The sequence below is a fragment of the Bacteroidota bacterium genome (genome assembly GCA_018692315.1).
Classification (GTDB): Bacteria; Bacteroidota; Bacteroidia; order Bacteroidales; family JABHKC01; genus JABHKC01.
Map to the genome: position 1 here is coordinate 1 of JABHKC010000158.1, position 85,809 is coordinate 85,809.

An 85,809-nucleotide genomic window follows, 5' to 3' on the forward strand; every position below is an offset into this window, starting at 1 on the left:
GTTTTATTTTTAGTCAAGTAAATATACAATTATTGAGACTCCTTTTTATAAAAAGGTAACTTCCACTTCTGAAAATTCGTTATGCTTTGTTAATTGTAGCGTAGAGAAGTTTTGAATTGAAAAATTAAGGAAACTTTAGTCAATGACTTAGCGTTCTTTATACTTAAAATAAATTTCACAACAATCATAGATTCAACACTTTAAACAGGCTGATTAGTTACAATAAAAATATTATTTTGCAGGAATAATCCTCTGAACAATCTTTTCATCATATATCATAAGCACACAAAAAAGCGTCTCTGAACCGTATTTTTCAATTGAAAATTCAATAGTATATGCTCCCTTATTTTGAAACAGGTTATTTTGTAAAGTTTCAACTTTTCTGCCACAGCTATCTTTTAGGTACAAATTGACATGTGTATCTTCATTGATCGCATAATCTACTTCGAAATTCTGACTAATCTGATTTAAGGAAACCTGAAATAATTCGACTTTCTCCGGGAAAATTTCCGGATTTGAGTAAGGGCTTTCATAAGCCCCTATATCGAAAGTCATTCCTTGTGGACGCAAATTGTTTTCGTTATCGTTAAAAATTCCATAAGGAGACAAATCCAATCCTTTGTCTATCAGGCCGGAACTTTCTTGCAGATTATAGTTTTCAGCAAACGGATTTACAAAATGAACATCTTCAAGATTTCGTGTGAAAAAATTTCTTGCTGTGTCAATATCAACACTCGACTTAGTTATTCTGATATAGGCATCCAAACTTGTAGTCGAAGTATTTCCGGTTTCATATTCGCGGAAAGCTCCCGGATTCACAATTATATTGTTGTATGCACGATTGCCACTGCTCACAGTATCGTTTATTCTAATACCGTCAGTTTTTGGATTAATTATCGTATTATTGAAAAAATAGTAGCTCGAATCTTTTTCGGTGCTTTTGTTAGAAAAATAAATTCCATGCTGCCGTTGGTTGATGTCGCCCGGATGATAATCTGAGCCTGGGTTCACTATCAAATTATTATAAACTTTTGTTCCGCCCAAACCAAAAACTAAAATTCCGGTTCCCTTTCCATACAAAATTTTATTATTATAACATTCGCATTTTGAGCCACCACCAAGAATTATTCCACTCATTTCAGTTGAATTTTCTTTTCTACTGTCATTTATTATTGTGTTGTTGAAGATATTACAATTTTCTGTCGCAGAACTCACCTGAATTCCATCCCAACCTGTCCGCTCAATCCTGTTATTATAAATTTGTACTCCTTTCAACAAGTGAGGATAAACATACATACTTTCTCCATTATTTACTAATTGTACACCCTCATATTTGCTATATCCACAATAAATTCCTTCGCCGCCAACATCGTGAATATATAAATCGTGAAGTACTGTATTGTACAGCGTAAACGAATCTCGCACCGAAGCCAAAGACCAATCGGGATCAGACTTTGCAAGAATTCCTGCAAATCCACAATTTGAGATTTCCACAAATTCTACTTCAATATCGCTACTCAAATCTTCAATTGGTATTCCAACACTATTTTCAGCTTCGAGGCGAGAAATTCTTATTCCATATTTTCTGGTGCTCGTGCCACTACCAGTAAGTTTTATATGCGAACAGCCCCGAAAAGAAATACCATAAAAACTTTCAGAATCAAAATCTACCAAACCTTGATGATTTATAAAAACTATCTGCGAATCTTCTTTCCCCTTTAGATTTTTTATTAATAAATATTCTCTGATTCCCTTTTCTAAAAATACAGTGTCGCCAGGTTTAATATTGCTATAAGTTCCCGCCGTAGCATCAATAACTTTTGTATCAATTGAAATAAAATAATTAGTCTGGCTTACTGAAAGATAGGATGAAAAAACAAGTATAAATATTATGTAGAATATCAATTTTTGATAATCTTTCATTATTGAAATGTTAATTTTGATATGTAATACAAAGGTATGCAAATTATTGATTCTTTGTAAGTAATCAGTGTCAGAAACTTGAAGTTATTATATACTTCCTCTATGTGAAACTCAGCCCCGGTAGCTATCGGGATTTTTGTGATTTTTTGTAAAACAGCTATTACACAAAGTTGCTCAGAGAGGCACAAAGTGGCACAAAGAATAATAAGGAATTATTTACAATCCATATCTTTTCACAACACTGATTAGATACAATTTTTTTAATGATAAGTTAAGATTTCGACAACGAATACAAAGTTTTATAAAAGCAATTCAAAAGTATATCTTTGTTGAAAAATTAATTCTATTTTTTATGAAAATAATTTCGTTTAGAGAAATAAAAATTGTTTTGTTGCTTTTTGTTTTTTTTGTTGTGTCTGAAAATCTTGTTGCACAAAAAACAAGCGTAAAAATTGCACTTTTGAAATATAGCGGAGGCGGAGATTGGTATGCAAACCCAACTTCCTTACCAAATTTGATAGATTTCTGTAACCAAACCCTAAAAACAAATATCAATCGCGAATATGCTACAATTGAAGTTGGTAGCCCCGAAATTTTCAACTATCCCTTTGTACATATGACTGGCCACGGCAATGTTGTTTTTTCGCAAAAAGATACTGAAAATCTCAGGAACTATTTGATTGCAGGCGGATTTTTACATATCGACGACAATTACGGCATGGACGAATTTGTGCGGCGTGAAATGAAAAGTGTTTTTCCAGAAGCCGAATTTGTAGAACTTCCGTTTTCTGAACCAATTTATAAGGAGGAATACAGTTTTCCGAACGGGCTTCCAAAAATTCACGAGCACGACAATAAACCACCGCAGGGTTTTGGGATTTTCTATGAAGGGAAATTAGTATGTTTCTACACATACGAATGCGACTTGGGCGATGGCTGGGAAGATAGAGAAGTTCATAACGATTCGGAGGAAATACGATTAAAAGCTTTACAAATGGGAGCAAATATTATTAGTTTCGCTTTCAATAATTAATGCTCAAAATATTTTTTGCTCTCATTGAATTCAAGACAATTATGAATACAAACTTATAGCAAGAATTTAACAAAACCAATTAATGAAAAAAATATCATATGAAACAACCAAATATATTGATTATATCTGTGCAGCCGAAATGCATCTGGCTAGTTATAAAGAACTATCAAAACGCATAGATATTCAAAGTCGATATTATTTAAAAAATGAAACTGACAAAAGAAAAATAATGCACGAGATGTATTATCTAAGTGGTTATATTATCGAAAGTTCTTTGTGTTATGCAATCGGTATAGAAATAGATGAAAAAAATGAAGATGCAGACCTTCTCCAAAAAAATGTAAAATACTTTGGAAATTCAAATCTACAACCACACGGGAAGGTAAAATTTAAAGGATTATTTGCAGAAGACCAACATGCAACAACAGAAAAAATTAAATTCTTACGTGAAATATCAGGCTTCAATTCATCAAGAATAAATGAAATCCCAATTCTTGATAATAGAACACCGTATTTATTTCATCATGAGACTAATAAAAACATACATTTTCAAACTCTTTATGAAAGTTGGAGACCTGATTACAGATACATTAAACCACCAAAAAATATCAGAGACCTAATATTCGAACAAAACCTGTTAAACGATTATAAATATTTTCTATTTAAGTTTGTAAATAAAATAAAAAGACATTATAATAGAACATTAAAATTAAGGACAATATGCTCTTACCAATAATAAAAATTCGTCAAACAGTTTATATCATTGAAAAAAATGAAGATAAAATTTCAGATTATCGAATTCATTTTAATAATGATTTAGGCTTACATATATATATAAAACTAATTTCCAATGAATATAGGAAAAAGATAGATTATAAAATTACTGAAGATGAAAATATAATAATAGAAGAATTTACAGAAGAAGAGAAAGATTCTTATGATTACATTTTTAGTAATTCTCAAAAGATTGATTTTGGTTACAAGCAAAGGTTTAATTCTTTTGATAATAATTATTTATCTAACTTAACTAAAAAAAACAAAGCCCCAATTTACACTTTTTACAGTTATAAAGGAGGAATGGGGCGAACTACAACACTTGCTAGTTTTGCAATGCACTGTGCATATCATCAAGGCTTAAAAGTATTAATTATTGATAGTGACTTGGAAGCACCCGGATTTACTAATTTTTTTGACATTACAGATGATAAAATATCTCAAAGACATGGTGGATTAGTTGAGTATATTCAAAATAAAAAGTTCAATAAAAATATTCGAGTCGAAAATTATCTAATACAAGCAGATAATAAATATTCAAATACCGAAAACAAGGGTGGAACTATTTATATTATGCCGGCCGGCAACTTAGCAACCAACGATGAGTATTTTATTGATAATATGAAGCTAAAAGAAAAGAGTCTTTCATCATATAATACACATTTATCTCACTACCTTGAAGCTTTGTCTAAATTAGAATTTTCTAATCCCAAAAATATTATAAATAATTTTAATAATTTATTCGATGATTTACAGAAACATGATGATTTTAACTTTGATATAATACTAATTGATGCTCGTACTGGATTTAATGATATTTTAGGAACTCTTGGTATTTTTTTAGCAGATACTTTAGTTGGTTTTTTTAGAGAGGAAAGTCAGTCTGAACCAAGCATTCATTTTTTATTTCAAAAATTAGTAGAAAATAAATTGAACCAAAACCTTGTAATAGTTAATTCTATAAGTTCTGATTATGAAAGAGCTGAGTATTTAAAAAATCAATTAGATGCAATTGCCGAATATTACGATACAGGTGAAGGTCCGGTTCCTTATACATTTGCTGGCATTGAAGAAAACTCAATACTTAAAAAACTTGGAAGCAACTTTGATAAATCAACCGATAAAAACTTTATTAAACTAATTAGAGAAAAAAAATTCAATTCGTATGAAGAGTTATTTGAAAAATTAATAGAAAGCTATCATTCAACATGCTCAAAAGAAAAAATAATTGAACAAAAAGAAGTCATTTGGGAAACAAAAATAAATATCTTAAAAGAATTACATCCATATTGTAAAGAGCTATTTAGTGAAGATATAGATTTTGACTACAAAAACAGATTTTATTATCGTAATGTGATGCTTAATATTTTCAATATTGATAAATTTCTAATATTAGCAAGTAAGGGAACTGGAAAAACTCTATTTTATAAATCATTACAAAATGATATTGCTCTTACAACTTTAAAAAAATTAGCAAATAGAAAAGGCGATTATAAATTTGTAAATGTTATAAGACGGAATAGAAAAAAAGAAAACTTTTTTAAAATAGATAAATTTACAATTGAAAGAGACAATGTAAAATTCTTTTTTCATAGGTTTTGGATTATATACTTATGGAAATCAATACTATTAGCAAATAAAGATGATGAATTTGGCTTCAAAACGAATAAAGAATTAGAAAAATACGTCAGATATGCTAACCCAAACGATAATTCAATAGCCGATGATTTTAAATTCCTTATAAATGATAATACAAAATATAATTTGATTGAAGAAGACTTAAAAATTTGGGATAATGAATTAGCAAAAACAAATTCTTATATTTTTGCTTGTTATGATTATTTAGATGAAATTGTAGCACCTGAATATTGGGAAACCGGTTATGCAATAGCTCAATTATTTAATTATTGGAAATTCAATCCTTTTTCAAGGATATTACCTAAGTTATTTGCCAGAACAGATTTGTATAATAAAATTGTTGGAATAACAAATTTTGGTAATTTAAGCCAAACACATTCAATTAATTTAGAATGGAAAAAAGATGAGTTATTTGCACTGCTTTTTAAACAAATTTTAGCAAAAAGCAAAAAAGATTTCCTCTCAATAATAGAATATTATAAGGGCATATATAATATAAATTCAAAATATATTAAGGAGATTAAAGATATAATAGAAAAACATGATAGCCACTTACCATTAAATTACGAAATTCTTCGTCCATTAGTAAATGTATTTTTTGGCAAGTTTGTTAGCTTCTCGAAATATGGAACAAATACTTATGATTGGTTCTTTAGTAATTTGCGAAACGCAGATGATACAATAAGTATCAGACCTTTTCTTAGTATGTTAAACCTTGCTATTGAAAGAGTTTATGAGAACCAAAGAGATTTGAAAAAATATTCCCCTGTTTTATCTTATACTTATTTTGCAAATGCAAAGGTCAGGGAAAAATGTGTTGAAGAATATTTTAACGATTTGGCAAGTAATACAGAAGGAAACAAACCTCTTAAAATCATATTTAATTTCATTAAAAAATTGCGACCTGCAACAGGATTGAAAAAACATAGCTTAACAAGCAGTGAATTATATAATCTTTTACAAATGATATTAGAAGACAATAAAGACAATAAATATTTACTTAATTATACTATTGAAAAGTTAGAAAATTTATTGATAAGTAATGGTATAATCAAAAAAACATACAAACGTGGAGGTTCGGCTAAATATAATTTTGCCTACTTATATAAATTTCACTTAGGTTTAAAAAGTAGAAGTTAGATTTTTTAATAAGACATTCAATGATAAAAAAAACGTGTTTCATTTTATTAATAATCTCAATTTTATTTGCTTTTGAAATAGAAGCTCAAGAAAAAACAAATGTAAGATACTGGCAGCAAGCAAGAATTGATAGCCCATTTGCTTACAATTTTTTTATTGGTAAAGATGCCAATCTTTTCAAAACCACCATTTCGGGATTTGGCAGCGGATTTATTCTCGATTTATTTTCGGGACGCTTCTCTCTCGATATTGTTACCATCGGGAACGAAAAAATCAACCTGAGCTGTGGATTAGGAATTGCAATCAACAAATATAAATTTTCGCAAAATCTTATTTTTGAAAAAACTAACAATCAAATTAATGTATTTGAGGATCCGGACAGCGAGCACGATTATGTAAATAAATTTTTTGGCTACGGCAAAAGTAAACTTGTAACTGGGACTTTGTTTGCTCCAATAAACCTGAACATTTGGGTGGACAAGTATTACATTTCATTTAGTTTTTTCTTCGATTATTATTTGTCGGGCAAGCATAAGCGAAAATTTTTCGATGAAAATGAAAAACACGAAATTATAGTTACGAACAAAGACTTCAAAAACTTCTGTCTGAACAAAGAAAAAATTGGTATTGGCTTTATGATTAGCCAAAATCCAAAAAATATAAGCCTTGGATTTACATATATGCTAACTCCATTTTTTCAGGAAAATAAAGGTCCTGCAATCAATGAAGTTAGAATTTCCTTTAAATATACTTTAAAAAACCGACCTTTCAAAACAAAGTATAATAATTTGTATAACAGGGCGAAAAGGGAATTTGAAATTAAACAGGTGTAATATTCTAACAATTCTCTAAAATAATTTATTATTGAAGATGTTTGAAAAAATAGAAAAAGTGATTTCGTTTAAAAACAAAAAACTTTGCGAAACCATTAGATTTTTACCAAAAAAAATGTGTCCTTTTTGCAAGGGCTTTATTTCTTTAATTTTACTTTTTCTATTTTTAAACTATTATGGTTTTGCGGCCAACGAAAATTCCGCACAAAATCTCGGCAACATTGATGTAGAATTTCCAACAATAATTATTAAAGGTATTGAGGCTGAAATAAAAATCAAAATTGAAAACACAGACTTAATTCAGAGAATAAAATCGAACTCTACAAAAATTTTCATCAATAATATTGAATTTCAAAATCCACCATTTGAAAACGGTTTTTTTTCTATCAAGCATAAATTTATTGATGAGCAAATTTCGATTAAAATTGAAAATTTTTCATTTTCACAAACTGTTCATCCAATTGAATTATGGCTCTCGGTCTTACCACCATTAATTGCAATTATTATTGCTTTGCTTTTTAAAGAAGTTTTCACTGCACTATTCATCGGCATTTTTGTTGGAACTTCAATTATTTATTATCATGCCGAGCAATCCATTTTTCTGGCAATTTTCAAAGGAATTTTTGCAATTATCGACACATATATTCTCGAGTCCTTAAATGATTCGGGGCATTTATCAATCATTGTTTTTTCGCTCTTAATTGCAGGAATGGTCAACATTATTACCAAAAATGGCGGCATGAAGGGAGTTGTCGATATTCTTTCGAAATACGCTAATAGTCCGCGTTCCGGGCAATTTGTTACATGGCTTTTGGGAATTGCAATTTTTTTCGACGACTACGCAAACACACTTGTTGTAGGAAATACAATGCGACAAGTTAGCGACAAGCTGAAAATTTCACGAGAGAAACTTAGCTATATTGTTGATAGCACGGCTGCTCCAATAGCTGCAATTGCGTTTGTAACAACCTGGATTGGAGCCGAATTAGGATATATAGAAGACGGAATCAGCAAAATAGGAATTTCAGAAGGGGCATATAATGTGTTTTTCAATTCGCTTGCTTATTCGTTTTATCCAATTCTTGCTTTGATTTTTATTCCTATTTTAATATTTAAGAAAAAGGATTTTGGACCTATGCTTCATGCAGAAAAAAAAGCAAGACAAGCTGAAGTTATTGCAAGTTCACCTGAAAGCGATTCGCAGACTTTTGGCGATTTTGAAATTTCTGTAAAAGCAAAAGCTCGCTGGTATAATGCAGTTATTCCTGTTTTGATTGTGATATTTGGAACTTTCATCGGGCTTATTTACAGTGGCTGGAATGCTGAGATTTGGAATAATGAAGCGATAGGATTTTCCACAAAATTATCGGAAATTATTGGAGGCTCAGATTCATATAGTGCACTTTTATGGTCTTCATTGTTAGGCGTTTTGGTCGCTGCATTTTTATCAACTACGCAAAAAATATTGAACATCAAGGAAGTTACTGAAAGTTTGTTGAACGGCTTCAAAACTATGATGACTGCAATTGTGATTTTAGTGCTTGCATGGTCGCTGGCTTTAGTTACAGAGCATTTGCATACTGCCGATTTTATTTCGAGTAGCTTAATTTATATTAATTTGTCGCCATATTTTGTGCCAACTTTTACTTTTATAATGGCTGCACTTATTTCATTTTCTACAGGTTCGTCCTGGGGAACTATGGCAATTTTGTATCCTCTGATTTTGCCTACAAGTTGGCTGATTTCTGTAGAATATGGTTTAGATTATGATACTTCAATCTTAATTTTTTACAATGTAGTATCCTGTGTGTTAGCCGGTTCTGTTCTTGGAGATCATTGCTCACCAATTTCCGACACAACAATTCTTAGTTCGCTTGCAAGCTCTTGCAATCATATTGATCATGTAAAAACTCAGTTGCCATATGCTTTGACAGTTGGTGGAGTTTCTTTGATTTTTGGAACTATTCCTTCAGCTTTTGGATTTAGCTCACTAATTATATTTCCCCTATCGATTATAGTTTTGTATTTAATTGTACATTTTTTTGGGCGGCAAACGGAAATTTGAATTTTGAAATTGGATACTCAAAATTGGAACTTCAGTGTTCGTTTTGTAATGCTTTACCATTAAACTAACTGTATTTCTTTAGTAATGTCCCCTAAGTGAATGCACAATAATCCTATCGTCAAATACTTCGTACACAATACGATGTTCTTTGTTTATCCTGCGAGACCAGCATCCTGTAAGATTGAACTTCAATGCTTCAGGTTTTCCAATACCTTCATATGGATTTTGAACAATGACTTCTAAGAGTATGCGAATTTTCTTCAAAACAGCAATTTTGTTAGATTTTTTCCCAAAATGCAAATCCTCTTTCGATTGTGGTGTATATTCTATTTCCATATATCGTCAAGATCTATTTTTTCAGTCTTGCCTTCAGCTACTTGTTTGCGACTTTCTTCAATTTTGGCCACAAACTTTGGGTCGTAAGGTGATTCCTGTGCAAATTCGAACTTAATTTTTAATGCTTTAAAAAATGCTTGCAAAACACTAATTTCTTGTTGGTTTGCCGGATGCACTATTATATGTTGAGTATTCATTATCTATTACTAAAAATTATACATCAATACAAAGGTATTAAAAATCTGTTGAAGTAACTTTCTGAAAATTGAAATTAGAAATTTCTTTTTCAATAATCACTTTGTTTTTGCTACAGCTAAAGTAAATACTGAGACAAATATATCTGAGAGTCATATATCCAAAATTGATAAATTAAACATTTTTCGTAAGTTTCTTAACTAAAGAAAACTGATTGAAAAACTCTTTTGCAATGACTCTTAAAATTGTGTATGCAGGAATCGCTAAAACCATTCCTGTAATTCCCGCAAGGCTACCAGCCATCATAATTACCAAAAAAATCTCTAATGGATGAGCATTCACACTATTCGAATAAATTAGCGGTTGAAAAAAAACATTGTCGATTAGTTGAACCGAAATAAAAACAATTGCCATATATCCAATCATGGGTAATAGTTCTGTGTAAAAATTTGCATCTAAGTTTGTGGCTATTCCGAGAATTATTCCAAAAGCAGCACCTATAATTGGTCCCACATAAGGAATAATATTCATCAATCCGACAAAAAGCCCAATGACTAAAGCCGTTTGCAATTTCAATCCTACAATAGATAATCCTATTGTAATCAAAATCATTATTAAACAAACTTCAATACCAATTCCAATGAAATAACGAATTAATAATTTCTGAACCGAATGAATAATATTTCGAACATTTTCTTCAATATTTTCAGGAATGAAAAGGAAAATGCCATTAAAAAACAATTTATCATCTTTCAGGAAAAAAAATGAAATGAAAGAAATAGCAAAAATAGCAATGAAAATATCTCCAAGAGTGCCAACTATAAAATTCAAAAAATCAGATAAATATGATATTTTTAAAACAGAAACAATTTTTTCCCTTATATAATCCTCAAACGAAAATGCAGCTTCTTCCGAACTATTAAATTGTCCTAAAATATCTTCCAGTTTTTCGATAGGTTGCTCCAGTTTTTCGACAAATGAATTTGCATCAATAGAAGATAAATCACTTGCTTGATTTGCAATTATCGGGACAAATATTCTGAAAAATGTAAAAATCAACACCCAAATTACTAATAAAGTTATTCCTGCAGATAAAGATTGCGAAATCTTAAGCTTTCTAATTTTGACTTTAGACAAAAGTTTAACTAATGGCTGACCAATAAGTGAAAAAATGGCGGCAATCAGAATATAACTCACAATTGAAATAAAATACCAAAGAATAAAGCAAACAATTATTATGCTTGTGAAAATTAGAATGTATTTGAAAGTTTTTGACATTTTGGATGAATTTATTGCAAATTATTTCTGAAAAAAAGTGTAAGCCAAGTTGATTTAAAATTCTATTAATACTCTTTTTCAATCAACTGTATTGCTTTAGTAATACTTTTTTTTGTGTAATTATTGATAATAGCTATAGCTTTTTTCCTATCTTTTTTGAAAATTTCTAAAGCCTCTTTTTCAAAAGAACTTTGATTTGAAATAATTTTATCTTCAAATTCCGCTTTCTTCTTTTTAACTTCTGAGAGGGATATTTGCGAATAATTTTCTGTGTCATCTACAAAATCAACAAATTTCCAAAACGAATGAATCTCGTCTTTTTCGTAGGCTCCACCTATATATTCGAAATGATGCAAAAGAGCATTTTCAAAATTTCCTTTAGAAAAACCTTTAGGAATTTCGGAAATGCCACAATACCATGGAACAAATGCCTGAACGCAAGGTCGGCGTGGGGCTATCCACAAAACACATCCAATCTCCGAAGGCATTGAATTTCTCAATTGGGCAACAAATCCATACTGGTTGGTTTCAGAACAGATTCTCATCAAATCATCCTTATGAGAAATATCTTCAACTTTGCCTTTTTCATAATGATCATGCAAAACCAACATTAAATCTTGGATTGAAACTTTTTGTTTTGGAACAAATGAGAAAGGAAAATCACTATCAATTTCGTATTCTTTTTTTGAAAAATAATTCATGGCACGCCATTTTCTTGAAATATTCGATTTCGATTCCAATACTGAAACTTTCCCATAAGCTAATCTGAAATTAAACGGCTTATTTTCACTGGGTTCATACCACGCTCGCTCAATTGCATAATCAATAATATCTGCTGAACCAAGAAAATTCATACTGTCGTTGAGATCAATTTCTTCAATAACATAGTAGTTTGGAATTATTGCAATTTCGTTGTCTGGAATTCGCTGAGCTACCCAATGTTTTCCCTGAACTACCGACATAATCCATGCCTCGTTGGCATCGGCAATGCAATAGCTGCGACCCGATGAAGAATATCCAACTTCTTCAACAATTTTTCCTGCAATTTTCACAGCTTCACGCGAAGTTTTTGCACGCTCCACCATAATTCTACGAAGATAAAAGCCAATTCCTCCATCAAGCAATTCTCCGTTTTTTTCTTTCGATGGGCAACTATTTGAAGCTACAGTGAGCCCAAATTCATTCATATATGTATCGGAGAATTTAAATCCAGGCATTTGCATCCAAATGTAGGAATATGTTTGCCTGACTTGCTCAATTTTAGCTCCATTAACGAGGGTTAATTTTTTATTTTTTTCGTAACTAATTCGAGGAACTTTGTACCAATCTACTAAATTTGTTCCATAATCGTCCTCGTTGTGTGCAAAAATTACAGAATTATCAATCGTAGCATTTTTTCCTGCTAAAATCGAAAAACAATTGAAATTATTGTTTTCAGCAAATTGAGCAAACAAAACACTCAAATTTGCCAGACTAATCAATAATATTATTGTATAGATTTTTTTCATTTCTGTCTGTTTTAAATATAAAAATGATTATTCATGAAATCTCCGGCGAAACCGAAAAAATGAGTTTGTTTTTTTTTGGAATAAGTTTTTTCCAGCTTTTTTTCTTTATGCCAATAGAAATTATTGTGGCTGTGGGCATATAAATATTTCCTAAACCCGACAAAAGAGAAATTGCTAATTCACTAATTCCTGGATTGTGTGCAACTAATAAAACCGTTTTGCATTGCTCCGGCAAATTTTGAATTTCTTCAAACAAAACATCAATTTCGGCGAGATACAAATAATCTTTTAAATCTAAGGTTTTAGAATTACTGCATTTTTCTACAATTAGTTCAGCTGTTTTTTTCGCTCTTTTCGCTGAAGATGAAATAATTTTATCGACAACAACTTTTTTTGCATTTAATTCATCGCCAATAAAATTTGCCTCATCTATTCCAGTTTGTGATAATTCTCTATCAAAATCGTTAATACCTTCACCCATTTTTGCATGAGCATGGCGCATAAGTAAAATATTTTTCACTATTGTAAATTTGAAATAAAACTTGTGTAAATTTAGCAATTTTTTAGATATTCGATTTGGCATGAAAAAATTATTAATAGTAACTGGTGCAATAGGTTTTATAGGAAGTAATCTTATTTGGAAACTTAATGAAATGGGTTTTGAAAACATAGTTGCTGTAGATGATTTTGATAGGAAAACAGACAAAAAAAACCTTGATGGAAAAAATATTCAAGACTGCATTGATAGAGAAAAATTCTTTGAATGGTTACAACACAATAAGAAAAAAGTAGAATTCATTTTTCATATTGGAGCGAGAACTGATACTGCTGAATTCGACAAATCTGTTTTTGATAAACTTAATTTAAATTACTCGAAAGAAATTTGGAAGAATTGTGTAGAGAACAATGTCCCGCTAATATATGCCTCATCTGCTGCAACTTACGGTATGGGAGAATTTGGATATTCAGACAATCATGAAATCATAGAAAAACTGAAACCACTTAATCCGTACGGAGAATCGAAAAATGAGTTCGACAAGTGGGTTTTACAACAAAAAAATGCTCCTCCATTTTGGGCAGGATTGAAGTTTTTTAATGTATATGGACCCAACGAATTTCATAAAAACAGAATGGCTTCGGTAATTTTTCATGCCTTTCATCAAATAAAAAAAAGTGGCGAAATGAAACTCTTTCGCTCTCATATTCAAGACTTTAAAGATGGTGAACAAAAACGAGATTTTATTTATGTTAAAGATGTAGCAGATGTAATTTATTTTTTATTCGATAAAAGAAAAAATTCAGGCATTTACAATCTTGGAACAGGTAAAGCTCGCACTTTCAAAGACTTAGTAAAAAACACTTTCGAAGCCATGAGCTGCGATATCAAAATTAGTTTTATTGATACTCCTAAAGACATTAGAGAAAAATATCAGTATTTTACTGAAGCAAAAATGGAAAAATTAAGAGACATTGGCTATAAAAAATCCTTTTTTTCGTTAGAAAAAGGGATAGATGATTATGTAAAAAACTACCTAATCAATAAACAATACGTCTAATCACCTGTATTTCTGCACATTAAAAAATATTTATTTTATATGAAATTTTTTATAAAATAAATTTGGTAGAAAAAAATATTTTGTATTTTTGCAATCCAAAATTATTGAAAATGGTCCGTTCGTCTAGGGGTTAGGACGCCAGGTTTTCATCCTGGTAACAGGGGTTCGATTCCCCTACGGACTACTGAGTTTTTTTTTATTATAAATTGAAATTAAAAAATGGCAAATCATAAATCGGCTTTAAAAAGAATTAGGCAAAATGAAACAAGAAGATTGCACAATAAATATTATGCAAAAACAATGCGAAATGCAATTAGGAATTTACGAGCCGAGAAAGACAAAAAGGCTGCCGAGGAATCCATACAAAAAGTTGTGTCTTTGATTGATAGAGTTGCAAGACGAAATATAATTCATAAAAATAAAGCCGCAAATCTGAAATCCGGTTTATTCAAGCATATTAGTAATATGTAAAAAATATTTCTTGTTCCGTCGTGGAATAATTTGACGATTAAAAAAATAACTAAAACCGTTGTGTTCAACCACAACGGTTTTTTTTATTTCTATATTTGCGATTCGGGAGCTTGAAATATTTAAGCTTGTTTCAATTAAAGAACTAAAATGGATGAATCTAAAAATTTCGGAATAAAAAATTGGGCAATTGAAGATCGTCCGCGAGAAAAATTATTGTCAAAAGGAATAAATAGTTTAAGCAATGCCGAACTTATTGCTATATTGATAGGTTCTGGCACAAGAAATGAATCGGCAGTTGATCTCTCTAAAAAGATTTTGCAAAACTCAAACAACGACCTCAAAGAATTAGGAAAACTCTCGATAGCTCAACTACAAAAAAATAAAGGAATTGGGGAAGCAAAAGCTGTAACAATTGTTGCTGCATTAGAGCTGGGGCAAAGGAGAAAACTATCAGAAATTATTAATAAAGAGAAAATTACAAAAAGCCAGGATGTTGCAGAATATTTTCAATCAATTCTTTCGGATTTGACTCATGAAGAATTTTGGGTTCTATTTTTAAATAGAGCCAACAAAATAATTGAACGAAGAAAAATTAGTCAAGGCGGTGTTTCAGGAACTTTTATCGACAACAAAATCATTTTTAAATATGCAATAGAAAATTTAGCATCGTCAATAATTCTTTGTCATAATCATCCTTCGGGAAATATTAATCCGAGCAAATCGGATATTGCAATTACTGACAAAGCTGTTGAAATCGGAAATTTATTTGACATTTCTGTTTTAGACCATATAATTGTTACCGAAGATTCTTATTTCAGCTTTGCAGATGATGGAAAGATTTGAAACTTTTGACTTGCTTTAAAGCCTTATTGAATTTAGAATGTCGGCAGTATTGGTTTTGCTTTTACCTACACCTCCATAAATGTTACAAGATTCCAACTTCATTCCACAAAATTCAACAAATTGTTTTTGAAGCATTTTTTTTAATCTGTTGTTTGCTCCATTTATATTGTAATAAGATGATGGTGCTCCGGTAGTTGTAAAAATTTTCACGGTTTTACCGGTAAGTAATCCTTCCGCTTTAGAATTTTTGTATGAAAAAGCAAATCCTCGTGAAAAATTCCAATCAATGAAGTTTTTTAAAATAGCTGGCATACTCCCCCACCAGTAAGGAAATACAAAAACTAATTCGTTGGCTTCTGAGATTTTGCCTTGAAAATATTTCATTTCTGCGGTTGGTTCTACATTTGTGAAATCCTTAAAAGTATAAAATGCTTGCTGATATTCGGTTTTGTAAAGGTCGATCACATCAACTTCAAATTTTTGAGCAATAGCTAATTCTTTAAATTTATTTGCAATTGCAAAAGAAAAACTATCTTCTCTTGGGTTTGCAACAATTATCAATGTTTTCATTTATTTCAAATTAATTTGTATTTTGATAGAAATATATTCTCACAAAATATTAAAAACAAAAAATGCAGAGATAAAGTAATAGTCATTATCTCTGCATTTTAAATCGAAAAAACTGTATCAATTATTTTTTATCACTAAACAAACTTAATTTGGCAGTGTATATATTATTTTTTGAAATAAGTTTCACTGTATAGTTTCCTTGCGAAAGGTCTGATATATCAATTTGAGTATTCGCTGAAACATTTTTGAAAGTTTTCACTAATTCACCAAAAATATTGAAAACAAAAACCTCCGAATTTTTAATATTATTGAAAGAAATGATTCCTGTGCTCGGATTTGGATAAATATAGATTTCCTTTTCGATAGATTCTACACTTAAACCATTGTCTTCTATCCAAAGTGTAAAATCCTGAGTAATAGTAGAAATACCATCATTTACAGAAAAAGACACTTCATAACTTCCGGCATCATCGTTTCCGGGTGTGCCGGAGAAAGTTGCAGTTTCGTCTCCATTATCGGTAACACTTAACCAGGCAGGACCATCAACAATTTCAAAAGTTAAAGTTCCGTTGGCATGAAAAGTTTCCATTAAATATGAGTATAGTTCGCCTTCGACAACTAAAGTATCCGGAATTGTTATGATTACAAGTGGTGCCAGAAATCCTTCAAAATTAAGTCTTATCATTGGCACACTTCCGCTACCCCAGCCCCAATCGTCATTTCCTGCGCCTCCTACTCTAGCTCTTGAAGAATATGGGAAGTCATGTGGACCTGTTGCATCACCTCCAAAATACAAATCATCATTTCCCCAGTAGCATTCAAATGCTGCAATGTAGAAGAATCCTTCCTCAAGAAATTCGGAAGAACCATCTTTTTCAAAATCTAAAGTTATCCAAGTACCAGGTTCGTTTGGCATTATGACATGTTCTTGCGTAGTTAATAATTCATTATAAACTTCATAAGTTGTACTATCGTTTTTCAACAGTTTTCCAATAATAGTGGTTCCCGGCGACGAGCCAGAAGTAACATAAACTGAAATAGAACTTGCCTCATCGCTATTATATACCCATAATTGAACACCTACTGCATCACCATCAATACCATCAATATATTGCGCCGGACCATTAGTTCCTGAATGATATTTATCTCTTGCATATACATAATCAGTTAGTTCGAATGAGATTGTATCTGAATTATTATCGGGTAACTGATCAACGGAATCTTGCATAACAGTAAATACCATTTCGTATTCTTCCATTGCTATAGGTGGGACAAAAACACTGTCGATACCCAAAGAATCGGTATTATCAGGCAAACAAGTAATTGTTGAATCTCCTGTTACATCATATAAGCCATTATTCACATTCACATTCAATTTTACGTTTGTTTGCTCGAAAATTCCGTTGTTAGTTACCATCGAACCAAAGGAAACGTCAAATTCTGCATGGTCTGCCTGATAAGTTGGGATCATGGAATAAAAACCCAAACCATCGAAAACAGGAATAATATCTCCTATCATCAATTCGTTATTTGCTCCTTCTACGACGGCAACATCATCAATCATCCATGCATAATCCCATCCCCCAAAATACCAAAACCTAATCCAAACAGTAGATTGATTTGCAGCAAATGAGGAAATATTTACTTCAATAGTTTCGTAAACTGTAACTGATTGAGATAAGCTTGCATTTACTTCAATATAATCCCAATCTACATTGTTAGTACTAATACCTATGTATGTTTGCTCCTCCCATCGTCTGTATAGCTGCTCATATTGTATGGCCACATTCGAATAATTTGATAAGTCAATAGATTGAATTGTAGAAATATACGCATCTTGTGTGCCAGTTGATGATCCTATTCCATCTGAATCATAAAGTGCAAATTTTCCGCCGGAAGTAGATTCCATTGCTCCCATTGGGGCAGAATAAGAACCTACAGGACCATCGGTAGTTATAACCCAGTCTTGACCGTTTCCTACATTATTGTAAATTACCCAATTATCTGTAGAATCTGAAAAATCGTCAAACCAGATTATATCTCCGGGAGCTTTTGTAGATTTCTGCTTTTGCAATGATTTTGAAAACTCTTTTTTCATTTTTTTTGATAATCCTACATCAAATTGTTGATGTTGTGCAAAACTATATGTAGAAAAAATGAACAACCCAATTAATAATAAAGCTTTTCTCATGATAAATAAAATTTTGGTTAGTTGATATTGTAAGTAAAAAGTTATGAAATATTGATCCTAATTATTTATAAATATTGATGGTTTTTGTAAAGATTTGATGGTTTTTAGTAATTTTCATAAAATATAATCCTTCCGATAAATATGAAACGTCTATTGAAAGTGTATTTCTTGCATTTTCAATATTTAAAATTTCTCTACCTTCAATATTAAAAATTCGTATATTAGAATTATCGGCATTTCTTATATTAATAATTTCTTTTACAGGATTTGGATAGACAGCAATCAAATTTTCAATTTCTTGAACACTACTAATAATACTAATAGTATAAGAATAGGTATCACTTATCACACCATCTGAAACTTCTATCTCAACATCGCCATTGCCAATGTCCGCTACTGTAGGAGTTCCGGAAAGAGTAGTCCCATCCCAGTTTAACCATGCAGGTTTTGTTGGGCAGGTAAAAGTATAATTGCCTGTTCCTCCAATAGCTTCTGGAGTATATGTATATAAACTGTCAACAACTATTGAATTTGGAGCATTATTAACAATTTCGAGGATCTGAGGAAAAACAAATCCTTCAAAGTTTAGTCTTATCATTGGGACTTCGTTGGCCCAAGACCAATCGTCGTTTCCGGCTCCACCTAATCTTAGTCTTCCTGCGAGCCACCAAGTTGGGCTAATATTATCTGCACCAATATATAATGAATCATTTCCCCAATAACATTCAATTGCAGCAATATACATATTGGCTGAGTCTATAAATTCTGATGCTCCATCTTTTTCAATAGGCAAATTTAGCCAGGTTCCAGGTTCACCGGGCTCTATTGAATGTTCCTGAGTAGTAAGAATTTCATTAAATCCTGCTGAAGTAAATTCTAGTACTAAACCTCTGATTGTTGTTCCAGGATCAGAATTTTCAGCAATATACACAGATATTGAATTTACTTCCTGACTATTGTAAACCCAAAATTGTGTACCTATTGCATCGCCATCAATACCATCAAGATACCTCTTGGGACCAGAGTCGTATGAATAATTCAAATCTCTTGCATATTCATAGTTTGTTATTTCCATATCAATTATTTGGAAATTATTATCCGGAACTTCGTCTGTGCTATCTTGGGTTATTAAAAATGTAGCACTATATACATCTACTCCTTGTGGAATAAAGTCAATAATAAATTGGAATGTGTCTCTTGCTCCGGAAATTAAGGAATCAACAATTGGACTTGTAAAAGAATATAGTCCGCTATTAACATCCATTGTAAGCGATATGTTTGTCTGAGTAAGTCCACCATTATTAAAAACTACGTATCTGATAGTATCAACAATAAAATCCTGATGATTTGATTGAGAGTCTGGTATCATAGAATAAAATCCGGTTCCATCAAAATCAATCCAAATTTTTTCTAAAACAAGTTCGTTGGCAGGTGCATCTATTATTGCTACATCATCTACCATCCATGCATAATCCCATTCGCCAAAATATTTGAAACGAATCCAAACTTGGGGCTGATTGGCAGCAAGTGATGTTATGTTCAATTCAACATTATGATTGCCATAATTGCCAACTTCTACTCCTGCATTTACTTCTAAATCAGTCCAGGTAGTTCCATCAGTGCTAACACCAATGTAGGTATCATTGTGGAATCTTCTGTAAAGCTGTTCAAATCTTATTGCAACACTTTGATATCCTGAAAGGTCAATAGGTGAAACAGTTTCTACCGATGCATTTTGGTCTCCAGAAACTTGACCTGTTGCACCAATTCCATCGGAATCGTATAATGCAAAATTTCCACCTGATGAAGAAACAATTGTGCCTAATGGTGCAGAATAAAAACCAACTGGTCCGAAAGTAGTTATTTGCCAATCTTGTCCAGCCAATCCATCATTTGTAAAAGTCCAATTTGCCGAATTCGAAAAATCGTCGTACCAAATTGTATCGCTTATTGATTTTGTAGATTTTACAAAATTCGGAGCAGATTTTCGATCCTTCATTAAACCATTGGCTGATTGTAGATAAGTGACACTATTTTGTCCGAAAACAAGAATTGATAAGGTAATTAGCAATGTTAGAATTGTAAACTTTCTCATATCTCAATATTTTAGGTTAGTTAATACTCCACAAATTTAATCAAAAAAAAAAAGCCTCCAAATGGAGGCTTTTTTCTTTATGTTAAAAACAGAAAAAAAACTACTTAATTAAGCTAATTTTTCTTGTAATAATATTTGAATTTGTAAATATCTTAACGATATATGTTCCTTCTGCAAAATTGCTCATGTCAATTGTTGTGAAATCTGAAGTTTGGTCTAAGCTAACAACTTCTTTACCAATGATATTAAATATTCTAACTTTTGCATTTGCAATGTTTGTAATATTTAAAATGTTGTTAGTTGGATTTGGATAAATATTAATATCGTTATCAACAATTGTTTCAATTGCTAATGCACCCCACCAGTCAGTAACTGTTGTGTCAGCATTTACGAAAACAGATCTGTTTGGATCACCGGCCCATTCGCCACCGTCCCAACCGGCACCTCTAAAATATTTGTAGAATATAGAATCACCTGGCTCAATTGCACAAGTAACAGAATATACACCATCACCATCACCATCTTCTAAAGCTAATTCAAGGCTATCGCCTGGTGTTGTCCATCCTGCAAAATCACCTGCAATATAAAATACATCAGTTGTATCAATATCAGTAAGTGAGTTGCAATCTACTGTGAAAGTTACGTTAACTGTTGTAGGAACAACAATACCTGCACGAATTTCAACATTGTCAAGATTCAAAAAGAAAGCATCTGTACAATCATAATGACGGAAAGCAAAATAAACATCCTGTCCTACATAAGCAGAAATATCAACCTTGTGTTCAGTCCAATCAGTAGCAGTAGTTGGAATTACTTCTTCAAAAAGAGTTGTAGTAAAATCAGCAATATCCTGTCCTACAGTTGAAACCATTACAGCATATTTTTCATATTCATATGAAGGATCTTGAGGTTGAATCCAGAATACTAATGAATCGCCTTCAACAATAGAAGCCATAGGTGATATTAACCAATTGTCTGGTGTAAGAGGTGCTTGAGTTGCTGGATCCCAAGATGATGAGGTAGCACAAAAACCAGTGTCACCAATACCTACCCAAACTGTTGATTGTATCCATTCAAATGTATCACCATCTCCATCAACTATTACCCAACCTGCTGGTGGAAAAGTTGCTCCATCGAAACCTTCAAAAGTTAGTGTTTGAGAAAAAGCTACACTAAAAGCTAATAGTGAAACTACTAAAAAATAAATTTTCTTCATAATTAAAGTTTTAAATTAAAAGTTTATTAAATTATTTAATGTTGCAAAGATATAACATTTTTAAATAACAAAAAAAATGTTTAACTTTTTATTGAATTAATTTGGCTATACTTTAGTTTGCAATAATTAAGGGCAAAAAATTATGTTCTAATTTCAATGCAAAAAAAGAACTCTTTTAATTTTCTGAGATATATTTAATATTCTCAAGTCCATCTTCAATTCCGGCATCTAAAATATCATTTATGAAAAAACCCAAATATGTGAATAGATTATATGTATTTAAGGTGCAGGTCAATTTCCACATAAGCTTATTAGTATCTTGAGCTTTTCTAATAGAAAATTCACCTTTCAAAGGATAGCTTTTGCCTTCTGCATACGAATAATAATATACGTATTCTTTGTACAAGCATTTATAAATCTCATATTTCCCATTTCCAGAATGCTCACCTTCCCATATCATCCATGAGCCAACACCTGTTGATTTTTCAGAATAATCTGCAATTATAGTAGTGTCATGATAAAAATCCATATTCCATTGATCCCAATTTCGAAAATCGCCAACAAGATTATATATTCTCCAATCGGGAGCATCTATAGTAATACTTCTTTCAATAGTATATTTTTCGGGAAGTATGGTAACCAAAACGAAATATGTGCCAACTAAAACAACGACTGCAATTATTACTTTTTTAATCATTTAATTAGAGTTTTTAATATTTCATTCAATCATATAATTGAAATTCTTTTATGAAATCATTTAAGATTCTTCTTAGAAAGCAAAAATAAGCATTTCAAGTTTGTTATCAAATTTTTTGAAGTTAAATTTTCCCTTTTTTATTTACTTTATTAAAATTATTTTTTGTGAGTAAAAAGCATAATCAATTTGCAGTTTAAAATAGTAGATTCCATTTTTTTGCATAATACCTGAATTATCTATTCCGTTCCAGCATATTCTATGTTTCCCATTAGGGTATTCTTCACTATTAATCAGATTAATTACTTTTTGTCCTGAGATGTTAAATATATCAAGGCTAATTGTTGATTTTTTATTCAATTCAAAAACAAAATTTGTTTTTTCTGAAAAAGGATTTGGGAAGTTATATATCGAAAAATTGTTTTCAAAAATGTTTGGAGAATTTACTATGAACTGATTTGTTGGGGGGAATGTTATATAATCTATCCATGCACAATCTTCTCCGGCATCTACAGAATAATCTTTATGATAAGTCCATTTATACGTGTGAACACCGGCAGACACTGGGAAAATCTCCTGCGACCAATCTATTTGGCCATCCCATCTGGCCTGTTCTACACCATCAACAAAAAATGCCAGGTAATCGTAATTATGATTGTTTACATCGGCTTCGCATGAAACTTTTTTATAAAAACTAATCTCTCCGTTGGACAGTGCATTCAGTTCAACAAAAAGATATGTTTCTTCATTGTGGGTTATAACTCCCGATTTTGAGCAAAAAGAGCCCTCATATTCATCTAAGGTATCTAAATCCCAATGTGTGGGGCCGCCCCAATTCCACTGGTAGGAAGAAAAGTCTCCGGTTTCAAAATCTTCGTAAATATACCCAATATCAATCCAAAAAATATCGGAAGCAGAATACATATTGTCGGCATCAAAACTGGTAAGGAATTCAGCATTATAACCGAAGGGTGATAAATTAGAAGCTGAAATATTAAATGAGATTGTATCTGTAGAATTTGCGTCTATAAATAAAATATTACCAGAATTACTATTTATAGTAATGTTAGGATCAGTGGAAGAAATTGTGCTAAGTGTATTGTAAACTTTTGCTCCACCACTATTTTTAACTATCAGAATTAAAGTTGCTGTTTCTCCTGGGTCTAAACTATTGTTATTTCCATCAATTATTTCAAAATCATCAACTTCAAGAATAGGTGCATAAGCAACCAATTCCATGTGACTTTCGGAGGTATCGGAAAGTGCAGAAATTTTTGTATCGAAGACAATATTGTGCTCATTTGGGATACTATTATCAACATTAAAAGTAAAACCAGCAGTAACACTTGTTGTTGATCCAGTATCAATAAATCCTATATATTCAACACTATCAATAAATGTAATATATGGATCATTTGTAGATATTATCATACTTGCATCAAAATCAGGCAAATGTGCTATATTTACTATATCTATTGAAAGAATTCCGGTTTCTCCAAATTCAATAATACTGTCTGAGCCGGAAATTACGGAAAATCCGCTAATTAGTAAACTATTAATTCCATCTGTTGAGAACTCTAAAAGTTTAGAAGACACAATTGAGCTTGCATCGCTAACTTTTATTTTCAGATTTGTTGGTAAATATTCTTGCAAAATCAAACCACGCAGGTAGCCATCTTCAGAAATCGACAATTCATCTGGGAATGTTGAGGCTATGAATTTTATAAAATGACCGTTTTGAATTGTTTGGGCTGATGAAATTTGGGAGTATTGAAAATCAATATTATTACCTTTAAAAATTCCGGAAAACCAATTTTGAGTACTTGGGTATTGCATATTTGCATAATAAAATTCTATATCACCATTTGGAAAAAGTTTTATTGCAAAATTCAGATCCGTCCCGCTCGAATTACCACTTATTGAAGCTTTGTATCTAATGGTAGCACTATTCTGATCGCCATCGTACCAAATTCCATCTCCGGAATAAAATGCTAAATCTGCCAAAAAAGGAGCAATCGAAGAGTGACTCAAGAAAAACAAATCGGCATTCATCTGATAGGGCCAGGATGAGGGCATTTCGTCAAGCATTATGTATCCATCTGTATGGATATATATTTCATCGAAGTATTCTCCATAAAATGGAAACGAAAAATCGAGTTGCAGTGAAGTATAGCTATTGTAACTGTTTGGAGTATTGATTGCTTGAGTAGAAATATTTGGAAAACTTGCTGTTGAATCTACTACTTCATAGTCGTAATTGAACGACCAAACATAAGGCGGTGTTCCGCCAGTTGCAGAAAGTTGATACTCATATGGCTCATTTACTGTACCTTTTAATAAGGTGTCGTTTTCGATTGTTACCTCACTAAAGTTTACACTTGTTACAATTGATAGAACAGTAGTTCCATTCTCAATCAGAGGAATATTATTGCTTGGATAAAAAGTTTCGTTCGCAGAATTTGTATAATCAATTAAAGAATAAGAAATTATCTCACCTGTTCCAATATTTGAAGGATCATTTTCATCTATCAAAAGGAAATATTTTGCTATTTGGTTGGAATCAACAAAATTTAAGAGAGTTGACATGTCCAGCCCAATTTCTATTGTTTTTTGATCTTCCGTTGTGCCTCCTTGCATAAAATAATTTCCGCCTTGATAATTTAAAATCGCAGATTCTTTAATATATTGAGGATAATTATCTAATGTATCTAATGATATTCCTGTAGAAATCTTTAATTTGTTTCTCGAATCATGTTTCAAAACCAAACGCATACATAACATTGGTTCGGAATTTTCTTTGGTATAAAGAATATAAACTTTGTTGCTCCAAATCCCTCCATTTGCGTACGCAGCAGCTAAAGTTCTGTACATCATGTAAGTAAATCCTCCATCGCCCCAACTTGGTACTCCTCCATAGGTATTTACCATTTTCAAAGCTCCAATTTCCCAATCTGCAAGATCAATTTTACTATCATTGTTAATGTCTATGTTGTTTGTATAGTTGCCATCTCCATTATAATCGTATCTAACAGAGTCATTATATCCAACAATAGTCATGGCATGGCTGGAACCGCCAAAATTGATTACAATATTTTTCCCAGCTTCAGGAGTTCCACTGGCAAGAGTGTATAAAGATGGAACATTTCCATAAAAATTCGCAACACCTCCTGCTGCTGAACCATCAAGATGGTCGTAAAGCCATGCTTTTAAAACATTTAAGCCTTCTTCAGAATCAACAGGGATAGAATAAACTTCCTTGATTCTGTTGTGCATTGCATTGTAATATTCGGTATAGCCCGACATCCATCTGCCTGTACCGCCATACCACATTGTTCCTCCATAGTCATCTACATTTGGGTTTCCAAATTCCTTAACAATGTTCCAAGTGTCGAAAAAACTAACTCCCTGGCTATTTCCATTGTTCTCAAAATTCCACGCAAAGTGGGTTGAATATTGATTTGAAGAAATATTTGCGGGTGTATTTCTTTTATAATTAATTTCGTAGGTGAAAGCCATTCCAATCCCGCTGGCTTGCCCGCATTCTAAAGCAACCTGATTGTAAACCGGTCTTAAAAAAGGCAGCGTGGAATTATCAACCAATGCAGGTAAACTTGACTTATTTAGATTTTTGTATTTAGAAATATTTAATTCCGGAATTCTACTTGCTATAATCGAATCCTCACAATTTAGCAGAAATGGAATCTTTTTTTCATTAAATATTTGTTTTTGGCTATTTTCTTCTGTTTGCGAAAAAGAAAATTCAACAAACAGAAAAATGAAATATATTAATACCAATATTTTTTTCATAAGATATTATTTTGATTAACATAAATAATTCAATAAATATACAAATTAACAGCAATTTTAGATTTTTTGAAAAGTTAGTTTGAGTTCATGCGTTAAAATTTATACAATAATTTATTTCTTCTTCTTTCTTCGAGTTTTTGGTAAATTAATTCCTACTACAATTTCGTGAGATCCGCCGGCGTAGTTTAAAATATTGTTTGTAGAATAGTCATATGAATATCCAAAATAGTACCATCCGTACAAAATATCGAATATAAAAATCATTGATTTGTTTGTCCGGTACGAAATTGCAAATGAGATATTTCTAATCTGGAGTTTAGTATTAAAATCAAATTGAATAGGTGTAATTTCAGTAGCTTTAATCAGGACGGAAGGTTCAATCAAAATTTCTTCAACAACAAAAGCAAATCCTGCATTTGCAAAAAAATGACGAATCATATTGTTTTTACTATTTTCATGAAATTTGATTTTCGATTCTAAAATATGCAAGCTCGAAACACCCAAAAAATATTTTGGAGCATAAATAAATATTCCAACATTTAAATCTGGCACAAATGCAGTTTCTTTACCGTAGCTAATAATCGGATCGTTGCTCTCAAACAAAACCAAATCGCGTTCGTCTATAGCAAACTGAAACAGACTTGTTGCTACACCAATCGATATTTGTGGAGGTGATAAAAACCTTTTTGAATGATGAGTTATTGAAAATGGGATATGGTATGAATAGGCAAAATTTATTCCTGTTTTGCTGATTGGTCCAACTTTATCGTTAAAAACATAGCCGCCAACTCCAATTCTTCCACTACTTCCCATACGTTGTGTTCGAATAATATTTCCTTTTTTATCGAATTCGGTTTTTGCATTTATTAAGCCTCTTTTGTTGTAAAATCCTGCTCTTTCAATTCTTGTGTGCGAACTTAAAACTTGTGTTTTAGGTGGATTATTAAATCCTGTCCATTGATTTCTTACGGTGAGTTTAACAGATGTTACGTTGTGGCTACCTGCAACTGCCGGATTTATCAGAAAATTGTTTGTCAAATATTGGCTATACAAAGGCAATTGCTGAGCTTCTGTGTATATAAACCCAGTCAAAATAATAAATATTAAAATTGCCTTTTTCATTTAAAACTATCTTATAATTGAAACATTTCCGATCAAGGGCTCAGAGCCAGGAATCAGTGTTATAATGTAAAAATATGTGTCAATTGGAAGCTCATTCCCTTTGAGAGTTCCATCCCATTTTTGATGATAACCATTTTCTGACTTGAATAAAAGCTGTCCCCATCGATTGTAAACTTCAACTACTGCTTCGGGATATATTTCTATCCCAAGTATTTCCCAGTTTTCGTTCACACCGTCATTATTCGGAGTAAAAGCAGTTGGAATTTTAAAACATGTTTCATTTAAGTAAGGTACACTAAAAGTTTCATTTGCAGTGCAATAATTATAATCGATAATACTCAAAGCATAAATGCCAGTTTGCAAATCTGTAATTTTTTCACCTGTAAAAGTATTAGACCAAATGTAGCTATATGGTTCAATCCCTCCATCAACAAAAATTTCTATGCTTCCTTCTGAAGTTTCATCGCAAAAAGTCGATACAATTTCAGCTGAAACTGTAATTTGGTCTGGTTGAAAAATTTCAATAGTTGTTTCAGATTTGCATTCGTTTTTGTCGGTTACAGTTAGCGAATAATTGCCTTGAACAAGATTCACTAAAATTGGGCTGTTTTGCCCGCCAGCCCATAAATATTCGTAGGGTGCAGTTCCTTGAATAGCTGAAACTTGAATTGAGCCGTTGCTTTCGCCATAACAAATTACGTTTGTTGTGTTTGTGAAGAGTTCGACCGATGGAAACAAATAAATTGAAATTGAGTCGATTGCGATACATCCTGCGGTATTTGTAACTGATACCCAATAATTGCCTTCTACGTTTACAGGAAATATTTGAGAGCTACTTCCATTTTGCCATAAATATTCTGAAAATCCTGGACCTGCATCTAAATTCATTGAAAAGGTATCGCAAAATTCAAGGTCATCTCCAAGATTGACAATTGGAATTGACTCAACATAAACTTTTCCGATTGTACTTATCCCAAGGCAGCCAAAACTATTGGTTTCGGAAACAGTAATTGAAAATATTCCAGGTGTTTCTCCCCAATCAATCAATATCGAATCTCCATAATTTGCATCAATATTGTTGTCTGTACCTTCAACATCCCAATCGAAAGTTGAGCTTTGGTCGCCATTTACCCAATACAGCACGTTTTGTTCGCCAACACATACTGTATCAATAATTTGACAATAGCCTGATACTTGCAGCAATGTTGCAAATAATATTAACAATATTTTAAAATGATATTTTTTCAATATTATCTATATGAAAGAATAATTGCTAATTTAAATAATTGCATTAGACGAGTTTTAAAACGCCTATACATAGAATTCATTTTTCCACAAAAAAACGAATATCAAAATATGGAGCTTGATGAATTTTTCTGATTTTCGAAAATCAATAAAGCTGAAATTTATTTAAACAGAAATCAGAAATATTAGCTGAAACAAAATGAATATGATGGGAGATTCAAATTTTCTAAGCTTAAGGAATCATAAATTATGCAAACAATAAAAAAGGGAGTATTATAAACTCATACTATAAGTAGTTTTTTTATGTTTAACAGAATTTTAATAAGACACTAAAAATTGAATTACTCGTGTACATTATTCATATATTGTATTAAATTTGTCCGATTAGGAATAAGTTTTAATCATGGAAAATTGTGAGAGGTAACAGAGCTGGCGAAACTACAACAGTTGCAGAACCGGTTCCTGTATTACTACATCCGTTTCCATCAGTAACACTTACTACTGTATAACTCACTGAGGGAGGTGTAAATAAGTTAGGTGTTGTGTAGTAATAAGGCGAAGCAATTACACTTATAGTATCATTTACAGTTTGGTCGGAAATAACAACTTCCCAATCAGAAGTACCTGTTAAAACAATCTCAATCAGACTACTACTTGCTTCTCCATAACATACTGTATCGATTCCTGAGATAATAGCAGTTGGAAGGTCTAAAATTTCAACGGTAAGTACATACGGCTCGCCGGAACAACCAAATTCGTTTGTTTCAACAACCTGAATAGAATCCATACCTGCATTTGGCCAATTTACCATAATACTGTCGGTGGTATTTCCAGAAACAATACTTCCACCGGTAGCTCCTAAAATAGACCAAGTGTATGTAGATGCACTATTGCCATTTAGTTGATAATAAACTGTCTCACCGGCACAAACAGAATCTGGTTGAATTGTAGATTGTGCAAAAACCTCATTACCTACGAATGAGAAGAAAAAAAATGTACTGAGAAAAAAAACAATTTTTAAAGCTTTCATTTCAAAAAATTTAAAAGTTAATAAATCACCTTATTTATAAGATATTAATAGAATAATTTTAATTCAATAATTTTTCAAAATTACTGATTTTTTAAGTGCTAATTTTTATCATTTTCATATTAATGAAACAAACCAATATATGACTGAAAAATTAAAATTACAAACAAACTGTGCTTGATATTATGGTTTTCTTTTTGAAAAAGTAAAATTTTTCAGCATAAAAATGTCTAAATTTTATAAAAATCAAATAAATTTTGGTGTAAATATGACCAAATTCTTTCTAAATTTGTTGCTTTTTTAGTTTTTATTAAAACCCATAATTTTATGAAAAAAATTATTATCCCAGTCATGCTTATTACATTTATTGCATGCAATCAACCAAAAGAGAAACAGCAAATGAAATTTAGCTATCCGCTTACTCTAAAAGACACTACTATCGACAATTATTTTGGTATTAAAGTTGCTGACCCATATCGCTGGCTCGAGAATGACACTTCAAAAGAAACGGCCGAGTGGGTTAAAGCTCAAAATGAACTAACATTCGACTATCTTTCTAAAATTCCTTATCGAGAAAAAATTAAGGAACGATTAACACAAATTTGGGACTACCCAAAAATCACTGCTCCTTTCAAGCGAGGCGGTCATGTGTTTTTCTTTAAAAACGACGGTTTGCAAAACCAAAATGTTTTATACATAAAGGAAAATGTTGATAGCAAAGATGAAAAAGTTTTATTGGACCCAAACAAATTGTCGGATGATGGAACAATTGCCCTTTCAAGTTTAGGTATTTCGAAAGATGGAAAATATCTTGCCTATGGAATTTCTAGAGGTGGTTCCGATTGGAACGAAATATTTGTTTTAGATATAAAAACCGGTGAGAAACTTTCCGATCATATTGAATGGGTAAAGTTTTCAGGAATTTCTTGGTATAAAGACGGATTTTATTATAGTAGTTACGACAAACCTGTGGAAGGCAAAGAACTTTCAAACATCAATGAATATCATAAAATCTATTATCACAAAATAGGAACAGGCCAGACAGATGACAAACTCGTTTATCAGAATTTAGACTATCCGAAAAGAAATTATGGCGTGAAAGTAAGCGAAGACGAAAAAGTATTGATAATGACAGAAACAGAATCTACGCATGGGAATGCTCTCTATTATAAAGATTTATCGAAAAAAGAAAACAATTTCATAAAGCTGGCTGAAGGATTCGAATACGAATTTGGCACTATAGAACACATTGACGGCGAACTTCTGGTACAAACAAATTTCGAAGCACCAAAATATAAATTGATTAGTATTAATCTTGGAAATCCAAGTATGGAAAGTTGGAAAGACATAATTCCTGAAAAAGAAAATGTATTAGAATCCTGTCAGATTATTGGAGGGAAAATTATTTCAAGATATATGAAAGATGCATATAGTCTTGCAGAAATTTATGAATTAAATGGTGAATTTGTTGCAAAAGTACAACTTCCTGGCATTGGCACAGTTTCGGGTTTTAATGGGCGAAAAGATGAAAATATCGCATATTACTCTTTTTCATCTTATACAACTCCCGGTATTATTTACAAATTCAATGTTGAAAAAAACACTTCTGAAATTTATCTCGAACCGGGAATAGACTTTGACCCAACACCTTACGAAACAAAGCAGGTTTTCTACAAAAGTAAAGACGGAACAAAAATCCCTATGTTCGTAACCCATAAAAAAGGATTAGAAATGGATGGCAACAATCCAACATTATTGTACGGCTACGGAGGATTTAATATTAGTTTGACACCTGGATTTAGCATAACAAAAGTAATCTGGATGGAAAATGGCGGTGTGGTAGCCGTTGCTAATTTGAGAGGTGGCGGCGAATACGGTGAAGAATGGCACGAAGCCGGCACAAAACTTCAAAAGCAAAATGTTTTCGACGATTTTATTGCAGCAGCAGAATTTTTAATTGAAAATAAATATACCTCTTCAAAAAAACTAACAATTCAAGGTGGTTCAAACGGTGGTCTTCTGGTTGGAGCTTGTTTGAACCAACGACCTGATCTTTTTGCTGTTGGACTTCCGGCAGTAGGAGTTATGGATATGCTACGGTTTCATAAATTTACCATTGGCTGGGCATGGACAGGCGATTATGGTTCAAGCGACAACGAAGACGAGTTTCATTATCTTTACAAATATTCGCCTTTGCATAATATTAGTAAAGATGTTGAATATCCTGCAACATTGGTAACTTCTGCCGACCACGACGATAGGGTTGTTCCTGCACATTCGTTCAAATATATTGCTGAATTGCAGAGCAAATATCAGGGAGAAAATCCTGTTATGATTCGCATTGGCGTGAAAGCCGGGCACGGTGGTGGAAAACCAACTTCAAAAATTATTGAAGAATATGCCGATTTATGGTCGTTTGCTTTTTTCAATATGGGGGTTACTCCTAAGTACTAACTATTTTTCTCGCTAAGTTGTTTAGAAAGACTATTCTCTCGCAAAGCCGCGAAGTCGCAAAAAAAACCAAAATATCTTAGCAACTTAGCGAGAAAAAAAACTCATGCAGAGCTGCGAAATTGCAAAGAAAATACACAAAAGTGAAATACAACTACATAGTAATAGAAGGAAATATCGGAGCAGGAAAAACTTCGCTCGTGAAAATGATTGCTGAAAAATTTAATGCAAAAACAATTTTCGAACAATTTGCCGACAATCCTTTTCTTCCAAAGTTTTACAAAAATTCTGAGCGTTTTTCTTTTCCACTCGAGCTTTCATTTCTTGCCGAACGATATCATCAACTTAAAAAAGACCTCAGCGACAGAGATTTATTTAAAACATTTACAATTTCTGACTATTATTTTATGAAGTCGTTGATTTTTGCAAAATCAACACTTGCCGATGACGAATATAAATTATTTAAAAATCTATTTTTTATTATTTACGAATCGCTGCCAAAACCCGATTTGTATGTTTACCTACATTTGCCGGTAGAAAAGCTAATTGAAAATATAAAATTGCGAGGACGAAATTACGAGCAAAATATTGAAGCGAATTATCTAACAAATATTCAGAACGGATATTTCAATTATTTCAATCAGCAAAAATACATGAAATTCCTGATTATTGACAAATCAAATATTGATTTTGTTAATAGCAAAACTGATTTTGAAAGTATTGTTGATGTTATTTTCAATAAGGATTATTCTGTTGGGATTAATAGGATTCTAATTTAGAAAAATAAATTATTAATATTTGCTTTTAAACCTTTTAATAAAACAAAAATGGTTTCAAATTGCAATTCTCTAAAAACCACAACTTGAAACCTGCAACCAATAATAATTTCTTCTAATCCAATTCAACATTTCCATACTTGCTAACTACAGTAACCTTCGATTTTGTGTTATTATCTGCACCAATAAATCCATGAACTTCAGATTCAGAGCCATCAATTTTACGCTGAACATCGCCTTCTGATGGATAATCAATTTCGCAATATTCGAGTTCGGCATTTAATTTATAGGAAGCATTTTCGTCTATACCAATTTCTATACCTCCATATTTGTTTTCAATATTTATACTTTCAAAATCTATGGGAACATAATTTATTTCACAATTCCCATATTGCATATCAACATCAATTTTATCGCTCACTTCATCAATTTCTATTGCAGTAAATTTGCCTTCATAAACAAAATTCTGACAAGTTCCAAGATCATATCCATCGTATTTGGAATCGATTATTACAGATTTACTGGTTTCTAAATCAACATTAGTATAGCGACTAACTATAATTAAAGTTTTACTGTCGGTCATGTTTAGGTTCGAATATTTCAAAATAATTTTTGCATAGGTACATTTTGAAATATCCCCATTTGAATACGATAATTTTATTTCAGACATTGGTTTGGTATTCTCAAACAACAGTTTGTTTGCCTTAAGATTACCATATTCAATATTCAATTTTGTTTCGCCTGAAGTTTCGTTTATGAAAACATCGCCAAATTTATTCGAAACGTCAAGTTTCAAATAAGTTGGAATTTTAATATCATAATCGATTGTAAAATCTGCATTTCTGATTTTTTCCGTTATTTTTGTTATTGCCGAAATTACATCTCCTTCCTGAGAAATTGAAATACTTATTTTTTCAAAAACATCATCGGCTTTATCCTCTTTTGAAGTTTCTACTGTGATAGTTACGTCAATCATTACTGAGTTTTTCTCCCAGTTTTTTAAACTTACATAACCATACTTATTCTCTACGAGAAGCTTGGTGTTTTTGTCTGCCGAAAATTCTTCATGGAATTTTTTCGTAAAATTTTCATCAGATTTTGCCAATACATTCAATACAACTATTGATATGAAACAAAATAATAGGACAAGTTTTAAATTTACATTTTTCATTTCTATAAAATTTTGGGGTTAATATTATTCAATTCATTAATGATTTTGTCTAAAAGTTCTGTTTTTATTTGATAATTTCGAATCATAGCTTCAATAATTCGCGAATCGTCGCCGTTTGCTCCTAATTCTTTTTGCAATTCGCTATAAGATGTTTCAATTTCCTGAAATTCTTTACTGAGAAATTCATTTTTGATTTTAGAATCAAAATATGATATCTTAGTAAGCACCTTTAACTTTTGTTCAATTTTAGAGCAATAAAAAACTTCAATCTCTTCATAATAATCGGAAATATCGCTTAGGCATATTTCTTGAATTTCTGAAAGATTATCAGCATTTTCTTTAATATTGGTGATGAAAATCAATGAAACTCCAAATATAAAAATGAAGATAGCTGCTATTTTCACAAATTCATTTATAGGAAATTTTATTTCTCTCGGATTTTCAATACTAATTCTATTCATAAATCTCCTAAAATGTCCTTCGTCCGGCTCAAAGCTATCGAAAGACTCTTTGTTTTCGTTTATAAATTGGCTATAATTTCTCATGCTAATTTCTCTAATAGTTTTTGTTTCCCTCTGGTTAGTAAGGTTCTCGAATTCGATTGCGTAACATTCAGTACTTGACTAATTTCTTCGTGGTCAAATCCTTCAAATAAATACAAACTTAAAACAACTCGATATTTTTCCGGCAGGTCGTGCATTGCTTGTTTAATTTGAATTATTTTTTCTTGCTTATTTTCGTTCAGATTTTGGTTTTCTTCAGGCATACAATTTTCAGAAATTTCATTTATTTCGCAAAAATCCATTTTCTTCTTTTTCAAATAATCTATCGACCTATTTATCACAATTCTTTTTAGCCAGGCTCCAAAATTGTTTTCGTTCGAAAATGTATTCATTTTTTCAAATGCAGTTAAAAATGCCTCCTGCATTACATCTTCAGCCTCAACTTTATTATTAATAATTCTTAAACTTGTGTTAAACATTGCTTTATAATACAATTTATATAACTGATACTGTGCTTTTGAATCTCCTGTCCGGCATCGGTCAATAATCTCATTTTCAATATTCAAATATTTATTTTTCAAAATTTTGTCTCTATTTTAATGACGACAATTTATATTGAATGCTACAATTTTATGATATTCTAATTTGAGGATTCGAATTTTTGCAGTGCTACTGGACAGTATTTTAAAAGAAAACATGCAAGTAAATAGCTGAATTTCTACAATTTAATTATTTTTTGAACTTTCAATATACTAGTTTCATTCGATATTTTCAAAATATATAATCCTGAAGAAAATTTATTCATCGCTAATGTAAAATCGGTTTTCCCTTCATGAATATATATTTTTTGTGAAAACAATAATTGTCCGTAATGCGAAATAATTTCAAGAGTTAAACTTTGTTTTTCAATTGCTTGAATATTTATTTTAAGTTGCTCTTTTACAGGATTGTTCAAATTGATGCATATTGATTCGTCAGATATATTTTCTTTGACGCTTACTGGAATTTGAGCAATTTCTATATCTAAAATTACTGGCAAATGGTCTGACATTTCAAGAAGCGAATTTAATACTGTTGAAGAAACGCTATTGTTTCCTTGATATTCAACCGAACTGTTAAAATGACTTCCATCTTGCCCGACAGCCCAATACGAATTGTTCACATATTGAACATCGTCTGTCCCGTATATTATTTCTTCGGAAGCCAGGATGAAATCAAATCTGTCGTCGAGCCCACCGCCAGAAGCACAACCGTTCGAATAATAATTTGACGACTGAGTATGAAAAGCTGCAAAACTTGAATTATTATACCATGTACCTATCTGATTTACAGGATCATAAAATCTAATTGAAGGATTTGGGTAATTAATCAGATTCTGAAATGCCTGTTCCGAGCTATTTTTAACATTAAAATCGCCCATGAAAAAACAATTGCCCGCAATATTATTGTTGTTCAAATAATTCATAGCATTTATGGTCATTGTTGCTCGTGAGCTTTCATCAGATGAATTGCTGCCCGATTTCAAATGACAAACTATGCAATTTAGAAAAACTGTATCGTTGTAGAGAGCAAGTTCAGGCGAATTATAGTAGAGACGATACAAATTAATATCCCGAATATAGGTGTTTACAATTTCTTGAGAATGAAGTGTAAGTTTATCGGAATTGTAATATAGTTGATTGATGATATACGAATAAGCAATATTTGTAATATTTGCTCTTTGAAAAGAACTTATCCCATTTATATTCAAGATACTATCAAGAATTCTGTCATGGTAGGTAGCATTATCACCAATTTCGTTTACAACAAAAATATCTGGCTTTGTATAATCAATTATTGTTCGTAAATATTCGTCTTTATCAGTTGGATTGTTTACCGAAATATCGCAATATCCTGGCGGGAAATTACCATAGTTTAGCAAGTTATATGTCATTACTCTTAAAGTATCCTGTGCGAATATATTAAGATTCATAACTATTAATAAACTAAGCATTTTGAGTGCCAATTTTTTATTTTTCATAATATTTTTCTTACAAAAATAGTAATATAAAAATGAAACTGTGAGCATTGTTCATTGCTTATTAGAAATCTGTTTTTAAAATTACTTTCGTAAAAAATGAAAAAAATTGTATGTTTGTTAAAAAAACAAAATGAAAAATAAATATTTATTGACATTCTTTATAATACTTCTAATTTCATTTGGGAACCATATTTATTCGCAATGTCCCGGATGTGTGATTGATACTACCTGTTCGCCGCCTAACGATTTCGGACTTTGCCCCGATGATACTATAAATGTGATTGCATTTCAGGATACTTTCATTGATATAACTTTTAAAGTCCCGCTGCAATATACTGATAGCGCCACCAGTATAACTGTCAATGTTTTTTCAATTGAAATTTTGGCAGTAAATGGTGTTCCTTCTGGTTTGGATTGGGAATGTAACTTGTCTCCCACTTGCGAATATCCTGGCGGGGGAATGGGCTGCATAAGAATTTGCGGCATTCCACAGTCGGCTCCCGGAATTTATATTGCAACTGTCGATTTGAATGCCGAAGTTTCGATTGTTGGAAGTCAAACAATCTCTTTTGAAGTTATTTTTCAAGTATTGCAAAGTGGCTCTAACAATAATGGATTTAGTTTTTCACCAGCTTTTGCCTGCGATTCGGTGCATGTAGAATTTGAAGCTTTGTTAGAAAATTCTCCATTTCCAATCTCATATCAGTGGGATTTTGGTAATGGAAATTCTGACACACTACAGTTTCCAGAAACTCAATTATACTCTCAGCCAGACACTTATCAGGTTATTTTGCAAACTACACTTATTGATTATGTAATTGTTGATGTTACTGCAAATTCACAAGGCAATTGGTATGCCGGCGATGTAGAAGAACTGTGGACATGGATTGGTGATCCCGATTTGTTTTTTGTTCTTGAACACGGTGCAGGGCTCTATACATCATCTACTATCGACGACGATTTGACTGCACATTGGACAGGATTAAATATAGTTCTTGCCGACACAAATATTATTTTGAATTTTTGGGACGAAGATTTTGGTCCACCTCTTGGTTCATCAGATGATGATGGAGGAATTTCGCAATTAAATATTTCGGGCGCAGGTGTTTATAACTATTCTACAACCGGGGGCAAAGTAAGCGGGACTGTAACCGTTGAAGAACAGATCGGTTTGGTATTTTCCGATACCGATATGGTAGTGGTTTATCCATCGCCTACAGAGGTAGATATCGATGTTTATCCATCACAAGAGGTTTGCGAAGGCGAGCAAATTATTTTGAACTCTAATGTAGAAGAAGGCTTGCAATGGTTTTTCAATGGTTCAATCATGTCTGGTATCGACACTTCCATGCTTGAAACAAGTGTGTCCGGCATTTACAATCTTGTTGCTACGAATAATTATGGTTGTACAAACCAATCAGATACAATCAGTTTAGTTTTTCATCCTTTGCCGCCGCCTCCTTTTTTCTGGATAATTTATGACACTTTGCAAACAAATCTCACAGGATACGATCTTCAATGGTATTTTTATGAAAATGAGCTGAGTGAGGAAATTATCGGAGCAAACGATTTAATTTATGTTGCTGATGAAAGTGGATATTATTTTGTTTTGGCAACAAGTGGTTTTGGTTGTATTAGCAGTTCCGATACGGTTTTTGTTACAAGCTATTCTATGATTGAAGGAAAAGAATTAACAAATGGACTAAAAATTTATCCAAATCCTGCTCAAGAATTCATTTCAATAGAATTTGAAAATATCGCTGAAGTAGAAAAAATGAAAATAATTGATTCTTTTGGGAAAATACTTTTCGATGAAAATCTCGACCTATTTCAAACATATTTTTTAAGAAAAATCAATATAAAGAATTTTCCTGCCGGAATCTATTGTATTCAATTATCATCTTCCGAAAATACTGAATCTTATAAATTTATAATAAATTAAAATCTCAACCAAAAATTTTGACATATGAAAAACACAACCTTATCTTTTTTATTTGCAGCTATTTTAGTTTTTGCGATTTCTAATATTTATGCCCAATGTACACCTGATGCCAGTTGTGTTGATACAGAACTTCCTGGAGAAATTTGCCCGGACACTTTATCAGAAGGTGTAAAATCGGAGTTTTATAGCGAGGTAATTACAATTATTCCACCTTATGAAGCAGATTTGGGAGACAGCATAATTGTTCCTATTTCAAAAATTGTTTTGACAGCTATAGAAAATATTCCGCCCGGATTAAGTTTTGCTTCAAATGAACCATCGCAAGAATTTATTGTTGGCGACACAAATTGTGTTTTAGTGAGCGGAACTCCTACCGACACAGGAACTTACTATTTAAAAATAATTACAGATGTTTATATAGGGACTATTCTATTTCCAATTTTTGCTCAGGAATATGTCGATTCTACTTCAGTTTTCATTAAAATAAATTCCGAGGAATTGGGCATTTCTGAAAACCAAAGTTTAGATTTTTATATTCTTGAAAATGAGCCTAATCCGTTTTCATATGAAACTTCAATTGGTTTTTATTCTGTAAAATCAGCAAAATCTGAATTGCAAATTTTCAATCAATTTGGGCAATTAATTTATTCTGAAAATAAATATTTTCTTGCCGGAGAAAATTATTTTGATTTTACTGGCAGAAATCTAAAAAGTGGAATTTACTTTTATTCTGTTTTTGATGGGATAAATTATGTTGGGGGTAAGATTGTGAAGGCTGATTAACTAATGATTATTATTTTAAACCGAATGTTTCTTTACTGAAAAACTGTTCATAGAGGCTTACGTTTTTTTATAACATCATTAATAATTTTTTCAAAGAAAGTTATTTTTGTTACTAAATTCTATTTTTAAAATTTCTCAAAATCCGCTCCCTATCCTCATTTTTCTTATTTGATTTGTGGAATATTTCAATCAAAATTATTTTTTGTTCTTCCTCATATAAAGCATAAACAATTCTAAATCCTGAATTACGTCCCTTGCCCTTAAAACTTCTACTAGCTATTTTTTTAATATTAATGATACAAGTTTGTATTCCTAATCCATCTATTCTAAAACTAAAAGGAGGATTCTCATTTGGCCTAATATTTAAAACTTTCTTAAGGGGACTTCTAAAAATAGTAAATTTCAAGGCGTAAGAAATTTAAAAACCGGAGTTTACTATTGTAAATGAGGATTTTAAAATTGCGAAACAACGAAGAAATTTGCATTTTTAGAGGGTTCCTTAACAATTTCAACATCCTCAGCAATTGTTCTGTACTTTCTCGAAAGCTTTTTGATGTCTTTCCTAAATTCAACAAGTTCGTCTATTGTCATAAAGCACCTTCGTTTTCATCGTAATTCCTGACTGAATAAGGTGATTCTCTATAAAAAGCTAATTCATAATCAATTGCTTCGCCTTCTTTCGAAGCCAACCAAGGAATATCTTTATGCGAATATTCACTTATTGCCGAAGCAGACCAATCGGAGAATTGGGCTATTACCTTGTCTATAACATCTTTCTCGCTGGCACTGAAACTCTTCAAATTTGGTTTAGTAAGCGGCAGATATCTTTTTTGTGGATATCCATGATAATCTACATTAATTCTTTGTAATTGCTTGTTGGCAATCATTTGATTAATAATAATATCAAGTTTCTGCGGTACAGGCCCGTATGGCAATTTCCTATATTCAGCTCCGGTCAAATGTTCTTCGTAAATCTCATAATAATTAAAATCGGAGAAATAAAATAATTTGTAAAGTAGAGTTTCGCCAACATTTGGTTTGCCAGCACATTTTTCAAGAATATATAATAGAATATTTTTGAATTTGTTTACTCTCAGTTCAGGTATAGAAATCCTAATTTTTGGCTCCTCACTGGTTTCTTTTTCGTCAGCAATAATTTCAGACAAACTGAAATCTGAAGATAATAGTTTATCAATTGATATTAAGAAAACATCTGCTATTTTTTTTAGTTCAATCGCTGAAAGATTTCTTTTTCCTAACTCAATGTGTGTAAGTGAAGGGCGAGAAATTTTTAATAATTTTGCTAAATCATTCTGTGAATATCCTCTATTTTTTCGTAAATCGAAAATTCTTTGTCCAATTTCTTTTTGTGTTATTGTCTTCATATTTTTTTAGTTAGAATACAAAAATACGAAATGTTTAAATACAAAACAAATTGTTGTTTTAATTACTTACATTTTTCTTTCGTAATAATTTCACATCATTGGATAAAACAACAATGCCAAAGCTTAGAAAAAAACTTTGGCATTGTAGAAAATACTTCCAGAAAAAGGAATGATATTTTTAAAAATTATAATTAAAATAGTTTATAATCAATTCCAATAGAAAAAATCATATTGTCTTTATAATAGGTTTCTTTAACGCCAGTTAGACCGGTTGTAGGATAATCTATTAATTTTTCACCATCTTCATAAACTGTTTTCAACACTCCAAGATTTACAGTTAATGCCGGTGTTACTTTATATGCTCCACCAAATCCAACAGTATTTGTGCTTAAAGAATAGCTCATATCCGTATTATAGTCAGCAGTGGCACCAGTTTGTGCACGTAAGTAACCGATACTTAAAAGAAACTTGTCAGTAATGTCATACTCTAAGCCCATCCCCATTTCAATGAAGTTTTTATCAATTGTTTTGTCTTCGCCCCAATCAACATCTTTATCGAAATATAGGTGGTAGCCAACCGTTGCTTTTAATTTTTTCGATGCCTGATAACTTGCTCCGATAGAAAACATAGCTGGCATGTCTGAATCAGTTTTTGCACCGTCTGGAAATAATCCGCTGCCATCAACTTTGGTTGCATTTTCAAGCTCAAGTTTGGTTTTCAATTCGTATTTCAGACCAATATTTAACTTATTTTCTAAGAGTGTAAAATGTGCCCCAAAAATTGGAGTAATTCCTGTGCCTGTTTGCTCGGCATCAACTTCAACATCAGCAGTCTGGGCTGCATATCCGTTAAGTTGGTCGGCAGCACCTTGGTATGCGCCCTGAGCTTGTTCTAGCGTCATGCCAGTCGGATCAATTCCCATAGCAATTAATCCACCTTCCAATAGTCCTCGTGTTGCTGCATCAATTATTAGTCCTGCTTCAGCTTCATCAAATGTTAAGCCACCAACTCCACCATCAATAAATGGTTGCATTGACGCTGCACCTCCTGCCGGAGCTTGTGCCATGTCTGTAAAAAAGGTAGTTGCAGGAGTCATGGTAGTCCCAGTCAATTCTCCAAAAATTGGATTAACCATAATATTCTTAATATGACCTCCATAAGTGTTTTTTGCCATTACATATCTACCACCGGCATATAAAGAAATCATATCGTTTAGTGCATATGAAAGTCCGGCTTGAAGTCCCCAAAAAACAGAAGTACCTTCAAAATAGATATCAGCACTATATTTATCTACTCCGAATCCATTTGCCGCCATCATTGGTACAAGGTCTGAAACCGGGGTTTCAAAAGAAGGCAATCCGTTTTGGAATTCGGCACCACCACCACCACCAACAGGATTGAAGCCGAGCGATAGGGCTAAATTTCCTTTTTTATATGCAAAATATGCTCCCGGAAAAACCGGTGCACTGATACTTCCTTCAAATAATTCATTGTTCAAAAACATATATGCATTTGTTATCTCTTTATTTTGCCAAATAGATTGATTGTTTAGCGAGAAATAAAATCCATCTTCCAACTTTGTTAAGCCGGCCGGATTATAATAAACTGCATCAATACCGAGCGATGCATCACGAATTAGCATCCTAACATACGATGCACTTTGGTTTGTATTTGTAAGGATACCTCCTGCAAAAACATTAGCTGCAAAAAATACAGAAATTAAAATAATTGTGTAAAATCTCTTCATAGTTTCATTTGTTAGTTAAAAAATCGCAATATATAATAAATTTATTCATATCAAGTGATTATTTTTGTTGCCAAATCTCTGTGATTTTTTGAAATTATGTACGGTATTTTTCCGACTGGATATTGTACAAGTCAGCATATTTTCCTTTAAGGTGCATTAATTCTTCGTGAGTCCCCGATTCAATTAAATTTTCCTTGTCAAGCACATAAATTTTGTCAGCCATTTTAACAGATGACAGTCGGTGACTTATAATAATTGCAGTTTTATTCTTTGTAGCATTTTCAAAATTTTGGAGAATTTCGTATTCCGATCTCGGATCTATTGAACTTGTGGGTTCATCGAGAACAATAATTTGAGAATTTTTGTAAAAAGCCCTTGCTAGTGCAACTTTCTGATATTCTCCAATGCTGAGTTCCTCTCCATTTTCAAACAATTTTCCAAGGACACTTTCATACTTCTTTGGTAAATTTTCTAATTTCAAATCAATATTTGCAGTTTTTGCTGCTTTTCTAATCTTATTATCGTCATGGTTTTCAGCAATATTTCCAAAAGCAATATTTTCTTTTGCCGATAAATGATAGTGAGCATAATCCTGAAAAATGACACTTATATTTTCTCTGATTTCTTCAGTATTCATTTCTTCAATATTTACTTCATCAAACAAAATTTCACCCTTAGTGGGTTTATAAAATTTACACAAAAGCTTTATGAGTGTAGTTTTTCCGACACCATTTTCGCCAACAATAGCAATTGTTTCATTTACTTTTATTTGAATATTGATATTTTTTAAAACAAATTTATTCCCGTTTGGATATTTGAAATCTAAATTCCTAATACTAATTCCTTTACAAATTTTTGATGGAAAAGGAGTTGAATGTTTTGGTGAAACAATTTGCTGTGGCAGATTCAAAAACTCAAATAAGTTATTTAGAAAAAGATTATCTTCAAAAAGTCCTGCGATTCCTGAAAAAAGACTACGTAGAAAATCGAATCCTTTTTGAAATGCCAAGAAATACATTACCAAATCACCAAGGGTAATTTCGCCCCTGATGGCTTTATAACTTATGTAAGCATATGATCCGAAAACTGTTAGAGCTGTTGTAGTTTCCGAGACAAGGCTAATTAGAGTTTGCTTTTTAACAATTTTGAATTTTTCTTCCCGAAGAAGTTTTTTTAGATTTTTAAAACGTTCGATGAATATTCCGGACAATCCAAAAAGTCGAACTTCCTTGGCAAATCGTAATGACGTTAATAAGCCATTGTAATAGTCTGTTTTTCTTTCTGTAGGAGTTTCGGATCTTTTCCAATCGTAAATTTCTTTGGCAAATTTCAATCGAATCAAAATTCCCGGAAGGGTTGCTACAAGTAAAAGAATTGAAACCACCCAATGAAGCGTCATTATTAGACCAAAAATTAGCATTAGCGAAATAATGTTTTGCAAAATGTAAACAAGATTGTTTACTATTGAGTTTGGTCGGAAAGGAGCTTCAATTCTGGCTCTATGAAGAATATCGTAATAATTTGAGTTTTCAAAATATTGTAAATCTAATTGTGAAGTTTTTTTGTGGATAATACTATACATATAATCGCTCACAATTTGCGATTGATGTTCTCTTATTAAAGCACTTACAGATTTCAGTGCAGAGTTAATGAAGAAAATTATTCCTGCAAAAATTACGAAATACAAAACATTATAAAATGCTGATTCTTTATCGTTAGCAAGGGCTCCTTCTGTAACTGAATCAACAATCAATTTCATTAAAAAAATAATTGCTAATGGTAAAATACCTTGAACGATAGTAATGAAAGAATTTATGATAGTCCAAAAAGGAGCAGCTTTCCAGGCGAATTGTAATGCTCTTTTCAAATATAAATATTTTTTTATTTCAGTTCTTGGCTTCAAGATTTGACTCTAATTTGACTTTGCATTTTCCAATATATTCTAACAAAAATGTATATAATGACTAAGACTATTGAAGTTTTTGAAATTATATAATTTAGTTTTATAAAGTATTCAGTTTCAATATCTACGGTCTTGTTTTTTCTGTCGAAAGATACAATTTTTCCAATGTAATTTTCCTCTGAGATAGGACAATCTTTTTTTAACAATGAATCTCCTTTTGTAATTAGTGATAGTTTTTTATTTCGATAAATAATTTTAAGCAATCTATGAGCAATTAATTTTTCTGATGTTTTAAAAACTATTACGTCTCCAATTTTCAAATTTGAAATGCATATTTTCTTAACTAAACCAATATCTCCATTTCTTAAAAAGGGATACATACTTCTTCCGCCTAATCGAATTTTTAGTTCTTTACCTTGATCTAAAAAATCAACTGTAGCATTTTGAAGATTTTGCAAATCAATGTTATTTTTATTCAAAATGGTTTTCTTTTAAATATTGAATAACAGAGCTATCGGGCAAAAAACCAAGCTCGTGAATTGGAATTTTGTTTGTGATATCTGAAATAACATTCAGCATTTTATTAATTATTTTTTCATCGTAATTGTGCTGGATACAAAATGCCATGAATCGGGTAATTGCCTCAACACCCATTAGTTTTTTCGAAACATTTTGTTTGTTGTGATAAATAAGAAAAATATTGTTAAGAACAACTTTTTTTGAATAGTCGTTTTCGTAAACCGGTGTGTTGAAAATGCAATATTTATTTTCTATTTTTCTGATTATTAGCCTATCATCGTGAATTATTTTAGCAGAATTATTTTCACAAATCTTTGCAATAGTACTTTTCCCTGCTCCCGAAAAACCACTAAATAACATTCCGTTTTCACCAAATTTTATTCCAGAGGCATGAATCATTATTGCATCATTTTTCAATGTCAAATAATACAAAATGAGTGGCAGCATAGGATATTCAAATGGATTTATTTTTGAAATTTGTTGGTCGGAATATATATTCCAATTTTCAGATTTTAGGTCGAAACAAAGAGCCAAATTTGGAGAGTCTAAAGAACTTAAACTGGAGCTTAGGACAATATATTTATTTTTGAATTTACGAATGCTCCATAAATGTGATGATATTTCTTTCTTATTCCCTGAAATTTCTTCAATATATGGAGCTTTGAAAACTTCTTTGCTTTCTATAAATTCAGAGGGAATTTTTGCATGAACTTTTAGTGTAAGATCGTAGCTATTGCTTGTTTCAATAAGGAAATTATTGAGAATCGATTCTGTAAATAGTTTTATATTCTTACCTATGGCATGAACTAAAATATTGAAATTAGCTATTCGAATTGCAAATTTTGCATGTGTATTTTTTGCCATAATTAGTCGATTGAATTTATCGCTGAAATTTATACCACATCAAGCATTTTTTCGAGTTTTTTTACAAAATTTTCAAGGTCCAATTTTGCCGTAGCGGTATCAATCTCATATTCCTGGCAAAGCAAATTCAGTATTTCTTGAAGGCAATTTTTTCCATCAATGTTTTCCCAGATAAATGCCGCTACTTCTTTAAGTGTGAAAACATTTGTCATGTCGCCAACATTCCGATTTATTGGAACTAATATATATTCGTTTCCTTCTTTTCTTGATATTATTTTGTTGCTATGTTTGTAAATAATATTTAATGAATCCATTCTAAATTATATTAATTTTGTGCAAAATTAGCACAATATCTAAATGATTGAGTACAGCAATATTACTAATTTTAATTTATCTGTTGAAGATAAATTCTTGCTCGAATGTTTGAGAGATAAAGACAGAAGCAATTTTGCGGAGATATCTTCAGGTTCTAAATCAGAGTTGAATTGGAAATTGATTGCTAAAAAATATACTGAAAATGGCATTTCTCAATTATTATTCAAAAAACAAAAACTCATTGATTTGCCAATTGAAATTGCAGAATATTTTAAAAAGCAATATTATGCTACTCTCGCAAAGAACACCTTAATTTATAACAAATTAGATGAAATAATTTCTGAATTTAGAAAAGAAGATATCGAATTAGTTTTATTGAAAGGATGTCTGCTGGCAGAAACGGTTTACAATGATATTGGGCAACGTCCGATGGGCGATTTTGATATTCTCATTGAAAAGAAAAATTTAGAAAAATCATATATAATTCTCACAAAATTAGGCTATAAAAAATTGCATAATAAAAATGAATTTATTGAAAAATTGCAATTGACATATAATTATGGGTATGTAAAAGATATGCAACTTTTAGAGCTGCATTGGGATTTATTGCCACCACATTGTATTCATTCAATTAATATTGATGACTTTTTTAGCACAAAACAAAAAATTAAAATTTCAAATTCGGAAACATATATGTTTGCTCCTGAATTTTTATTGATTCATTTATGTTTGCACCTGAGCAGAAATTTTGGTGCAGGAGGTGTGCGACTATGTTGGTATGTAGATATTAAAAAGACTAGTGAGATTTTCAAATCGACGATTAATTGGGACGTTTTACTTGAAAAGTCAAACACTTTTTCCATTACTAATATAGTCTTAAGTCATCTTTTTATTGCCTATAAATACTTTGACACAGAAATTCCAGCCCATCTGTTTGCAAACAAAAACTTCAATAATGTTGAACAACTTTTTCTTAAATTGTATAGTCTTGGAGTTCAAAAGAAACTTGCAAAAACTGATCTTAGCTATTATAAAAAAGTTATGCACATCGAAGGATTTTTGAATAAAATAAGATTTTTGATGGGAAACCTTTTTCCTTCTGTGGATTATATAAAATCAAAATATTCAATAAAATCGAATCTTTACGCCTATTTCTTCTATCCTATTGAAATATTTTTACTTATTAAAAAGGTAAAAATCAATCTTTTTAAATTATCCTAAAATATTTTAAAGAATTATAAAACCCAAATTTATCTAAATCAATAACTAACCGATTAATAAATAACAAATTATGATTAAAAAATTAATGCTATTCGCTTTGTTTATTCTATCTATATTAGAAATATTTAGCCAAGGTTTGCCACATAAAATGACAGATTTTGAAAAACAGCAAATGCCACATTATTTAAACTCAATAGTTTCGAGAGGATTCACTCAACCTCCTGTTTCTCAAGTACGCACAGTTGCAGAATGGGAAGAGATGGATGCAATTATCATATCTTGGGAATCTTTTAGTTCTGTTTTGACAGAAATTGTTAGATATGCAAAAGAAGAATGCAAAGTTTTTATAGTCTGTTCAGATTCAAATTCTGTAAAAAATACATTAACATCAAGCAATGTTAGCTTGACAAATTTGGAATTTTTAATTGAAGCTTCAAACAGTGTTTGGATTCGTGATTATGGTCCAAATAATGTTTACACAAATGAAGTAGATTCTTTAATAATTGTTGATTGGATATATAATAGACCGCGGCCAGACGATGATGTAATTCCTGAAGCTGTTGCTAATAAATTGAATGTTCCTATTTATGAAACAACTCAGAGCCCATACGACATTATTCATGCCGGAGGAAATTTCATGTCAGATGGTTTCGGAACAGCCTTTTCATCAAATCTTGTTTTGGAAGAAAATCCTGGAAAAACCGAATCAGAAATTGATAGTGTTATACATAAGTTTATGGGTATTGAAAGGTATGTGAAAATGACTAATTTGCCATACGATGGAATTCATCACATAGATATGCACATGAAATTGATTGACGAAGAGACTTTACTTGTAGGAGAATATCCAACAGGAATTTCCGATGGCCCACAAATTGAGGCAAATTTACAATATGTATTAAGTAATTTTAATTCGATTTTTGGCACACCATATAAAGTTATAAGAATTCCAATGCCCCCTGAAAATGGGAATTATCCAAATGGATTGTGGAATGGAGCTGATTATCGAACTTATACAAATTCATTAATTATTAATAAGACAGTTTTGGTTCCAACCTATGAATATCAGTACGATACAACAGCACTAAGAATCTATAAAGAAGCCATGCCAGGCTACAATATTGTTGGGATTAATTGCAATGCAACAATTCCGTCAAGCGGAGCAATTCATTGTATTAGCCACGAAATTGCTACTAATGACCCACTCTTAATTTCTCATCAGCCTCATCTATCACTAATTGATTCTTCTACAGAAAACTATTTAATCGAAGCAAAAATAATACATCGTTCCGGCATTCAAAATGCCAGCATTTATTATAGAAATGACACTATAAATCCATATTTGTCTGCCTCAATGAGCTTATTAAATCTGGCTGATAATATATGGTCAGGAGAAATTACATCTCAGAATTTAATGGACACTATATATTATTACATTGAAGCACAATCCAATTCAGGGAAAACTCAAGTTCGACCAATAGTTGCACCTGCAGGATACTGGAAATTTACTGTTGCAAATAATACAATAAATATTGCTTCTAAAGATTTCCGAAATAATTTCAATATTTCTTATTCAAAGGCTTCCAAAAAGGTATTTATTACAATGAATAGTGATAAATTCCAAAAAGCAAGTTTGTCGATTTTCGATATTTTAGGAAAAGAAACTATTCTTTCAAATCCAAAAATAATTCATGAAGGATTAAATGACTTATCATTTTCAACCAGCAAATTCAAGCAAGGATTATATTTTGTTGTATTGAAAACCGAAAGAAATGCTTATACTGAAAAAGTGATTATTAACTAAAAACCAAAAATGACCTTAATTATAGTTGCACTTACAGCAATAGTCTCAATTGCTGCATTTAATAACAGACAAATATTTTATAAATTATTATTAAATCCTTTTCAGGTTTATCATCGGAAAGAATGGTATAGATTGTTTTCACATGGTTTGATTCATGCAGATTGGACACATCTAATTATAAATATGATTGTGTTATGGTCTTTTGGTAGTTCGGTCGAGTATTATTTAGATTCAAATTTTCTTTTTTTATTATTATACGTAAGCGCCATTTTAATTTCTACCTCAAATACTATACGGAAATATAAAGACAATGCAAATTATGATTCGGTTGGGGCATCAGGAGGAGTTTCAGCCATTGTTTTTGCAAGCATATATTTCGATCCATTTAGAAACATCTATTTCTATTTTGCGATTCCAATTCCAGGAATTGTTTTTGCAGCATTATATCTTGGATATTCATATTATATGAGTAAGAAAAATTCAGACAATATTAACCACGATTCACATTTTATTGGTGCAGTTATTGGCATTATTTTTCCCTTTATTCTTGGATATTAAACACTTAATCATTATTATTTTTAATGAGAACCTTAAAATATTGCAGTTTAAATGGCAAGTTTTTTCAAAGTAACAAGAGCGTTTTAACAATTCAAAATCGCTCTTTTCGGTATGGCGATGGCTTGTTTGAAACAATGCGTGCAAATGGGAAGGAGGTCTTTTTTTTTGAAAACCACTTAGAAAGATTGATGTCTGGCATGAAAATCCTTAAAATGAAAGTGCCACTTTCTTTGAATATAAGCAATTTACGTTATGAAATTAACTCACTTTTTGACAAAAATCATTATTACCAAGGTGCTCGGGTAAGGCTATCAGTTTTCAGAAATGAAGGAGGCTATTATACACCAATCACAAATGAAATTTCATATTTGATTGAAATTGAGAAACTTTCAACATCATATTATGAATTAAATGCAAAAGGTTTAATAATTGATTTTTATTCTGAAATTTATAAGTCGCATAACAAATTTGCCAACATCAAATCAAATAATGCACAATTATTTGTTTTGGCAGGAATATATAAAACTGAAAAAGGATTGGATGATTGTATTATACAAAATAGTTCGGAAAATATTGTTGAAACTATTAGCTCGAATATTTTTTTTGTGGTTGGGGATAAAATTTTCACACCTAATATTCAATCAGGATGTGTTAATGGAGTGATGCGGAAGCAGATTATTTCTATTGCAAAAAGCAGATTTGAAGTAATTGAAACTGAATTAAATGAAAATATTTGTATGGAGGCAGAAGAGGTATTTATTACAAATGCAATTCAAGGCATTAATTGGGTAATGGGACTTGGACAAAAAAGATTCTTTTCAAAAATATCCAGACTGTTAATCAGCGAGTTAAATAATAAATTGAATTTTTGAGAATGAATTAACAAAATAGGGCTGTCAATTTAAATTAGGATTCTCTGGAAAGTTTATCCAGGTTTTATACTCTTCCCCTAGATTTAAAATTGACTCTTTCCAAATTGATGGCTCATTTTTTCTCATAATAGTTTTGGCATCCAAATTTGAAACCAACCAAGAATTAATTTTTAATTCATCTTCCAATTGATTTGCGCTCCAACCAGAATATCCAATGAAAAATCGAATTTGGTTTTTGTTAATCAATCCAGATTTTATAATTTTTTTTAATTCACTAAAATTGCCTCCCCAGAATATTCCATCAGCAATTTCAACACTATCTGGTAAAAATTTTCCTAATGTGTGAATATAATGTACGGAATCAGTTTTTACTGGTCCTCCAACAGAAATTAATGAATCGAATTTTGGGAAATCTGTTAATATTTCATTCAATGAAATTTTAACAGGTTTGTTTAATACGAAACCAACACTTCCTTCCGTCGAATGTTCTGTGAGCAATATTACTGAACGTCCAAAATAATAATCGTTTAAGAATGGCTCTGCTATTAAGATTTTCCCGGGTTTTGGTAAAACCTTATTCGTTTCTATTTTAAAGAAATTATTATCAATATTCATAATAATACATTTTGTAAAATTTACGAAGTATAAAATTATACTATAAAAAACAAATTTCAACAATAATTTTCTATTTTTGCGAATTATTTTTGAAATTTAGATATGATTAGAAAAACGATAATTTATTTTTTATTAGTACTTGTTTTTGCTTCATGCCGCCAGCATAAAGAATTAGTTTATCTCCAAAATCTTGATACTTCTTATGTCGAAAATCAAGCAATAAAAAATGATGACCAATACAAAGTTCAAGAGAATGATATTTTGCATATCAAAATATTAAGCATGAATAAGGATATTGTTGAATTATTTAGTATGGATGCAAGCAGTCAAACTAATAATTATCAACAATACAATGAAGCATCAATGTATTTCCAAGGTTATTCAGTTGATAAAAATGGGAATATATCAGTACCTATTTTGGGTGAGATTTATGTACAAGATTTATCTATGGACGAAATAAACAAAATAATTTTAGAAAAAGTTGAGGAATATATTAAAGATCCCACAATAATTGTAAAACTTGCAAATTTCAGGATTACTTTACTTGGTGAAATTAGGAGTCCTGGCATTTATACTTCATATAACAATCAAATATCTATTTTTCAAGCACTAAGTATGGGAGGTGATGTTACAGATTATGGTAATAGAAAAAATGTTCTTTTAATTAGGCCTGCGAAAAATGGGTCTTCAACTATTAGAATTGATTTAACAGATAAAAATCTCATAGCATCAGAATATTATTATTTAAAACCTAATGATTTAATCTATGTTGAACCAATGAAATCTAAAGGTATTAGATTGATAGCCTCTGATTATGGAGTATTGTTGGCTACGATTTCTTCTACTCTAACTACAATTTTACTATTACTACAATTATAAACATGAACTTTTTCATAGGCTAAATTTAAGAACTAGCTATTACTATTAACAAAGTTTACAATTTAATCTTTAAGACGTGGATAACAATTTCGATATAAACCAAGAAGAAAATATAGATATTAGGAAATATGTTTTCAAATTTTTAGCAAACTGGTATTTATTTGTACTTTCGATATTTATTGCCTTATCAATTTCATTTTATATAAATAAATTTACACTTCCAACCTATAGTATAGGTCTTGATCTATTATTAAAATCAGATGATCCCTATGGAAGTAGATTTGGCTCAGGTAACCTCATGGGTTTTGGAATGTTCGACGATCAAACAAATATAAATAATGAAATTGGAATATTACAATCATTTAGCCTGAACAAAAAAGTAATTGATGAACTTGATTTTGAGATTTCATACTATTCTGTAGGAAGAATGAAAACTCAGGAAAAATATAGATCATCACCATTTAGTGTGAATATTGACACTTCAAAAAATCAGCTTAGAGGATTCCCATTTTATGTTGAAATTCTTTCAAGAACTGAATATCGGCTTGAAATTAATGAAGAGGTTGAATATTTTGATACACTATTGGTTAATAATAACATTTATAAATTTGGTGAGCAAGTTGATGATTTTTTCTTTAATTTCAATATCACTTTGAATGAACCTAGCAGCTTCGATTTCAAACGACCAAACTATGGATATTCAGAATGGTTTTTCATCATTAATAGTATAAATGGGCTAATTAATAGCTACAGAGCAAAAATAAATATTGAGCTCCAAGATAAAGAAGGATCAATTTTAAACCTGATAACTGAAGGACAAGTTGCTGAAAAAGAGGCTAATTATTTGAATAAACTTGCTGAAGTTTATATTCGTTCTGGTTTGGACGATAAAAATAGAAAAGCAAATAAAACAATTGAATTTATTAATAATCAGTTAGGGGAAATAGTTGACTCATTAACACAAGCTGAGAGAAATCTTGAAAACTTTAGGCTTAATAATAAGATTATTGATTTAAGCAGACAAGGTATTGCAATTTCTGAAAAATATGAAGAACTAATTAAAGAAGAAGCTCAACAAATAATTCAAGCCGAATATTATAATTATCTTTTAGAATATGTTGAAAATAAAAATGATTATTCAGACTTAGTAGCTCCTTCAATTGTGGGTATTCAAGAACCACAAATTAGTTCAATAATTATTAAATTAAGTGAATTGCTTGATCAAAGGAATACATTGTTATTCAGTGCCAATGAAAGCATTCCTACTTTAAATTTGATAGACTTAAACATTAGTAATGCAAAAAAATCTTTGCTCGAAAACATAAGAAATATTAAAAAGACATTTGAAATATCTCAAGAAAGTTTATCAAAAAGAATTTCAAAAGTAAATAGTGAAATTGCCCAATTACCTAAAACTGAAAGTGAACTAATTAATATTCAAAGAGAATTTGATTTAAATAATGAAATTTACACCTATCTTTTAGAAAAAAAGGCAGAATCTGGAATTGCACTTGCATCGAATGTGCCAGATAGTAAAATATTAGATAATGCTTTATTGTTTAATGCAACTATTGTTTCTCCTAAGAAAAAAATGAATTTCCTGATAGCCTTGGTAATTGGACTACTTATTCCGGTTTTACTTATTATTGGTAGAGACTATTTTAATGACAAAATTGTCGATCATAAGGATATTGAAGGAAAAGTGAAGATTCCTATTATTGGAACAGTGGGAAAAAATGTAAGAGAAGTTGAAATCCCTGTATTTGATAAACCAAAGTCTTCATTAGCTGAATCATTCCGTTCTTTACGAACTAATTTGGAATATTTATTATCCGAAGCAGAGAAGAAAGTTATTATTTTGACTTCTACCGTGAGTGGTGAAGGAAAAACTTTTTGTGCAATAAATTTAGCATCTATTATTGCAATGTCTGATAAAAAGGTTCTGCTTATCGGAATGGATCTTAGAAAACCAAAGATTCAAAAGGCATTTGCTATGCTCAAAAATGATATTGGCATGAGTACTTATCTCATCAAAAAAAGCAATATTGATGAAATAATCCAAACAACTAATATTAGAAATTTGTCAGTAATTCCTTCAGGACCTACTCCACCAAATCCTGCTGAACTAGCTGGTACACAAAGGATGGAAGACCTTATCTCATATGCAAAAAAAGAATATGATTATGTAATAATTGATACGCCTCCTGTTGCATTAGTTACTGATGCATTGATTCTATCACGATTTTCAGATTTGAATATTTTTGTAATTAGGCAAAACTATTCAAAGAAAAGTGTACTAAGCCTAATTGAAGAACTTGATAGCAATCAAAACATGAAGAATTTAGGGATATTAGTAAATGACGTAATGGTTCCAAGTTATTATGGCTACGGCTACGGAGGCTATGGATATGGTGGTTATGGCTATGGTGGTTATGGCTATGGTGGTTATGGTTATGGTGGTTATGGTTATGGTGGTTATGGTTACGGATACTATGACGAAGATTACGAACCGCTATCATTATGGGAAAAGATTTTAGTTTTTCTCAAACTAAAGAGTCGAAAAAAACCAAGTTAAATTGTAACTTTTTTATATTTCTTTTTTAATGGATTTAAATGGTTTCTCGTCCAAACTCTTAGAAAATGCTATTGACGAATTTTCTAAACTCCCTGGAGTTGGAAAGAAAACTGCCCTAAGATTTGTGTTGCATCTACTGAATAAAGATGAAACTGTAGTTTCTAACTTTGGAAATTCAATTATTGACCTAAAAAAAAACATTCAAAATTGTAATATCTGCAATAACATTTCAGATAACAAAATATGCAATATATGTTCAAATAATACAAGAGATTTAGGCACTATTTGCGTTGTTGAGGGAATAAAAGACATTATGTCTATTGAATCTACACAACAATATTTTGGAGTTTATCATGTATTAGGCGGGATTATTTCTCCGATGGATGGTATTGGACCAGATGACATAAACGTAAAATCTTTAGAAAATAGAATAAAAAATAATTCAGTCAAAGAAGTTATTTTAGCCCTGAGTACAACAATGGAAGGAGATACTACAAATTTCTATTTATTCAAAAAACTCAAAAAGTACAATATTAAAATTACAACACTTGCACGTGGAATTTCCTTTGGCGACGAGCTTGAATATTCAGATGAATTAACATTAGGCAGGTCAATAATAAACCGCTATTTGTTTGAACAAACCTTGCAAAAATAGCTATGTCTCTGTTATTTAAGCAAATACTTTATAAATAAGCATTTCATTTATGATTCTCACAGTAATCATAGTTAATTATAATGTTCAACATTTTCTTGAACAATGTTTAAACTCAGTTCAAAAAGCATGCTTATCCATTGATTCTGAAATATTTGTAGTCGATAATAATTCTGTTGATGCATCTACATCAATGGTAAAAGAAAAGTTTAGTGATGTTCAACTGATTGAAAATACAAAAAATGTAGGTTTTTCGAAAGCAAATAATCAAGCAATAAAAAAAGCAAAAGGAAAATATGTTCTTTTATTAAACCCAGACACCATTGTAGAGGAAGATACATTTGAAAAAATTATTGAGCACTTAGACAAAAATCATGAAGTTGGTGCAGTAGGAGTTAAAATGATTGATGGAAATGGGAAATTTTTACCAGAGTCGAAACGCTCATTGCCGACTCCATCTGTTGCATTTTATAAAATTTCAGGATTTTCAAAATTATTCCCTCGCTCAAAAATATTTGCAAAATATCATTTAGGATATTTGGACAACAATGAGATACATGAAGTAGATATTTTATCTGGAGCTTTTATGTTTCTTAGAAAAAAAACAATAGACCAAGTAGGCTTGCTCGACGAAGATTATTTTATGTATGGCGAAGACATCGATATGTCGTATCGGATAAAATTAGCTGGATATAAAAATGTCTATTTTCCTAAAACTACTATAATTCACTATAAAGGCGAAAGCACAAAAAAAGGAAGCATAAACTACCTTAAAGTCTTCTATAATGCAATGATAATATTTGCAAGAAAACATTTTTCGAAGAAGAATGCATCAATATTTTCATTTCTAATTAATTTAGCAATATACTTTAGGGCATCTATTGCTATTTTTAATTTGGCAATTAAGAACACAATTTTGCCAATTTTTGACGCAACTTCAATTTTTATTGGTTATAAAATTGCAATTCCTTTATGGGAAAATTACAAATTTTCTGAAAATGGTGTCTATCCTAAAGAATTTCTTTCCTATGTTGTACCTTCCTATATTGCACTTTGGATTTCTTTTCTATATTTTAATAAAGGGTATAAAAAGCCCATAAGTTTGAAAAATATTATTCGTAGTTTAATAATTGGCACTTTATTTATATTGTTGTTTTACAGCTTATTAAACGAAGAAATGCGATTTTCAAGAATTCTAATAATTTTTGGTTTTGTATGGTCGTCAATATCAATAGTTTTGATTAGGATAATTTTCCACTTTCTTAAAATCGATGGTTATTCGTTAAATTCAGTGAAAAAGAAAAAAATTGCAATAGTTGGAGAAAATGATGAATTTGAACGAATTACATTAATGCTGAAGCAATTTGAATATAAACTTGGTGACATATGGCATATTAGTTTAAGCAAAAAGTCATTTTCCAGTGAGTTCAGTGGCAGTATTGAAAATATTTCGGATATAACAACTTTAAATAATATCGATGAAATTATCTTTTGCACTAAGTATATTTCTTCTCAAAAAATTATTGATATTATGCACAAAATGGCTCATATCAACGTAAACTATAAGATTGCATCTCATGAAAGTTTTTCCATTATTGGAAGCGATTCAATTGATAGTGTCAATGAATTGATGGATATTTCAAACAACTCAATTGGTAAAGTTGCGAATGTCCGTAAAAAAAGAATTTTTGACATTTTATTTTCAGCAATTTTACTCATAATCAGTCCGGCAGCATTGTTTTTTGTTAAAAACACGAAAGGCTTATTTATTAATATTTCAAAAGTATTATCCGGGAAAATGACTATGGTAGGCTATTTATTAGCGAAAAATGTTGATATTTCGAATTTACCTTCAATTAAAAATGGAGTTTTAAATCCTTCAGATTATTTCAGTAGCAAAAAAATTATCTCGAAAGAAGTTGCTGAAAGAATCAATTTGCAATACTCAAATAATTACCAGATTGTAAAAGATATATATATTATTTTTCGTGCTTTTAAGAAATTAGGAAATTAAACAATTTTGACTTCTTCAACAGGCTTTTCTATACTCCAAACAATCAGATAGTTATTTCTAAATTCATAGTTCAAAGTATATTCATGCTTAAAATTTAATGTATCAATACAAGCTGAAAAACTTCCTTGATTTTTTATATATATTTTGTTAATTTTCAAATTATTAATAAAACTCAAGTCTCGTTTTCCGAAAATTTTAAGTAAAGTTTCTTTTCCACACCAGTACAGGTACAAATTTTCTATTCTGTAATCGCTATCAATTTGTTGAAGTTCTTTACTACTAAGAAATTTTTTGGCTATCCTTTCAATTTTTTTTGAAACAAATTCAATATCAATTCCGACTCTAAAATCTTTATTTAAGATAACTCCAACCATATCTTTAGAATGAGAAATACTGATATTTAAAGAAGGATTAATTAATTTTGGTTTTCCAAAACTATCGTATTCGATAATCGAATTTTTGTTTTGAATTTCCTTAGCTAAGGCCCGAGTACTCAACCATTCAAGCTTTCTTCTTTCGTTCTTGAAACTCTCTATTTGCAATAATTCATCAGGATTTAGATTAACTATGTCGAAAAGATAATCTAAATTATCAGTCATTTCCCAGATACCTAAATCAGTATTTTTATCAACTATTTGCTTATATAATAGACCCACGATCGTAAAATTATTGAAGGAAATAAAATCAGAAATAAAATATTATCTATTCTATGAGACACTAATTTCTCCATTCAAAAGATTCAATTAATTTTTCAACATCCTTTTTAATAAAATTTAAAACCGGAGCAATAGAATCCTGGTTTGGTCTTTCGTTGAAATATAGCGACGCTCGCATGAAATGCTGCAAACTATCAGTCAAATAAAATTGCAATGATGAAGCAACGTCTCCTTTAATTTCATATTGAGTTCCGAAAACCCTTTTGTTCCAATTGATTGTTAATGATTCTGAAATTTCGTCGGCCTTAGATGTGTGATTATATGAAAATTTTCTTGATTGTTCGAGTAATGTCGATAAATTGTTATCAATGGTTCTATAGGTAATATAAATTTTGGCATTATAATCTGGAAAAGTAATATTTATCCAACACGAATCTGCATCAATTAGTTCAATTTTTGAGTAATCCGGAAATTGGAATGTATAAGGAAAATCACTTTCATAGCTATTATATTGTTTTTCCGGAAATGAAATTCTAAAATACCCGTGAGGTTTTGGCATATATGTTTCTTTGCACGAATAAATTAGCAATACCAAAATTACGCAATATAAAATTTTTGGGATGGTATTTTTATTTCTAAAAATCATATTAATTGTAAATGGATAGATTTAGGTTTATAGATAAACTCACAGTCAAAATAAACATTTTATTTCTATAGTGATTTTAAATGTACTCTGATTTTTATAATCCGCCTGTTGTCAACAGCTTCAATTTTGAACTTAAAGTTGTTGAACATTATTTCATCATTCTTTTTAGGAATTTCTCCTTTTATTTCAAGAATCAAACCTGCTAAGGTGTCGGCATCTCCTTTTATTTCATCAAAAATATTATCGGGTTTTTCAATAATTTTATAAAAATCGTTTAGAAGAGTTTTGCCTTCAAAAATGAAATTTTCATTATCAATTTTCTTGTATTCAACAGTTTGCGGATCTGATTCGTCTGTAATTTCACCTACAATTTCCTCAAGTATATCTTCTAAGGTAATTATTCCAGATTTGCCTCCATATTCATCAACAACAACAGCCATATGTATTTTTTTCGATTGAAATTCTTCGAGCAAATCGTCGATTTTTTTCATTTCAGGAATAGAATACAAAGGACGAATAAGCGATTGCCACTTAAAATCGTTGTAGTTTTTATGAATATATGGGAGCAAATCTTTTATGTATAGTATTCCTTTTACTTTATCAAAATTTTCTGAAAATACAGGAATTCTGGAATAGCCCGATTCGATAATAACTGAGACCAATTTGTTGAAACTGGTTTTTATTTCTACAGCAACAACATCGACTCTTGACCGCATAATTTCTTTCACGTACAGTTTTCCGAAATTAACAATTCCTTCAAGAATTTTTTTGTCTTCCGATATTTCATTCTCAGTCAAATCTAAAGCATCGGACAAATCGTTGATTGAAATATTTTGCTTAACATTTGCAAATCTTTTGTTCACAAACGAAGTTGAGCTAATAAGAACTGAGCTAAAAGGGCGGAGGATTTTTTCAAGAAAAAACAAAGGATATGCCATAAAACCTGAAAATTTCTCCGGGTATTTCGTGGCATAAACTTTTGGAATGATCTCTCCAAATAGCAGAAGTAAGAATGTTATAACAATAACCTGAAAAACAAAAGCCAAAGCAGTGTTTACGCCAAAATCGAAAATTGAAGAACTAACATAGGTTGATAAGATAACTATCCCAACATTCACAAAATTGTTTGCAATAAGTATAGTTGCCAACAATCGCTCAGGGATTTCCAATAATGACAATATTATTAAATCTTGTTTTGCCTCTTTTTTCCGAAGTTTGCTAATATGTGAGGGAGATAATGAGAAAAAGGCAACCTCGGAACCTGAAATTAGAGCAGAAACTATTAATAAAAAAATTACAAAAAATATTGCTAAAATATTGACAGCTTCGATGGGATGAATTGTTACATTTAGCAAATCTATTAAAAACGAATGATAGGGCTCGGTTTCCAATTCAATTTTATTATTTTCCAGAAATTGAGTATAGTATATTAGAATGGTAGGTCGTCTGTTTCTTCTTGCAAATTATTGCCGGCAGGACTTGTATTTTCTGTAACTTTTCCATCCTGGTTTTCTTCAACAGCACTATTTGTGTTAGGTTCAGCTTGCTGAGAATTTTGTTCAGTTGCACTTTTTGTTCCCAGCATGGTCATATTGTTCGCAACTATTTCGGTTGAATATCTTTTATTTCCGTCTTTATCATCCCAAGAGCGTGTTGAGATTTTTCCTTCGACATAAAGTTTGTCACCTTTTTTTACATATTTTTCGCAAATTTCGGCTAATTTACGCCACATCACAATATTGTGCCATTCGGTGATTGTTACTTTTTCGCCATCTTTTTTGTAGGATTCGCTTGTGGCAAGAGAAAACTTTGCAACTGCTACACCATTGTCCAAATAATTTACCTCAGGTTCTTTCCCTACATTTCCAATTAAAATTACTTTGTTTATCATATTATTAAAATATTAATTAATTATTTTAGCTGATATTTTCACAAATTATTGAATTTCACTGCAAATATTATTGCAACATTATGTAAACTTGAAAAATTCAAGTTTTATTTCAAAATATTGCTTGTAACTATAAAAACACTAAACGATGATCATATGTTCCTGATCGGTAATTTTTTCGCAATAATGACATTTTAACGCAACATCTGTTTTAGAAATTACTGTAAATTTGGTATTTATGCTTTCATAATTTGTAACACATTTTGGATTTACGCATTTGACAATTCCTTTTATAATGTCTGGAACAGCCACTTCATTTTTTTCAACAACAGTATAATTCTTAATAATGTTGAGTTTGGCTTCGGGGGCAACCAATGCAATTTTATTTAGTTCATCTTCCTGAAAATCTTTATCTGAAATCTTTATTATGGCTTTTCTTCCCAATTTTTTGCTTTCTAGATTGGTACCAAAAGTGATCTGATTTTCAATTTTATCGAGCCCTAATATGGTGATTACTTTAAATAGGTTTTTTGCAGGAATACGGTCAATTACAGTTCCGTTTTTTATTGCACTAACTTTAAGTTCTTTTGAGTCTTTCATTATAGTTTCAGAATTTTTTGTAAAACTTTGAGAATTTTTTCAAGCAGATTTCTTTATTTCATTCCTAAAATAGATGCAATAATAGCTTGCCGTGTATAAACTCCGTTTAGAGCTTGCTGAAAATAATATGCTTTATCGCTGGCATCAACATCTGTATGAATTTCGTTTACTCGTGGAAGTGGATGCAAAATTTTCATATTTGACTTTGAGTTTTCGAGCATATATTTTCTTAGCACATATGTATTCTTCACTTTTTCATATTCCATAGGATCAGAAAATCTTTCTCTCTGAACTCTTGTCATATAAACTATGTCGGCTTCCGAAATATATTCAGTAAAATCGGCATGTTCGAAATACTTCAATCCAAGATTATCTAAATATAATTTATATTCGTTTGGCATTTTCAATTCTTCAGGTGATATAAAATTAAAAGTGGTATTGAATTTTGACATTGCCATAAGCAAGGAATGAACAGTGCGTCCATATTTCAGATCTCCAACTAAAAAAATATTTAGGTCTTCTAATGTTCCTTGAGTTTTATAAATAGAATACAAATCTAACAAAGTTTGTGTAGGATGTTGATTTGCACCATCGCCTGCATTTACAACAGGGACATTCGAAACTTCGCTCGCATATTTTGCACTTCCTTCAATAGGATGACGCATTACTATTAAATCACAATAACTTTCAACTGTTTTTATGGTATCGTGAAGAGACTCCCCTTTTTTCACACTTGAAGAACCTGAATCTGAAAATCCGATTATTCTACCTTGTAAACGGTTAACGGCACTTTCAAAACTTAATCTTGTGCGAGTTGATGGCTCAAAAAATAAAGAAGCAATAATTTTTCCTTCTAAAATATTTTGAACTGGATTCTTTTCAAATTCGCTTGCTAATTCGATTATTCGCATATATTCTTCTTTTGAATAATCGTTTATTGAAACCAAATTCCTGTTTTTCATACTTTTTCGTGTTTTGATATCATTAATTTGGAATACAAAAGTAACTTTTTTATCCAAATTAATTTAAACGAAACTCATTATTGTGTTTTGAAAATTATTGTATTAATTTGATTTAGCTGATTTTTAATGATTTACATTGAAATAAATTAGCAAATAATGCAATTGAAGAATAGCAGAAAATAGTTAATATCTATTAATTTCGATACCCCCAAAAACTGCACTTGCCTGAATGACCAAATAATTTCGCGCTTCATCGAAATTATCGCTTTCGTAATTTGAACTTCCAAATCCTCCGGCACCACCTTCCGGGAGATCCACACCACCAAAAATTGCATCAGCGTTAATTTTTACAGGTGTTTGCTCGTTAAGACGGATTACACAACCTCCAAATACTGCATTCACTTCAATTTTCGTAACTTTTTCTGTCAATTCAATATCTCGCAAATCTATGGTTGCCTTTCCAAAAACTGCATTATACTCACGTTTTTCGTTGATTTTCCCATCGATAGTTACTTCGTTAAAAATTGCATCGTCTCCAGATGATCTAAAATTTGAAAATCCAAAACTTCCGAAGATAAATTTTGCACCAAGATAAATCAAAAATAATCCGAAAAGTATTTTAAAGATTGGGAAGTCAATTTTAAAAATAACTTTAATTAAAATACTGATACCTACAAGAATAATTATAATTCCAAAGAATATTCCAACTCCCATTTTCATAGTTTTAATTTTTAATAAAAAATTTCTGTCATGCCAAAATTACTATTATTATTTAAAGAATTATTATTTTCGCCTCAAATATTTTACAACAAAATCTATAATATTATGGCTATTGCATTAACAAAATCTAATTTAAAATTAAATACTTCTAAGAAGCCCGATTTTTATCTTGGCAAAGTTAGAGATGTTTACACTGTTGATAATAAACTTCTTATCATGCTTGTTTCTGATAGAATTTCTGCCTTCGATATAGTTTTGCCAAAGGGAATTCCTTTCAAGGGTCAGGTTTTAAATCAGATTGCGAGCAAATTTCTCGATATGACATCTGACATTGTACCAAATTGGAAAATTTCGTGTCCGGATCCTACAGTTATGATTGGGCATAAAGTTGAAACATATCCGATTGAGATGATTATTAGAGGAATTTTAACCGGTAGTCTTTGGCGAGAATATAAAAATGGAGTTCGTGAAATTTATGGTCTTCGTTTGCCTGATGGCATGAAGGAAAATCAACGCTTTCCAGAACCAATAATTACTCCTACAACTAAAGCCGAGCAAGGCATGCACGACGAACCTATCTCGAAAGAAGAAATTCTGAAACAAAATTTGATTTCTCCGGAAGAATACGAATTATTGGAAAAATATACAAGACAACTTTTTGAAAGAGGGAGTAAAATTGCTGAGGATAAAGGCTTAATTCTGGTAGATACAAAATATGAGTTTGGCAAAAAGGATAGTGAAATTTACCTAATAGATGAGATTCACACGCCCGATTCATCCCGATATTTTTATGCCAATGGTTATGAAGAACGGTTTGAAAAAGGAGAAGCACAGAAACAGCTCTCGAAGGAATTTGTAAGAGAATGGCTTATGGAACAAGGCTTTAAGGGCGAAAAAGGTCAGCAAGTTCCCAAAATGGACGAAATTTTTGTAAATGAGGTTTCAGAAAGATATATCGAACTTTATGAAAAAATCATTGGAGAAAAGTTTGTAAAGGCCGATGTTTCGGAGCCACACGAAAGAATTAATGAAAGCATTAATAATTGGCTTGAAGAAAACTATTTGTAAAAAACGATTTGCTCTCTTATAATATATATTTGGTTTGAATAGTTTTGTATTGTTTTTAAATCACATTCTAAGATTTTTTGAAAGCTTTGAAGCAAATACAAAATCGTTCAATTCCTTATTATCGTTACTAAAGACCTGTGTGTTTGAGCCTTCCCACCACTTTTTGCCTTTATAGATAAAGACAATTTTATCTCCAATTTCTAATACCGAATTCATATCATGAGTATTAATTACGGTGGTAGTGTTAAATTCTTCAGTAATTTCTTTAATTAAATTATCAATTACAATTGAAGTGTAAGGATCTAATCCTGAATTTGGTTCATCAAAAAACAAATACTTTGGATTTAAGGAAATAGCCCTTGCAATTGCCACACGTTTTTTCATCCCTCCGCTGATTTCTGAGGGATAGAGCATATTTGTTTTAGAAATATTAACTCTTTCAAGACAAAAATTTACTCTATCAAGTTTTTCTTTTGGATTCATATTGGTAAATAAATCCAATGGAAACATAATATTTTCTTCTACAGTAGATGAATCGAACAATGCACCGCCTTGGAAAACCATCCCAATTTCTTTACGAATGGATTTTTTGTCTCTAAAATTCATTTTTGTAAAATTGCGATCGTTGTATGTAATTTCTCCTTCATCAATTTCAAACAAACCAACCATAGATTTAATAAGGACAGTTTTTCCAGAGCCACTCTGACCTATCACCAAATTGGTTTTGCCAGATGCAAATTCGACATTTATGTCGGACAAAACTTTCTTATCGTCAAAAGATTTTGAGATGTTTTTTAGTCTTATCATGACAAAAGCAATTGTGTTAATAACAAATTGAATAGCAAAATTAACACACTGCTATATACTACCGCATTTGTGCTCGAACGCCCAACTTCCAAGGCTCCACCACTTGTAAAATAGCCGTAATATGAAGAAACACTGGTTATGATAAAGGCAAAAACAACTGTTTTTATCATTGTGTATTGTATGTAATATGGTTTAAAATCGAATTGCAAACCATAAATATAATCGTGAGACGATACAGAATCTGTAAGAATTACACCACCTAACCAGCCTCCGAATATGCCAATAAAAATGCTTAAAATTACTAAAAATGGATTGATGAAAACAGTTGCAATAATTTTTGGAAAAATAAGATGGCTGGCAGAATTCACACCCATAATTTCGAGTGCATCAATTTGTTCGGTAACACGCATTGTTCCGATTTCTGAGGCGATATTCGAACCTACTTTCCCAGCAAGTATCAGGCTTACTATGGTTGATGAAAACTCCAGTATCATTGAATCGCGGGCTGTAAGTCCTATTAAATACTTTTGTATAAAAGGGCTGTCAATATTGTAAGCAGTTTGGATAGTTATTACTGCCCCCATAAAAATTGAAATTACTACTACAATTCCAATCGAATTTATTCCCAATTTGTCAATTTCTTTTATAATATTTTTGAAAAAAACTTTCGGTTTTTCTGGTCGGGAAAAAACTTTGTAAAGTAGCAAAAAATACTGCCCGAGGTGATTGAAAAATATCATTTTTAAATACTAATTAAAACTAAATAGCAACAAATTTATGAAAATTTATTTTGTGTAATTATCAATTATTGCTGAATACCAATAAATTTTTGTTGTATTCCTGCTTTTTTCACAATGTAAATATCTTAAAACGAAAAATGTAATTATTAATTTTATCTTCTCAATTCAAAATTTTTCCCAAGGTAAACATTTCTGACATGTTCGTCTTGCGACAAATCTTCGGCGGTTCCGGATTTAAGTATGCTACCCTCAAAAAGTAAATATGCTCTGTCGGTTATCGATAGTGTTTCGTGTACATTATGGTCGGTAATTAATATTCCAATATTTTTGGCTTTTAGTTTCGACACAATTTCCTGAATGTCTTCCACAGCGATAGGATCTACTCCGGCAAATGGTTCGTCCAGCAAAATAAAACTTGGGTTTATAGCCAGAGCTCTGGCAATTTCAGTTCGTCTTCTTTCTCCGCCCGAAAGTTGAATTCCATAACTTTTTCTAATTCTGGCTAATCCAAATTCTTCAATCAATTCTTCAGTTCTGTCTCTCTGATATTCTTTAGAATATTTAGACATTTCGAGGATTGCAAGAATATTATCTTCTACTGTCATTTTTCTAAAAACCGATGCTTCTTGTGCCAAATATCCAATTCCTTTTTGAGCTCTTTTATAGACAGGTAATTTTGTAATATCATCATCTTCCAAAAATATCTTGCCCGAATTAGGTTTTATTAAGCCAACAATCATATAAAAAGATGTTGTTTTTCCAGCACCATTCGGACCTAAGAGACCAACAATTTCGCCTTGGCTTACTTCTATTGAAACTTTATTTACAACAGTGCGTTTTCCGTATGTTTTGGTAATATTTTCGGTGAAAAGTTTCATTTCTCGACTTGAAAAAATATTAATAATTTTATTCCAAAATTAGAATTTTATTCCAAAATTAGCATGAATTTGGTTACTATCAATTCTATCATCGTATCGATAATTTAGCGAGACAAAGAAATTTTTTGCAGGCTCGTGTTCAAAACCAAAAATAAAATATAGATTGTTTTTAGAGTTTTCAAGCAAATTTCCATAGTCAATTCTTGTTAAAGCTTTTGTATTTTGCAAAATTCGATAAGAGGAATAAATTGAAACTCCATCGAAATTGTTCGCCTCCACAAATTTATAGTTCGATACTTTCGAATATTCAAAACCCAGCATCAAGTTTTTAGTTTTATATCCTGCAAAAGCAGACAATGCCGTTTTTTCTGCCGAACCATTTTCAGAGCCGGGTTCGTAATCGAAATAGATTTTTGCAATTGCATTTTTAAAAAGGTTTACTTCAAAATTGTTTGACACTAAAAATTTAGAGTTGTCGTCCTGATGACGGAATGGCCCATCTCCGTTTACAATACTTATGCTATATTTCAAAATATTGTGATGATTATAAGTTATTCTCGCTCCAAAATCTGCCGGCATTCCGTATCTGTATGCTTCCTGATAGGTTACATTTACATAACGAAAACCCCACCATTTGTCCTGAACTGTCAAATATTGTTGATTTAATAATTGCCCTACCGAAAGCTCAAAATTTTTGGTAAATTCCCATGATATTTTTGCCATTTTCAGAAATGCTGTGTACTTGCTACCTTCAAAATACGAGACGTTTAAAAAATTTCCAAGACTGTCGGAAACGTCAATGGCATTGGTTGTGCGGGTTACGTCGTAAATTATTGTTGCTTTCACTCTTTCGGAAATTTGATGATGGAAGCCTAAAATTGCAGTAGAAATTCCAAATGCAGATTTTGGTTTAATATTATCATCAAGCCCATAATAAAATCCGGTATATATTCGCCCAAAAAAATTGCTAACATCAATCTTGGCTTTTTTTTCGGCTTGCTTTTCTTGCGAAAAAACAAAAAATGGAATAAAAACTAAAATGATTATTATTCTATTAAATTTCATCAGAAAAATTTATTTAGAATTTAAAACTTGCACCAAGACTTGGCATAATCGGCAGTTGATTTACTCGACTATGTTTTATCCGATCAAAATAGAAAATGTTTTCTCTATCGTATATATTCGTAATACTAAAAGTAATTTTAAGTTCGGAGTTGTTGCCAAAATAAAGTACTCTTTTAATGGATGCGTCCAAACGATGATAATATGGAAGTCTTCCGGTGTTTAAATCGGCATAAATAATTCCAAGATCTCCGTTTTCTGAAGTATAGTCTGTAGTAATTCCATTTATAAATGGTAGTTTTTCGTAGTAACCTAAAGTTTTTGTAAAAGGAAAACCCGAGCCAAGATTCCATCTAGCACTAAGTTCCCAATTTAAGTCTTCTCCAAATTTATAGGACCCGACAAGGTTCACATTGTGTCTTCGGTCGAAATGTGGCAAATAATCAATAACTCCATCATAGCGAGTTACATAGCCTAAGGAATAAACACACCATAAATAAAGTTTTCGATAATCGTATTTAAGCAAAAAATCGACCCCATAAGCTTTCCCTGATTCTATTATGAAGTCTTTGGTATAATATTCAGGTTTGTCGCTATTTTCGCCGGTATCGTCGTAAATTTTATTTCTGTTTATGCTTGTAAGCTGAACATTGTCTTTTATGTAACCTTCAACATTTATGTCAATTCTATTGGTAAGATCGAATTCAAATCCTAAAATACCATGATGAGATTTTTGCAAATTGTGTTTTACTTCCTCACCATCAAATTCTTCTTGCAAATCTTGAGTTCCAGAAAGGAAACCGTAGAAAAGATTCACGACATCTCTATCGGAATTAGCACTAATAAGATTTTGCGAATATATACCAGCAGCCAATTTTACTCTCAATCTATCTGAAATATTATATTTAATCCCAAGTCGTGGCTCAAGCGAAATATCTGATAAAGAGGCATAATAATGAACTCTGAAACTTGGTTCTAACAATAGTTTCCCGGCAATATGTTTATATTTTAAAAATCCTCCTAATTCGGTTGTATTTTCATTTTGTGCCAATTTTCTGCCAGTCGAATTATAGAAAACATAATCAGTATTATATCCCAGTGCCTCAATACCATAATTAAATTCGTTGGTTCCCAGAAAATATACAAACTGAAGTCCAAAATTAAATCCATCGACTTCGCTATATCTTGGTTTTGAGTCTAATTCTTCAATACCGATTCTATAATTTGAGTACGAAAAGTTGGCTTTTACAAGAGCATTGGCACTTGAAGGGACTAATATTATATTTGATCCTATTCCATAAGATTCCCAATTTAAATCTGAAATTGTCTGATAATTTACCTGATCGTTGAAGTTAAAACCAAACAAATTAATTTTCGTTCCATTCGCTCCATTTATTGAAACTTTTCCATATAAGTCAGTAAAATTGAAAGGTAAACCGGCTGTATCAATATAGGAATAAAACAATTTAGAACTTTCTTCAAGATAAGAGGTTTTTGCTGAGAAAACAAATGATGCCCCATTGTTTGAGTTTTCCAATCCTTTTTTCAAAGGACCTTCCAATAGAAATTTTGAACCAAATGTGTTTGTCGATAATTTCCCGGACAAGCGGTTTTTATTTCCATCTTTAGTTGTAATATCCATGACTGATGAAATTCTTCCACCATATTCGGCACCAAATCCGCCGGTATAAATGTCGGCATTTCTGATAACATCTGAATCGAAAACAGAAAATAATCCAATAGAATGAAATGGATTGTAAACTATCATTCCGTCTAATAAAACCTTGTTTTGAATTGGAGAACCTCCACGAATATATAGTTGCCCACCCTGATCGCCGGTAAAAACTACACCAGGAATAACCTGAAGATATTGGGCTAAATCTGGTTCGCTTCCCATGGTTGGAATTTTTTCGAGTTGTTTTGGAGTAATTTTTACAATTGAGGTACGAATTTCGGTTTTCATCTCCATTCGTTCGGCACTTATAACAAATTCTTTTAGCCTAATTGATGACTTTTTTAGAATTAAATTTTGGTTTATGATTTTGTTGGTTTTAATATTGACTGCCATTTTTAATGTATCGTAGCCAATATAAGTAATAGTTAAAGTGTAGTTTCCTACTGGAATGTTCGTAAGGTTGTAATATCCGTTTACATCGGTAGCAGCTCCGAAGGTTGTTTTATGCAGATAGACATTTGTAAAAATAATGGGTTCGCCATTTTCTTTGTCGTAAACAAAGCCTCTAATGCTTCCAGTTTGGGCAAATATTCCGAGCGAAAACGAAAAACATATTATTAAAAGTAGTAATGTTTTATCAATTTTCATTATAGTGAAATTATGGGTTAATATGGTTTCAAATATTTTTATATAAGACAAATAGGGAATTTGATTCCCTATTGTCATATAATTTTATAATGCTTTATATAATAAATCTAATTTCTGTTTTTGCGATTTAATACTATCTTTTGCTTTTTCAATTTTTACGTTTACATCTTTGATAAGCGATTCGGCATTTTTCGTTTTCGCAAAAAAGCCAATATTATTGTCTAAAAGAATAATATCGTTTTCTAAACTTTTGATATTTTCTATCATTTTTTCTCGTTCGCGTCTGAGTTTATCTTTTCCATTAGGACTTTTAATCAGGCTTTCTATTTTGTGTTTATAAAACAGAATGTTCCTTTTCGAGTCGTCTAAATTCAGTTTTTCGAATTGTTTGTTTACGGCTTCTCTGTATTTTGCCTGAATTTCATCTTTTTGTTTGAACGAAACATGTCCTATTTTTGTCCATTCGTTCTGAAATTCTTTCAATGTTTCAAGATTTACTACATCGTCCTCAACACGTTGATATTCCTCAATTCTCTTTATCAATTCCAATTTTAGATTTGAATTCTCAGAATATCTTGCATCAATTTCTGAATAGTATTTTTCTTTACTGTTGAAAAATGTGTCGCAAGCACCGCGGAATCGCTTCCAAATTTTGTCGGAATCTTTTCTTGGAACTGGTCCAATTTCTTTCCAGGCTCTTTGCAATTTTATGTATTCGTCTGTAGTTTTTTTCCAATCGGTACTTTCCTTCATACCATCAGCCTGAATGCAAAGGTTTATTTTTTGTTGAAGATTATTTGTTTGCTCTTCTTTTCCTTGGGCAAAATATTCTCGTTTCTTATTGAAGAAATTGTTGCAAGCCAGCCTAAATCGTTCATAGATTTTGCTATTTTCTTTTTTTGTAGCAAAACCAATTGTTTTCCAAAACTTTTGTATTTCTATAATTTCTTTCGATTTATCATCCCATTCTTTTGGTTTTACAATTTCGAGTGCTGCAATTTCTTCAACTTTTTCGCACAATACAATTTTAGCTTCAAGATTGTTTTGTTGCTCGTTTTTTAAATTATCGAAATATGCTTGGTGTTTTATGTTTATTTTTGTGGTTGCTTCTTTAAATCTTTCCCAAAGGTCATCGCGTTTCTCGCGAGGCACAGGTCCAATTTCTCGCCAGTGGTCGTGCAACTTTTGTAGAGATTTAAATGCTTTTAAAATAGATGGTTCAATTAGTAGTTCTTCGGCTTTTTCGCAAAGAACTAATTTGTTTTCTAAGTTCTTTTTTAAATCTAAGTCTCGAAGTTCCTTGTTTATTTTTATAAAATCATAAAACTTTTCTACGTAATAATGATATGTTTCCCACAAGTTTTTTAAACTTGCCTGAGGTACTAAACCAATATTTTTCCAGCGGTTTTGTAATTCGCGAAAATCGCTGAATGTTTTTGATAAAGATTCGCTTCCTTTTGCGAGATCTTTAATTTCTTCAATTATTTGTAATTTCTTTTGTAAGTTTTCTTCTTTTTCTTTTTCGAGAATTTGATTATACTCATATTTTTTAGCCTTGAATATTTTCAACAATTCTTTAAGATTCTCCTCTTTTTCGTCGGGTTCAATTTTAAAGCCATCCAAAGTGCCGTTTTCACTTTCCGATTTGTATTGTTGTTCAAGAGTTTTTATTTCTTCATTATGAATTTTGTAAAAGTGAGTCTTTATTTCATCTACAAAATTTCTAAGGTTTTGTATGTTTTGAATTTCAGTGTCTTCAAGAATTTTCGAAAACTCATCAACCAGTTGTGTTTTGTCTAATTTTGAATAGTCAATTTCTTCAATTTTTTCCTCAGGAACTTCAGTTATGCTCGGTTCAACCGGGTTTTCAGCTTTTGGTTCATCTAAAGATATAGATGCTTCTTCGCTTGTCTCTGTCTTTTCGTCAACAACTTTCTCAGATATCTCCGGTTCAGTCGTAGGTTCTTCCGGCTGATCTTCAGTAGAAATTTCAATTTCTGAAACTTCAGTTGTAGCTTTTTCAACTTCCTTACTACTTACCTCAATATCATCACTATTTTCTACATTTTCAATTTCTGAGACTGTTTCTATTTCCCTATTTTCAGATTGAATTTCAGAAACCGAATCGTCTGTTTTTGATTCTTCAACAACAGTATTTTGTTCAATGTTTTCGACAGCCTGATTTTCTGGTTCATCCTCAGATGTTACTTCATCATTTTTCTCAACATCCAGATTGCTTTCTTCAATTTTCACTTCTGTTACAGAATTTTCAGTGGTTTCAGAAACCTGTGAACTCTCAATTTTTGGTTCCTCAATAAGGTTTTCTTCAACTACATTTTCAACTGAACTTGAGTTTTGCTCTTCATCCATATTGTTAGCATCTTGATTTAAGTCCTGAAGCTCATTGCTTGCTTGCTGTTCATTCATCGACTTTAAGTTTTCGTCAGTCGAATTATTAATGTTATCAATCATAAAAAAGAATTTTAATTCAGATAAAATAAACTTTTATCATCAGTGTTTTAGAAATAATTATAATAATCAGATGAAATATTTCACCTTCAGAGTTTATTAGAAATATTAAGAACGATTGTTTCTGGTTTTTTCAAAGAAATTTGCAAATATAACTAATTATTGAAAGAACAAACACTAATTAATTCAAATCTTTGGTGATATCTTTTTTTGTTTTTTTTGATGTCATAAACTTACTAATAGAATCTTTTAAAATCTTTATTTGCATACAAATAGCTATGATTAGAAATATTATTTTATAGGATTATATCAACAATAAAATTACTGAAATTAGAAAAATTGCACTTCACTATTTTCAAACTAAATAATGTATCATTTGATTTGCAATTTTGAACTTTGTTTCGTTTACAATATATTGCAAATTATTTAGATATGCTATAAACTATTTTATTGTAAACTTTTGACTGCTAGATTTCTTAACAAATGTATAACTGAATATAAATTAATTACTAAAATATAAATAGATGAAAAGTTATATTATCAAAGCATGCTTTATCGCATTTTTTTCATTAATTATAGTAGGTGTAAATGCACAAACAATTCAATATACAATGCCTGAAGAAACTGCCCAGCATGAAGGAACATGGCTTCAATGGCCTCACAATCATACTTATGGACCATTTTATCGTTCTGATCTCGAGCCAGGTTGGATTGAAATGACAAGAGAATTGCAGAGTGGTGAGAATGTTCATATTATTGCATATAATATGCTTGAACGAAATCATATTATTCAAGTTCTTAACAATGCAAATGTACCATTAACAAATGTTGATTTTTACATTCACCAAAACAATGACGTGTGGGTGAGAGACAACGGACCTATTTTCGTTTATGATAGTATTGGAGATGTTGTTATACTCGATTGGGGTTTTAATGGTTGGGGAAATTCGGCTCCATATGCACTTTGTGATGTTATTCCACAACTTATAAGCTCAGATATTTCTGTCCCATACATTGATTTAAGTGCTATGATTTTAGAAGGTGGCTCAATTGAAATAGATGGTAATGGAAGTTTGATGGCAACCAAAAGCTCAATAATCAACAGTAATAGAAATCCAAACTTGTTACAGGCTCAGGTAGAAGATTATTTAACAACATATCTTGATGTAACAAATTTCATCTGGCTTGATGGTGTTGCGGGTTTAGAAATTACTGATATGCACATTGATGGATTCGCACGATTTCTCGACACAACGACAATTGTAACTATGGACAGCCTTTCGCTCATATATTGGGATGTACCATCTTCGGATATAAACACATTGTATAATGCACAAAATGCTTATGGGAACTCTTTTAATTATATTTTTCTGCCACTTACAGTAAATAATGTTTCTACAACTTGGGGGCAAAACATTGGATACAAGGGTAGTTATGTAAACTATTATATCGGAAATAATGCTGTTCTGGTTCCAAGCTATAATGATCCCAATGATACCGTAGCAATTTCTATATTACAATTATTATATCCTTCACGAAATGTAGTAGGAATAGATGTAAGAAACTTGTATTTTGGTGGCGGAATGACACATTGTGTTACCCAGCAGCAACCACAAAATCAAAATTATGTCGGTGTTATTGAACAAAATAATGAGGAGAATAAATTATTCCAAAATAGTCCGAATCCTTTTAATTCTTATTCAACTATTTCATTTTCATTGAAAGAAAATTCTTTTGCAAAATTAGAAATTTACAATTCTTTAGGTCAAAAAGTTTCAACAATAATTAATTCAAAACTTTACGCAGGCAAACATACTACAACCCTTATTGCTAAAGACTTTGAGAATGGAATTTACACCTATATTTTGACTGTTGATAATAAAATAATATTGAGAAAAAAGATGATAGTGAATTAAACCTAATTAAGCGATTGTGAAAAAGAAAATAGGAATTGAATCATTCCTGAATGAAAAACTCAAAATTTGAAATAATTTTATCAGCTACCAAAATCGGCTTATATCCTTGCTAAACACAAAAACATTGCGTGTAGCGAAACGCTAATAAATAAATACAAATTTCTTGCATGTTGAGGCTTCAAACCAAAAAATTTATATTTGATAGAATCGCTTCCGCAAGCCGATAAGCAATCGCCACATAGTGTACAAGTTGGAGCTGGTTTTTTGTTTTTTATATTATCAATATTAAGTGCATCATATTTGCAGTGCGATGTGCAATGGTTACAAAGCGTGCATTTGTCGTCGATATACATTCTGAAAGGCGAAATATATTTTAGGTATCTAACCAAAGTTCCAACCGGGCAATAAACCGTGCAATGGTACATTTGCGATCTGGTACGAGAAACTAATAAAATAATTGCAATTCCTACGATTCCGAAACCGATACCACCAATTATTGCAATTTGAATATTTGCATCGAAAACTCTTAGTAAGATTGCGGCAAAAATTACAAAAAACAGGAAACTATGTTTTAGTGTATTTTTGTTTTTAATTGATTTTGCAATCCCACTCTTTTTTATTTCCGAAACAATATTATCGACAGCTCCAAAATAGCATAACTGGCTACACCAAGCCGGTCCAGACAATAAAATCGTACTCAAAAACAAAATTGGCATGAAGGAGACTTTCATATTATATATTCCACTTCCTATAATTAATGCAGGAACAGGAATGTGCATTTTCCCTGTCATCAAAAATTCGTCGTGTCCAAACAATCCTAAAATAAACTGCAAGAAAAAAACAACACAAAATAAAGTCCACGTCCATTTTCGCCACTTTGAGCTTTCGCTGACGTTTTGCATTTTGTATGCAACAAAACCAGCATAAATAGAAAAAATTGGAATTACATAATAAGCCGAACCTGGGAATATTTTATCGAAAAGAATTATTGGGAAACTTACCTTCAATTTTACAAAAATTAAAACTGCGGCAGTAAAAATAGCACTTGAAACTACTAACCAATTTATTTTTATTGATCTCATCTAAAATTTGCTGTTTGAATTTCTAATCGAAGAAACTCGTAAAATTTGCTTGAATAATTTCATGAAAAAATAGCGAATCTATTTTTTCAAAATATTAAGTAATTTATTCTTGAATTTTAAAATTATAAGCCTGGCTAAAAATGATATACTTAAACATTCTTTATAATCTCAAAAGCCTTTGAAATAGCATCATTAATTCCATCTACCTTTTTTCCACCGGCATTAGCAAAAAATGCCTGGCCTCCACCTCCACCTTGAATTTCTTTTGCCAGTTCGCGTACAATTTGTCCGGCATTAAGATTTTTTTCTTTCACCAAATTTTCAGAAATCATAACTGTGAGGTTTGGTTTACCATTTATTTCAGCCCCAATTACAAGGAATAAATTATCTATTTGTGTTTTCAACTGAAATGCTAAATCTTTAACAGAAGTTGCGGAATCTACTTCAATTTTTTCACAAATTACATTTATTCCATTTGTTTCAGTAATGTTTTTAATAAGCGAATCTTTAGTAATTTTGACTTTATCTTTCGCATGAGCTTCTAATTGCTTTTGTAAACTTTTATTTTCTACAATAAGTTTTTCAATATTACTGACAATGTTTTTCGGATTGTTAAAAAGCTGCTTTATTTGCTTCATTTCAGCAAAATTTTGGTTTACTAATTTTTCAGCTTTTATAGAAGTAACTGCTTCAATTCTTCTAATACCTGCAGCAATTGCACTTTCCGAAACAATTTTAATAATCCCAATTTGACCACTTGCTTTCACATGAGTGCCACCACACAATTCAATAGAATCTCCAAATTTTACTACCCTTACCAAGTCTTCGTATTTTTCTCCAAAAAGTGCAATAGCTCCAAGTTCTTGAGCTTTGTTCATTGGGAGACTCCTAAAGTCTTCAATAATAAGATTTTCTCGAATCATTTTGTTTGCAATGGCTTCAATTTTTGAAATCTCATCGTCTGTAAGCTTCTGAAAATGTGAAAAATCGAATCTTAAATTTTCTGAACTTACAAGCGATCCTTTTTGCTCGACATGAGTACCAAGAACCATTCGTAAAGCAAAATGAAGAATATGTGTGGCTGTATGGTTATTAGCAATTAAACTTCGCCTATTCTCATCAACAACAGCTTTAAAGGTTTCATTGATATTTTTTGGCAATTTTTCAAGCAAATGCAGAGTCAAACCATTTTCATTGATAGTGTTAATAACTTGAATTTTTTCTTCAATGTTTTCTATATAGCCGGTGTCACCAATTTGTCCACCACTTTCGGCATAAAAAGGAGTTTTGTCGAAAACCACCTGGAACAATTTTTTCGACTTCATTTTTACAAATCGATACTTAACAATTCTGATATCGCAAATAGTTTCATCGTAGCCAACAAATTCAAAATTTTTTGCATATGCTAATTCAACCCAATCGTGAGTTTCGAGATTTGAAGCGTCTTTTGATCTTCTCTTTTGTGCTTGCATTTCTGCTTCAAATTCTTGATGATTTAAACTTAAACCTTTTTCTTTGAGAATTAATTCAGTAAGGTCTAAAGGAAAGCCGTAGGTGTCATACAATTCGAAAACAACTTTACCATTTATCTGCTTATTATTTTTGTTTATCGATTTTGAAATAATCTGATCTAATAATTTGATTCCAGTTTCAAGAGTTCGTAAAAAAGAAATTTCTTCTTCCTTTAAAACTTTAGTAATTAATTGTTTCTGTGACACTAATTCTGGAAAAGCATTTCCCATAATTTCAATAAGAACAGGAACCAATTTAAAAATGAATGGTTCTGAAAAATTCAAATACGTATATCCATACCGAACAGCTCGACGTAAAATTCTTCTGATTACATATCCGGCTTTATTATTCGAAGGCAATTGTCCATCGGCAATAGAAAAAGAAATTGCACGTAAATGATCTGCAACAACTCTCATTGCAATATCTGCATCTATGTTTTCGCCATAATTCAAATTTGCCATTTTTGCAATTTCTTGAATTAATGATTGGAACACATCTGTATCGTAATTCGACTTTTTATTTTGCACTGCCATACATAGCCTTTCGAAACCCATTCCGGTATCGACATGTTTTTTGGGCAGAAACTCTAATTCTCCACTTGCTTTTCTATTGTACTGAATAAAAACCAGATTCCAGATTTCAATTACCAGAGGATGATCTTTGTTTACCAGAGTTTTACCGTCAATAGAGGTTCTGTCTTTTTCGTCTCTCAGATCAATATGAATTTCTGAACAAGGGCCACAAGGGCCACTCTCTCCCATTTCCCAGAAATTATCTTTTTTAGAGCCATATAGGATTTTGTCTTTTTTAAGATAATTTAGCCAGTAATTATAAGCCTCAATGTCTAAGTCGAGGTTTTCAAACTTATTGCCTTCAAACACTGTAGCATATAGTCTATCGATAGGAAGATTTAAAACATCAGTCAGAAATTCCCACGCCCAACTGATAGCTTCTTTTTTAAAATAATCTCCAAACGACCAATTTCCAAGCATTTCGAACATTGTATGATGGTATGTATCATGTCCGACTTCTTCTAAATCGTTGTGTTTCCCGGATACTCTTAAGCATTTTTGCGAATTTGCAACTCTTAAGTGTTTAGCTTCAGCATTATCAAGAAAAATATCTTTAAATTGGTTCATTCCTGCATTAATGAACATTAGCGTAGGGTCGTTTTTTACAACTATTGGGGCTGAAGAAACAATCGCATGCTTTTTCGATTCAAAAAAATCATGAAATGCCTTCCTTATTTCATTTGCGTTCATAATTATTTATATTAAAAATTTTAATAATCTAAGTTTACTTTAGAATGTCATACTCTGGCCTATTGAATTTAGTAAACTCAAATTTAAAACTCCATTTTATCTTGTTATAATATTAATAAACCTGTTTCCATTTTTTTGCAAAATTAATTTATTTATTAGTTTTGCAGTATATTTAGAATATTTATTGATTTAAGTAAAATATGGCAAAAAACAAATATCATTTTGATAAAGATTCTCTCAGTTATAGTAAAATAGAACTGGGCATTAAACAAAAGATATTTAAACTGTTTACTTATTTCACAGCAAGTGTTGTAATGGCAGTAATTTTAGTTGTAGTTTTTTTGAGCTATTTCAATTCGCCAAAAGAAAAACAACTAAAAAGAGAAATTAATCAATTGTCGTTACAATATGAAATTTTGAATAAACAAGCCGAACAAATATCTGTAGTTTTGGATGATATCCAACAGAGAGATGACAATATTTACCGTACTATTTTCGAATCTGAACCAATTTCAAGCACAATAAGAAAAGCTGGAATTGGAGGTATCAACCGCTACAAAAAACATCAAGGGTACGAAAATTCTACTATCGTCATTGAAACTGCAAAAAAATTAGATAAAATTGAAAAATCTTTATACGTTCAGTCGAAATCATACGACGAAGTAGAACATCTTGTAGTTAATAAAGAGCAAATGCTAAGTTGTATCCCAGCTATTATGCCAATTTCAAACAAAGATTTAACGCGCACTTCCTCTGGCTGGGGCTATAGAATTCATCCAGTTTATAAAATCCGCAAATTTCATTATGGTATGGATTTTACTGCACCAAAGGGTACAGAAGTTTATGTTTCAGGCGATGGAGTTGTTTCGGATATTGTAAAATCGAGATGGGTTGGCTACGGACATAAAGTGATTATTGATCATGGATTCGGATACAAGACTCTATATGCTCATTTAAATTCTTTCAATGTTAAAAAAGGACAAAAAGTTAAAAGAGGTGATGTTATAGCATTTGTTGGAAACACAGGTATTTCTACTGCTCCGCATTTGCATTACGAAGTACATAAAGACGGCAAAAAAACGAATCCACAGCACTATTATTTTAAAGATTTAACTCCGGAAGAATATGATAGGATGATAGAAATCTCATCGAGTATGAATCAAACTTTTGATTAAAATTATATAACTTTTAGAAAAAACTGTAGTTATGGAAGCTAAGAAAAAGTATATTAAACCTGAAATTGAAATAGTAAAAATTGATACAGAAATATCACTTGTAATGATGACATCGCCTCCTGGCGATCCGGAAAGCAAATCTACACATCAGCAAAGAAAGGAGAAAGATAGGAAAAGAGATACTTTTGAATCACCTTTTGAGTAAAAATGAAATTAGTCAGGTAGAATTTACTATCTTTTACTGCTAAATTCTACTTTGATGGCCAAGTTCAAAACCTGTTTTTTCTCGTGAAATGAATAATAATTTAGGACTTAAATAAAATTTACCCAATGATTTTATTATTGTTTTAATCAATTTCTGCTATAGTACTTATACAATATTTGTTATTCATTTTATTAATCTACATTACACACAAAAAACAATAAAACAATGTATATCTATTATTAAGAACTTTAGTTTTTATTAACAAAAAAGGGCTGCAATGAAAATTGCAGCCCTTTTTTGTATATATCTTTTGTTCTATTCGATTGTGAATTGTTTTGTTCCTACAAAATTATTAGTAGATAATTTATAGAAATAGCTTCCCGCAGCAATATCTTTTGCATTGAACTCAACTGATTGTTCACCTGCATTAAAATCTTGAGAAACAAGTTTAACTACAATTTCGCCAATTGAATTAAAAATTTCAAGATTCACATATGAGTCTTCCGGAAGATAAAAACTAATCGTTGTAGTTTCATTAACCGGATTTGGAGCATTTTGATATAAAACATAACTGTCATCAATATCAGAAATTACATGAAGTTTTCCAACTATGCTAATTGCATCGTTTGCATAAAACTCACTACCTTCAATCCAAGTTTTTACTCCAACAGAATATTCTTTATTTTGAGATTGGTTCCATACTTTTATTGAATATTGTTCTCCAACATTTAAACCATCTTTTTGTTCTGTTGTAAAGTCATCTGCCCAAATAGTAACAGCAGAGTAATTAGAACTAATTACAGAACTACCTACTATTTTTCCATTTTCGTCAAATATTCCAATTTCATCTCCACTGTTAACCAAATCTCCCCATATTGTTTCAGGAAATCCAACTACCATATTGTTTTCAGTAATATTTACACTATTATAATAGAAGGTTTCTGTTGGAATAATACTCGACTTTGTAACAACATCGTTTGCAGGATAATAGAAATTAGTAGCAGCTGTAAGTTTAATTTTATAACCTTTTCCTGGTATCAAGTCCCCAAGATTATTAAAATTGTATTGTGGCCAGTAAACAGATCCTGATTCGTTTTTAACAATTACGATAAGGCCAACAATAGAAGTCATCATATCTTCAACATCTGCAGCTGATTGACGTAGATAAGCAATTGTATTATATCCTTCGATAAATGACAACATAGTTTCTTCCGGAACAAGAGCTGTATCTTCTAATGTAACCACCTGAGAAGTGGCCATCTTAGCTTGATATCCTTCACCAATAACCATATCTCCAATAGCATTTATACTCCATATTGGCCAATATACTCCACCACCGTCATTTTTCATAATTACAATTTCAGACTCAACTGATGCAAATACAGTGCTAATGTCGTCAGTAATATCAAGGAATGTAGAGAAAATACTCCAACCTATTGGTAAATCAATGTTTTGAACAACAGTTCCTAAAATTATTTCGATATCGTCAGAAACCGAACACCCATTTTCCGTAACAGTAACAGAATACACACCAAAATCTAATCCAGTAATAGTTTGAGTAGTTTCTCCAGTTGACCATAAATATGTGAAATTAGCATTTGCACCTGCATCTAAAACAACAGTTGCTACATTGAGAGTAGTTATATCAGTACCTAAATCTACTATTGGATCACTTACAATAACTGATTGAAGGTCGAAGCTTGCACAAGCATTGACATCAGTATAATCATATTGAATATCGAAAGTTCCAACTCCAGCTACTGCAGGATCAAATTGGTCTCCACTTATACCGGTACCACTGAAAGTACCTCCAAGAGGATCGCCTACGAGTGTAACTGCAGCATCGCCTACACAATAACCAACTCCATTAAAGCCGGTAAATGTAACTGTAGGATATCCAAAAGATTGAACAGTATATGATTTTGTATCATTTCCAGTATTATTATCAAATTCATAAGCAACAGTAATATCAAAATCATAATCAGTACTTAAAGCCGATAAATCAGCAGTTGCTATGAATGAATAAGTAAATGAACTTGTACTTGTAAAATCAGATGTTAATGTATAATTTTCAGTTACTGTATTTCCTCCAAGCTCATAAGACAAAGGTATCACTGTACCTAAGTCAATATCTCCAGGACCATTATTTGTAACAGTAACAGAAACTACCTCAGAATTAGTAAATTCGCAAGCTGATACAGGTGCTAACAAAGCAGTAATCTCAACATCTGGTGGAGTTACAGTTTTTATTTCAATATTATCAATTAACATGTATTCTGCAGAGAAAGTAGAATTTCCGAAAGTTTTCCAACCAAAATAGTAAGTTCCTGACGAAGGTACAGTAAACATAGTATTTGCAAACTCATATACATCACTTGTATTTACATTGTCAAAAAACAATAAATCTGTGTTCATACCTGCAGCATTTTGGGCAGTACCCATTTTCACATACAAATCTTTATTTGTAGTAGATAAGTACGAATTATACCAGAAGCTTATCTGATATGTTTCAGTGGCATCTAATTGAAAGCATTGAGTAAACAACCAGTCATTAGCAGATCCGGTACTGAAATCAAAACCATAGCTATAATCACCATCCTGTGCATTTTGAGTATTAAAGAATCGAAGCCAATCAATTCCATCATTATTAATATCTTCAGTAGCCCAACCAAGAGGTTCACTTACTTCGAAGCTTTCATTATAAGCTCCAGCACCAAAATCATGATCGAAATAATCTACTACATGACCTAAAAATTCATTATTCTCTTCATATGAATCAAAGGTTGAGTCAACCCAAGCATTAAATACATAAGTTCCAACTCCACCAAAGGTTGAGAAATCAACACCTTGAGTAAATGTGTAATCGAATGTTGAACCAGCAAAAATATTGCTTGAGATAGTTTCAGTAACAAAAATTCCATCAATTTGGTATGTAACATCAAGTCCACCCATTATAATAGAAGTTCCATAATTTTTAACTGAAACAGTAACATCTTGTGTTCCTGTTAAGCCACAATCGCTAATTGGGCTAACAAAACCAACAACACCAGCATCTGTTGCTAATTTTTCACGAATAATCAAATTCCTAACAGAAGCACGATTATCATCATATTTATTTGCAGATTCCAATGAAAGGATAAATTCAGTTCCTTCATATCCTGTCAAATCAAAATAAATTGTTGAGTAAGGATCGCTATTTTCAGTTAAAGGATGAAAATCTGATGTCCCATTTACATCACTTATTTGTGTACCATTCAATAAAACTCTAAACCAGCTATATCCAGGTCCATTAAGATAAGATTGTTTTAAATCTAATAACAATTCTAAAGTTGTTAATGATGTAGCATCTACATTACAAGTAAATGCACTTGATTGATGTGTAGTGTTAATATTCCAAGCTTGGTCGGCTGTAGTACCACCTAAGGCAGAACCACCTGTCCAATCTGTGTTAGCAGCACTTCCTTTAAAACTAAATTTACCTGCATTAAATGTGGCTAAAGCATTTGCTCCATAATCATATCCAAAACTTGTGGTAGTATTTCCTAATTCAAATTCTCCAACTATTTCGTCAATTCCTGAAGTTGTAATTGAAATTGAAACTCCATCGTTTGAAGCATCACTATCAGCAGGCAAATCAGCAACAGCAATACATTCATATGTTCCCGCTCCACTAAAATCAGCAGTAGTTGTAAATGAATAAGTAAGTGTATCTCCTGCTTGAATTGTACTTGCAACAGTCTCCGTAACATAATTTGAACCATTATCTAAAGAATATCTTAAATCAAAATTAGATACCGATGTTACTCCATAATTTTTTACTTCAACTGTTACAACTTCATTATTTGCTAAATTACAAGCAGTTGACAAAGGTGTTACCCAAGATAAAACACCAATATCATTAACATTCGCAACTTCTACTATATTGATATTATCAAATGCAAATCCATCATATGAATTATTTGAGGCATCTGCTCCAAAAACAAATCTGAATTTAACATTTGGTTCACCTGCAAGAACAGCTAATTCAGCATTTATACCAACCCAAGAATTTGTGTTGGTATAGGCATAAGTAGCTCCTGACCAATCTAAAGCAACGCATGCAGAAGTAGCCCATGTTTGTCCTCCGGTTCCGCTTAAAATATTTTCCCAGTTTGATCCTCCATCAATAGAGTATTGCACCGAGGCGGCATCGAAATCATCCTCTGTATTAACACTAAAACTGAACTGGAAAGAAGGCAATATTAAATTCGTAAAATCGAAACATGGACTTTCAACATAAGATTGCTCATTATTATTATAAAAAGTATTTAAGCCAGTCATCCATACATTTGTTCCATAACTTGTATAGTTAATAACATTTCCATTAGGAGCACCTAACTCCCATGTAGATAGTTGACCACCAGATAACCAATAATGAGTAGATTCAAAACTTTGATTGTAAGGATTAGCATTATCAACTACAATAGTTGGTAAAGAAACAATTGTTTCAGTAAAGGCATCATTTGTATTGTCTGCATCATTAACTAATGTTGTTGTTACAACAACGGTATGATATGCAACAGTTGAAAAATCTACTCCGGTAAATGTATGAGTATAAGAACCTCCTGCTGCAATATTCACAGCTGTAACATTGTCTGAACTTCCAGCTCCATCAACAGTGTAGCTAATATCAAAATCAGTTACAGCTGCAACACCAAAGTTAAAAACTGTAACGACCATATCTTCCGAGCTTCCTAAACCACAGCTACTTGTAGGAGAGACAATATCAATTACTCCAATATCTAATGCTAATTTTTCACGAACAATTAAATTATCAATAAATGCAACATTTCCTGGGGCACTTACAGCCTCACTATATTTATTACATGCCTGTAGTTCCAAAGTGAAACTCTGACCTGCATAAGTATCAAGATCAAATGTTAAGCTTGCAAATGAATCACCTGTTGGAGTAGTTGGATTAAAATTTGAATTTCCATTAATATCTGCAACTTGGGTTCCATTTACCAAAACTCTGAACCAACTATAAGTCGGACCATTTTGATAAATTTGTTTCAAATCTAAAAGTAATTCACATGTTGCTATTTGTGTAGCATCAACATTACATGCATATCCAGAAGCATGGTGGTCTGTATTGTCGTTCCAAGCATTACTTTCAGTAGTTCCGAAAGCAGTACCAGTCCAACCACCAATACCTGCACCTTCTAAACGAAGAACAAATTCTCCGCCCATATCGTAAATTGAGGCATTAGATTCTGCATTTGTAACTAATTGCAAATCGCTTGAACCACTACCAAATCCTTCAGTAAATGGGGCAACATCTGTAATAGTTATAGTTGTATATGTGGTAACTGTCCATGAAATTGCGTCATTTGAATTATCTGCATCGCCTGTTAAATCAACATAAGCATTTATTACATAATCTCCGATAGCGGAAAAATCAACCGCAGTGAAAGAATAATTTTCAGATGCTCCAGCAGCTAATGTTTGGTTATAAGTTTCAGTAACAACAGATCCGCCATCAATTGTATAGTTTACTGTAAATCCGGTTGCATCTTGATTACCATTATTTACTAATTCCACGGTAATCATTTGATTTGCATCATTATCGCACATTGCCATGCCTGGAGATGACCAGGAATTCACTGCAATATCGAAATTTGAAGGTATTGGACAAGTAACTGTTACACCTGTTGAAACTCCAGATGGGGTTTCAGTAATTATAACATTTCCACTTGCATCTGTACCGTCATACAAAACGATGTTACCATCTGCGTCTTCAATATAATATCCAAAATTATCGGAAGTAAAAGCAAATTGTCCCAGTGTGAACGAAGTTGTTAGTACCTCACCATCTGAAACGGAAAAAGTAAATGATGTCTCTGAACCACTTAATAGTGTCAAATCAGCAGCATTTGAATGTGCAACTCCATCAACATTAACTGTTACAGTACTTCCAAACCATCCAAAAGCAGTTGCATCTTTAAGCACAATAGTGTAATCGCATGCCATTGAATTCCAAGCAATTAAAGCAACAAATGCTAAAGAAATAAGAATTTTTTGTAATTCGTTTTTCATAATCATATAATTTTAAAATTTAGTTAGCCAATGTAAATATTAATATTTAATCTCCAAAATTTTATTCACTTAATTTTTATTTAAGGAGCAAAAGTATTAAATTAATTCTAATTTTAAAAATAATATTAATAATCAAAAATAATTTAATGCTTATTATAATCGCCTAAAACATAAATATTCCTTAATATATTTAATGCTTTATATTTATTATCAATAAAATAGTATTGCTGAATTAAAAAATAATGCATTAAAATATATCACAAAAAAAAACACCTGTACGAAATTCGCACAGGTGTTTCTTTTAATGTTTTAACTTATGATTATTTTTCAATATTCATTTGTTTTGTAGCTACAAAATTGTCGGTAATAATTTTATAGAAGTATGATCCTGAAGATAAATCTTTAGAGTCGAATTCTATAGTGTGTTTACCGGCTTCGTAGTCTTGAGATATAATCTCTTCTACAAACTCACCCAAAATATTGTAAATATTCATTTTTACATTTGTCGATTCTGGTAAGTAGAAGCTAATTGTAGTAGTTTCTGAATATGGATTTGGAATATTCTGATCTAAAGAATAGGTATCAAAATTACCAATTATCATATTTTTTACAATACTTATTTTATTGTCGGAA

Annotated in this window: 69 protein-coding genes and 1 tRNA gene; 25 read left to right on the forward strand and 45 right to left on the reverse strand. The window is 31.3% G+C overall.

Annotation, left to right across the window (positions count from 1 at the left end; genetic code table 11):
• Positions 1-231 precede the first annotated feature (231 nt).
• Positions 232-1,923, reverse strand: a complete 1,692-nt coding sequence (locus tag HN894_11950; protein MBT7144033.1) for a right-handed parallel beta-helix repeat-containing protein — start codon at positions 1,921-1,923, stop codon at positions 232-234.
• Between the two features lie 352 nt (positions 1,924-2,275).
• Between HN894_11950 and HN894_11955 the strand changes: the two genes are divergently transcribed.
• From HN894_11955 to HN894_11975, 5 genes are all read left to right on the forward strand, one after another.
• Positions 2,276-2,956: a DUF4159 domain-containing protein gene (locus HN894_11955; GenBank protein MBT7144034.1), complete on the forward strand. Its 681-nt coding sequence runs from the start codon at positions 2,276-2,278 to the stop codon at positions 2,954-2,956.
• An 82-nt stretch (positions 2,957-3,038) separates the two neighbouring features.
• The gene (locus HN894_11960; protein MBT7144035.1) at positions 3,039-3,692 is read left to right on the forward strand and encodes a hypothetical protein; all 654 of its coding nucleotides are present in this window, start codon (positions 3,039-3,041) and stop codon (positions 3,690-3,692) included.
• Positions 3,677-6,508 (forward strand): AAA family ATPase, encoded by a 2,832-nt coding sequence (locus tag HN894_11965; protein ID MBT7144036.1) that lies wholly within the window; start codon positions 3,677-3,679, stop codon positions 6,506-6,508. The genes HN894_11960 and HN894_11965 overlap by 16 nt, the downstream gene beginning before the upstream one ends.
• A gap of 20 nt (positions 6,509-6,528) precedes the next feature.
• The gene (locus HN894_11970) at positions 6,529-7,341 is read left to right on the forward strand and encodes a hypothetical protein (protein ID MBT7144037.1); all 813 of its coding nucleotides are present in this window, start codon (positions 6,529-6,531) and stop codon (positions 7,339-7,341) included.
• A gap of 31 nt (positions 7,342-7,372) precedes the next feature.
• Positions 7,373-9,406, forward strand: a complete 2,034-nt coding sequence (locus HN894_11975; GenBank protein MBT7144038.1) for a Na+/H+ antiporter NhaC family protein — start codon at positions 7,373-7,375, stop codon at positions 9,404-9,406.
• Between the two features lie 78 nt (positions 9,407-9,484).
• Here the strand turns inward: HN894_11975 and HN894_11980 are convergent, their stop codons facing one another.
• From HN894_11980 to HN894_12000, 5 genes are all read right to left on the reverse strand, one after another.
• Positions 9,485-9,742: a Txe/YoeB family addiction module toxin gene (locus tag HN894_11980; protein ID MBT7144039.1), complete on the reverse strand. Its 258-nt coding sequence runs from the start codon at positions 9,740-9,742 to the stop codon at positions 9,485-9,487.
• Positions 9,733-9,939, reverse strand: a complete 207-nt coding sequence (locus tag HN894_11985; protein ID MBT7144040.1) for a hypothetical protein — start codon at positions 9,937-9,939, stop codon at positions 9,733-9,735. The genes HN894_11980 and HN894_11985 overlap by 10 nt, the downstream gene beginning before the upstream one ends.
• Positions 9,940-10,111: 172 nt before the next feature.
• Positions 10,112-11,215, reverse strand: a complete 1,104-nt coding sequence (locus HN894_11990; GenBank protein ID MBT7144041.1) for an AI-2E family transporter — start codon at positions 11,213-11,215, stop codon at positions 10,112-10,114.
• Between the two features lie 65 nt (positions 11,216-11,280).
• Positions 11,281-12,723, reverse strand: coding sequence for a hypothetical protein (locus HN894_11995; protein MBT7144042.1), 1,443 nt, complete (start codon positions 12,721-12,723; stop codon positions 11,281-11,283).
• Between the two features lie 31 nt (positions 12,724-12,754).
• Positions 12,755-13,243 carry a hypothetical protein gene (locus HN894_12000; GenBank protein ID MBT7144043.1) on the reverse strand — a complete coding sequence of 163 codons (489 nt, stop codon included), beginning with the start codon at positions 13,241-13,243 and terminating at the stop codon, positions 12,755-12,757.
• Positions 13,244-13,304: 61 nt separating this feature from the next.
• Here HN894_12000 and rfaD point away from each other — a divergent pair, with 61 nt between their 5' ends.
• The 4 genes from rfaD (at position 13,305) to radC (ending at position 15,593) form a co-directional block, all read left to right on the forward strand.
• Positions 13,305-14,279: an ADP-glyceromanno-heptose 6-epimerase gene (gene rfaD / locus HN894_12005; GenBank protein MBT7144044.1), complete on the forward strand. Its 975-nt coding sequence runs from the start codon at positions 13,305-13,307 to the stop codon at positions 14,277-14,279.
• A 112-nt stretch (positions 14,280-14,391) separates the two neighbouring features.
• Positions 14,392-14,463: transfer RNA gene (locus HN894_12010), tRNA-Glu, on the forward strand.
• 35 nt (positions 14,464-14,498) lie between these two features.
• A complete protein-coding gene (locus tag HN894_12015) occupies positions 14,499-14,750 on the forward strand; it encodes a 30S ribosomal protein S20 (GenBank protein MBT7144045.1) in 252 nt (83 codons plus the stop codon).
• 147 nt (positions 14,751-14,897) lie between these two features.
• On the forward strand, positions 14,898-15,593 hold the full coding sequence (gene radC, locus HN894_12020; protein ID MBT7144046.1) for a DNA repair protein RadC: 696 nt from the start codon (positions 14,898-14,900) through the stop codon (positions 15,591-15,593).
• A 15-nt stretch (positions 15,594-15,608) separates the two neighbouring features.
• On the opposite strand, the gene HN894_12025 is transcribed toward radC, so the two are convergent.
• The 9 genes from HN894_12025 to HN894_12065 form a co-directional block, all read right to left on the reverse strand.
• Positions 15,609-16,163: an NAD(P)H-dependent oxidoreductase gene (locus HN894_12025; protein MBT7144047.1), complete on the reverse strand. Its 555-nt coding sequence runs from the start codon at positions 16,161-16,163 to the stop codon at positions 15,609-15,611.
• A gap of 121 nt (positions 16,164-16,284) precedes the next feature.
• The gene (locus HN894_12030; GenBank protein MBT7144048.1) at positions 16,285-18,354 is read right to left on the reverse strand and encodes a T9SS type A sorting domain-containing protein; all 2,070 of its coding nucleotides are present in this window, start codon (positions 18,352-18,354) and stop codon (positions 16,285-16,287) included.
• 61 nt (positions 18,355-18,415) lie between these two features.
• Complete coding sequence (locus HN894_12035; protein ID MBT7144049.1) at positions 18,416-20,449, reverse strand: T9SS type A sorting domain-containing protein; 2,034 nt, start codon at positions 20,447-20,449, stop codon at positions 18,416-18,418.
• 100 nt (positions 20,450-20,549) lie between these two features.
• Complete coding sequence (locus HN894_12040; protein ID MBT7144050.1) at positions 20,550-21,665, reverse strand: T9SS type A sorting domain-containing protein; 1,116 nt, start codon at positions 21,663-21,665, stop codon at positions 20,550-20,552.
• A gap of 175 nt (positions 21,666-21,840) precedes the next feature.
• A complete protein-coding gene (locus tag HN894_12045) occupies positions 21,841-22,362 on the reverse strand; it encodes a hypothetical protein (protein MBT7144051.1) in 522 nt (173 codons plus the stop codon).
• Between the two features lie 141 nt (positions 22,363-22,503).
• Positions 22,504-26,166, reverse strand: a complete 3,663-nt coding sequence (locus HN894_12050; GenBank protein ID MBT7144052.1) for a T9SS type A sorting domain-containing protein — start codon at positions 26,164-26,166, stop codon at positions 22,504-22,506.
• A gap of 111 nt (positions 26,167-26,277) precedes the next feature.
• Positions 26,278-27,288, reverse strand: a complete 1,011-nt coding sequence (locus HN894_12055) for a type IX secretion system membrane protein PorP/SprF (protein ID MBT7144053.1) — start codon at positions 27,286-27,288, stop codon at positions 26,278-26,280.
• A gap of 6 nt (positions 27,289-27,294) precedes the next feature.
• Positions 27,295-28,512 (reverse strand): T9SS type B sorting domain-containing protein, encoded by a 1,218-nt coding sequence (locus HN894_12060; protein MBT7144054.1) that lies wholly within the window; start codon positions 28,510-28,512, stop codon positions 27,295-27,297.
• Between the two features lie 418 nt (positions 28,513-28,930).
• Complete coding sequence (locus tag HN894_12065; protein ID MBT7144055.1) at positions 28,931-29,563, reverse strand: hypothetical protein; 633 nt, start codon at positions 29,561-29,563, stop codon at positions 28,931-28,933.
• Positions 29,564-29,887: 324 nt separating this feature from the next.
• On the opposite strand from HN894_12065, the gene HN894_12070 reads away from it, so the two are divergent.
• Positions 29,888-32,014 carry a S9 family peptidase gene (locus tag HN894_12070; GenBank protein ID MBT7144056.1) on the forward strand — a complete coding sequence of 709 codons (2,127 nt, stop codon included), beginning with the start codon at positions 29,888-29,890 and terminating at the stop codon, positions 32,012-32,014.
• Positions 32,015-32,133: 119 nt separating this feature from the next.
• Entirely contained in the window at positions 32,134-32,790 is a 657-nt protein-coding gene (locus HN894_12075) for a deoxynucleoside kinase (GenBank protein ID MBT7144057.1), read from the forward strand.
• Between the two features lie 112 nt (positions 32,791-32,902).
• Here HN894_12075 and HN894_12080 read toward each other — a convergent pair whose 3' ends face one another.
• The 4 genes from HN894_12080 to HN894_12095 all read right to left on the reverse strand — a co-directional run bounded on the left by HN894_12080 (position 32,903) and on the right by HN894_12095 (position 36,481).
• Positions 32,903-33,958, reverse strand: coding sequence for a hypothetical protein (locus tag HN894_12080; protein MBT7144058.1), 1,056 nt, complete (start codon positions 33,956-33,958; stop codon positions 32,903-32,905).
• Between the two features lie 2 nt (positions 33,959-33,960).
• Entirely contained in the window at positions 33,961-34,503 is a 543-nt protein-coding gene (locus tag HN894_12085) for a hypothetical protein (protein ID MBT7144059.1), read from the reverse strand.
• The gene (locus HN894_12090) at positions 34,500-35,042 is read right to left on the reverse strand and encodes a sigma-70 family RNA polymerase sigma factor (protein ID MBT7144060.1); all 543 of its coding nucleotides are present in this window, start codon (positions 35,040-35,042) and stop codon (positions 34,500-34,502) included. Before HN894_12090 ends, HN894_12085 begins: the two co-directional genes overlap by 4 nt.
• A 137-nt stretch (positions 35,043-35,179) precedes the next feature.
• Positions 35,180-36,481: a T9SS type A sorting domain-containing protein gene (locus HN894_12095; protein ID MBT7144061.1), complete on the reverse strand. Its 1,302-nt coding sequence runs from the start codon at positions 36,479-36,481 to the stop codon at positions 35,180-35,182.
• A 130-nt stretch (positions 36,482-36,611) separates the two neighbouring features.
• On the opposite strand from HN894_12095, the gene HN894_12100 reads away from it, so the two are divergent.
• Both HN894_12100 and HN894_12105 read left to right on the forward strand, forming a co-directional pair.
• Entirely contained in the window at positions 36,612-38,423 is a 1,812-nt protein-coding gene (locus HN894_12100; protein MBT7144062.1) for a T9SS type A sorting domain-containing protein, read from the forward strand.
• A gap of 24 nt (positions 38,424-38,447) precedes the next feature.
• Positions 38,448-39,206 (forward strand): T9SS type A sorting domain-containing protein, encoded by a 759-nt coding sequence (locus tag HN894_12105; protein MBT7144063.1) that lies wholly within the window; start codon positions 38,448-38,450, stop codon positions 39,204-39,206.
• A 112-nt stretch (positions 39,207-39,318) separates the two neighbouring features.
• Here HN894_12105 and HN894_12110 read toward each other — a convergent pair whose 3' ends face one another.
• The 8 genes from HN894_12110 to HN894_12145 all read right to left on the reverse strand — a co-directional run bounded on the left by HN894_12110 (position 39,319) and on the right by HN894_12145 (position 45,939).
• Positions 39,319-39,612 carry a hypothetical protein gene (locus HN894_12110; protein MBT7144064.1) on the reverse strand — a complete coding sequence of 98 codons (294 nt, stop codon included), beginning with the start codon at positions 39,610-39,612 and terminating at the stop codon, positions 39,319-39,321.
• Between the two features lie 47 nt (positions 39,613-39,659).
• The gene (locus HN894_12115) at positions 39,660-39,797 is read right to left on the reverse strand and encodes a hypothetical protein (protein ID MBT7144065.1); all 138 of its coding nucleotides are present in this window, start codon (positions 39,795-39,797) and stop codon (positions 39,660-39,662) included.
• On the reverse strand, positions 39,794-40,591 hold the full coding sequence (locus HN894_12120; protein MBT7144066.1) for a DUF4065 domain-containing protein: 798 nt from the start codon (positions 40,589-40,591) through the stop codon (positions 39,794-39,796). The genes HN894_12115 and HN894_12120 overlap by 4 nt, the downstream gene beginning before the upstream one ends.
• A 191-nt stretch (positions 40,592-40,782) precedes the next feature.
• Positions 40,783-42,339 carry an aromatic hydrocarbon degradation protein gene (locus HN894_12125; GenBank protein MBT7144067.1) on the reverse strand — a complete coding sequence of 519 codons (1,557 nt, stop codon included), beginning with the start codon at positions 42,337-42,339 and terminating at the stop codon, positions 40,783-40,785.
• 94 nt (positions 42,340-42,433) lie between these two features.
• Positions 42,434-44,206 (reverse strand): ABC transporter ATP-binding protein, encoded by a 1,773-nt coding sequence (locus tag HN894_12130; protein MBT7144068.1) that lies wholly within the window; start codon positions 44,204-44,206, stop codon positions 42,434-42,436.
• Between the two features lie 32 nt (positions 44,207-44,238).
• Entirely contained in the window at positions 44,239-44,721 is a 483-nt protein-coding gene (locus HN894_12135) for a signal peptidase I (GenBank protein ID MBT7144069.1), read from the reverse strand.
• Entirely contained in the window at positions 44,714-45,625 is a 912-nt protein-coding gene (locus HN894_12140) for a hypothetical protein (protein ID MBT7144070.1), read from the reverse strand. Before HN894_12140 ends, HN894_12135 begins: the two co-directional genes overlap by 8 nt.
• Before the next feature lie 29 nt (positions 45,626-45,654).
• Positions 45,655-45,939 carry a PqqD family protein gene (locus HN894_12145; GenBank protein MBT7144071.1) on the reverse strand — a complete coding sequence of 95 codons (285 nt, stop codon included), beginning with the start codon at positions 45,937-45,939 and terminating at the stop codon, positions 45,655-45,657.
• Positions 45,940-45,982: 43 nt separating this feature from the next.
• Between HN894_12145 and HN894_12150 the strand changes: the two genes are divergently transcribed.
• The 4 genes from HN894_12150 (at position 45,983) to HN894_12165 (ending at position 50,395) form a co-directional block, all read left to right on the forward strand.
• The gene (locus HN894_12150; protein MBT7144072.1) at positions 45,983-47,161 is read left to right on the forward strand and encodes a nucleotidyltransferase family protein; all 1,179 of its coding nucleotides are present in this window, start codon (positions 45,983-45,985) and stop codon (positions 47,159-47,161) included.
• Positions 47,162-47,231: 70 nt separating this feature from the next.
• On the forward strand, positions 47,232-48,965 hold the full coding sequence (locus HN894_12155) for a T9SS type A sorting domain-containing protein (GenBank protein ID MBT7144073.1): 1,734 nt from the start codon (positions 47,232-47,234) through the stop codon (positions 48,963-48,965).
• A 9-nt stretch (positions 48,966-48,974) separates the two neighbouring features.
• The gene (locus HN894_12160; GenBank protein MBT7144074.1) at positions 48,975-49,523 is read left to right on the forward strand and encodes a rhomboid family intramembrane serine protease; all 549 of its coding nucleotides are present in this window, start codon (positions 48,975-48,977) and stop codon (positions 49,521-49,523) included.
• 23 nt (positions 49,524-49,546) lie between these two features.
• Positions 49,547-50,395 carry an aminotransferase class IV gene (locus tag HN894_12165; GenBank protein ID MBT7144075.1) on the forward strand — a complete coding sequence of 283 codons (849 nt, stop codon included), beginning with the start codon at positions 49,547-49,549 and terminating at the stop codon, positions 50,393-50,395.
• Positions 50,396-50,419: 24 nt separating this feature from the next.
• Here HN894_12165 and HN894_12170 read toward each other — a convergent pair whose 3' ends face one another.
• Complete coding sequence (locus tag HN894_12170; protein ID MBT7144076.1) at positions 50,420-51,010, reverse strand: YqgE/AlgH family protein; 591 nt, start codon at positions 51,008-51,010, stop codon at positions 50,420-50,422.
• A 102-nt stretch (positions 51,011-51,112) separates the two neighbouring features.
• Here HN894_12170 and HN894_12175 point away from each other — a divergent pair, with 102 nt between their 5' ends.
• The 4 genes from HN894_12175 (at position 51,113) to HN894_12190 (ending at position 57,130) form a co-directional block, all read left to right on the forward strand.
• Positions 51,113-51,889 (forward strand): hypothetical protein, encoded by a 777-nt coding sequence (locus HN894_12175; protein ID MBT7144077.1) that lies wholly within the window; start codon positions 51,113-51,115, stop codon positions 51,887-51,889.
• Between the two features lie 76 nt (positions 51,890-51,965).
• Complete coding sequence (locus HN894_12180; GenBank protein ID MBT7144078.1) at positions 51,966-54,464, forward strand: polysaccharide biosynthesis tyrosine autokinase; 2,499 nt, start codon at positions 51,966-51,968, stop codon at positions 54,462-54,464.
• 28 nt (positions 54,465-54,492) lie between these two features.
• The gene (recR, locus tag HN894_12185) at positions 54,493-55,119 is read left to right on the forward strand and encodes a recombination protein RecR (GenBank protein ID MBT7144079.1); all 627 of its coding nucleotides are present in this window, start codon (positions 54,493-54,495) and stop codon (positions 55,117-55,119) included.
• Between the two features lie 49 nt (positions 55,120-55,168).
• Positions 55,169-57,130: a glycosyltransferase gene (locus tag HN894_12190; protein MBT7144080.1), complete on the forward strand. Its 1,962-nt coding sequence runs from the start codon at positions 55,169-55,171 to the stop codon at positions 57,128-57,130.
• Here HN894_12190 and HN894_12195 read toward each other — a convergent pair.
• From HN894_12195 to HN894_12225, 7 genes are all read right to left on the reverse strand, one after another.
• Positions 57,127-57,786: a 4'-phosphopantetheinyl transferase superfamily protein gene (locus HN894_12195; GenBank protein ID MBT7144081.1), complete on the reverse strand. Its 660-nt coding sequence runs from the start codon at positions 57,784-57,786 to the stop codon at positions 57,127-57,129. The genes HN894_12190 and HN894_12195 overlap by 4 nt on opposite strands.
• A 61-nt stretch (positions 57,787-57,847) precedes the next feature.
• A complete protein-coding gene (gene gldD / locus HN894_12200; protein ID MBT7144082.1) occupies positions 57,848-58,432 on the reverse strand; it encodes a gliding motility lipoprotein GldD in 585 nt (194 codons plus the stop codon).
• Between the two features lie 65 nt (positions 58,433-58,497).
• Positions 58,498-59,823 carry a gliding motility-associated protein GldE gene (gene gldE, locus HN894_12205; protein ID MBT7144083.1) on the reverse strand — a complete coding sequence of 442 codons (1,326 nt, stop codon included), beginning with the start codon at positions 59,821-59,823 and terminating at the stop codon, positions 58,498-58,500.
• A gap of 38 nt (positions 59,824-59,861) precedes the next feature.
• Positions 59,862-60,323, reverse strand: a complete 462-nt coding sequence (locus HN894_12210; protein ID MBT7144084.1) for a single-stranded DNA-binding protein — start codon at positions 60,321-60,323, stop codon at positions 59,862-59,864.
• A gap of 138 nt (positions 60,324-60,461) precedes the next feature.
• Complete coding sequence (locus tag HN894_12215) at positions 60,462-60,920, reverse strand: aspartate carbamoyltransferase regulatory subunit (protein ID MBT7144085.1); 459 nt, start codon at positions 60,918-60,920, stop codon at positions 60,462-60,464.
• A gap of 53 nt (positions 60,921-60,973) precedes the next feature.
• A complete protein-coding gene (pyrB, locus tag HN894_12220; protein ID MBT7144086.1) occupies positions 60,974-61,882 on the reverse strand; it encodes an aspartate carbamoyltransferase in 909 nt (302 codons plus the stop codon).
• A gap of 183 nt (positions 61,883-62,065) precedes the next feature.
• Complete coding sequence (locus HN894_12225; protein MBT7144087.1) at positions 62,066-62,602, reverse strand: hypothetical protein; 537 nt, start codon at positions 62,600-62,602, stop codon at positions 62,066-62,068.
• 105 nt (positions 62,603-62,707) lie between these two features.
• Here HN894_12225 and HN894_12230 point away from each other — a divergent pair, with 105 nt between their 5' ends.
• Positions 62,708-63,670 carry a phosphoribosylaminoimidazolesuccinocarboxamide synthase gene (locus HN894_12230; GenBank protein ID MBT7144088.1) on the forward strand — a complete coding sequence of 321 codons (963 nt, stop codon included), beginning with the start codon at positions 62,708-62,710 and terminating at the stop codon, positions 63,668-63,670.
• 60 nt (positions 63,671-63,730) lie between these two features.
• On the opposite strand, the gene HN894_12235 is transcribed toward HN894_12230, so the two are convergent.
• From HN894_12235 to HN894_12260, 6 genes are all read right to left on the reverse strand, one after another.
• On the reverse strand, positions 63,731-64,477 hold the full coding sequence (locus HN894_12235) for an ATP-binding cassette domain-containing protein (protein MBT7144089.1): 747 nt from the start codon (positions 64,475-64,477) through the stop codon (positions 63,731-63,733).
• Positions 64,474-65,217 (reverse strand): ABC transporter permease, encoded by a 744-nt coding sequence (locus tag HN894_12240; GenBank protein ID MBT7144090.1) that lies wholly within the window; start codon positions 65,215-65,217, stop codon positions 64,474-64,476. The genes HN894_12235 and HN894_12240 overlap by 4 nt, the downstream gene beginning before the upstream one ends.
• Positions 65,218-65,369: 152 nt before the next feature.
• Positions 65,370-66,095 (reverse strand): LPS export ABC transporter ATP-binding protein, encoded by a 726-nt coding sequence (lptB, locus tag HN894_12245; protein ID MBT7144091.1) that lies wholly within the window; start codon positions 66,093-66,095, stop codon positions 65,370-65,372.
• Between the two features lie 39 nt (positions 66,096-66,134).
• On the reverse strand, positions 66,135-67,160 hold the full coding sequence (locus tag HN894_12250; GenBank protein MBT7144092.1) for a hypothetical protein: 1,026 nt from the start codon (positions 67,158-67,160) through the stop codon (positions 66,135-66,137).
• A 13-nt stretch (positions 67,161-67,173) separates the two neighbouring features.
• Complete coding sequence (locus HN894_12255) at positions 67,174-69,480, reverse strand: TonB-dependent receptor (GenBank protein ID MBT7144093.1); 2,307 nt, start codon at positions 69,478-69,480, stop codon at positions 67,174-67,176.
• Between the two features lie 84 nt (positions 69,481-69,564).
• The gene (locus HN894_12260; protein MBT7144094.1) at positions 69,565-71,952 is read right to left on the reverse strand and encodes a DUF349 domain-containing protein; all 2,388 of its coding nucleotides are present in this window, start codon (positions 71,950-71,952) and stop codon (positions 69,565-69,567) included.
• Positions 71,953-72,473: 521 nt separating this feature from the next.
• Between HN894_12260 and HN894_12265 the strand changes: the two genes are divergently transcribed.
• Entirely contained in the window at positions 72,474-73,865 is a 1,392-nt protein-coding gene (locus tag HN894_12265; GenBank protein ID MBT7144095.1) for a T9SS type A sorting domain-containing protein, read from the forward strand.
• Between the two features lie 98 nt (positions 73,866-73,963).
• On the opposite strand, the gene HN894_12270 is transcribed toward HN894_12265, so the two are convergent.
• On the reverse strand, positions 73,964-74,947 hold the full coding sequence (locus HN894_12270) for a 4Fe-4S binding protein (GenBank protein ID MBT7144096.1): 984 nt from the start codon (positions 74,945-74,947) through the stop codon (positions 73,964-73,966).
• Positions 74,948-75,096: 149 nt separating this feature from the next.
• A complete protein-coding gene (alaS, locus tag HN894_12275) occupies positions 75,097-77,721 on the reverse strand; it encodes an alanine--tRNA ligase (protein ID MBT7144097.1) in 2,625 nt (874 codons plus the stop codon).
• A 200-nt stretch (positions 77,722-77,921) separates the two neighbouring features.
• Between alaS and HN894_12280 the strand changes: the two genes are divergently transcribed.
• Entirely contained in the window at positions 77,922-78,896 is a 975-nt protein-coding gene (locus HN894_12280) for a M23 family metallopeptidase (protein ID MBT7144098.1), read from the forward strand.
• Between the two features lie 31 nt (positions 78,897-78,927).
• The gene (locus HN894_12285) at positions 78,928-79,101 is read left to right on the forward strand and encodes a hypothetical protein (GenBank protein ID MBT7144099.1); all 174 of its coding nucleotides are present in this window, start codon (positions 78,928-78,930) and stop codon (positions 79,099-79,101) included.
• Positions 79,102-79,416: 315 nt separating this feature from the next.
• On the opposite strand, the gene HN894_12290 is transcribed toward HN894_12285, so the two are convergent.
• Together HN894_12290 and HN894_12295 are read right to left on the reverse strand one after the other, a co-directional pair.
• Positions 79,417-85,176 carry a T9SS type A sorting domain-containing protein gene (locus HN894_12290; GenBank protein ID MBT7144100.1) on the reverse strand — a complete coding sequence of 1,920 codons (5,760 nt, stop codon included), beginning with the start codon at positions 85,174-85,176 and terminating at the stop codon, positions 79,417-79,419.
• A 320-nt stretch (positions 85,177-85,496) separates the two neighbouring features.
• Entirely contained in the window at positions 85,497-85,778 is a 282-nt protein-coding gene (locus HN894_12295) for a T9SS type A sorting domain-containing protein (GenBank protein MBT7144101.1), read from the reverse strand.
• Positions 85,779-85,809 lie beyond the last annotated feature (31 nt).

Bases quoted from the DNA above. Each gene is read 5' to 3' on its own strand.
- HN894_12030 (MBT7144048.1), bottom strand. From the start codon at position 18,354: ATGAGAAAAGCTTTATTATTAATTGGGTTGTTCATTTTTTCTACATAT.
- HN894_12260 (MBT7144094.1), bottom strand. From the start codon at position 71,952: ATGATTGATAACATTAATAATTCGACTGACGAAAACTTAAAGTCGATG.
- HN894_12065 (MBT7144055.1), bottom strand. From the start codon at position 29,563: ATGAAAGCTTTAAAAATTGTTTTTTTTCTCAGTACATTTTTTTTCTTC.
- HN894_12165 (MBT7144075.1), top strand. From the start codon at position 49,547: ATGAGAACCTTAAAATATTGCAGTTTAAATGGCAAGTTTTTTCAAAGT.
- HN894_12290 (MBT7144100.1), bottom strand. From the start codon at position 85,176: ATGAAAAACGAATTACAAAAAATTCTTATTTCTTTAGCATTTGTTGCT.
- HN894_12155 (MBT7144073.1), top strand. From the start codon at position 47,232: ATGATTAAAAAATTAATGCTATTCGCTTTGTTTATTCTATCTATATTA.
- HN894_12160 (MBT7144074.1), top strand. From the start codon at position 48,975: ATGACCTTAATTATAGTTGCACTTACAGCAATAGTCTCAATTGCTGCA.
- HN894_12230 (MBT7144088.1), top strand. From the start codon at position 62,708: ATGGCTATTGCATTAACAAAATCTAATTTAAAATTAAATACTTCTAAG.
- HN894_12265 (MBT7144095.1), top strand. From the start codon at position 72,474: ATGAAAAGTTATATTATCAAAGCATGCTTTATCGCATTTTTTTCATTA.
- HN894_11960 (MBT7144035.1), top strand. From the start codon at position 3,039: ATGAAAAAAATATCATATGAAACAACCAAATATATTGATTATATCTGT.
- HN894_12210 (MBT7144084.1), bottom strand. From the start codon at position 60,323: ATGATAAACAAAGTAATTTTAATTGGAAATGTAGGGAAAGAACCTGAG.
- HN894_12025 (MBT7144047.1), bottom strand. From the start codon at position 16,163: ATGAAAACATTGATAATTGTTGCAAACCCAAGAGAAGATAGTTTTTCT.
- HN894_11970 (MBT7144037.1), top strand. From the start codon at position 6,529: ATGATAAAAAAAACGTGTTTCATTTTATTAATAATCTCAATTTTATTT.
- HN894_12100 (MBT7144062.1), top strand. From the start codon at position 36,612: ATGAAAAATAAATATTTATTGACATTCTTTATAATACTTCTAATTTCA.
- alaS (MBT7144097.1), bottom strand. From the start codon at position 77,721: ATGAACGCAAATGAAATAAGGAAGGCATTTCATGATTTTTTTGAATCG.
- HN894_12170 (MBT7144076.1), bottom strand. From the start codon at position 51,010: ATGAATATTGATAATAATTTCTTTAAAATAGAAACGAATAAGGTTTTA.
- HN894_12115 (MBT7144065.1), bottom strand. From the start codon at position 39,797: ATGACAATAGACGAACTTGTTGAATTTAGGAAAGACATCAAAAAGCTT.
- HN894_12040 (MBT7144050.1), bottom strand. From the start codon at position 21,665: ATGAAGAAAATTTATTTTTTAGTAGTTTCACTATTAGCTTTTAGTGTA.
- HN894_11955 (MBT7144034.1), top strand. From the start codon at position 2,276: ATGAAAATAATTTCGTTTAGAGAAATAAAAATTGTTTTGTTGCTTTTT.
- HN894_12270 (MBT7144096.1), bottom strand. From the start codon at position 74,947: ATGAGATCAATAAAAATAAATTGGTTAGTAGTTTCAAGTGCTATTTTT.
- HN894_12235 (MBT7144089.1), bottom strand. From the start codon at position 64,477: ATGATAAGACTAAAAAACATCTCAAAATCTTTTGACGATAAGAAAGTT.
- HN894_12280 (MBT7144098.1), top strand. From the start codon at position 77,922: ATGGCAAAAAACAAATATCATTTTGATAAAGATTCTCTCAGTTATAGT.
- gldD (MBT7144082.1), bottom strand. From the start codon at position 58,432: ATGATTTTTAGAAATAAAAATACCATCCCAAAAATTTTATATTGCGTA.
- HN894_12055 (MBT7144053.1), bottom strand. From the start codon at position 27,288: ATGAAAAAGGCAATTTTAATATTTATTATTTTGACTGGGTTTATATAC.
- HN894_11980 (MBT7144039.1), bottom strand. From the start codon at position 9,742: ATGGAAATAGAATATACACCACAATCGAAAGAGGATTTGCATTTTGGG.
- HN894_12140 (MBT7144070.1), bottom strand. From the start codon at position 45,625: ATGGCAAAAAATACACATGCAAAATTTGCAATTCGAATAGCTAATTTC.
- HN894_12045 (MBT7144051.1), bottom strand. From the start codon at position 22,362: ATGATTAAAAAAGTAATAATTGCAGTCGTTGTTTTAGTTGGCACATAT.
- HN894_12085 (MBT7144059.1), bottom strand. From the start codon at position 34,503: ATGAGAAATTATAGCCAATTTATAAACGAAAACAAAGAGTCTTTCGAT.
- HN894_12120 (MBT7144066.1), bottom strand. From the start codon at position 40,591: ATGAAGACAATAACACAAAAAGAAATTGGACAAAGAATTTTCGATTTA.
- lptB (MBT7144091.1), bottom strand. From the start codon at position 66,095: ATGAAACTTTTCACCGAAAATATTACCAAAACATACGGAAAACGCACT.
- HN894_12285 (MBT7144099.1), top strand. From the start codon at position 78,928: ATGGAAGCTAAGAAAAAGTATATTAAACCTGAAATTGAAATAGTAAAA.
- HN894_12190 (MBT7144080.1), top strand. From the start codon at position 55,169: ATGATTCTCACAGTAATCATAGTTAATTATAATGTTCAACATTTTCTT.
- HN894_12125 (MBT7144067.1), bottom strand. From the start codon at position 42,339: ATGAAGAGATTTTACACAATTATTTTAATTTCTGTATTTTTTGCAGCT.
- HN894_12150 (MBT7144072.1), top strand. From the start codon at position 45,983: ATGATTGAGTACAGCAATATTACTAATTTTAATTTATCTGTTGAAGAT.
- pyrB (MBT7144086.1), bottom strand. From the start codon at position 61,882: ATGAAAAACAGGAATTTGGTTTCAATAAACGATTATTCAAAAGAAGAA.
- HN894_12215 (MBT7144085.1), bottom strand. From the start codon at position 60,920: ATGAAAGACTCAAAAGAACTTAAAGTTAGTGCAATAAAAAACGGAACT.
- HN894_12035 (MBT7144049.1), bottom strand. From the start codon at position 20,449: ATGAGAAAGTTTACAATTCTAACATTGCTAATTACCTTATCAATTCTT.
- HN894_12250 (MBT7144092.1), bottom strand. From the start codon at position 67,160: ATGAAATTTAATAGAATAATAATCATTTTAGTTTTTATTCCATTTTTT.
- rfaD (MBT7144044.1), top strand. From the start codon at position 13,305: ATGAAAAAATTATTAATAGTAACTGGTGCAATAGGTTTTATAGGAAGT.
- HN894_12105 (MBT7144063.1), top strand. From the start codon at position 38,448: ATGAAAAACACAACCTTATCTTTTTTATTTGCAGCTATTTTAGTTTTT.
- HN894_12080 (MBT7144058.1), bottom strand. From the start codon at position 33,958: ATGAAAAATGTAAATTTAAAACTTGTCCTATTATTTTGTTTCATATCA.
- HN894_11965 (MBT7144036.1), top strand. From the start codon at position 3,677: ATGCTCTTACCAATAATAAAAATTCGTCAAACAGTTTATATCATTGAA.
- HN894_12225 (MBT7144087.1), bottom strand. From the start codon at position 62,602: ATGAAAATGGGAGTTGGAATATTCTTTGGAATTATAATTATTCTTGTA.
- radC (MBT7144046.1), top strand. From the start codon at position 14,898: ATGGATGAATCTAAAAATTTCGGAATAAAAAATTGGGCAATTGAAGAT.
- HN894_12095 (MBT7144061.1), bottom strand. From the start codon at position 36,481: ATGAAAAATAAAAAATTGGCACTCAAAATGCTTAGTTTATTAATAGTT.
- HN894_12295 (MBT7144101.1), bottom strand. From the start codon at position 85,778: ATGATAATTGGTAATTTTGATACCTATTCTTTAGATCAGAATATTCCA.
- HN894_12255 (MBT7144093.1), bottom strand. From the start codon at position 69,480: ATGAAAATTGATAAAACATTACTACTTTTAATAATATGTTTTTCGTTT.
- HN894_12175 (MBT7144077.1), top strand. From the start codon at position 51,113: ATGATTAGAAAAACGATAATTTATTTTTTATTAGTACTTGTTTTTGCT.
- HN894_12050 (MBT7144052.1), bottom strand. From the start codon at position 26,166: ATGAAAAAAATATTGGTATTAATATATTTCATTTTTCTGTTTGTTGAA.
- recR (MBT7144079.1), top strand. From the start codon at position 54,493: ATGGATTTAAATGGTTTCTCGTCCAAACTCTTAGAAAATGCTATTGAC.
- HN894_11985 (MBT7144040.1), bottom strand. From the start codon at position 9,939: ATGAATACTCAACATATAATAGTGCATCCGGCAAACCAACAAGAAATT.
- HN894_11950 (MBT7144033.1), bottom strand. From the start codon at position 1,923: ATGAAAGATTATCAAAAATTGATATTCTACATAATATTTATACTTGTT.
- HN894_12015 (MBT7144045.1), top strand. From the start codon at position 14,499: ATGGCAAATCATAAATCGGCTTTAAAAAGAATTAGGCAAAATGAAACA.
- HN894_11990 (MBT7144041.1), bottom strand. From the start codon at position 11,215: ATGTCAAAAACTTTCAAATACATTCTAATTTTCACAAGCATAATAATT.
- HN894_12145 (MBT7144071.1), bottom strand. From the start codon at position 45,939: ATGGATTCATTAAATATTATTTACAAACATAGCAACAAAATAATATCA.
- HN894_11995 (MBT7144042.1), bottom strand. From the start codon at position 12,723: ATGAAAAAAATCTATACAATAATATTATTGATTAGTCTGGCAAATTTG.
- HN894_12070 (MBT7144056.1), top strand. From the start codon at position 29,888: ATGAAAAAAATTATTATCCCAGTCATGCTTATTACATTTATTGCATGC.
- HN894_12240 (MBT7144090.1), bottom strand. From the start codon at position 65,217: ATGATATTTTTCAATCACCTCGGGCAGTATTTTTTGCTACTTTACAAA.